The following is an 85,742-nucleotide window of genomic DNA, read 5'->3' as shown; positions in this document are numbered from 1 at the left end:
CCGAACCCGGAAGCTAAGACTCTCTGCGCCGATGGTACTGCAAGGGGGACCTTGTGGGAGAGTAGGACACCGCCGGACTCCTATTACACGAATGGTCACCCCACACCGGGGTGGCCATTCGCTGTTTAACCACCCATTCAACGACCGTCGCGACAGACCGGTAAAGTCGTAGGGTGCTCAGAGCAGAGAATCATCCCCAGTCCGCCCGACCCTGGCTTGCGAGCTACCCTCCCGGCCAGGACTCCGACATCCCTGAGATCACATTCCGATCGATCCCGGAGCTCGTCGCCGCGACATGCGCCAAGTTCGCCGACCAGCCCGCGTTCTCCAACATGGGGCACGCACTGTCATTCCGTGAGGTCGACGTGCTGTCCGATCGGATGGCGGCTTTCTACCAGAAGGAACTGGGACTCGTTCCGGGCGATCGCATCGTCATCCAGCTGCCCAACCTCCTGCAGTTTCCCGTCGCCATGTTCGGGGCGCTGAAGGCCGGCCTGGTGGTCGTCAACGCCAACCCGCTCTACACGGCGCACGAGCTCAAATCGATCCTCGTGGACTCGGGGGCGGTCGCCGTTGTTGTGCTCGAGAACTTCGCCGTGACGCTCGATCAGGAGATCGGTGGCACAGACATCCGGCACGTGATTCTGACGTCGGTGGGCGACCTGCTGCCGCTGCCCCAACGCGCCTTCACGAACTTCGCCGTGCGGTACGTCAAGAAGATGGTCCCCGCCCACTCACTGTCGGGCACGATCTCGTTCCGCGATGCCCTGAGCAGGGGCGCGCAGCTCGTCTTCGACGCCCCGAGCATCGCGCCCGAAGACCTGGCCTTCCTCCAATACACCGGAGGGACGACGGGGGGCACGAAGGCCGCCATGCTGACACACCACAACATGCTGGCGAATCAGTTCCAGATCATGGGGCCGATCCGTGTCGCGCTTCAGGAGGGCGCAGAGACGGTCATCGCCGCCCTGCCGCTCTACCACGTGTTCTGTCTCACGGTGAATTGTCTCGGCTTCTTCCACTTCGGCGCACACAACGTGCTCATCACGAACCCTCGAGAGACCGACGCGCTCATCAAGACGGTGACGAAGTACCGGCCGAGCGTCCTCATCCTCGTGAGCACGCTCGCCGCGGCCCTGCTCGACCGGCCGGGCTTCGACAGTCTGGACTTCGGCCCGCTCAAGCTGAGCGTCGCGGGCGGGATGGCGCTGCGCACACAGGTTGCCGAGGAGTGGGAGCGTCGCACGGGCTCGCAGATGGTCGAGGGCTACGGCCTGACTGAGGCGTCGCCTGTCGTGTCGGTGAACCCCACCGTCGGAACGGCCCGTCTCGGAACGATCGGCCTTCCTCTTCCGTCGACCTACGTCGAGATCCGCGATGACGAGGACGTGGCGGTTCCTCTGGGGGAGCGGGGCGAACTCGTGATCTCCGGCCCCCAGGTCATGAAGGGGTACTGGAACAAGCCCGAGGAGTCGGCCAAGGCGATCGGCCCCGACGGCTGGCTGCACACCGGCGACGTGGCGATCATGGATGCCGACGGCTACGTGACCATCGTGGACCGCATGAAAGACATGATCGTCGTCGGTGGTTTCAATGTGTACCCGGCCGAGGTCGAGGAGGCTGTCCTCAGCGATCCTCGCGTCAAAGAGGCGGGCGTCATCGGTGTCGACGACGAACACTCGGGCGAGACCGTCAAGCTGTTCGTGGTTCGGCAGGATCCGTCGCTGACCGAGGCGGACATCCGGGGCTATCTGAAAGACCGCCTGGCCGGCTACAAGCGACCCAAGTACATCGTGTTCCGCGACGAGCTGCCCAAGACCAACGTCGGCAAGATTCTGCGACGTGAGTTGAGGGAGCCGGGCGACCCGGCCTCGCGATAGTCTGGGTGCACAGTCTTCTTCACTCGGCGCCTACGCGCCGCCACGATCGAACGGTAGTTGTTTTCATGAGAGTCATCGTCTTCGTCCTGTGCCTGGCAGCCTTCGTCGCCGGGATGGTTGTGATGGCATACGCGTTCCCCGGAGACGGCGGATTCCTCGCTGAGGTCTTCGTCGGCGGTGTACTGCTGTCGTCGGCCGCCGTGTTCGTGCCCATGAGCGTTCTGCGCTGGCTCGACCGGGCCTAGCAGCTCCGTCGACGCCCGCGCCTACCAGGCTGCGGGCTTGTAGTCCTTGAGAAAGACCCCGTGCAGGTCTTCTCCCGCCTCACCCTGAACGATCGGGTCGTAGACCCGTGCGGCCCCGTCTACGAGGTCGAGCGGGGCGTGGAAGCCTTCTTCCGCCAGGCGCACCTTGGTGGGATGCGGCCGCTCGTCCGTGATCCAGCCCGTGTCGACACTCGTCATCAGGATTCCGTCGGACTCGAGCATCTCGCCGGCGCTCGTGCGCGTGAGCATGTTCATGGCCGCCTTCGCCATGTTGGTGTGCGGGTGCCCGGGGCCCTTGTATCGACGACCGAACTGCCCCTCCATGGCGGAGACGTTGACGATGTACTTGCGGCGCGCTGTGGATGCGGCCATCACCGGGCGCAGTCGGCTCACGAGGATGAACGGCGCCGTCGTGTTGGCGAGCTGCACTTCTAGCATCTCGAGCGGGTCGACGTGCTCGACGTTCTGGGTCCAGCTGTTCACGTCGTGCAGGTCTGGAACCAATCCGCCGGCGTCGATCGCAGTGCCCGCGGCGAGGCGATCGAGCGAGCTCGAGCCGGGTGCCATGGCCAGGCTCGTGAGCTCCGATGCCGTGAGCTTGTCGGCCACGAGCGCGGTCGATCCCAGAATCGGGTGCGCCGCGACCGAGGCGGCCAAGGCCTGCGGATGCGCGTCGTTCGTGTGGCCGAAGGTCACGAGTTCGGGAAGCGGCCTGTCGGTCGGCAGCGGCTCGAGCTCGGCATCTGTCAGGGGCGCGTAGGAGCCGGGGGAGCGCTTCACCGTCTGGGCGGCGTTGTTGATGAGGATGTCGAGGGGGCCCTCGGCGGCGACGGCGTCGGCGAGGGCGATCACCTGCGCCGGATCCCTGAGATCGATTCCCACGACCTTCAGCCGGTGCACCCACTCTGATGCGTCGGGCAGGCTGGAGAAGCGACGAACGGCATCGCGAGGAAAGCGCGTCGTGATCGTCGTGTGGGCTCCGTCGCGCAGCAGGCGCAGGGCGATGTACATGCCGATCTTCGCCCGACCACCGGTGAGGAGCGCGCGCTTTCCGGTGAGGTCGGTGCGGGCATCCCGTTTCTGGTGGCTCATGGCCGCGCAGTCGGGGCACAGCTGGTGGTAGAACGCATCGACCAGCGTGTAGTGCTGTTTGCAGATGTAGCAGGCCCGCGACTTGAGCAAGGTACCCGCGGTCGGTGTCTCGATGGTCGTGGCAAGAGGGATGCCGCGGGTCTCGTCGTCGATGCGATCGGACGCGCCCGTCGCGGTCGCCGCGACGACGGCCCGGTCGGCGGCAGCGATGCGCGCGCGCTTCTCCTGGCGGCCGTGGTTCTTGACGGCCTTGAACATCTTGGCGGTCGCTCGGCGCACGGCCACGAAATCAGGATGCTCCTGCTCGAGCGTGTGCAGCTGTGCCAGCACCCGAAGGGTCACCTCTAGTTCGTCGGCAGTGAAGCCGGCGGGCGGCGCTTCGTGATCGTTCGGCAGGTCTGTCATAACCGAACGATTCTACCCGCGGCCGCTTGGCGCCATAGTCTCGTCTTATGGCGACTCCTGATTTCGTACTGGCCCTGCGCGAGAAGATCGGTCACGCTCCGCTGTGGCTCTCTGGAATCACCGCTGTCGTCACGCGCGACGACAGCGTGCTGATGGTTCGACGCTCCGACAACGGAGCCTGGACCCCTGTCACCGGCATCATCGATCCGGGCGAGCAGCCCGCGACGGCGGCCGCTCGCGAGGTTCTCGAGGAGGCCGGTGTGGTCGCCGTGGCCGAGCGTCTCTCGTGGGTGCACACGCTGCCGATGCTGACCTACGACAACGGCGACCAGTCCGAGTACCTCGATCTCACGTTCCGCATGCGCTACGTCTCGGGTGATCCCTATCCTGCAGACGGCGAGAACACCGAGGCCCGCTGGTTCGCGCTGCACGAGTTGCCGGAGATGTCTCTCGACATGCGCACGCGCATCCGATACGCCCTCGACGACATTCCTGCCGCGCGTTTCGAGCAGTGACGCTCGATCAGCCGAGAAGCCCTATTCGATGACGGCGATCACGATCGAGAGCACCACGCTGACCACTCCGACGCCCGCGAAGATGTAGCCGAGAAGCCTCAGCAGATGTCCCTCGCGGTGGGCGGGGTCGGTGCGAGCCTGCTCGGGGCGCCGAGGGTTGACGAACACCGTGACGTCGTCGCCCTCAACCAGATGGGCCGTCTCCTCGGTATCCGCGGGAAGCTCGTAGAGGTGGCCGTCGTCGCCCAGCCATCGGAAGACGTGCGGCTCGTCGACGTCGTCGCCCGGAGCATCCGGAATCGGGTGACGAGCGACGATGACGGCCATCGTCTCAGTCCAGCCGCTGAAGGCGAGCCTCCGCACGTAGCCGGCGACGAGCAGCGGTATGCCGAGGCCGAGGCCGATCCAGGAGAGGAGCTCCACGACCAGCGATGCTGCGTCGAGGGGCGTGGTCATGGATCGATTTTAGGGGTCTACGCGGGACGCGGCTCTTCGACCACGACATCTGCCGGATTCTTGTCGGTGCGCCACCCTCGCCAGACGGGCTGGCGGAGCCGATCCGTCGACGTCCACTCCGCGAACTCGACCTCCCCGACCTGGGACGGCGTGATCCAATGCGCATCGCGGGCATCTGCCGCTGGTACGTCGGTCGCCGGCGACGTCTTTCGCTCCAGACGGGTGAATCGCGTGGCCAGGTCCGCGAGATCCCGCTCGCTGAAACCCGTTCCGACCCGGCCCGCGTAGCGGAGCTCGCCGTCTCGAGGCACGGCGACGAGCAGCGAACCGATCGTGTTCGCCCGCCGCCCTGCCCCGGGTCTCCATCCCACGACCACGACCTCCTGAGTCTTGTGCAACTTGAGCTTGATCCAGGCCGACGATCTCTTGCCTGACCGATACGTCGAATCGCGCTTCTTGGCCACGACGCCCTCCAGGCGGAGCTCTGCGCTCGCGGCGAGGGCCTCGTCGAGGTCGCCTTCGTAGGCGGGAGGAACCTGCACGAGCGACGTCGTGTCGGCCGTGACGATCTCCTCCAGCGCCGCGCGCCTCTCGTCGTATTCGTGGGAGCTCAGCGACTCGCTACCTCGCTCGAGCGCGTCGAAGACGAAATAGTGCGCCCTGGTCGAGGAGATCGCCCGCTCGACCTCGGCTTTCTTCGTGAGCTTCATCCGGCCCTGCAGGCGTCCGAAATCAGGGCGCCCTCGCGCATCGAGCGCGACGATCTCGCCGTCGAGCACGCAGTCTGTGGCTCCGTCGACCGCGTGCGCCACGGCCTCGGCGATTTCGGGGAAGCTGCGCGTGAGGTCGTTGCCGTTCCGGCTCGTGAGCCGGACTTCGCCATCGCGCATCCGGGCGATCGCACGGATGCCATCCCATTTCATCTCGAACGCCCAGCCGGCGGGGGAGTCGTCGGCGAGAACGGTCTGCTTGGTGCCCAGGGTGGCGAGCATCGGCGAGACGGAGCGGTCGGAGGATGCCGAGCGCCGGGAATCCGTTGCAGGAGCGGACGAGGGCGACGCGGTCGGCTGCGCAGGATCCATCAGGTGGATGAGCCAGTTGTTCTCGGCCCGGCCCGCGCCGCCCGTGTGGATGAGGGCGAATCTGCGCGGCTCGCCGAGGCCGGTCGGCTTCGTGCCCGTCAGCGTCGCGATCACCTCTTTTCCGTCGCGCCACTTCTCGAGCTCGTACGTTCCGGCATCCCAGATCGTCACCTCGCCGCCGCCGTATTCTCCGGCCGGGATGGTGCCCTCGAACGAACCATAGGCGAGCGGGTGGTCCTCGGTCTGCACGGCCAGGTGGTTCTGCTTCCCGGACGTGGGCACCCCCTTCGGCAGGGCCCAGCTCACGAGCACCCCATCGTGCTCGAGGCGGAAGTCGTAGTGCAGTCGCCTGGCGTGGTGTTCCTGGATCACGAACGACTGCCCCTCAGTGGGCTCGGCCGCTTCGCTCGGCACGGGCTCTGGAGTCTTCGACGCGTCGCGCTTGCGCCGATAGGTGGCCAGTCGGTCGGCCGTCGGTTCGAGTGCATCGAGGTGACCCTTGACCAGGTCGGCCAGCGGATCGCCTCGGCGTTTCACCCGCCTCAGTACCTCGCGAAAATCGAGCTGTGCCAGCGAGGGACTCGCCAACTCACGCCAGGTCCGGGGCGCCGCTACCATCGGATGCGATCGGCCGCGCAGGGAATACGGGGTGATCGTCGTCTTCGATCCGTTGTTCTGGCTCCAGTCGACGAGCACCTTTCCGGCACGCAGCTCCTTCTTCATGTCGCTGACGATGAGGTCGGGGTGAGCCGCCTCGAGGGCGCGGGCGAGCTCGTGAGCCACGGCCGATACCTCGTCGGAGGTCTGTTTGCCGTCGAGGGCTGCATAGAGGTGGATGCCTTTCGACCCGCTCGTGACGGGCATGGGGTCGAGACCCATGTCGCGCAGGATCTCGCGGGCGAGGCGGGCGACCTCCGCGCATTCCGGCAGACCGGCGCCCTCGCCGGGGTCGAGGTCGAGCACGAGGCGATCGGGGTTCTTCTGCTCACCCGTTCGAGCGAACCTCCATTGAGGCACGTGGATCTCGAGCGCCGCGATCTGGCCGAGCCAGGTGAGCGTGGCCAGATTGTTGACGAGCGGGTAGTCGTTCGCGTGGTTCTTGTGCTCGATCGTGCCCCGGGTCACCCAGTCGGGTGTGCCGTCGTCGAGGTTCTTCTGAAAGAACATCTCGCCCGGATGCTCCGCGGTGCCGACGCCGTTGACCCACCGCTTGCGCGTCGCAGGTCTGTCGCGAGCGTGCGGAATGAGAACGGGAGCGATGGACGCGTAATAGTCCAGTACCTCGCCTTTCGTTGTTCCCGTCTCGGGATACAGCACTTTGTCGAGATTGGTCAGGGTGAGTCGCTGCCCGCCCACGGACACCACCTGTTTCGTCGCGCTCATGCTGACATTCTCGGCACGCGCCGGGGTCAAGGGCTAGTGCTTGCGCGCCGAGAGGAGTTCACTCGGGTGTATGAGAGCGATCTGGAAAGGTGCCGTCACATTCGGCCTGGTGAACGTGCCCGTCAAGGTCTATGCGGCCACAGAGGATCACGACATCGCGCTGCACCAGGTGCACGACGAAGACGGCGGGCGCATCCGCTACCAGAGGCGCTGCGAGATCTGCGGCAAGATCGTGGACTACGCCCACATCGACAAGGCGTTCGACGACGGTGAGCGCACGGTCGTGCTGACCGGCGACGACCTGTCGAGCCTGCCCGAAGAGAAGAGTCGCGAGATCGACGTGGTCGAGTTCGTTCCGAGCGAGCAGATCGATCCGATCATGCTCGACCGCAGCTACTTTCTCGAACCCGACTCGTCGAGCGCCAAGTCGTATGTGTTGCTCCGGCGCACGCTCGAGCAGACCGACCGCACCGCGATCGTGCACTTCGCCCTGCGGCAGAAGACTCGCCTCGGCGCTCTGCGCGTGCACGGAGACGTGCTCATGCTGCAGTCGTTGCTCTGGTCAGACGAGGTGCGAGAGGCCTCATTCCCAGCGCTCGACGAACGCGTGCGCATCACGGCCAAAGAACTCGACATGTCGAGCGCTCTCGTCGACAGCTTCGCCAGCGACTTCTCGCCCGAGGATTTCACCGACGACTACCAGGAGCAGCTCCGCACGCTCATCGACGCCAAGCTCGAGCAGGGAGAAGCGCTCGATACCGATGCGACGTTCGGCGAGCAGCCGGAGAAGCAGACCGGCGGTGAGGTCATCGACCTCATGGAAGCACTGCGGCGCAGTGTCGAGCGAAACGCCGCGAAGAAGAAGCCTGCGCCGAAGAAGAAGCCCGCCGCGAAGAAGACCGCCGCTGCACAGAAGCCCGCCGCCAAGAAAGAACCGTCCACCGCGAAGAAGCGCCGGGCGTAATGTGGGGGCGGTGTACTCCCCGCTGATCCCCGACGACGTGATCGAACGCATCCGTTCTCGCGCCGCGGGCTACGACCGTGACAACGCCTTTCCGCACGAGGATCTGGCCGATCTGACCGAACTCGGATACCTCCGGCTCTTCGCGTCCACGGCACGCGGCGGACTGGGTCTCGGTCTCTACGATGTCGCCCGCGAACAACGGCGCCTCGCGGCTGCCGCGCCCGCGACCGCGCTCGCGATCAACATGCACCTCGTCTGGACCGGCGTCGCGAAGACCTTGCTCGATCGCGGTGACGAATCGCTCGCCTTCGTACTCGACGAGGCAGCCGCCGGTGAGATCTTCGCTTTCGGAAACAGCGAGGCGGGCAACGACCTCGTGCTGCTCGACTCCCGCACTCGAGCAGACGGGCATTCCGACGGCTCGTACTCCTTCACAGGCCGCAAGATCTTCACCTCGCTGTCGCCGGTGTGGACCCGGCTCGGCGTCTTCGGTCGCGACGACTCGAGCGCGGATGCGCCCCAGCTCGTTCACGCCTTCATCGACCGCGCGGCTGACGGCTACCGAATAGAAGACGATTGGGACACGCTCGGAATGCGCGCGACGCAGAGCCACACCACGATCCTCGAGGGGGTCACGGCGCCGGCCGACCGGGTGTTCCGGCGCATCGCTCCGGGGCCGAGCGCCGACCCGCTGGTCTTTGCGATCTTCGCGAACTTCGAGATCCTCGTCGCGTCCGTCTACGCAGGCATCGCCGACCGAGCCCTCGAGCTCGCGGTGGAGGCGGCCCACCGCAGAACGAGCCTGAAGTCGGGCGGCCGACCCTATGCATCCGACCCCGACATTCGGCGCAGGGTCGCCGAGGCCGGCATCGCGCTCGACGCGCTCGAGCCGCAGATCGATCGGATGGCGCGCGACGTCGACGGGGTCGTCGACCACGGCGCCCGCTGGTTCGCGAAGCTGGTCGGGCTCAAGGTGCGTGCGACGGAGACGGCGCGGGTCGTCGTCGATCAGGCGATCAGGGTCACCGGCGGCTCGGCGATGTCGAACTCCAGCGAGCTCGGGCGCCTCTACCGTGATGTACTGGCGGGTATGTTCCACCCGTCAGACGACGAATCCGCCCACTCCACCGTCGCGAACTCCCTTCTCGGCCCGGTAGCCCAGTGAGCATCATCACCTTCGGTGAGCACTCTCCGCGAGTGGCGGACAGTGCCTGGATAGCTCCGACCAGCACGCTCATCGGGAGAGTGACGGTCGGTGCCGAGAGCAGCGTGTTCTTCGGGGCCGTTGTGAGGGGCGACTCCTCGGAGATCTCGCTGGGGCAGCGCAGCAATCTGCAGGACAACGTCGTCGTGCACGCCGACCCGGATTTTCCGACCAGGGTCGGGCACGGAGTGAGCGTGGGCCACGGAGCCGTTCTGCACGGGTGCACGATCGGAGATGACAGCCTCGTGGGTATGAATGCCACGGTCTTGAACGGAGCCGTGGTCGGATCGAACTGCCTCATCGCCGCTGGAGCAGTCGTGCTCGAGGGCACCGTCATCCCAGACGGATCGCTCGCGGCGGGGGTGCCGGCGAAGGTTCGACGCGAACTCTCCGCCGACGAGCGTGAGGGCATTCGAGCGAACGGAAGCAACTACGTGGCGCTGTCGCGGGCCTACCGTGCGTCGTAGACGCGCGGCTTCTTGCGCGATCGTCTGCCTCAGCCTGCTCCTGACATCGTGCGCCGCGTCTGATGCCGAGCAGGCGGCACCGGCTCCCACCCCGACCGAGACCGCAGAAGCGACGCCGGCTCCGCCGCCCTCCGTCGAGGAGATGACGGCGCAGTACGCCTCGGTTCGCCTCCACACCATGACACTCGAGCAGAAGGTCGCCTCGATGTTCATCGTTCGGGCGCCCGGTCTCGACGGTGCAGCATGGCAGACGACGGTGACGTCACGAGGCCTCGGTGGACTGATCCTCATGGGCGACAACATCCCGGCGACGCCCGAGGAGCTCGCCGCGCTGACAGGTGGGGTCGCCTCGGGCGACGGCCTCGCCCCGCTGATCGCGGTCGACGAAGAGGGTGGCGACGTGACCCGGCTTCCCTACGACGGTTTCGCCGGCGCTGACAGCCTCGCTGCGGAGCCCGAGTCTGCGACGCGCGACGCCTTCACCGGAAGATCGACGCTGCTGGACCAGGTCGGGATCTCGATCAACTTCGGCATCGTGGCCGATGTGACGCCAGACCCTGACTCCTTCATCTTCGACCGTGTGCTCGGACCGGATGCCGCGTCGGCATCACCGAAGGTCGCGGCGGCGGTTGCCGGCGAGAAGGCGCGGGTCTTCAGCACCCTCAAGCACTTTCCGGGGCATGGAGAGTCGGCGGATGATTCGCACATCAGCGTGCCGCAGATCGACATCGATCAGACCCAATGGCGTGCCAGGGATGCCCCGTCATTTCAGGCCGGCATCGATGCCGGCGCCGAACTCGTGATGTTCGGTCATCTGGCCTACACCCCCGTCGACCCGCAGCCGGCGAGTCTGTCCTCGACCTGGCACTCGATCCTGCGCGACGAACTGGGTTTCACCGGCGTGACGGTGACCGACGACATGGGCATGCTCGAGGCGACGGGTCTTCCCGAATACGCGAATCCCGACGAGAACGCCATCCGGGCAGTGGCGGCGGGCAACGACCTGCTCCTCTACGTGACGCCGGGCAACATCGACGCGACGATCTCCGCCGTCGTCGGCGCCGTGGAGTCAGGCCGGATCGACCCCGCCGTCGTCGACGACGGGGTGACCCGGGATCTCGAGCTGCGACGAACACTCTGGCTGCGGCAGCATCCAGACGTCGCGTTCTGAATCAGCCCTCGACGTGCCGCTCGTCGTGACCGGAGTAGGTGCTCAGCGGCCTGATCAATGAGTTCGAGGCGCGCTGCTCCATGATGTGCGCGGTCCAGCCCACGATGCGACTCGCGACGAAGAGCGGCGTGAACGTCTCGGTGTCGAAGCCCATGAGGTGATAGGCCGGACCCGACGGGTAGTCGAGGTTCGGCAGAATGTTCTTGCGCGCCGTCATGGCGGTCTCGAGTGCGTCGTAGAGGGCGCCGAGATCGGGGCGGTCGTAGTGCTCGAGGAGGGCGTCGAGACTGGTCTTCATCGTGGGCACTCGCGAGTCGCCATGTTTGTAGACACGGTGGCCGAACCCCATGATCTTGCGCTTTTCGGCGAGTGCTGTGTCGAGCCACGCCGCAGCCTTATCGGCCCTGCCGACCTCGTCGAACGTGTGCATCACGGCCTCGTTGGCACCGCCGTGCAGGGGGCCCTTCAGTGCCCCGATTCCTCCGACGACGGCCGAGTACAGATCGGCGAGGGTCGAGGTGATGACCCGGGTCGTGAAGGTCGATGCATTGAAGGAGTGTTCCGCGTACAGGATCATCGAGACGTCGAACGCATCGACCACGACCAACTCGGGAACATCGCCGAAGGTCATGTGGAGGAAGTTCGCCGAGTAGCCCAGGTCGTCGCGCGGCTCGACGACGTCGTCGCCATGACGGCGCCTCTGGTCGTACGCCACGATCGCGGGGATTCTCGCGTAGAGCCCGATCGCCTTCTCGAGGTCGGCCTCGGGCGAATCATCGGATGCCCGGGGGTCGCTCGCGCCGATGACGCTCACGGCCGTGCGCAGCACGTCCATCGGATGCGCCGTGAGAGGCAAATCGTCGATGATGCGACGAACGGCGACGGGCAGAGCACGCTGCGCGCGTTCCACGCGCTCGAACTCCGCGAGCTGCTCGTCGGTGGGCAGTTCGCCGTGCCACAGGAGGTACGCGACCTGCTCGAAGGAGCACAGCGCGGCCAGCTCCTGAACCGGGTAGCCACGATAGAGCAGCGAGTTGGTCTCGGGGTTGACCTTGGAGATGGCCGTCGTGTCGACGACGACACCGGCCAGACCCTTGTGGATGCGAGGTTCTTCGACGATCGCGGACGAATCAGACACGGGCGGGCTCCTTCGCATGAGGCGGCGCCCTCCCGAACGGGGGCGCGGTCGCCATGCTATCGAACCCCGGTGATGAATCAGGAGGCCGGAGGGGTGGGCGCCTTGCGTCGGGTGGCCGTGCGAACGATCACGAGCGTGATCACCGCAAGCACCGCCAGCACGAGCAGCCAGGGCAGGGCGACCCCGAGTGCCACGAGCGAGCCGTTGAGGGCGGCGACGAGCGAGTTCCAGCCGACGACGAGTCCGCCCCAGAAGTCCTTCGGCGCACCCGGACGAATCGACCCGGCAGTGTGCAACTGCAGATCGATCGTCGAGTAGGCGACCTGGTCGCCCAGCAGGTCGCGTTGCGACTTCAGGGAATCCAAGTCGGCCTGACGGGTGGAGATCGCGGACTCGAGCGTGATCAGGTCATCGATGTCGGTTGCTGCGGCCATCAGGTCGAGCAGGCGGTCGACCGATCCCTGCATGGCCGTGATGCGGGCATCCAGATCGGTGGTCTGGGCCGTGACGTCTGTCGACGAGATCGACGCGGAATCGACGGTGCCGAGTTTCTTCAGATCGTCGAGGGCCGCCGTGATCTTGTCTTCGGGAACGCGGATCGTGAGTTCGGCGCTGGCGGACTCGGAATCCGTTCCAGCCCACTCTGATCGATTGTCGACGTGCCCGCCGTGCTTCTCGACGACGGCCACTGCCGATGCGCTCGCCGCGCTCGGGTCGTCCACGCTGAGAGAGACCCAGCCTGTGGTCACGACCTGCGCGTCTGCCGATACAGCGCTGTCTTCGGCCCCGCCCGGCGCCGACTTCTCCTGTTGCGGAGCTATCGGCGCTGGCCGTCCTCCCTCTGAGGGAGACGACGCTCCCGACGAACTCGAGCACCCCGCGAGCAGCAGGACGGCGGCGGCGGTCGCGACGACGGTGAGCGCGTATCTCTTCATGACGCTCACGCTAGGGACGGTTGGCTGCGAGCAGAGTGAGCGAGATGCGATGGTTACTGTCTCGTTATCGCGTCGTTACGGTTCTCACCTCAGGCCGAGCGCCTAGGCTCGAGGCATGGAATACCGCACCCTCGGACGCACTGGACGAACCGTATCGAGCATCGGACTCGGCACCTGGCAGCTCGGAGCGGATTGGGGTGACGTGAGCGCCGCCGAGGCCCACGCGGTTCTCGACGCTGCAGTGGAGTCGGGCGTCACCTTCTTCGATACCGCTGATGTCTACGGAGACGGACGAAGCGAACAGCTGATCGGCGAGTACCTCGAGGCGCATCCCGACAGCGAGGTCACGGTCGCCACGAAGATGGGTCGGCGGGAGGCGCAGGACCCCGCGAACTTCACGCTCGAGAAGTTCCGGGAGTGGACCGACCGATCGAGGCGCAACCTGAACGTGCAGACGCTCGACCTGGTGCAGCTGCACTGCCCGCCGACTGCGGTGTTCAGCTCGGACGCCGTGTACGACGCGCTCGACACCCTCATCGACGACGGGGTCATCGCCAACTACGGGGTCAGCGTCGAGACGTGCGACGAAGCGCTCGCGGCCATCGCTCGGCCGGGCACCGCGACAGTGCAGATCATCCTCAACGCGTTCCGCCTGAAGCCGCTCGACGCCGTGCTTCCCGCGGCCATCGAGGCCGGCGTGGGCATCATCGCGCGGGTTCCGCTGGCATCCGGTCTGCTCAGCGGCCGGTACTCGGCCGACACCGTGTTCGCGGCAGACGACCACCGCAACTACAACCGCGATGGCAGCGCCTTCGACGTGGGCGAGACCTTCTCCGGCGTCGATTTCGAGGCCGGTGTGGCAGCTGCTCGCGAGTTCGCCGCGCTCGTTCCCGATGGAACGACCCCCGCCGCCGCCGCGTTGGCATGGGTCGCCTCGCGGCCCGGGGTCAGCTCGGTCATCCCGGGCGCCCGCAGCGTGGCCCAGGCACGAGCGAACGCCGCGGCCGGGTCGGTCGGCTTCCTCGGCGAGGCCTTCGAAGACGGCGTGAACGACATCTACGACCGATACTTCCGCGAGGCCGTGCACGGGCGCTGGTGACAAGTTGCCGTGGGTGACGCGCCGGTGGCGTGTTGCTGCGTCGATGCTCGCGACCTCGGGGCTACTTTCGTAGGCGGCCCAACAGAACGAGGACATCGGTGAGTAGAGCACGTCGTACGAACAACACGATCACGGCCCTGGTCGTCGCCGCGATTGTCGGCGCGACCACACTGTCGGGCGGCGCAGCCGCACGGGCCGACGACTACCCTTCGTGGGACGACGTGCAGGCTGCGAAGGCCAGCGAATCGGCGAAGCAGGCGGAGGTCGATCAGATCACCCAGCTGCTCGCGCAGCTGAAAGACGAGGCGTCCGCGGCCGAGCAGCAGGCCAACGAGAAATGGACGCTCAACGAGAAGGCTCAGAAGGCTCTCGAAGACGGTCAGAAGACGGCCGATTCGCTGGCCGATCGCGCAGCCGGTCTACAGGCGTCGGCGGATGCGTCGAAGAAGCAGGCCGCGCAGCTCGCGGCGCAATTCGCCCGGCTCGGCGGTGGCGAAGACGTCTCGTCGATGCTGCTGACCAGCTCCTCGGGTGAGAGCGACGACCTGCTGGGCAAGCTGGGGTCGTTGAGCAAGCTCAGCGAGACCGTCTCCGGTGTCTATGCCACTGCGAAGACGCAGAGCAACGACGCTGCCGCGATGAGTGACCAGGCCCAGGTCGCGAAGGACGCATTGACGGCGCTGGCGAATACGGCGTCGACGTCGCTCGCCGACGCCCTCGCTGCCCAGAAGGCCGCGGTCAGTGCGGTGAACGCGCAGTCGGCCCACGAGTCCGAGCTGCAAGCGCAACTCGCCTCGCTCACCCAGAACGTCGCGACCACGGAGGCCGACTACCAGGCAGGCATCGCGGCCGCGGAGGCCGCGGCAGCCGCGGCAGCGGCAGCAGCCGCGCAGGCCGGTTCCGCGCCGGGAGCGCCCATCTCGGACGACGCACGCACGCTCGCGCTGGAACTGGTCGGAGACATCCAAGCCGGTCGTCTGACGGGCGCCCAGCCCGACCACCTCCAGGAGATCGAGTGGATCGCAGCCGGCGATTCCGTGCAGAACTGCGGCATCGACACGCAGATCCTCGCGGCGATCGTCGTGGCCGTGCGTACCTTCGGCTCAGCCGGTGTGAGCGACATCAACCGCAAGTGCACCGGCCAGATCGAGGGCGCCGGCATCTATTCGGCGCACTACGTGGGCGGGGGAGGCCACGCTGTGGACTTCAACGCGCTCGCCGGTCAGGGCCTCTCGGGAGCAGACGACAATTCGCTGCGCCTGATCGCGGTGCTCGACCAGGTGATGCCCTCCGGCTCAGGCCTCGGTCAGCGCCAGTGCCGCATCAATTCCGGAGATGAGCCCGATTTCGCGAACTTCCACGACTTCGCCGACACCTGCACCCATCTGCACGTCGACGACCTGACCTGATCCGAGCGTCAGCCGAGGTCGTCGGGGTCTTTTCCGGTGCGCTGCCCGCTGTCGAGCGCAGCGATGCGAGCGCGGTCGTCATCGTCGAGCGCGAAATCGAAGACGTCGATGTTCTCGCGGATTCGTTCGGGCGTGATCGATTTCGGAATGACGATGTTGCCGAGGTCGAGCTGCCAGCGCAGCACGATCTGCGCCGCTGAGCGGTCGTGCTTCGCGGCCAGCGCGGCCAGCGTGGGGTCGTCGAGGATGCGCCCCCGGGCCAACGGCGACCACGCCTCGGTCGCGATCGAGTGCGCGGCGTCGTACTCGCGCACGCCTGCCTGCTGAAGCCACGGATGCAGCTCTACCTGGTTGATCACGGGCGTCTCTCCGCCCTCCCGGGCGAGCCTCTCGAGGTGGTGCGGGTGGAAGTTCGATACGCCGATCGAGCGCACGACTCCGTCGGCCTTCAGACTCTCGAGCGCCCGCCAGGTCTCGACGTAGCGGTTCTGCCGCGGTGCGGGCCAGTGGATCAGATAGAGATCGAGGTAGTCGAAGCCGAGTTTCTCGAGGCTCGTGTCGAACGCACGACGGGTCTCGTCGTATCCGTGGTCGTTCTGCCACACCTTCGACGTGACGAAGACCTCGTGCCTCGGAACGTCACCGGCTCGCACCGCCTGCCCGACGCCGACCTCGTTCTCGTAGAACGCGGCCGTGTCGATGTGTCGGTAACCGGCCTCGAGGGCGTGAGCCACGGCATCCGTCGCCTCGGCGTCTGACACCTTGTACACGCCCAACCCGAGCTGAGGGATGGCGCGGCCGTCGGACAGGGTCACAAGGGGAGAAGTGGGCATTCGACCATTATCGACGACGGTCGTCTGCGCGCCCGTCGTGCAGACTAGAGGGCGACGAGGGAGGGAAGCGAGAATGGCCAAAGCGCCTACCGTCTATGACGTGGCCGAGCGCGCGGGCGTATCGATCGCCAGCGTGTCGCGGGTTCTACGCAGCCCCGATTCGGTCAAGGAGCAGACCAGAGAGCGTGTGCTCGAGGCCGTGCGTCACCTCGGCTACGTTCCCAGCGCGAATGCGCGCGGGCTCGCGGCCCGGCGAACGAACGTGATCGGGCTGTTTTTTCCCGGCCACGACGACGTGGCGGGATCCGAGGGCCAGCTTGTCGCGGCATCCGGTGGGGTCACGACCGTGCGTGACGACCCGACGACAGAACCCGAGACGAACAACTTCTACTTCGACGAGGTGCTGCGCGGAGCAGAGATCGAGGCCTGGCGACGAGGATTCGCGCTGATGGTGGCTGCCGGTCGTGGGGCGTCGCGCGAGGCGATCGTCAACGACATCGCCGGGCGGGTCGACGGTCTGGCCGTGCTCGCGCGCACCGTGCCCGACGAGCTGCTCACGCATGTGGCCCGGCGCATCCCCGTTGTCGTCCTCGCGGCGACGCGCGGAACGGACGAGTTCGATCACGTGAGTGTCAACAACGCTCCAGGGATGCGCGCGATGACCGAGCACGTTCTGGGCGCGGGGGCCAGGCGCCTGCTGTACATCGCCGGCCCCGAGGACTCGCCCGACGATGCCGAGCGACTTCAGGGATTCAGAGCGGCCGTCGACGGGGTAGCCGGCGTGACCGTCGAACTCATCCGCGGCGACTTCAGCAGGGCCAGGGGGCGCGAGATCGCGTTGGGCATCGACCCGCTTCCCGACGCGATCGTCTGCTCGAACGACCAGACGGCGCTGGGCGTCCTGGATGCGATGGGGCGCCGGTCTATCGGCGTTCCGGACGACGTGATGGTCACCGGATTCGACGGGATCACGGCGGGGAGGCACTCGTCGCCGCGCCTCACCACCGTGCACCAGCCGATGGTGGAGCTCGGCCGTGCCGCCATTCAGGCGCTCACCGCTCGTCTCGATGACCCCTCGATGGACGCTCGCTCGCTCGTGCTTCCAGTGCAGGTCGTGCTGCGAGAGAGCTGTCCGTAGGGTTCGCTTCGGGTTCGCCGAAGGTTCGCGAAGCTGCACGTCGCGGGCTTGCGCTTGCAAACTGTAAGCGCATACAGTTGTGGGAACGTGCACGTCACGACCAAACACGTCAGTTCATCGTCGACCTGAGAAAAGCGGTTTCAATGAAGCACCCAACAAGGCGCCGGCTGGGCGCACTCGTGTCAGCGGTCATGCTGACCACGGGGCTCGCGGCTTGCAGTATCCAGATCGAGAGCGCACCCGATCCCTCGATTCCGAAGGACACGATGCTGGTGGCGGCCGACAACGGCTCTCCGCTGTTCGAGCGCAATTTCAACCCGTACATGACCAACAAGCGCACGGCGGCCTGGTACATGTACGAGCCGCTCGTGGTTCTCGACAACGTGACGGGCGAAGAGCACCCGTGGCTCGCAACGGGCTACGCGCTGCCCGATCCGTCGACCGTGGTGTTCACCATTCGCGACGGAGTGAAGTGGTCCGACGGCAAGCCGTTCACTCCGAAAGATGTGGCCTTCAGCTTCGATCTGCTCAAGAAGTACCCCACCTTCGACCTGCAGGGCATCTGGACGTACATCGACACGGTCGAGACGAGCGATACGACGGTGACCGTGCACCTCAAGGCGCCGGATGTTCCGGCCGCGCAGCTCATCGCGACGACTCTCATCGTGCCCGAGCACATCTGGAAGGACGTGCCCGACCCGTCGACGTTCCGCAACCCTGACCCGGTCGGCACCGGTCCGTACACCCTCGGCAACTTCGCCGCGCAGCAGTACACGATCGACAAGAACCCGACCTATTGGCAGGCAGACAAGGTCGCCGCCGAGCACATCATCCTGCCGGCCACCAACACGCAGCTCGACGTGGCCACCAAGGGCTACGACTGGGCGTACTCGTTCATCTCCGACGTCGACGGTGCGTGGGTCGGCGCGGGCAACAAGAACACCTACTGGTTCCCGCCGGGAGGAACGGTGGCTCTCTTCCCCAATCTGACCAAGGCGCCCTTCAACGACCTGAACGTGCGACAGGGACTCTCGCTCGCGCTCGATCGCAAGGCCGTGGGCGACTCCGCCGCGGAGGGCTATATGGACGTGGCAGGTCAGACCAACATCCTGCTGCCGTATCAGCAGAACCTGCTCGACCCCTCGATCCCCGACTCGGGACTCGTGGCCCAGAACCAGCAGAAGGCGCTCGAGTACTTCGCCCAGGCCGGTTACACCCAGCAGGGCGGCAAGCTCGTCGACGCCTCAGGCACCCAGCTCAGCTTCACCATCACCACCGCGAACGGCTACAACGACTGGCTCAAGGGTGTGCAGGAGGTGCAGAAGCAGTGGGGCGCCATCGGCATCGACGTGAAGGTGTCCAGCCCGCAACCCGCTGCCTACCAACTGGCCCTGCGCAACGGCGAGTACGACCTCGCCATGGGCGGAACGGGCGGAACCGGCTCGATCTTCCGTGACTTCAATCAGCTGCTCTCGAGCGACTACCTGAAGCCGGTCGGAGAGGAGGCGGTGTTCAACTACGAGCGCTACGACAACCCCGAAGCCGACGAGCTGCTGAGCCAGTACAAGCTCACCATCGATCCCGAGAAGCAGAAGCAGCTCGGGTATCAGCTGCAGAACGTCGTCTACAACGATCTGCCCGTGCTCAGCCTGTACTACGGCGGATCGTGGGGCCTCATGAGCGATGCGAAGTTCACCGGCTGGCCCAGTGAGGCCGACCCGTACGCCTCGCCCAAGACCTACGAATCCACCCCCCTGCTCGTTCTCACCCATCTGAAGAAGGTCAACGATGACTAGCGTCACGATCGCGCCCGGCAGCGCAGACATCTCTGCCGCGCCCCGAATAGCAGGATCAGGCAGAGGAAGGGCGTGGGGCTACGTCGCCCGCAAGGCCGGACTGCTGCTGCTCACGTTGTGGGCGGCCATCACGCTCAACTTCATCCTTCCCCGGCTGATGCCCGGTTCCCCCGCGGATGCAGCCCTGGCGAAGCTGGCCCAGAACGGGCCGGTGAGCGAGGGGACCAAGGCTGCCATCGAGGCCCAATTGGGTGTGCCGACCGGCAACATCCTCGAGCAGTATGTGGCGTACCTGCACCAGGTCATCACTCTCGACTTCGGCGTCTCGTACACGTTCTATCCGCAGAGCGTCTCGGAGCTGGTCAGCACCGCGCTGCCGTACACGCTCGTGCTGGTCGGCGTCGTGACGATCATCGCGTTCGTGCTCGGCACCCTGCTCGGTGTGCTCGCCGCGTGGAAGCGGGGCACCTGGCTCGACACGCTGCCCACCCTGGCGGGATCGTTCGCCAGCGCGTTTCCGTACTTCTGGACGGCGCTGCTGCTGCTGTTCTTCGCCGGTTACGTCGGCAGGCTGTTCCCCACCTCTGGCGCATACGGGCCGACGGCATCGCCGCAGTTCACGATCGGATTCCTGGGGGACGCTATCTATCACGCCGCTCTTCCGGCGCTGACGATTCTCATCACCTCGCTGGGCGGCTGGATTCTCGGCATGCGCAACACGATGATCTCGACCATTGGCGACGACTACGTGACCTTCGCCGAGGCCAACGGTCTGAAGCCGCGCACCGTCGCCCTGCGCTACGCCGCCCGCAACGCGATCCTCCCGAACCTCACCTCGTTCGGGCTCGCGCTCGGCGGCGTGGTCGGCGGATCGATCCTCGTCGAGCGGGTGTTCGGATACCCGGGCATCGGCTACCTGCTGTTCAACGCGGTCACCAACCAGGACTACCCGTTGATGCAGGCCCTGTTCCTGATGATCACCGTGAGCGTGCTCATCGCCAACTTCCTCGTCGACATCTTGTACGGCGTGCTTGACCCGAGGACCCGCCGATGAGCACCCAGAGCATTCCTCCCTCGACCCGCGCAGTGCGCGCCATCGAGGAAGCATCCATCGCACCCGCGCCCAGCCCGCTCAAGGTCGTGCTGCGCGTCGCATCCACCGTGTGGTCGAACGGCAAGGCCCGCATCGGCATCATCATCCTCGGACTGATGATCCTGATCGCGGTCTTCGCGCCGCTGCTGGCTCCGTACGGCGCGAGGCAGAACGGCTTCGACCGCTCTGCGGATGCCTCGGCCGCACACTGGCTCGGCACGACAGCGGCGGGCGAAGACGTTCTGTCGCAGCTCATCTGGGGCGCGCAGATCAGCATCTTCGTCGGACTCGTCGCCGGCCTGCTCTCGACGGTGATCGCGGTTCTCGTCGGACTCAGCTGGGGATACGTGCGAGGCTTCGGCGCCGATGTGATCAACTTCATCGTCAACCTGTTCCTCGTGATTCCCGGTCTGCCGTTGATGATCGTGATCGCCGCGTACCTCTCGGGTGGCGGCATCGGCATGATCATCGTGGTCGTCGTGATCACCGGATGGGCGTGGGGTGCGCGCGTCTTGCGCAGCCAGACGCAGTCGCTGCGCTCTCGTGACTTCGTCACCGCTGCTGTCTTCAGCGGCGAGCGTCCGTTCCGCATCGTGTTCCGCGAGATCCTGCCGAACATGACCTCGCTCATCGTGGGCAACTTCTTCGGAGCCGCCACCGCCGCGATTCTGGCCGAAGCCGGACTCGAGTATCTCGGCCTCGGAGACACGACGGTGGTCAGCTGGGGAACGATGCTCTTCTGGGCACAGAACTCCAACGCCCTCCTCACCGGTCAGTGGGCACTGCTGTTCGCACCCGGTCTCTGCATCGCCCTGCTCGCCACGAGCCTCACCCTCATCAACTTCGGCGTCGACGGGATCTCCAATCCGCGCCTCCGGGAAGGAAGTAAGCGATGACCACCTTGCTCGAGATCACAGATCTCTCTGTCGACTACGGAGAGGGTGCCGGAAGCACTCACGCTGTAAACCATGTGTCGTTCGCCCTCGAGCACGGGGAGTTCGTCGGACTCGTCGGCGAATCGGGCTCCGGCAAGTCCACCCTGGGCTTCGCGGTGACCGGTCTCTCGAAGCCGCCCGCCCACGTCGTCGGCGGCAGCATCCTGCTCGATGGCATCGACATCGCGAGCCTGTCGCAGGGCGATCTGCGCGAGCAGCGCCACGGCGGTGTCGCCATGGTGCTGCAGTCAGGAATGAACGCGCTGAACCCCGTTCGGAGCATCCGCAACCACTTCGTCGACATCTTCCGCGCCCACGGCCACATCGATCGCGCGGACTGGAGCTCGCGTGCCGAAGAACTCGCCGCCAAGGTCGAGCTGCCCTCGAGTGTTCTCGACCGCTATCCCGGCGAGCTCTCGGGAGGAATGCGCCAGCGCGTGTCGATCGCGCTCGCCCTGTCGCTCGAGCCGAAGCTCATGGTCTTCGATGAGCCGACGACCGCCCTCGACGTTCTCGTGCAGCACGCGGTGATGGACACCATCATCGAGCTGCAGAAGAAAGAGAACTTCACAGCGCTTCTGATCAGCCACGACCTGGGCATCGTGCTCGAATCGGCAGAGCGGGTGCTGGTGATGCACGAGGGCGAGATCGTCGAGGATGCTCCGTCACGGCAGATCCTCGAGAACCCGCGCGACGACTACACCCGGATGCTGCTGTCGCACTATGCGGACCCCCGAGCGGAGGTCGTGGAGCTGCCGGGCTTCGAGGCCCGCACTCCGACGGTGTCGTCGCGCACACGGCGACAGGATCAGAAGGCCATCGTCGTCGACCATGTCTCGAAGGTGTACCCGGCGCCTCGTCGGGGCGAGCCGCAGGTGACCGCGGTCGACGACGTCTCGTTCACGCTCGAGCCGGGCCAATCGCTCGCGCTCGTCGGTGCATCCGGAAGCGGCAAGTCGACGCTGGCGAAACTGATCACCGCGGTCGAGAAGCCGTCGGCCGGCAGCGTTCGTTTCGGCGACCTCGATGTGGGTGCGCTGCGCCGAGGGCAGTTCCGCCAGCTGCACCGCGATGTGCAGATGGTGTTCCAAGATCCCTACGCGGCACTGAACCCGCTGCACACCGTCGAGTACACGCTCACGAGGCCCGTGGTGAACTTCACCGGGCTGAAGGGCCTGGATGCTCGGCGCCGGGTTCTCGAGTTGCTCGACACGGTGGGGCTGTCGCCGGTCGAGGAGTTCGCAGCGAAGCTTCCGCATCAGCTCTCGGGTGGGCAGCGCCAACGCGTGGTGATCGCCCGAGCCCTCGCCAGCAACCCGCAGGTGATCATCGCCGACGAGCCCGTATCGATGCTCGACGTGTCGCTGCGTGCCGGCGTGCTGGCCCTGCTCGAAGACCTGCGCGAGCAGTGGGGCGTCTCGCTGCTCTACATCACCCACGACCTGCTGTCGGCACGCGTGGTGACCGACAACATCATGGTGTTGAACGGCGGTCGGGTGGTGGAGCGGGGCAACACCGCCGAGGTGCTCCGCAACCCGAGCGACGAGTACACGATCCGCCTCCTCGACGCGATTCCGAACCCCGGCCGACGGGACGTCGCGTGACGTTCGGCGGGCTCGCGCTGCCCGAATCGCTCACCGTCTTCTCGATCGACGGCCTGACCGCATTCAGCGCCATGCCGCACGGCCCCGAGCGGGGAGTCGTGCTCTTCGTTCCGGGATTCACCGGATCGAAGGAAGACCACCGCTTTCTCGTCGACCTCGCCGCGGGTCGAGGGTGGGAGGCCTACTCCTACAGTCAACGAGGCCAGGCCGATTCGATCGCACCGCACGGCATCGACGAGTACTCTCTCGACACGCTCGCGGCCGACGCGGTCGCCGTGGCAGAGAGAGTCGCCGGAGGTCGCCCCGTGCACCTGGTGGGCCACAGCCTCGGTGGGCTCGTCGCCCGAGCGGCGGCCATCCTGCGCCCGTCGGTCTTCGCCGATCTCACGATGCTGTGCTCGGGGCCGGGAGGGCAGGGAACGGAGCATCATCGCGACGACGCGGCGTTCGTGGCTAGACACGGCACGCTTGCGTGGTGGGAGCACAACAACCCGCTCGGTGCGAGAAACGACGACGAGGTCTTCGTTCGCGAGCGTGCCGCAGCCTCGAGCGACGACAACTTCCTGGCGATGGCCGCCATCCTGCGCGACACTCCTGACTCCGGCGACGCGCTGCGCGACACCGGGCTTCCCGTGCTCGTGGCGCATGGCGATGCCGACGACGCATGGCCGATCGCCGATCAGCTCGCGATGGCCCGCCGCGTCGGCGCCCGCTACGAGATCATCCCGAACGCCGGGCATTTGCCGAACATAGACAACCCGGAATACACGACTGAGCTGCTCGACAGCTTCTGGTCGCAGCGACCGGGCCTCCGACCAACGCACAACGACAAAGGAGAATCCTGATGCTCACCTTCCCCGACGGCTTTCTGTGGGGTGCGGCCACCGCCGCCCACCAGATCGAGGGAAACAACGTCAACAGCAACTGGTGGGTTCACGAGAACGAGCCGGGCACCACGATCGTGGAGCCCTCCGGAGATGCGGCCGACAGCTACCACCGCTACCGGGAGGACATCCGCCTGCTCGCGGAGCTCGGGCTGAACTCCTACCGGTTCAGCATCGAGTGGTCACGCATCGAACCGGAGCGCGGGCTCTACTCACGCGCATCCGTCGACCACTACCGCCGCATGGTCGACACCTGCCATGAGTTCGGTATCGAGCCCATCGTGACGCTGATGCACTTCACGGTGCCCCGCTGGTTCGAGAACGACGGCTTCTGGCGTGCGTCTGACGCTGCTGATCTCTTTGCCCGCTACACCGAGCTCGCTCTGCCCGTCGTGGCCGAGGGCGTGAACTACGTCTGCACCATCAACGAGCCCAACATCGCGGCGATGCTGGCCGGAGGAGAAGACGCGTCGAACCTCGTCGCGTACGGCCTTCCGAAGCCCGACCTCGGCGTCGCCGATGCTCTGCTCGAGTCGCACCGGCGCTCGCGCGAGGTGCTGTCGCAGGTCTCGGGGCTCAAGACGGGCTGGACCATAGCGACGCAGGCCTTCGAGGCTGCCGACGAGCCCGGCTCGGAAGAGAAGAAGCGCGAGATCGCCTACCCGGCTGAAGACTGGTATCTCGAGAACGCTGCGGGCGACGACTTCATCGGCGTGCAGGCCTACACGCGCAACATCGTGGGACCGGAAGGCATTCGCCCGCCCGCCGCCCACGTCGAGAAGACGCTCACCGAGTGGGAGTACTTCCCTCCCGCAGCCGGAATCGGCGTTCGCGCCGCGTGGGAGCTCAGCGACCACACTCCGGTCATGGTCACCGAGAACGGTATCGCGACCCAGGACGACAGCCGCCGCATCGACTACACCCGTGGTGCCCTCGAGGGCCTGCACTCCTGCATCGAAGACGGCATCACACTGCTGGGATATCAGCACTGGTCGGCGCTCGACAACTACGAGTGGGCCTCGGGCTTCGCGCCGACCTTCGGGCTCATCGCCTGGGACAAGCAGACCTTCGAGCGAACCCCCAAGCCGAGCGCGAGCTGGTACGGAGAGGTCGCGAAGGCCAACGGGCTCGTTCTCTGAGTCTGTCGAAGGGCCGGAGTCAGGGCCAGAGCAGTGTCGTCGACCAGCTCTGGCCCTGACGGCCGTAACGCAGTCTCTGGTGCTTGCGCTCGGCATCCGACTGCCAGAATTCGACCGACTCGGGCCGCACGCACCAGAGGGTCCAGGTGGGTGACACGAGTTCCGGATGCGCGTCGAGTTCGCGCGCGGCGAGCTCGATGGCGGCCTCGCTCTCGTCGTGGCTGCCGAGCGGCTGACTCTGCGGGCTGCCGAGGGCGACGGCGCGTGCGCCGATGCCGCGGCGAGAGAAGTCGCGCGCGTTCTCGTCTTCTGAACCCCGGCTGACTGTGCCGCGCACGCGCACGGAGCGGCCGACCGCGGGCCAGTAGAAGGTGAGGGCGGCAACCGGGTTAGCGGTCAGCTCGACGCCTTTCGCGCTCGCGGAGCTGCTCGCGAACCACCAGCCGTCGTCGGTGAGGTCTTTCAGGATCAGGACCCGCGCATCCGGAACGCCGTCGGCGTCGACGGTAGACAGCGTCATGGCGTGCGGCTCGACCTGGCCCGCCTCGACCGCATGCGTAAACCACTCAACGAAGAGGTCGAGCGGGTTGTCGGGGGCCGCGGACGGATCGAATGGCGGGGGAGTGCCCGTGAGGCTCTTGAGCGGACGGAGACTGTCTCGAAGTGGTTGCACGATCAGAGCCCGCTGACCGTCTGAACGGGCTCGGTGTCGGGAATGGGGCTCGCGTCTTTGCCGCGGAGATCGGGGTGCCAGCGCTTGCCGACGAAGGCCACGATGAAGCCGAGCAGGGCGAGGCCACCCGCGACGACGAAGGCGCCGGACGCCCCGCGGCTGTCGATCATGAAGCCCGCGACCGCGGAACCCACTGCGGCGCCGATGAGCTGCCCGGTGCCCGCCCACCCGTAGGCCTCGGCCGTATCACTGAAGCGCACGCTCGCCGACACGATAGAGAACATCACGGCGAGAGCGGGCGCGATGCCGACGCCTGCGAGGAACAGGGTGACACTGAGCCACCAGATGTTCAGCGAGAAGGCGGCCAGGGCAGTGCCGACGAGCACGATGAGCAGGCGACGCGCCAACGCCCACGGTCCGATGGGAACGTGACCCAGCGCAAGCCCGCCGACCAAGGAGCCGATCGCGAAGACGGCGAGCACGACGCCCGCCTCGAGCCCGTCGTGGCCGAACGATGCGACGACGCCCGCCTCGATGGCAGCGCAGGTGGCGATCAGGAGAAAACCGACGACCGTGGCGAGCAGCACAGGCGGCTTCGTGAGCACCGCACCGAGCTTGCGGCGGGAGCGGGGGATGCGCACGCGACCGAGCTCGGGGCTCGCGATGAACCAGATGCCTCCGCCGACGAGGAAGATGGCCGCGAGCAGGATTCCCCAGACGGTGCTGATCTGCGTGGCCACGAACGTGGTGACGACCGGGCCGACCACCCAGATGATCTCTTGGGCGGAGGCGTCGAGCGAAAACAGCGGGGTCAGCTGCTTCGAGTTGACCATCTTCGGGTAGATGGTGCGGACGGCCGGCTGGATCGGCGGCATCGTGAGGCCGGCGACGAGGGCGACTCCCATGGCCGCGGGGATCGTGAGCGGCAGGAGTGCGATGGCCGTGATGGCGAACGCGCAGATGATCATGGTGAGCGTGATCACCTGACGCATGCCCCAGACGCCCATCAGCCGTGACGTGAGGGGCCCGGCGATGGCCTGGCCGATGCTGAGGGCTGCGAGAACGAGACCGGCTGAGCCGTAGGAGTCGTGGACCTTCTCGATATGCAGCAGGAAGGCCAGCGACAGCATTCCGAAGGGGAAGCGTGCGGTCAGCTGCGCGGCGATGATGCGGGCGACGCCGCGGGTTTTGAGGAGACTCGAGTAGCTGTTCACAACCTCTCCACTCTACCGTCCAGCCGGTACAAGTGCCTTCTGAATACGTTGCATAGAGACAGGCTCCGCCGTTCCGAGCGATTGTGCAAACAGGCTCACTCTGAATTCCTCGAGGAGCCAGCGCGCGCGCACGATATTCGGCGGCGAATGATGGGCGAGGGGGATGCGGCCGCCCGCGTCGGTGTAGCGCTTCGTCGCCGTCTGCACCTCGGTCATCCAGGCCCGATCGCGAGCAGCGTTCTCGGCCAACTTGTCGAGCCTCTGAGTGAGCGCCTTGAGGTAACGCGGCAGCTGGCGAAGCTGCGTCGTGCCCGTCGCAGAGACGAAGCCGGGGTAGATCAGACCCTTCAACTGCTCTCGGGCATCGCCGAGGGCCGCGAGGAGCGCCATGCTCGTGACGCCCTTCAGAGCTTTCTCGGCATCGCGCGCGGCCGAGAGAATCGTGGTGACGACTCCGACTGTCGCGTAGAGCTCGTCCATGACCGTCGCCGAGAGACGGTCTCGGGCCGTGGAGAACGCGGCCTCGTTCCAGAGCATGCCATCCGGGGTCACCTCGAACAGCACGCGCTGCGCGACCGCCCGCAGGCAGTCGTCGAAGAGTGCCTGCACGTTCTGGTACGGGCTGGTCGCGAGCATCAGCTTCTCGTTCTGCGAAAGGTGCTCGCGAACGTACGACAGAGGCGACGGCACGGCGAGCAGCAGCAGGCGCACGATGCCGTCAGGGGTCTGGAGCGCCTGCTCGTCAGGCGAGGTCATCAACCTCAGCGCGACGGAAGAGCCCTCGTCGACGAGCGCCGGGTAGGCCCGGATCACGCCGCCATGCTGCTTGGTGTCGACGAGCTTGGGCAGCTCGCCGAAGCTCCACGAGGTGAGCCCCGTGCGCTCGAGATCGCTCGACACGCGGGTCGTGGCCTTCGCCACGGACTCGCGCGCGGCACCGCGGTGCTTCTGCTGCAGAGCGGGCAGGTCTTTCGAGACGGACAGCGTCTTGCCTCGCTCGTCGACGACCCTGAACGACATACGCAGATGAGACGGCAGGCGCTCGCGGTCGAAGTCGGACGCGCTCACCGAGACGTGACCGAGACGCGACATGGTCGTGGCGAGGGCAGCGAGATACCCCTCGTCACCGCCGCCTTCTGGCGTCTCGGCGACCAGGCGCACCGCCCAGTCGGTGGAGGGCACGAAGTTGCGACGGATGTTCTTGGGCAGCGACTTGATGAGCGCCGTCACGAGTTCGACGCGCAGGCCCGGCACCTGATATTCGAACGATTCGGGTTTCAGTCTCGGCAACAGCGCGAGAGGAACGGTCGCCGTGACTCCGTCGTCTTCGGTGCCGGGCTCGAAGCGGTAGCTCAGGCCCAGACGCTGATCTTCCTGCTGCCACGTCGTCGGGTACTCGTTCTCGTCGATCTCCGGCGCGCCCTCGGGCACCAGGGCGTCGATGGTCATGGTGAGAAGGTCGGGGGTGTCGTGCTTCGCGGTCTTCCACCACCCCTCGAAGGTGCGCTGCGAGAACACATCGCGGGGGATGCGTTCGTTGTAGAAGTCGAAGACGGCCTCGTCGTCGGTCAATAGATCGCGGCGCCGGCTGCGCTCCTCGATCTGCTCGAGCTCCTTGCGGAATGCGCGGTTCGCCCGGTCGAACGCCTGCTGCGACTCCCAGTCGCCCTCGACCAGCGCGTGTCGGATGAACAGCTCGCGCGCATACGACGGGTCGACTCTCGAGAACTGGATGCGCCGTTTCTCGATGATGGGAACCCCGAACAGCGTGACGCGCTCGTAGGCGACGACGGAGCCCTGCTTCTTCTCCCATCGCGGCTCGGAGTAGCTTCGCTTGACCAGGTCGCCGGCCAGCTTCTCGGCCCACGCGGGATCGATCGCCGCGTTCATGCGTGCGAAGAGTCGGCTGGTCTCGACGAGCTCGGCGCTCATGACCGCGGCGGGCTGCTTCTTGCCCAGCACCGACCCGGGGAAGATGCTGAAGCGGGTCTGGCGTGCTCCCACATAGTCTTTCTTGACCGCGTCTTTGAGCCCGATGTGCGAGAGCAGACCCGAGAGGATCGAGCGGTGGATTCCGTCGGGGTTCACCGCGCGCTCGCCGATCGTGAGCCCCAGCGGCCTCGACAGTTGCTTCAGCTGGCGGTACACGTCTTGCCACTCGCGGATGCGCAGGTAGTTGAGGAACTCGTTCTTGCAGAGGCGGCGGAACGCACTCGACGACAGCTCCGCCTGCTTCTCTTCGAGGTAGTTGTAGAGGTTGAGCAGAGTGAGGAAGTCGCTCGTGGGGTCAGTGAAGCGACCGTGCAGTTCATCGGCTCGCTGGCGCTTCTCGAGCGGGCGCTCGCGGGGATCCTGAATCGTGAGTCCCGCGACGATGAGCATCACCTCGCGGCTCGTGGCCGTCTCTTTGGACTCGATCACCATGCGGGCGAAGCGCGGCTCGATGGGCAGGCGCGCGAGGTCGCGACCGATCCTCGTCAGCCGTGGCTGGGCATCCGGTGTCTTTGCATTTTTGTCTGCCGGCGTGCGCAGCGCGCCCAGCTCGGTGAGCAGGTCGAGGCCGTCTTTGATGCCGCGAGACTCCGGCGGCTGCAGGAACGGGAAGGAGGCGATGTCACCCAGGCCCAGCGAGATCATCTGCAGGATGACCGCCGCGAGATTGGTGCGCAGGATCTCGGGTTCGGTGAACTCGGGTCGCTTCTCGAAATCCTGCTGCGAATACAGCCGGATGGCGATTCCATCGCTGGTTCGGCCCGAACGGCCCGAGCGCTGGTTGGCCGACGCCTGCGAGATCGCCTCGATCGGCAGCCGCTGCACCTTGGAGCGCACGCTGTAGCGGCTGATACGCGCGGTTCCCGAGTCGATCACGTACTTGATGCCGGGCACCGTGAGGCTGGTCTCGGCCACGTTGGTCGCCAACACGATGCGTCGGCGCACGCCGGGCGTGCTGCTGCGCTGGAAGACGCGGTGCTGGTCGGCGCTCGAGAGGCGACCGTAGAGGGGAAGGATCTCGGTGACGCCGCCCGCCGAACTGCGGTTTGCGAACTTGCCCTTGAGGGACTCCTCCGCGTCGCGGATCTCGTTCTCTCCCGAGAGGAAGACCAGGATGTCGCCGTCGCTCTCGCGTCCCAGCTCGTCGACCGCCTCGCCGATGGCCTCGAAGACGTCGCGGTCGGGTGTGCTCGGAGCCTTGTCATCGGTGTCGACATCGGTGTCGCTGTCTGCGCGCTCGCCATCTGCGGTCAGCTTCGTCTCCGCGACGAGCGGCCGGTAGCGGATCTCGACAGGGAACGTGCGACCGGACACCTCGACGATCGGTGCGTCGTCGAAGTGCCGTGAAAAGCTCTGCGGGTCGATCGTGGCCGAGGTGATGATCAGCTTGAGATCGGGCCGCTTCGGTAGCAGCTGCTTGAGGTAGCCGAGCAGGAAGTCGATGTTGAGGCTGCGCTCATGCGCCTCGTCGATGATGATCGTGTCGTACTTCGAGAGCATGCGGTCGTGGTGCATCTCGTTGAGCAGGATTCCGTCGGTCATCAGCTTGATGCGGGTGTCTTTCGACGCCTTGTCCGTGAAGCGCACCTGGTAGCCGACCACGCCGCCGACCTCCTGGCCGAGCTCTTCGGCGATGCGCTCCGCGATCGTGCGCGCTGCGAGCCGGCGGGGCTGCGTGTGACCGATCGACTCGCGACCGAGTTCGAGGCAGATCTTCGGAAGCTGCGTGGTCTTTCCCGAGCCCGTCGCGCCTGCGACGATGACCACCTGGTTCTCGGCGATCGCGCGCGCGATGTCATCGCGACGCTGGCTGACCGGGAGTTCAGGCGGAAAGGTGATGTTCAGGATGGGATCCATGGGCATTCCATTCTAGATTCCTTCGCGCAGAGCTCCCGCGTGGCGCCCGCGTCGTGCGCTCAGGCGACCGTCGCGGATCTCGAGGATGCGGTCTGCGTGAGCCGCCATTCTCGGATCGTGAGTCGAAACGATCGCGGCGACATCGCGCTCGTGCACCAGGGTCGAGATCAACGACATCATCGTCTCGGCGTTGAGGCTGTCGAGTTGTCCGGTCGGCTCATCGGCAATGATCAGTCGGGGGTTATTGGAGAGAGCTCGTGCGATTCCGAGCCGCTGCTGCTGGCCGCCGGAGAGTTCGTTCGGCCTTTGCTGCGCGTGCTCTGCCAGACCCACGACCGAGAGCAGCTCGTCGACCCGTGCGGCTCGTTCGTCTGCGTCGGCCCCGACGAGTCTCATCGGCAGCTCGACATTCTCCGCTGCGGTGAGTGCCGAGAGCAGCGCGAAGGTCTGAAAGATGTAGCCGATCTCTCGCCGTCTCATATCGACCAGATCGCGATCGCTCGCGCCGGTCACCTGCCGTGACCCCAGCCAGACCGTGCCCGAGGTCGGGATATCCAGACCTCCGAGAAGGTTGAGCAGCGTGGTCTTGCCCGAACCCGACGGCCCGCGCAGCACCACGAGTTCGCCGGCGCGAACGTCGAGAGTCGCGTCGACAAGGGCCCGCACTTCTGTTGCGCCACTGCCATAGGTGCGAGTCAGGCCCTGGGAGCGCAGCACCACGTCGTCGTTCATCTCTCGTCGTCCTCTGTCTCGCTCGCGGCCGGCTGCTCGGTCGGATGCACTTGCGCGTGGGTATCGGCCAGTTCCACGCGAACGAGTCCGCTCAGGCCCAGGCTGCGCACATACTCCTGCGGAAGCTGGAGGCGCCCCACCCGGTCGAGCACAACGAACTCCTGCGATCGGTGCTGCTCCTCGCCGAACTCGTTGGTCTCGGTTCTGCGGTGCACTTCGGTCGAGAGGCGCCCGTCTCTGATCTGAACGGTCCTACGCACCTTCGCCGACACATCCTCGTCGTGGGTCACGATGAGAATGGTGACGCCCAGCTCGCGGTTCACGTGGCCCAGAGCGTCGAGAACGAGCTGCGAATTGATGTCGTCGAGTTCGCCCGTCGGCTCATCGGCGAAGAGAACCTCCGGTTCGTTGGCGAGTGCTACGGCGATCGACACGCGCTGCTGTTGGCCACCCGAGAGCTGCGAAGGCCGTCGGCCGGCGAACTCGCCCATACCGAGCAGTTCGACGAGCTGGTCAATGCGGTTCGCCCGTTGTGCGCGGGGCATTCCCGCGAGGACCAGCGGCATCGCGATGTTCTGGCGCGCCGTGTAATACGGCAGGAGGTTGCGGGAGGTCTGCTGCCAGACGAAGCCGACAGTGTGGCGCCGGTACTTTGTTCGCTGCGCCGAGGTCATGGTGAGAAGGTCGTGACCGGCGACGATCGCCCGACCCGCCGTAGGAACCTCGAGACCCGTGAGAACGGCGAGCAGTGTCGACTTGCCCGAGCCTGAAGCGCCGACGATGGCGATCAGCTCGCCTTGGTCGACCTCGAGCGTGAGCCCCTGCAGCGCCTGCACCTCCACCTCGTCTGTCGAGAAGATCTTGACCAAGTCGGCGCATTCGATCTGACGCGTCATGACTCTCCCATCTTGAGGGTGGATGCGGGGGCGAATCGTTTTCCGAGTGCCGCCGCGATAAGAACAGCCGCCACGATCGTCACCGCGTAGATGCCGAGCGCGCCAGCGATCCAAAGCGGATCGATCGACGGAGTAGGCAGCGTAGTGCCGCCGAAGAACCCGCGAAGGTCGAGCACCGCGGTGACGATATAGGGCAGGACTATTCCGACACCCGCCCCCACCAGCAGCGCAGAGATCGCGACCGGCCCGAACTCCCAGGCCACGAGGGCGCGAACCTGGGGCGGCGTCATACCGATGATTCGCATCACTGCCACCACTCGATTTCGAGATGCCGCCGATGCCATGGCTGCCAGCGCGATGATGAGCATCGTGAAGATCAACGTGGCCCCCGCAGTGAGCACAAGAGCGATCTCTATCGCGGAGGTCGCGGGGGAGGCCTCTCTCTGGCGAAGTTCGGAGTGCACGTCGTAGATGCCCGCGGACTCGACGTACTGGTCGGGCTGCACCCTCAACACCGCATTGCGAATCGCATCGATGCTGGCAGGGCCATAGTTCTGGTCGAGGCCGATGAGAACGCTGCGCGGCCCCTGCTCGCTGACGCCCAGTTCGGCCGCCGTATTGTCATCGATGATCAGCCAGACGTCGGGCATCCCCGGGACAGCGGAGTCGGCGACGACGCCGGTGGGCTGAATCGAGATGTCACCCAGCCGGATGTCCGTGCCCACGAGAAGGTCTGCCAACGACTGGGACACCAGCACCGGGTGCGGCGATTCGTTCGCCGACCCGAGCTCGGGCAGGTCGCCGCGCACCGCCGCGAGCGCGGTCGGGTCGACGAGCAGCACGTCGAGTCGGGTGGTTCCGGCTTCGTCTGTCAGGGTCACGTTCTCCTGCACCGTCAGTGCGGCGGCAGCGTCGACCCCGGGCATGTGCCGGATGTCGTCGAGCAGCGTGTCGGGCAGATCGTGAGCGTCGACGCGGGCGTCGGCGCCGACGCTCTCGGTCGCCGCGCGCTGCTGGCTCACATCGACGGTGCTGATCATGATCGTTGAAAACATGACCATGGACACGCCGACGATGAGCGCCAGCGCCGCGATTGCACCGATTGCGGGGTCACGGATGGCTCGTGCCGAACCCACCTCGGCCACCGGCGCCATCCGCCGGCGAACAACGGCACGCACTGCACGCAGGGGAATGGGGAACACCCTCAACCCCACAAGGCCGACAGATGCCGCCAGAAGCAGAGGGGTCGCGGCGAGCAGCGGATCGACGCCGAAGACGTCACCCGAGGAGACGAGTCCGCGACGCTGCAGAAGCACCAGGGCGACGATTGCGGCGCCTATGAGCGCTGCCTCGAGAACCCACCGGATGCGAGACCTCGAACGCACCGAGATGTCGTTGCGCGAATCGCGAAGGCCGCCGGGCGAGACCAGAATCGCCGCGAGCACGATCGGGCTCAGGGCCAGCGCTACCGGCGCGAGCACTCCATCGACTCCGACCCTCTCAGGCAATACCATCGCGGCGGCCGAGAGGGCTGCGATCGAGCCGGGGATCGAGATCGCCGCCGCCTCGATGACCATCACGCCGCGAAGCTGACCCATCGAGGCACCTCGAGCCGACGCGAGACTCAGCGAGAAGCGCCTGCGGCGAACGAGGGTCTGAAGGCTCAGAGCATATGTCGCCAGGAGCACGCCGAGAAGACCGGATAGTGACAGTGCGACGAGCGCAACCGTTGCAGCGACCTTCACCGCGGTGTTCTCTATCACATCGGCGAAAAACGTCTTGAGAGTGAGGGAGCCGGAATAGGGAAGCGCAACCGGCGTCGCGGACGCCTTGCGAATTTGCGTCGCCAGCTGTTCCCGATCCGCGAAGGAATACGCGTCCGGGTCGACCGTGATCCACGCGACGAGAACGCCCGCTGCGAACGGTTCGCGCAACGAGGCTATCGAGTCGGGCGCGACGTACACGCTCGCTTGGATTATCGGAGCCCTGCCGGTCTCTCGGATGATCAAGGGGTGTTCGAGGTCGTAAGCGTGAGTCCAATAAGCACTCTCGGGATCGTCGGGTTCGTAGACCCCCGCGATCCTCAGGGCCGCAGATGAATACGGAACGACGTCGCCGACCGCGAGTTTCATCTCGGTCGCCGACTTCTGCGAGATGGCTATCTCGATCGGATTCTCCACTGCGGGGGTACCGTCTTCGAAGGTCCACGGCCGCGGTGCTTCGCCCGACACGTAATGCAGTCGTTCGTCGAATGCTAGGTCTATGGCGAGACGTAGCGAGAGATCCACACCCTCGTCAGCACTACTCGAGCTCTGCCCTGTCGAGCTCTTGGCAACCCACACAGCGGCACCGAGACCGTCGGCGAGGGGATGAGGGAGCGTCGACGGAACCTGAGCGATCGCGCTGTCGGTCTCACCGAGCATGCCCTGGGCGCTCGTCCCCACACTCGACGAGGGCAGGCCGATGCGGCCCTCTCCGCTCAGATCCAGACGGCGAGGGCTTTCGTTGCCGAGCTCGAAGCTCAGTTCTGCAGTGGCCACCGCGGCGACAGCGCGCGGCACGATGGCGGCGACGAAGACCGTCGCCGTGACAAGAACGGCTACGAGAAGGGATGCCCGAAACCCTGCCCGCAGGTGATCGGCGAGCAGGCGCACCGACGAGGTGAAGTCGTTCATTCGTGCCCCTCACCCGGCAGAAGCCGCGAGGCGAGCGATCTGACCCGTCTGCTCAGATCGACGAGGATAACTGCGATTCCCACGACCAGCGCGCCTAGCAGCAGGCCGAGCCCTGTCCAGTCCACCGCAAGAGACGCGGAGGACGACAGATAGCCACGGTCTACGGCGGCGCGGGCGAGTTGCGGCACCGTCAGTGCGCCGACGAGCGCGCCGGCGGCCGCACCCGCGACAAGCGATGCCGCGAGCACGAATAGCATCTCTCGCATCACGACGGCCGACTGCTCAGCGGGTCGCATTCCCAGGGCTCGAAGCGCTGCGATATCGTTGCGGCCCCATCGAATTCGTGAACTCGATGCAGAACCCATGGCGATGAAAGCGAACAGCAGGCACGCCGCGGCGGAGGCCCACAACGCGATCGACGCCGCGCCTAAAACCTTCCTGGACTCGGGGTTGTCGCGAAGCTCGATCTGAGCATTTGCGGGCACAACCCCGCGCACGGAGTCGCGCACCTGCTGCTGCTGCTGGTCGACGGTCGTCATCCACAGATCAGTGGATTCGGCGGGGAGGTTGCTCGTTCGTTGGTGAAAATGGTTGATCGCGGAGAGATCCATCAGCAAGGCCATGTCGCTGTCGGCGCCAGGAATCGCTGGCACGATCGCCGTGACCACGGCGTTGGCATCGCCGAGGACATCGCGCAGGCTCAGCGCGATGAGATCTCCGATCCGTAGGTCGAGGGCGCGTGCCAGTGGCGCGGAAATGACAACCCTCGGTCGCAGATATTCGCTGGCTGAGCCGTCACTGGCCGATGTCATCCGCAGAAACGGGAGTCCGGCATCCAGCGCAAAACCATCGCCGCCAGCGTTGCCCTCGGGGGGCAGGGCGAAGTCGCTCAGGGTGTCGAGGCTCCAATACTGGCCCAGCGGTACGGTCTCGGCTGCGCCTCCGACGTCTGCGTCGAGACTCACCAGTCGAAAACTGGGTCGAATCACATCGAACGATTGATCCGCGAACGAGATATCGATCGAGATGAGCGACCCTGGCGCAGCGTGTTCTCCGGCGGCGACGGCGACGGTGTACGCCAGAACGCCATCCGCCTCGACTGTCGGGCTGGCGAAGGTCACGGAGCGTACGCTCCCGAGCCGATCGGCAATCCATGCGCTCAAGGCTGGTGGTGCGTCGAATCCGAGCGCCTCGACGCGAAGCGTCAGGGTATCCGCTCCGTCCGGAAGGATCGGGCCGGGGTCATCCATCTGGATGTCGTCTGCCGCCTCGTCGGGAGCGAAGACTCCGCCCGCGTCGTGTGCGACCTGTCGCAGGGCCTCAGGGGTCGCAGCAACCACCGATGCAGTGACGGTGCCGAGCGACAGCGTCTGCACGTCGATCGGAACAACGTCGACGACGTTGTCGGTCGCGGCGACAGCGTCGCGTTGCGCTGCCGACAGGGGCGCCAGCGGCGACGAGACACGCACGTCTGCGCCCACATGAAGCGCTGCATTCTGGGCATAGAGATGCGACCACGTGGCCGAGAACGTCGCTGCCATCGTGCCGGAGCCCACCGCGAGGGCGACGATGACGAGAGGTGCGGCCACGCGCGCTGTCTGGCGAGCGAGCGTGCGAGCGGCGAGGTGAATACGTACACCGGAACCACGGATTCGCCCGGAGTGCAGCCCGACTACGGCGGGAAAGGCAGCGAGTGCGGCGAGCACGACTGCGATGAGAGCGAGGGCTGGGGCGACGACCACGAGGGGATCGATGCCGGTTGACCCGTCTGCGTTGGTCGTGAGCGGCGATCCGTACCGCCGCAGTTGCCACACCGAAAGCGCCGCCCCGATGGCGACGAGAAGAACCGCTCCGGGCGCGGCGACGCGGCGTGCCCTACTGTCGCCGCGTCCGCCCCGCGTCGATTGTGTGACGCTGGTCGTCGACCGGTAGGACGACGCCGCGGCGATAAGGCTCGCAGCGATCGCCACGAGCGTCGGGACGACGAAAGCGCTGGGGCGAAGAACGAGAGATTGACCCGCAATTGGCGCCACGGAGAGTGCGATAACGACAGCGGACACGCCGACTGCCGCGCCGAGCACCGTGGCGCTCGCAACCTCACCCGCCACCCGCGAGGCGATCGCCGCCGTGGATCGACCACGGGCCCAGAACAGGAGGGTATCCCGTTCACGGCTGGCGACCAGTACCTGAACGAGTTGCCAGAGCGCAACCAGAGCGCTGCCCGCAATGAGTGCCGCGGCGACCGGTTCGATCGCGCGTAGTCCCTCGACTCGTTGATCGAAGTCATCGAGGGTACGGGCGAGTTGGCTCTGGATCTGCAGCGAATCGAAACCGGATACCTCACCGCGCCAGGCTCGTTGCACCGTGGCCCACGCCGAGCCCACGGAACTGCTGTTACTCGAGGTGAAGTCGTCGATCGATGTCGGAACCACCGTCCATACTGCTTTTGGCTGAAGGTCGAAGCGATCCCACGCATCCTCGGTGATGACGAAAGGACCTCGTCGATCCGACCCACCCGTTTCGACGGCCTCGTCGCCGTACCAGCGGGGGTCGAGCGGGTCTTTCGGGCGCCATGTGCCGGAAACCGTGAAGACAACCTGATTGAGAGAGACCTGGTCGCCGGCGCTGAGCCCCAGGGCGGCGGCGGCATTCGCCTGCACTGCGACCTGGTCGGCCACGGTGGGTGCCGCTCCTGTCTCGAAGACAGCGCGTGTCTCGAGGTCAGGAACGGTGAGCGTCTCAGCGGGACCCGACTGATCTCCGGTCGAGAAAATGGCGCCGGCCTCGAGCGTGCGAGTGGTGTCGAACGTCACCTCGACGGCACCGAGCGTCTTCGCGATCGCTCGCCTGACTTCCGCATCCTGTTGATCGGCGTCTTCGACGCTGTCGAGAGAGGCCCGGAGTGCGAGATCCTCGCCGGCCTGAGCGGAGAGCTCGGCACGAAGTCCCGCCGTGGCCTGCTGATCGATGTATGCGGAGGTGGCGACGGAGAAAGCGCAGACGACCGCCGCCACGAGTGCGATCGCCGCCAGAGTGAGAGCGCTCTCACGAAGTCTCGACACCGACCAACAACTCCCACTGTGTTGCGCCCGCCTCGTTACAGGAGCTCGATGTGAGTCTATGCGTCCGCTCGGTAGGTCGGTAGTCGCAGGAGTTCGATGGCGTGGTGCCCGATCCTGGGTTCGGACCACGTTGTTCCGTCGGTATCGTGGAGCGGATGAATGACATGAACCTTGAGCTCCCCGCCGGATCCGCACTGCTGCGACGCGCCACGATCGAGGATCTCCCCACGATCATCGACCTGCTCGCCGACGACCCGATCAGTGCGGCGCGCGGCGACTCGGCCGATGCCGGCGATCGTGAGGCATATGAAGCAGCGTTCGCTGCAATTGACCGCGATCCGGCTCAGCGTCTGCTGGTAGTCGTCGACTCAGACGGGTCGAGCGATTCGGATGGCGCCGGCACTGTCATCGCGACCATGCAGCTCACCGTGATTCCTGGCCTCGCCAGGCGCGGGGCCTCGCGTCTGCAGATCGAGGCGGTGCGGGTCTCGTCGAGTCAGCGCAACCGAGGGATCGGCGCAGCCATGATGCGCTGGGCTATCGAGGACGCTCGTACCGCTGGCGTGCCGCTGGTGCAGCTGACGTCAGACGCTGCGCGGGTGGATGCGCACCGCTTCTACGAGCGGCTCGGTTTCGAGGCGTCGCACGTCGGGTTCAAGTATCGGATTCTCAGCGAAAAGAACTGATGGCGAGATCGACGCCGAGGTAGATGAGGATCGCCGAGGTCGTCATGGCGAGGATGCCCCTGGCTCTGGCGGACGTCAGCGCGGGGTTCACAAGGCCGACGGGCTGAGGTGATGAAAAACGGTCCGGATCTGAGCCGAGTCGATGGTGTGCAGCGCAAGTCCCGGCATGGCTGTCGTGTCGGCGATCGGATCGATCTTGCTTCCCAGTCTCATCGTCGAGACGATCCCGGGTGCTCCGAGTAGCGGCACACCCGAGAAGGTCGTAGCCAACCCGGCGTGCACGTGACCGGTGAAGAGGCCGATGATCTGCTCGTGCTCCGCAACGAGCGCCGCGAGCGCTTCTGGATTCGTGAGCCGGTACAGGCTGTCGGCCAGATCGTGCCCGACGGGGACCGGCGGGTGGTGCATCGCCAGCACGACGTGCCCCGGGGCGCTGGCTATTCGTTCGCGGGCGGAGGCCATCGACTCCGGAGTGAGGAAGCCATCGTCACGGCTATCGATGTGGGTATCCATCCCCACGATTCGCACGCCGCCGAGATCGAGGGTGCCGCTGAGTGTCTGCTCGTGGCCGGCGTGGGAGAGTGCGGCCAAGAAAGGTGCCGAGAGATCGTGGTTGCCTGGCACCACGAGCGTGGGGAGCCCGACCGGAAGAGCCGCGAAGAACTCCGCGTACTCTGCCGCAGCGCCATGGTCAGCGAGGTCACCGGTCACGAGGAGTCCGTCGACAAAAGACAGATCTCGAACCAGATCGAGGACGGCGATGAGTCTTCGCGATCGTTCCGGAGACAGGTCCAGATGCGGGTCGCTGAGGTGGGCGATAACAGGCAAGGATGCTCCGTTCGACGGTTTACCCCACTCAGCCTAGGAGGCGGTGGGTCCGCCAGTTGAGGCGCGGACGTCTTCGACGAGCCGACGCAAGCGATCGAGGTCCTCCCCGACGGTGGTCGCATCGCGTTCGAATTCGTCGTCGTCGAGATCGAGCTGCCGAACGGTGAAAACGATCTCGGCGCCGTCGGGGTGCGCGATCACTCGAACAGGGTTGGTTACGGTCACGCCCGACGGAAGTGTCACGTCGTGGTCGAGAATGCCGAACTCGTTGGGCGCAACAAATCGCACGGAGACACGGCCCATCGGCGACTCGACCCACAGGGTGTCGCCCTCGCGGGTCACCTCGGACTGCGCTAGGCCCGACGCCCACTTCGGCAGGTTGTCGGGGTTCGCTGCGAATTCGTAGACGGATTCCGGGCTCGCCGAAATGACGCGGCTGACGTGACGGCTGTGCATAGCGTCAGTCTGCCAGCGGCGTGAGACGAGCGGCGAGACCAGCTCCGGTGATCTCGATATGCGGGGCTCGTTCCTCGCGCCGCTACTCGATCGGCGCAGATATCTATAGGGCGTTAGAAGGGGCAGTCTCCGAGCTCCTCTTCTGGGGTGGTGGCGGCAGCCGCCGTGGCGGCGACCAGGGCGACGAGTTGCCGGGGCGCAGGTTTCATCTGTCCTTGCGGGCGGACGAGATACGCGTGACCCGCCGGTGACGTCGCGGTGAGAGTGTCGTCGACGTTCTGGATGAACTGCCATCTGGTGTGGTGCTTCACGCGATGGTGCTCCGTGCTCAGCGGGGCGAGGTTCTCAGGGATTGTGTCGCCGCCGTAGGCATGATGCTCGGTGTGGTCCATATCCGCCTGTTCCGCCGGGACCGTGCACCCCGGGAACACACACGTCGGGTGCACGAGCCTTGCGTGATCGATCATGCGCGCAGTCGGTCGGTAGTCCCGTGGGTCGGTTGTCAGGATGCACCCGCTTATCGGGTCGGTGAGAATGCGTCGCCACGACGTCGCCTCCGCCGTCAACTGCGCGGCGGTCGCCGGGTCGATCGGCCCATAGCCGCGGAGGATCGCGGCCTCGTCACCCACGCCGAGCAGTGTCATCGCGGGGACCATCACGTGCACCCTGCCGCGAATACCCCGGGTCGCGCCGGGTATCGAGGTCTCACCGTTGAGGAGCAGGTCGGTGAGGACGTCGACCTTCAGGTGCCCCATGCTGCGCGGGTCACCACCCTGCTTCAATCCGGCGGCGAGCCTGACCGCCCTGTCTGCGATCGCGTGGATCTCAGGGGCGGGGGCGAACAGGGTGAGGCAGGCCATGCCATCCGCAGCCGGGTCGACGTAGATGCGCCGGGTAGCTGCTGCCTTCTCGGCGCGCTCCACCGCGGTCGATGGTCGGACGAGTTCGACTTCGTGCCGGGCCTTCTTCTCGAGTTGCCGAGGATTCATCTCGACGGCCAGAGAAGCCAGCTTCGCGTCGTACGTGGCAAGGGCCTCGCCTTCGAGGCCGTCCGCGTGTTTCGCGACCATCTCGGCGTGCTCCCACGACACCGCACCGGAGGTGACCGCGGCGAGGGTTGCTGGGAGCCGATCAACGAGGGCCGTGCTCGTGTCGACCAGCGTGGCGGTGCGGTGTTCGGTGCGGCGGGTCAGGAGGGCGAGCTCGGAGACGAGCTCGACCCGTTCAACGCGGGCCGTCGACCACACAGGCCCGCCTGTAGAGGTATCTGACGGTGCTTGCCGATGGAGGTGGTTTCTCGCGTCGCTGACGCGTCTGGCCCTGACCGCAGACAGCGCAGCTATCTGTTGATCGAGGGCGGCGACCTGCTCGAGCGCGGCCACGTACGGGTCGGGCTCGAGGAGCGGGATCGTTGATGTCATATGAGCAGTCAATCAGCACCCACCGACACCGAGTAGTAACCGGCATTTGCTAGTTGATCAGGTAATAAATCTGTAGATAACGATCCGAAGGCGTGCCCTGTGAAGGAGCAGTCGCGACGCCGGATGGGGTCTCGATACGGCCGCGGGCGGCCTATTCGACCAACGCCGACGAGGGGTGCGCACCGACGCCGAACGCGGCGAACGGTCAGCGCAGCGTCAGGCTCCAGGCGGGGGACTCGGGGCTGGCGGACCCGGAAGCGATGCGAGCGCACATGACGCCCTGATCGTAGAGCGACTGGCTCACGCTCGAGAACCCGAGCGTCTGGGCGAGGTCGCTGTCGTCCCACCCGCTGACGGCGGCGCTCGACCCCAGGATGTCGATGGCTCCGGCGGCGAGTTGGTCACTCATCGCGATGACGACATCGGGGCGCGCGCGCACGAGCGCATCGCGGATGGCCCCTCGACCATCGTCGCGGGTGTTTCGACCCACCACGGCGATGGGTGTGTCGCTCCATGCCCTTCCAGACTCGTCGATCGCGTCTCGGTACCCCTCGAGTCGTGCTCGCGTGATCGGAAAGCCCACCGACGTATCAGGCCCGAGCCGGATGCCCGCCCTCCGCTCGCGGTCGAGGGGAAACGACAGGATCAGCGGTGAGGTGGCTTCAGCGAGCATGTGCGACGCAATGGCCCGCGCCGCGCTCCGGTCGTCGGGGGAGACGACGGAGACTCCCGGGGCGGAGGGACCGCCCTGGATGGCCGCGGGGCGGCCCGTTCTTGCGACCGCCGCGAGTACGGGGTCTGAAACGTCGGTCGTCCAGAGGACAAAGCCATCGACAGCAGCCTCGCGCACGCGGTCGACGTCGTCGGCTGCTCCGGCGCTGGGAATGAGAACGAGCCCGAGCTGCTTCTCGACGCAGACGCTCGATACGCCGGCCAGGAATCGGGCGGCCTGGGGGTCTTCGAAGGCGTAGCTGAGATGCTCGCCTAACACCACGCCGAGATTGCCGGTCGCTCCGCTGCGTAGAGAGCGCGCGACCGGGTCGGGACCCGCGTAGCCGAGGTGCTGAGCGGCGGCGAGCACTCGGGCGCGGGTGTCGGGTGCGACGCGCTCGGGCCGGGTGTACGTGTAGCTCACGGTCATGGGGGCGACGCCGGCCTGGGCGGCGACCTGCCTCATCGTGACGCGTTGCAAAGCCATGACACCACCCTACCGCTGCTGTTGTGTATCGTTACACAAGTGAATCGACTTCCGCTCTCGTTCGTCGCCTTCGCCGGGTTCGGCATCTTCTGGGGTGTGTGGGGCGCGGCCCTGCCCGCGCTGAGACAGACGGCGGGGGTGTCAGACGCTCAGCTCGGCGGCGCTCTGCTCTGCGTCGGCCTCGGGGCGCTGCCGGCGATGCTGTTCACGGGTCGAGCCGTCGATCGATTCGGAACCAGGATTACCGGTCTACTCCTCGTCACCCTCGCGGTAGCGGGCATCATCGTGGCCGCATTTGCCCGCGACATCGTGGCCGTGTGCGTCGGCATGCTTCTGGTCGGCGCGACATCGGGGGCATCCGACGTCGCCGCAAACGCCCTCGCAGGCGGGGAGGAGGCCCGATCGGGCCGTCGAATCATCACGCTCGCACACGCCGTCTTCTCTTCGTTCGTCGTGGTGGGCAGTCTCGGAGCGGGTGCGATCTTCGCCAGCGGCGGTGGGGCGCCCCTGATTTTCCTCGTCTCAGGCCTCGTGATCCTCACAAGCGGCGTCGTGGTGTTCGCCCGCGGAACCCGTACGACAACCGGAACCCATGCGAGAACCGGAACCCGAGCCGCATCCGGAACCGGCCGCACAACGAACACCATGCGCAGCAGGCAGACCCTGCTTCTGCCGTTCATCATCGTGGGCTTGGTCGGGGCGCTCGGCTTTGCCGCAGAGAACGCTCACCAGAGCTGGGGCGCCATCTACCTCGTCGACGAGCTGAAGGCGTCGCCGGCTCTGGCCGCCATCGCTCCGGCGACCTTCGCGGCCTGCGCGGCGATCACCCGCTTCGCCGTGGGCTTCTCCCCACGGATCCCCGCTGTCGCTCTCCTCATCGGCGGTGCCGCCATTGCCGTCATCGGCACTCTGGTCGTGGCTGCGGCCGAGAACGTGGGCGTCGCCCTCCTCGGTCTTGCGCTGGCCGCGATCGGAACGTCGGTGTTGTTTCCCACCCTGCTGAGTCAGGCGGTGCGTGGCATCGACGACGACGTTCGCGGCAGCACGACGTCGATAATCGCCACGACCGCCTACATCGGCTTTCTCCTCGGCCCTGTCTACGTCGGCCTGCTGTCGAGCGCGGTCGGGCTGCGCGGCTCGATGATCGGTGTCACAGTGCTTGTCGCGCTGTTCGGCGTGCTCGCACCTCTGGTGCTTCGACGCCAGCTCCTGCGAGAAAGCGACCGGCCTCAGCCGAGCAGTTCGACGTCGGCGCGGTGCGCGCCGTAGAACTCCGACTGAGACCGCATGATGTTCTTCATCGTCGCGTCGGCCCCTGCCCCGTAGACCGTGCCCACGAAATCGAGCGTGCGCTGCACAGCCCAGATCTCGTCGTGTCGGTCGGGTGAGAACAACTGAGCCGGATCGCCGACCGCTACCCAGGAGATGGGAACGACGGCGCCCGCCGCGAGTCGGGTGTTGACCTGAACGACGGCGTTGATGCGCACCTCGGCACCCTCGCCGACGACCGCGCCGGGAAAAACAGATGCCCCGGTCGCGAGAAACGCACCGGTCCCGATCGTGCACCCGTTGACGTGGGTGTGCGGCCCGACCATGACCCCGTCATCGATAATCGCGGCGTGACCCGCTCGCCCGCGAATCACCGCGTTCTCCAACACCACGACGTTGGCGCCGATCACGATTGGACCGTCCTCGGCGGTCAGCACGGCGCCGTGCATGACCCGTGAGCCCGGCCCGATTGTCACATCACCAGAGACGACAGCGGATGCCGCGACCAGCGCATCCGGATCGACACGCGGACGCGCGCCCCGGCTCTCGTACAGCACCTCTAGAGCGCCGCCGGGAGCATCGCGGCCACACGCTCCGCGGATGCGCGGCCGACCGCGCGGCCCGCCTCGGCCGACGCGCGGCGCGTGGCGGGGTCGAGAGGATTCGGGCCGAAGGCGGTGATCGAAGCCTGGTCGGCGTAGATGATGGCCGTCGGAACGCCGCCGAGCGCGTCGAGCTCGGCCGTGGCGATCGTGCCGAGGCCCGGCTCACCCACACCGGGAAGAGGCGTGACGATGACGACCCAATCGGAGCCGGCCGCGAGATCGGCGTTGCTGCCCGACCTCACCCCGCCATCCATATAACGCGAGCCGTTGATCGTGACCGGCGGCCAGACGCCGGGAACGGCGCAGCTCGCGGCGACCGCGTCGGCGAGCTCGACCCCGCTCGTGCGGTCGAAGACCACGAAGTCGCCGGACTCGACCTCGACGGCGGTCACCTTGAGGTCGCGCTGCGGCCACTGGGTGTCGACGAGCCGGGAGCGGATGACCTCGATACGAACGCTCTCGTCGACCGATGGGGTCTCAAGAGCGAGTCTGCCGATGCGGCGCCGAGCGTCTTCGGGGGATGTGGCACCGTCGATGGCTGCCACGAACTTCGCCTGCAGCTCGACCGCGTCGATGTCGGCTCCGAGCTCGGCGGTCTCCTCCTCGAGCTGTGTCGCGAACGCTTCGGCGACTCCGGTCGCACCGGCCAGCTGAGCACCGACAGCAGATCCGGCGGACGTGCCGATGATGCGGGTGTCGGGTGCGAGCAGCCTCTCGACGAGCTGCGGATCTGCATCGAGGAGGCCCTGCATAACGCCGACTTCCCACGCGATCCCGGCGACGCCGCCGCCCGCGAAGACGAGTGATCCTTGGCTCATGCGAGTACCTCCAGTTGACTGACTCCGAATACCGCGAGCAATGCTAGCGCCGGTGCCCTCGGAGGAGCCTCGACGACCGCTGTGTAACAGGGCGACACACGACGGTGTGGAGCGTCTTCGTCGCCGTATTCTCGGCTCATGACGAACATCGACACTCGCCCCCTGGCCGCTCCGGCGTCGGGAGAAGAGGCGTGTGCCGACCTCGTCGAAGACATCACCCCCTCGGTCGTCTCGCTGATCGGCAACACGCCCTTGATCGAACTGAACGTGATCGCGAAGGGGCTTCCGGCGCGAGTGCTCGTGAAGCTCGAGAGTCGCAACGCCGGCGGATCGGCGAAGGACCGGATCGCCCTGCATATGATCCGTGCCGCCGAGGCGAGCGGTGCGCTGAAGCCGGGCGCCACCATCGTGGAGTCGAGTTCGGGCAACACGGGCATCGGCCTGGCCCTCGTCGGCCGGCTCACGGGGCACCCCGTGGTGATCATCCACAGCGCGTACATCTCCGATGAGAAGCGGGCCGTGCTCAAGGCCTACGGTGCCCGCCTGGTCGAGGCCGACTGGGAGGCTCCGCCCGAGAGCCCGAACAATGCTCGCGCCATCGCCGATCGCATCGCGGCCGAACTGCCCAACGCGTGGCGTCCGTCGCAGTACGAGAACGAGAGCAACCCCGGAGCTCACTACCAGACCACCGGTCCGGAGATCTGGCGCCAAACGGCCCAGAAGGTGACGCACCTCGTGGCATCCGTCGGCACGGGCGGAACGATCAGCGGAACCGGCCGTTACCTCAAAGATGTCTCGGCCGATCGCATCCGGGTCATCGGCGCAGACCCGACCGGGTCGACCTACAGCGGCAACGCGGCGGGACCGATCAACGTCGAGGGCGCCGGCAACAGGTGGACGCAGGCGAACTGGCCGCAGACCTATCACCACGAGGTCGTCGACGAGTACGTCGTGGTGTCGGATCAGGAGATCTACGACACCGTGCACACGCTCGCGGCGTCGGAGGCCCTTCTGCTCGGCCCCTCGTCTGCGCTCGCCGTGGCCGTGGCCCTGCGGGTGGCTGCGAAAGCCCCGCAGGATTCGGTCGTCGTCGCGATCGCACCCGACACCGGTGCGAACTATCTGACTAAGGCGTTCGACGATGCGTGGCTCACCGACCTCGGCGTCGGCACGTATTCGATCTGACCAACGCCTACTTCCCAAAGGTTTATCGCTATGGCTCTGCTTCATTTCGGATGGTTTCTCGGCGCGGGTTTCGGCGTGCAGGGATGGGGTGACCCCAGCTACGGCATCGGTTACGACTGGAAGAAGCCGCAGGTCTACCAAGACGCCGCGCGCCTGTTCGAACACAGCGGCCTCGACCTGCTGATCATCGAAGACGGGGTCACCGTTCCCGACACCTATGGCGGCACGAGCGAGGTCAACCTCGCCAATGCGCGCTTCGCGCCGAAGCACGACCCCCTGCCGCTGGTGCCCTATCTGCTGTCGGCGACAGAGAACCTCGGCATCGTGCCGACTCTCAGCGCGTCGTTCTACGAACCGTTCACGGCCGCCCGTCTGCTTGCGACGCTGCAGCACTTCGCCGACGGCCGTCTCGGCTGGAACGTCGTGACCAGTGGCAGCGATCTGGCGGCGCAGAACTACGGGCGCGCCTTGCAGATCGAGCACGATCTGCGCTACGACCGCGCCGACGAGTGGGTCAGCATCATCCGCAAACTCTGGCGCAGCTGGGCGCCGGATTCGGTGCTCGAAGACGCCGAGCGCGGCGTGTTCGCCGACTTCACGAAGGTGGCGCCGATCAACCACGAGGGGCAGTTCTTCAAGGTCCGAGGCCCGATCAACACCGTGCCGATGCCGCAGGAACCCGTCATGGTGCAGGCGGGCGCCTCCGGCCGAGGCCGTGACTTCGCCGGGCAGAACTCAGACGTGATCATCGCTCTTTCGTCGACGCCCGAGCGCAACCGCGAGTTCCGCGACAGCATCCGGCAGATCGCACTGGCTGCGGGCCGCAACCCGGATCACGTGAAGGTGCTCTTCGCGGTCACGCCGATCGTCACCGCCAACGCCGAGGAGACGGCGAGCGTCAAAGCGCATCGATCAGACCTCACCCGGGCGGCCATCGACGAGGCGTTGCAGTCGATCTCCTACCTCTCGGGCGTCGACTTCAAGGCCTTCGACCTCGACGCTCCGCTGCCCGAACTCACTACCAACAGCAACCAGGGAACCCTCGACAACTTCGTGAAGTCGGCACCTCCCGGTTCGACGCTGCGGGAGATTCTGCAGGTTCGTGCGAATCGAGACGGGCTCGCGGTGATCGGCACAGCGGAGGAGATCGTCGATCACCTCGAGGCGCTCGGCGAGGGCAGCGGGGGAGACGGCTTTCTCTTCGCGGGCCAGGTGCATCCCGCGAATGTGCACCGCACCCTCGACCCCCTGGTTCCCGTTCTGCGTCGCCGCGGCCTGATTCGTCGCGAGTTCGGCGACGGCGGGCTGCGCGGCAACCTTTTGGACTTCTGATGGGCGTGCTCCGGCTCGAGGGGCAGTCGATCACGATCGACGACGTCGTCGCCGTAGCCGACGGCGCATCGATCGAGCTGGCTCCGGGTGTCGTGGGCACGATCGCCCGCGCACGTTGCGTCGTCGAGTCGGTGCAGGCATCCGGATCGGCCGTCTACGGCCTGAACACCCACCTGGGTGCCGGTCGCGACACGCGCGTCGCGGCCGATGAGGTCGCCGCCTTTCAGAACCAGATCATCGACAACCACCGCGGCAGTATCGGCGACCCGCTCGCCGAGCGCGAGGTGCGCGCGCTCATCTTCGCCCGCGTGGTCGGCTTCTCGCTGGGCGGCTCGGGCGTGCGCCCCGAGCTCGCGGATGCCTACGGCCGGCTTCTCGACGGCGGCCCGCTGCCCGAGGTCTATGCCACGGGCTCGGTCGGCGCATCCGATCTCGCCCTGCTCGCCGAGGTCGCCGCCCACGTTCGGCAGAGCCTGCCCTTCGCCGCGGGGGAGGCGCTCGCGGCCATCAGCGCGAACTCCTATTCGATCGGGGTCGGTCCTCTCGCCGTGGCAGAGCTGCGCGCGCTCGTGGCCGAGGCCGATGCGGTGGCGGCGCTGTCGCTCGAAGCGCTCGGAGCCATGGGAGGGGGCGGCTCGCTTTCTCCGTTCGATGACCGGGTGCACCGGCATCGCCGCTCGCCGGGTCAGCAGCAGACGGCCCGGGCTATCCGCGCGCGAGTCGCCGGCGGATTCTTGGATGCCCCTGAGCGCGAGGGCTCTGTGCAGGATCCGCTGTCGTTTCGAACGGTGCCACAGGTGCACGGTGCTGTTCGAGACGCCACGGCGCTCGCGGCATCGGCTATCGAAGACGAGCTCAACACCGCGGGGGACAACCCGCTCGTGGTGCTGGGCGGCGACGACGTCATGCTCTCGAACGGCAACTTCGAGCCGCTCACTCTGGTGCTGTCTTTCGAGAGCCTGCGCGTGGCTCTCGCTCATCTAGCCGGCATCTCGGAGCGGCGCATCGCCGTGCTCTCGGGCCTCGCCACACCTCTGCGCCGCTCGGGCAGCAATGCCGTTCCGGGCCTCAGTTGGTACGCGGCGGCGGCCAGTCTCGCCGAGGTGCGGCATCTCGCGAACCCGGTGTCGACATCCGGAACCACGCTCTCGCAGGTCGAGGATCAGGCGTCGTTCGCGCCCCTGGCCGTGCGACTGTTGCAGCAGCAGATAGGGCTCTGCCGTCAGATCTTCGCCGTGGAGGCGCTGCACGCCGCCCAGCTCGTGCGCAGCATCGATTCGCCGCCTCGGCTCGGACGCGGGACGCGCCAGCTGGCCACGGAGTTGGTGGAACGAATCGGGCGTCTCGACACCGCTCGTGACCTTGTGATCGATGCCGTCAAGGCCGTTGCGCTAGCCGGTCGACGTGACACGATTGATCAATGACTAATTCTGAATCATCCGTTCCCCTGGTCACCCTCAACGATGGCAACACCATTCCCCAGCTCGGCTTCGGAGTCTTCAAGGTCGACCCGGACAAGACGTCGCGCATCGTCAGGGACGCATTCGAGGTCGGCTACCGGCACATCGACACCGCCAAGATCTACGGCAACGAAGAGGGCGTCGGTCACGCGATCAAGACCAGCGGCATCGACCGCGACGAGCTGTTCATCACCACGAAGCTGTGGAACGCCGATCAGGGCTACGAATCGGGTCTCGAGGCCTTCGAGAAGAGCCTCGGCCGTCTGCAGCTCGACTACGTCGACCTGTACCTGATCCACTGGCCCGCTCCGGCCAACGACAACTACGTCGACGCATGGAAGGCGCTCGAGAAGATTCGGGAGTCGGGTCGTGCCAAGTCGATCGGCGTCTCGAACTTCACGGTCGAGCACCTCACGCGACTGCTCGGAGAAACCGACGTCGTTCCCGCCGTGAACCAGATCGAGCTGCACCCCGAGTTCCAGCAGCGCGAGATCACCGCGTTCGGCCGTGAGCACGGTATTGCTACAGAGGCGTGGAGCCCGCTCGCTCAGGGCGCGCTCCTGAAAGAGCCGAACGTGCAGGAGATCGCCGAGGCGCACGGCAAGTCACTCGCACAGGTGATCCTGCGCTGGCACATCCAGCAGGGCAACATCATCTTCCCCAAGTCGAACAACCGCGAGCGCATCGAAGAGAACTTCAACATCTTCGATTTCGAGCTCAGCGACGACGAGCAGGCCTCCATCACCGCGCTGGAGAAAGACGGTCGCGTGGGCGGCCACCCCGACGAGGTCAACTGACGGAGCGCGGCATGGCGAACAGGCTCCGCGACGCGATCAGTCCCTATCTGCGCTCCCACGCGGACAATCCGGTGGACTGGTTCGCGTGGGGCTCCGAGGCGTTCGACGAGGCGAAGCGCCGAGACGTGCCGGTGCTCGTCTCGATCGGGTACTCCACCTGTCACTGGTGTCACGTCATGGCGCGAGAGTCGTTTTCCGACCCGAACCTCGCGGCGCAGCTCAACTCCCGATTCGTGGCGATCAAAGTCGACCGCGAGGAGCATCCCGAGGTGGACTCGGTGTATCTCGCCGCGGCTGCCGCGTTCACGCAGGGCCTGGGCTGGCCGCTGAACGTCTTCGTCACCCCCGAGGGCAAGGCGTTCTTCGCCGGCACCTACTCGCCCCCGGTGCCCATTCAGGGGCATCCGTCGTTCGCTCAGGTGCTCGACGCCGTCGACGACGCATGGCGATCGAGACGAGACCAGGTCGATCTGACGGCCGAGGCGATAACGGATGCGCTGGCGCAGTCCGCAGCCGCCACGCCCCGGGGCGCGTTACCCGCCGACGCTGAAAGCCGCTTGACGCAGGCGGTTCGAGAGCTCGAGGCCTACGAAGATACGACCTACGGGGGCTTCGGTGGCGCACCGAAGTTCCCTGTCGCTCCCGTGCTGTCGATGCTGCTTCGGCGGGGCAGCCCCCTCGCGGCGCGCACGCTCGTGGCCATGAGCCGTTCACCGCTGCGCGACCCGCTCGAAGGCGGCTTCTTTCGCTACAGCGTGAATCGTGACTGGAGCGATCCGCACTACGAACGGATGCTCTATGACAATGCGCTTCTGCTCGACGAGTACGCCAGGCTCGCCTCGGGCGACGATGACTCGGCCGCAGAGGCGCGTGACACCGCCACGGGAATCGCCTCGTTCCTCACCGCCGTGTTGCAGCAGCCTGAGGGCGGCTTCGGATCTGCGCAGGACTCCGAGAGCGTGATCGGCGGCTCGCGCAGCGAGGGCGGCTACTACGCCCTGGATGCCGCGGGTCGCGCCGCCGAGACGCCTCCTGCCGTCGACGCCAAGGTTCTCACCGGCTGGAACGGCCTGGCCATCGCTGGGCTCGCCCGTGCAGGATTCGCGCTCGATCGAGCCGACTGGATCGCGGCGGCGACGCGCGCCGCCGACTACTTGCTCGAGTCGCACGTGGCAGACGATGGCTCGTTGCTGCGCGCATCCATCGGTTCACGGCGATCGGATGCGGCGGCGACGCTCGAAGACTACGGCGCCTTCGCCGGGGGACTGCTGGCTCTGGCCTCGGTGACCGGGCGCGTGCATTACGCCAGCAGTGCGCGTCGGCTCATCGACTCGGTGCTCGACGCAGGTTTCGCGGCTCCGGGCGGGCGGGATGCGGTGTTGGCTGCTCAGAACATTGCGGCCGCAGTCGACACCGCGGAGGGTGCGTACCCGTCCGGAGTCAGCGCGGTCTGTTCGGCCGCGCTCACCCTGTTCGACCTCACCGGCGAGGCTCGCTACCGCGAGATCGTGTCGACCACGGTGGGCGGAGTCGCCGCTGAGGCGTTTCCTCGGCCCATCGGCTACGGTGCGACGCTTGAGCTCGTGCAGCGACTGCTCGCGCCGACCGAACAACTCGTCGTGGTGACGCCGGGAGCCGAGCCCGTCGCATCCGACCCGCTCGTCGATGTGGCGCGACCGAACACCGAGTCGCTGACCGTGGTGGTGACCGAGGCGCAGGCCCGAGAGTGGGCGGAGGCCGGATTCGGACTGCTCGAGGGGCGCGTGGCATCGAACGGTCAGAGCACCGCCTACCTCTGCACCGACTTCGTGTGCAGGCTGCCCTTCACGGATCCGGCCGACTTAGAACTCGCGCTTCGCCCCATCTGACGGCGTCACGGTGAAGATCTCCGGAGCGGTGAATCCCGCCCTCTCGAACGCGTCGCTGACTCGGGCCGTGACCTCGTCGACGAGCTCGATCGGTGTCAGGGCGATCGCCGCTCCGCCGAAGCCGCCACCCGTCATGCGGGCGCCGATGGCCCCGGCCTCGCGCGCTTCGACGACGGCGAGGTCGAGTTGTGGCACCGAGATCTCGAAATCGTCTCTCATCGAGACGTGCGACGCATCCAGAATCTCGCCGATGGCGAGCGGGCCGCTCTCGCGTAGAGCGCGCACGGTGGCGAGCACGCGCGCGTTCTCGGTGACGACGTGCCGAACGCGGCGGAACGTCTCGTCGTCCATGACCTCGCGCGCCCGGTCGAGGTCGGCCACGCCGACGTCGCGCAGGCTCTCGACGCCGAGAGCAGCGGCCCCGGCCTCGCAGGATGCCCGGCGGGCGGCATATCCGCCGGTCGCGTGGGAGTGGCTCACCTTGGTGTCGATGATGACGATCGCGAGTCCGGCGTCGGCGAAGCCCAGGTCGACGATCTCTGAGCGCAGCGAGCGGCAGTCGAGGAACACGGCTGAGTCGCGTCGACCGAGGAGGGATGCAGACTGATCCATGATGCCGGTGGGGGCGCCCACGGCTTCGTTCTCGGCCAGCTGGCCGACACGTGCCAGTGTCGGCCGGTCGAATCCGAGCTGCCAGCGTTCGTCGAGGGCCAGAGCAATGGCGCCCTCAATGGCGGCCGACGACGAGAGTCCGGCGCCGACAGGGACAGTGGAGTCGAGGTGTGCGTCGAAGCCGCGCTGCTCGGCGAGATCGACGCCGTTCTGCCCGAGGGCCCATGCGATTCCGAGGGGGTACGCCGACCATCCGTCGAGATTGTCGGGACCGACGGAGGAGAGCTCTACCTCGACCTCCTCGTCACTGAACGTGCTGGTGACACGCGCCGCGTTGTCGTCGCGCAGGCCGACTGCGGCCCAGGTGCGACGGTCGATCGCGAACGGCAGCACGAAGCCCTCGTTGTAGTCGGTGTGCTCGCCGATCAGGTTGACGCGGCCCGGTGAGGACCAGACCCCGTCTGCCGGGCGACCGAATTGGGCCTCGAAGTCGGTGGCAGCCTGGGTGGCGATGTCATCGTGAGTCATACGGGGTTCTCCTGGTCAGCGCGGGCGATCGCCTCGCGAACGAGTGCGGCAGATGTCTCCGGCGGCACGTCTCCGATGAAGGCGCCCATGGCGGCCTCGGAGCCGGCGAGGTACTTGAGTCGGTTCGCGGCTCGCCGGGGCGACGTGACCTGCAGCATGAGACGCACGTCGTCGCGGCCTTTGTTCACCGGCGCCTGGTGCCAGGCCGAGATATAGGGCGTGGGGGTGTCGTACAGGGCGTCGATGCCGCGCAGCAGACGCAGGTAGAGCACGGCGAGTTCGTCGCGCTCTTCGCTCGTCGTCGCTGCGAGGTCTGGGATGTGCCGGTGCGGCAGCATGTGCACCTCGATGGGCCAACGGGCCGCGAAGGGCACGAACGCCGTGAAGTGCTCTCCACGCAGCAGCACGCGCTCGGAGGCCTGTTCGCGCTCGAGGATCTGCGCGAACATGTCGGGACCGAACCTGTCGATCGAGTCGAGCAGCTTCGTGGTGCGAGGTGTCACGTAGGGGTACGCGTAGATCTGGCCGTGCGGGTGGTTGAGGGTGACGCCGATCTCGGCACCACGGTTCTCGAACGGAAAGACCTGCTCGATCGACGGCATGGCCGACAGCGCCGCGGTGCGCTGGGCCCACGCCTCGACGATCGTGCGAGCGCGCGATGGCGTCTGCGATGCGAAGGAGCCGGTGTGGGCGGGGCTGAAGCAGACGACTTCGCAGCGACCGACCGAGGTGCGTGTGCGTTCGAGCCCGAGTTCGGCGAGATCGTCGAGGCCACGCGGAGCGTTGTCGTCGACCAGCAGCGGCCCGAACGAGGGGGAGCGGTTCTCGAAGACCGCCACGTCGTAGACGTCGGGGATCTCGGAGGGGTTCGTCGGGGTCGCGGGTGCCAGCGGATCCGCGTCGTCGGACGGCAGGAACACTCGGTTCTGGCGCGCGGCCGCGATGGAGACCCACTCGCCGGTCAGGACGTCTTGCCTCATGCTCGCGGTCGCTGGGCGAGGATCGAGCACGCGCTCATCTGGCCGTCGCTCGGGCGACAGGGTGGTGTCTGCGTCATCGAAGTAGATGAGCTGACGTCCGTCTGCGAGCACAGTCTCTCGAACGGCGATGGTGGACATGGCGAGCCCTTTCTCGCGAGCGCGGGTCACACTCGGCGGCACAACAGGCGACAGTATTGCACGGCAAGAATTGACAAGCAATCGCAAATAAACGAAAGTGAGAGCATGGCCGATACCGAGTTCGTGAATGCCCCCGCTTCCGTGCGGCGTGCTCGCATTCTCGAGCTGCTGGCGACCGCAGGATTCGTGAAGGTCGCCGAGCTGAGCCCGGTGTTCGGTGTCTCCGAGGTGACGATCAGGTCGGATCTCGACTCGCTCGAATCCGAAGGCCGGCTCGATCGCGTGCACGGGGGAGCGGTCACATCGACATCGTCGCGGCGCACCGAGCCGGCCTTCGAAGAGGCGCTCGGCTCTCTCTGGGACGAGAAGCTGCGCATCGCCGCCCACGCCGCGGCGTTGGTCTCGTCTGGAGACTCCGTGATCATCGATGTCGGAACCACAGCCGCGGCGTTGGCCCGTGCTCTCGTCGATCGGGCCGAGCTGCATGACGTGGTGGTCATCACGAACGGGTTGAAGATCGCCCTCGAACTCGAGAGTGCCCTGCCCCGATTCACCGTGATCGTCACCGGCGGCACCCTCAGGGCGCTGCAACACTCGCTGGTCAATCCGATGGCCGATGGGCTCTTCGACACTCTGCACGCCGACATCGCCTTCATCGGCTGCAACGGAGTCGACGTGGAGCACGGCATCACGAACATCAACCTGCCCGAGGCCGAGATCAAGAGACGGATGCTCGGGGCGGCGACCCGACGGATCGTTCTGGCCGACGGGTCGAAGATCGGGCAGGTTCACCTCGGTCGAGTGTCACCCGTCGCGGGAATCGACAGCGTGATCACCGGAAGCTCGGCCCGCGCCACGCCGCTGGCCGGGCTACGCGAGGCGGGGCTCGAGGTAATCAGAGTAGAGGGGTGACCGCCCATTGCGGTAGGCGAGCTCGTCGAGGTCGATCGGTCGCTGTTCGCTGAGCCATTTCTCTCGACCCCCGGTGAGAACGGCGACGCGCTCGAAGCCGGCCTCGCGCAGATTGCGTGCCGACCCGGCCGCACAGAGACTGTCGCTCTCGTCGTAGACGACGATGGTGCTCGCCATCGCGTCGATGCGCAGCGAGAGCAGCCGCACCCTGTTCGCAGCCTTCACTATCGCCAGATTGTCTGCACCGAGGTGGTCGGCGAGCCACTGCGTCGACACGGTCGACGACGGCAGGTAGGGCCCGGGCGCGAGCGACGTATCGGTATTCACACGCATACGCTAACCCGAGCCACCGACAGCGCAGCCTCCCTCGTAAGCGGGGGTAATAAAGCCCGACTAGCCTGAACGGTGTGGAGGAAGAGTCCGGATCGAATCTCGCGTTCGAGTATCGGGTGCGCATCGAGCATCTGCTGGCCTCGAGCATCCATCGCTACGAGGGCCGCCCGTCTGATGGGCCGAGGCCCGCGGTTGGCGCGGAGGATGTCGAGCACGTGCGGATTCGAGCCCATCTCGGCATCGTCGGTGACCGGCACTTCGGCAAGGCGGCTCATCGCACGGCCTCGGTGACGATCATGGCCGTCGAATCGGTCGAGCACGTCGAACGGGCCCTCGGTCTCGCCAGCGCTCTCGACCCGCTCGACACGCGCCGCAACATCCTGATTCGTGGCGTCGACGTCGATCGGCTTCGGGGCGCCGACTTCTCGCTCGACTCGGGCCTGGGCCCGGTGCTGTTCCACGCCCACCGCCCGGCGAATCCGTGCGCGTGGATGGACGTGATGCTCGCGCCCGGTGCGCACAAGGCGCTTCGAGGTCGAGGCGGGCTGCGCTGCGAGCCTCTGAGCAACGGAGAACTCACGCGAGGGCCGGCTCTGCTGCGTTCGTCGGTGCGTCTCGATGACGGCGACGCCCGGCTGTTCTAGGGCGTCAGGCGATCAGCACTCGATGACGTTCACCGCGAGACCGCCCTCGCTCGTCTCCTTGTACTTGGTCGACATGTCGACCCCGGTCTGACGCATCGTCTCGATCACCATGTCGAGCGATACCAAGTGCGTTCCGTCACCGTTCATGGCGAGGCGGGCGGCGCTCACGGCGGTCGACGACGCGATCGCGTTGCGCTCGATGCACGGAACCTGCACCAGGCCGCCGACCGGGTCGCAGGTCAGGCCGAGGTGGTGCTCCATCGCGATCTCTGCGGCGTTCTCGACCTGGCGAGGGGTGCCGCCCAGCACGGCGCAGAGCGCGCCGCATGCCATGGCGCATGCCGACCCGACCTCACCCTGGCATCCGGCCTCGGCGCCCGAGATCGACGCGTTCGACTTGAAGAGCGAGCCGATGGCGGTGGCCGTCAGCAGGTAGCGGTGGATTCCCTCGCGATCCGCCCCGCGTACGAAGTCGAGGTAGTAGCGGCCGACCGCGGGAACGATGCCCGCCGCGCCATTCGTCGGTGCTGTGACGACGCGGCCGCCCGCCGCGTTCTCCTCGTTGACCGCGAGGGCGTAGGCGTGCAGCCACTCGGTGGAGGTGTCGTGGTCGCCGGTCGCGGTCTGGCGCTCGAGCTCGAGGCGCTCGCGGAGCCGGGTCGCCCGTCTGGGCACGTTGAGTCCGCCGGGTAGCGTGCCCGTTGCGGTGAGGCCTGCGTCGATACACGCCTCCATCGCATCCCAGATGCGATCGAGCTGCGCGCGCACGGCGTCCTCGCCGTGCAGCTCGGTCTCGATGCGCCAGGCGACCTCGGCAATGCTGAGGCCTGTCGACTCGCAGATCTCGAGCAACGCATCCGCGCTCGTGAACGACAGCGGATGCTCGACCAACGGAATGCTCGATGAATCCTCTCCGTCGCGCTGGATGAACCCGCCACCCACCGAGTAGTACGTCTCGCTGAGAATCGGAAGAGCATCGGAATCGCCCCAGGCGACGAGGCTCAGGGCGTTGGGATGGGCGGGCAGTCGCGTGTGCGCCTCGAACGAGATGTCCGATTGCTCCATGGCGATCGGATGGGTGCCGCCGAGGTCGATGGAGTTGCGGTTACCCCCGGCGGCGAGTTCGAGGAATCCGGCGTCGCGCAGGGCCGTGGAGCTACCGCGAACGAGTCCGGACCAGGCGCCGTGCACGAGTGCGGGGTCGCAGGTCTCGGGGTCGAGGCCTTGGAGCCCAGCGACGACGGCGTCGGGGGTGCCGTGGCCGAGGCCGGTTGCGCCGAGGGAGCCGTAGAGCGAGCAGGTGACGCTGCGAACGTCGTCGAGAGCTCCGGATGCGCGGAGACGGTCGACGAAATCGAGCGCGGCGCGCATCGGGCCGACGGTGTGCGAACTCGACGGACCGATCCCCACCGAGAACAGGTCGAAGAGAGAGACGTATGCGGTCACACCCAGACCCTAATCGCCCCACGGTGCGTGCACACCCGTGGCGCAACATCCTGGCCCTGCCCGCCGAAAAATCGAGCCCTCAACGCCCTGGATGGCATGAATCTGCGTGCGGATTCTAGACCTCGAGACGGTGCGATCGCATCGCCTCGGCAGTGAATTCTCGGAGTACTACTCTGTTGACGTTTGTCATCTGATTCGATGTTCGAAGGAGTTCACGATGTCGTCTTCTGCACCGGCCCGCGACAAAGACGGCGGCGTCCGCAGCCTCGTTCCGGCTCGCATGGACAGGCTTCCGTGGACGAGATTCCATTGGTCGATCGTGGTCGGCTTGGGTTTCTCGTGGGTGCTCGACGGGCTCGAGATCCAGATCGTCGCCTCGGCGGGATTCCAGAAAGACCTGGGGATGTCCGCCGCCGAGGTCGGCCTGCTCGGCACCGTCTATCTCTTCGGACAGATCGCGGGCGCCCTCATCTTCGGCCGACTCTCCGACAAGCTCGGGCGCAAGAAGCTCTTCATCCTGACTCTGGCGATCTATCTGGTGGCCAGCGGCATCGCGGGCCTCTCGCCGAACATGTGGTTCCTGCTCGTGTTCCGCTTCTTCGCCGGCATGGGCATCGGCGGCGAGTACGCGGCCATCAACTCCGCGATCGACGAACTCATCCCGTCGAAGTACCGGGGTCGTGTCGACATCGCGATCAACGGAACCTACTGGGGTGGCGCGGCGCTCGGATCGGCCGCGAACCTGTTCCTGCTGAACCCCGACATCTTCACTGAGAACATCGGCTGGCGGATCGGCTTCTTCATCGGCCCGGTGCTCGGACTCGCGATCATCTACCTGCGCCGACACATCCCCGAGAGCCCGCGCTGGCTGATGACCCACGGGCGCGAGCAGGAGGCCGAGTCGACCGTCGACGACATCGAGAAGACGGTGCGCGACCAGGGCGGCGACATCGAGCCCGTCGACGAGAGCAAGGCGATCACGGTCACGAAGACCGAGCGAGTTCCCTTCAGAACGATCCTGCACGTGCTCTTCAAGCTCTATCCGAAGCGCACCCTCGTCGGGGCCACGATGATGGTGACCCAGTCTTTTCTCTACAACGCCATCTTCTTCACGTACGCGCTGGTGCTGCAGAACTTCTACGGAACCTCTCCGTCGTCGACGCAGTACTTCTTCTTCCCGTTCGCGATCGGCAACCTGCTCGGCCCGCTGCTGCTCGGACACCTCTTCGACGTGTGGGGTCGGCGAAAGATGATCTTCCTCACGTACGGCGTCTCGGCGGCCGTGCTTGCGGCATCCGCTGTGCTCTTCAGCATGGACGTGCTGAACGCCACGACCCAGACCATCTTCTGGTGCGTGTCGTTCTTCTTCGCATCGGCCGGAGCATCCAGCGCCTATCTCACCGTCAGCGAGACGTTCCCGCTCGAGATCCGCAGCCAGGCGATCTCGTACTTCTTCGCGCTCGGCCAGATCGCCGGGTCGGTCGCCCCGCTGCTCTACGGAATTCTCATCGGCGACGGAACCGACCGCGGCCCCCTCACCTTCGGTTACTTCTTGGGGGCCGCGATCATGCTCGTGGGCGGTCTCATCGCGTTGATCTTCGGGGTGGATGCCGAACGCAAGTCACTCGAGACCATCACGAATCCGCTATCGGTCGTCAAGAACGACCGCTGAGCACGCTCGGGGCTAGCCCGGCCAGTGCTGCGGGCGCCGGAGAAAGTTAGGCAAGGCGGTCGACCGGTCGCCCTGAGCGGCATCGACCTGCATCTGCGTGAGAAAGAGAGCGCTCGAGAGGTCTGCGCCGTCGAGGCGCGCGTCGCGCAGATCCGCACCGAGCAGGTCGACGCTCGTCAGATCGGCGTGCCGGAGATCGGCGGCGATGAGGTAAGCGCCGCGGAGGTCAGCACCGCACAGGCGACGTGATCGCAGGTCGCGACCGACCAGGTCGGCCGACGGGTGCAGATCGCGGGGGACGTCTTGGGAGGCATATCCGCCGCGCACTTCTTCGCTCACCTCGATCAACAGATGCCGAACATCGGCGCGAAGACGCTCGACGTCGAACGCGAGGACACTCGACGCATCGCCGTCGAGCGTCTGCCGAATGTCGCCGCGGAGCTGCTTCACCTGCTCGTCGTGCTCTGATGCGGTCGTGCGCTCGGCCGCTTCGACGAGATACCAGAGCATCTCGTGCAGTTGCCGCGCGACGGCGAAGGTGCCGAACATGGCTGCGCTCGTATCGGGGCGTTCTCGCCAGCTCGTGCCGCCGAACAGGGTGCGGGACACGTATTGGCCCGCACCGAAGCAGTCGAACACAGTGCAGCCGCGAAATCCTCGCGGTCGCAAGGCGTCGTGGATGGAGCAGGAGAATGCCTCGGTGAGATTCGAGCACGGGGTTCCCGCGGGCTTGTCGAGCGGAAAGTCCGCGGATCTCTGGAACCCGAAGGCGGTGCAGCAGAGGGCGAAGCAGTTCGCGCAGTCAGCGCGAAGGGCCGACCGAGTGTCTGTGCGCGCGTCGGAAGAGTCGGTGGATGTCATCAGTGAGAGGTCTTTCTGAGGTGGTTTCGGAGGAAGGCCGGGGGGATGGGGAGCTCCACACGGAGCTCCCTTTCCGGCCACACGAAATCACCGGCCCTCGCGAGAGGAGCGAACGGATGTCGACGAATTGACTCCGGGTCACAGAGAGAAAGAGAGTTTCACTGAGACAAGCGTAACGCCGCCGTCGATCAGTGGCGAGAGCTGAGCAGGGCGAGCACGTCGTCGGTGCGTCCCTCCGCTTCGGCGAACCTCAGGAACCGCACGCGGTCTACGAGAATCTCCGACGCATCCGGATTCGCTTCGAGGATCGACATGGTCTCGTCGAGGAATTCCTCGACGGGCATGGCGTTCGGGTCGTCCTCCTGACCCATGAGGCTCGTGGCGACCGCCGGCGGCGCGAGCTCGAGAACCTCGATCGCCGTGTCGGCCAGTTGCACGCGCAGGCTCTGCGAGAACGAATGGATGGCGGCCTTCGTCGCGCTATACGTGGGCGTGGCCGGCAGCGGCACGAAGGCGAGGCCGGAGGAGACGGTCATGATCGTGGAGCTCGGACGCGTTGCCAGATGCGGCACGAGAGCAGCGATGAGTCGGATCGGGCCGAGCAGGTTCGTGGCGATCGTGCGCTCGGCGGTCTCGAGGAAGTCGGCCGTGTGCAGGTCTTCGAGCTCCATGATTCCGGCCATCAGGATCACGGTGTCGAGGTCGGGGTACTCGGCGACGACCTGTGTCGTCGCCCGTTCGATAGAGGAGGAATCTGCGGTGTCGATCTGCACTGCGTCGATTCCGGGATGCTCAGCAACGATCTGGTCGAGCAATTCGGTGCGTCGCCCTCCCACGATCACGTGGTTGCCGGCCGCCTGAAAGCGCAGGGCCAGGCCGAGTCCGAGTCCCGACGTGGCGCCGGGAATGAAGATGGTGTTTCCGGTGATGTTCATGACTCGACTCAACACCGATCGAGCACGACGCAGAAGGGATCGTTTGTCCATGGATTGTCAGTCCCTTGTTGCCGCGGGCACGCGCCGCCACGATGGTGACATGGACAGACCCGCACTCGCAGATTTTCTCCGGCGCCGTCGAGAGGCGTTGCAGCCGCGCGACGTCGGGCTGCTCGATGGTCCGAGGCGCCGCACGCCCGGTCTGAAGCGCGAGGAGGTCGCTCTTCTCGTGGGCATGTCTACCGACTATTACTCGCGGCTCGAACAGCAGCGTGGGCCGCAGCCATCGGAGCAGATGGTGGCCGCGATCGCTCGAGGGCTGCGGCTGACTCCCGACGAGCGCGATCACCTGTTCCGCCTGACCGGGCACAACGCGCCACGGCGCACACTGTCGGCTCAGCACGTATCGCCAGCGCTCATGCGCGTGCTCGACCGGCTCGACGACACCCCGGCCCTCGTTCTCTCAGACCTCGCGGAGACACTGGCCCAGAACGCCATGGCGACCGCACTGCTCGGAGACGAGACGCGGTTCACCGGTCTGGCGGCGAGCGCCGTCTACCGGTGGTTCACGGACCCCGAGGCGCGCAGCCGGTATCCCCACCGCGACCACGATCACCAGAGCCGCATCCAGGTCGCCGCGCTGCGCGCATCCGTCTCGGCCTCGGGAGACTCCGAGCGCGGCCGCGCGATCGTCTCCCAGCTGCTCTCGGCGAGCGAGGAGTTCGCCACGATCTGGGAACTGCACGAGGTGCGCAATCGCTTCGATGACCACAAGACGCTGGTGCACCCGGAGATCGGTGAGATCGAGGTGGACTGCCAGGCGCTGTTCACCGAGAACCTGTCGCAGACGCTGCTCGTGCTCACGGCGTCACCGGGCAGCGAGGCGGCAGAGAAGCTGGCCCTTCTGCGAGTGGTGGGCAATCAGACCTTCGCCTAGGCTGAATCGATGGCTTCCGATGGATGCCACCGGACGAGGGCGCAGTACCCGGAACGCGACAAGACTGACCACCACTAAGGAGTGGAACAGTCATGTCTTGGATCATCCTCGTCATCTCCGGCATCCTCGAGGCCGTGTGGGCGACAGCCCTCGGCAAGTCGGAGGGCTTCACGCGACTCTGGCCGAGCATCATCTTCGTCGGCGCGCTCGTGCTGAGCATGGCCGGCCTCGCCTACTCGATGCGCGAGATTCCCGTCGGAACGTCGTATGCCGTGTGGGTCGGCATCGGCGCAGCGTTGACGGTGGGCTACGCGATGTTCTTCGGGGGAGAGGGCGTCTCTGTGGTGAAGCTGCTTCTCGTGCTCGGCATCGTGGCCTGCGTCGTGGGACTCAAGGTGCTGCACTGAGGTCAGCGCGTCGTCACCCACACAGCCACGACCGACATCGCGGCGATGAAGACCCACGAGCCGAGTCCCACGATCAGGGCCTTCCAGCCCGTGCGCGCGAGCTCGGTGAACCGGATGCCCGTGCCGAGTGCGAAGAGGGCCGTCGCGAGCAGGGCCGTCTGCAGCACGTCGGCCACCTCTAGCACCTCGGCGGGCAACGGAACGAACGTGCGCACGAGCACGGCCGCCAGGAATCCGAGCACGAACAGAGGAACGATGGGTGGGCGCTTTGACGGCGCCTCGTCGGAAGAGAGCGGGGCGCGGCGACGCTCCACCGCGCCCACGATGGCGACCATCGGGGCGAGCGTGAGAACGCGGGTGAGCTTCACGACCACGGCTGCGGCGAGCGCTACCGGCCCAGCGATCTGGGCAGTCGCCACGACTTGACCCACGTCGTGCACGCTGAGCCCGACCCAGGTTCCGAACTCCGTGGCGTCGAAGCCGAGGGGTATGCGGGCGAGGGGAAGCAGCACTATCGCGAGGGTTCCGCACAGCGTGACCAGAGCGACGGGGGTGGCGCTCTCGGAATCCTTCGCGCGCGTGACCGCGCTCATGGCTCCGACGGCGGATGCACCGCAGATCGAGAACCCGGCGGCGATGAACAGAGGCTGGTAGCCGGGCAGACCAAGCATCCGGCCGAGGAGAAGGGTGACGCCGAAGGTGAGGACCACCACGAGAACGATGGCGATGATGGTGACCATGCCGAGGCCGGCGATGTCGACGAGGCTCAGCTTGAGGCCGAGCAGAACGATGCCGATGCGGAGCAGTCGCCGAGCGGAGAGCGAGAGTCCTGCCTTCAGCGGGCCGTCGAGTAGGGGGCGCAGCGCCGGAATCTGGGCGACGACCATGCCGAGCGCAACGGAGACCGTGAGCAGGGGAAGACCGGGAAACGCGAGGTGCAGCAGGAACGCCACTGCCGCGGCGCCCGCCGCAACCAGCATGCCCGGAGCCCAGGCAGGAAGGGTGTGCCTCGTCATCGCCAGGTCGGCAGCCAGTAGTGCAGTGACAGCAGCCAGCCGGGAATCTCCTGCGCTGTCCACACGGGATAGAAGAACGCCGTGACGGCCGAGCAGATGATGAGGAATGCGATGACGGCGCGCACGCCGCCCACACGCATCCACCGTGGGTCTGTGCGTTTGCCCAGCGCCAGGCCGATCACGAAGACCAGCCCGAGAATCAGATAGGGCTCGAAGGCGATCGTGTAGAACTGGTAGATCGTGCGGTTCACGTAGAGCAGCCACGGCAGGTAGCCGGCGACCATACCCATGAGGATGAACCCGACGACCCACTCGCGTTTGCGGATCAGGCGGTAGACGAGATAGAGCAGTGCAGCCGTTCCCGCCCACCAGATGATGGGGTTGGCGATCGAGGTGATGTTCTCGTAGCAGGTATCTGCGCCGCAGCCGCCCTGACCATTCTCGAGGGTTCTGATGTACATCTGCGTGGGGCGGATGAGGAACAGCCACGAGAACGGATTGGCCTGGTAGGGGTGGGGCGTGTGCTCGTTGACGTGGTAGTTGTAGACCGCCGCCTCGAGGTGCCAGAAGTTCTGCGCCCAGTTGGGCACCCAGGCCAGCGGGCCGGTCCAGTACTCGCCCGAGGTCTGCACCCACTGCCGGTACATTCCGCCCGAGGTGAGGAACCAGCCCGACCAGGTCGAGAGGTAGACGACGACCGCGATCGGTACGGTGAGCAGGAACGTGACCGGGCCCTGCTTGAGGATCGCGCCGGCGGCCCATAAGGGCAGGCCCGCGCGGCGGCGAGCGACCGCGTCGACGACGACGAGATACACGGCGAACGCGGCGAGAAAGTACAGCCCCGACCATTTGACGCTCGACGCCAGACCGAACAGGATGCCTGCGGCCAGCACCCAGGGACGCCACCAGAGCGCGGGCCCCCAGCGCGCGACGCGGCCGTGCTTCTCGGCCGTCATGAGTTTCTCGTCGAGCCGCCTCGCGTGCCATTCGCGATCCATGAGAACGGCGGCGACTCCGGCGAGCGCGATGAGAGCGAAGATGCCGTCGAGCAGCGCGACCCGGCTCATGACGATGGCGTGGCCGTCGATGGCGATGAGAAAACCGGCGACCGTCGCGAGGAAGGTCGAGCGGAACAGCTTCTTGGCCACGAGTGTGGTGAGCAGAACGAGCAGGATGCCGCACACGGCAACCGAGATGCGCCAGCCCACGCTCGAATCGGCACCGAAGACGGCGAGGCCGAGCGCGATCACCCATTTGCCGAGAGGCGGGTGGACGGCGAATGAGCCCTGCTGAAGAAAACCGTCTGTGTCGCCTGCGTTGAACGCTTCGTCGGCGTCGGCCGGCCACGTCGACTCGTAGCCGTTGCGCAGAGTCGTATACGCGTCTTTGACGTAGAACGTCTCGTCGAAGACCAGCGAGTGCGGATGCCCGAGATTGACCAGGCGAAGGATGGCGGCAAGGAGGGTGACGGCGATCGGTCCGCCCCAGGCCCAGAGCCGCTGTCGGCCAGGCGTGGAGAGCATGCGGCCCCACCACTCGTCGAGTCGCGAGCCGATGGGCTCGGGCTGCGCCGCCGCTTGCAACTCGGTCTGCGCCGCCAGCGTCTCGTCGAAGTCGATCGGGGTGCGGGGGTCGGTCACCTGCACAATCGTAGGTGCCGCCGCCGACGCCGCCGAATCATGCGTCGGCGGCACCCGTCGTTCGAAAGACCCAGAAGCGCATCCCGAGGTAGATTCCGGTCGCGACAATCACGATGGCGCCCAGCTGCACGACGAGAGCGTTCCACCCGATCAGCTCCACGAACAGGGCGAGGATCGCGACGTTCAGGGCATAGCCGGCGATGTTCACGACGATGAACTGCAGGACTGAACGACGGGTGTTGCCCGAGTGCCGAAAAGTGAAGGTGCGGTTGGCCAGGTAGCTGACGACCATGCCGGTCGCGTACGTGATCGTGGCCGCGCCGATCGACGGCATGCCCGCCCGGGTCAGGGCCACGAAGATGCCGTACGACAGCAGATTGTTGAGGCCGCCGATCGCGCCGAAGCGGAGCACGGGGCTGTGCCACAGTGTCTTCGCGAGGGAGCGTCGGTCTGTTTCCATCATCCGTGCCCTCCTCTCTCACCGCCGCCCGATGCTACCCGACCGCGATGCGAAGCCCCGCCGGTCGATACGCTGAGGCAATGATCATCCTCGCGGGCACGCCCATCGGCAATCTGAAGGATGCGTCGGTGCGGCTCGTCGAGACGCTCGAGGCCTGCGAGCTCATCGCCGCCGAAGATACCCGCGTCGCCATCAAGCTGCTGCGCGCCCTCAATCTCGAGAACCGCCCGCGCCTCGTGGCCTTGCACGATCACAACGAGAGGGAGAAGGCGGCGGAGCTCGTGGAGTTCGCCCGCACCGCCGACCTCGTCGTGATGAGCGACGCCGGCATGCCGACGGTGTCCGATCCCGGATTCCACCTGGTGGCCGCCGCCGTGGCCGCGGGTGTCGAGGTCACCGCGATCCCCGGCCCATCCGCCGTGCTCATGGCGCTCGCGGTCTCGGGCCTGCCCACAGACCGGTTCACCTTCGAGGGCTTCCTTCCCCGTAAGCAGGGCGAGAGGTTGCAGGTTCTGGGCGCTCTCGCCAGGGAACCGCGCACCATGGTCTTCTTCGAATCGCCCAACCGCATCGCAGCGTCGCTTGCCGATATCGCCACAGCGCTTGGCGCGGACCGACGCATGGCCGTCGCCCGCGAGCTCACGAAAATGTACGAGCAGGTGAAACGCGGCACGGCATCCGAGGTGCAGGAGTGGGCCGAGGCCGGGGTGAAGGGCGAGATCGTAATCGTCGTGGCCGGCGCCGAGCCGCTCGAGGTCGACCTGGCCACCGGGGTGACCCAGGTGCTCGAGCTCGTCGCCGACGGCACGAGACTGAAGGATGCGTCGGCCGCTATCGCCGAGGCCACGGGCCTCTCGCGGCGCGAGCTCTACGAAGCGGCGCTGGCGCAGCGCACGGGGCGTACCCCCGCGAACGAACAGGCGCAGCTGCCGCGTCTGTAGGCGTCGGTGGTCTCGATACGCTCGTTCCTCGCTACTCGACCAGCGCGGGGCGGGTCACGGGCGCGGGTGTAACAGGGGAAGCGCGGCCGAGTCGCGCCTTTATGATGGGGAGCATGTCCGACGGCTCCTCGTTTTATATCACCACGCCTATTTTCTACGTGAATGACGTGCCCCACATCGGGCACGCCTACACGGAGGTGGCCGCCGACGTTCTCGCGCGCTGGCACCGCCAGGCGGGCGACGACACCTGGTTCCTCACCGGAACCGACGAGCACGGGCAGAAGATCCTGCGCACGGCTACCGCCAACGGCGTCACGCCCAAAGAGTGGGCCGACCGCCTCGTCGAGACCGCGTGGCAGCCCCTGCTCAAGACGATCGACATCTCGAACGACGACTTCATCCGCACGACAGACGAGCGCCACGAGGTCAACGTGCAGCTCTTCCTTCAGCGCCTCTTCGATGCCGGGTACATCTATACCGGCGAGTACGAGGGCTACTACTGCGTGGGCTGCGAAGAGTACAAGGCCGACAGTGACCTCGTCGACGGAACGGGCGAGTACGAGGGCCAGAAGGTCTGCGCGATCCACTCGAAGCCCGTCGAGCTGCTCAAGGAACGCAACTACTTCTTCAAGATGAGCGAGTTCAGCCAGCGGCTGCTCGACCTCTATGAAGAGAACCCGAACTTCATTCAGCCCGAGAGCGTGCGCAACGAGATCGTGTCGTTCGTGCGCCGGGGGCTCACCGATCTGTCGATCTCGCGCCAGACCTTCGACTGGGGCATCAAAGTGCCGTGGGACGAGTCGCACGTGGTCTACGTGTGGTTCGACGCCCTGCTGAACTACATCACCGCCGCGGGCTACGGCCACGACGACGAGGCGTTCGCCCGCCGCTGGCCCGCCACGCACATCGTCGGGAAAGACATCGCGCGCTTCCACGCCGTGATCTGGCCCGCGATGCTCATGGCCGCCGGGCTCGAGGTTCCGAAGCAGGTCTTCGGCCACGGCTGGCTGCTCGTCGGCGGCGAGAAGATGTCCAAGTCGAAGCTCACGGGCATCGCCCCGAACCAGATCACCGACACCTTCGGTTCCGACGCCTTCCGCTACTACTTCATGCGTGCCATCAACTTCGGTCAAGACGGCTCGTTCAGCTGGGAGGACCTGTCGGCCCGCTACCAGGCCGAGCTCGCGAACGGCTTCGGCAACCTCGCGTCTCGCGTGATCGCCATGGTCACGCGCTACTTCGACGGCGTCATCCCCGATGCCGGGGTTCTGGATGCGCCGGACCAGGCGATCCGCGACACCGAGGTGCGGGTGACGGCCGCCGCCGATGCGGCCATCTCGCGACTCGCCATCCACGAAGCCATCGCGGCGATCTGGCAGCTCGTCGACGAGCTGAACGGCTACATCACCCTGCAGGAACCGTGGGCGCTGTCGAAAGACCCGGCGAACCGCGAGCGGCTCGGAACCGTGCTGAACACGGCGGTGCGCGGAATCGGAACTCTCGCTGTTCTGCTCTCGCCCGTGGTTCCCGTGGCCTCGAGCAAGCTCTGGACCGCCTTGAACGGAGCGGGCGCGGTCTCCGACCAGCCCATCCGCTCGGCGTTCGATTGGGCCGGGGGCACGACGGTCTCCGCGCTCGAGCCGCTCTTCCCGCGCATCGAGACGAGCGAGACCGACGGGTCGGCTGCGTAGTCGTGCCTACCGACCACAGCTACCCGCCGCTGCCCGAGCCCCTCGTGGTGGGCGTGTACGACAACCACACGCACCTCGATCCGCCCCCTTCGACAGGCTCAGGCAACGAGGAGAGCGAGGGGTCCGAGCGCGAAGTCCTCGACTACCTGGAGCAGCTCGACCGCGCGTCGAGTGTCGGCGTGCGCGGAGTCGTTCAGGTCGGCGGCGACATCGAGTCGAGCATCTGGGCGGCCGAGCAGGCGGCTCGGGAGCCCCGGATGCTGGCTGCCGTCGCCATCCACCCGAACGAGGCGCCGCGCTACGACGAGGCGGGCCGGCTCGATGAGGCCCTCGCCGTGATCGCCGAGCTCGCCACACGCCCGCGGGTGCGGGCGATCGGCGAGACAGGCCTGGACTTCTTCCGCACACCGGAAGAGGGACGTGCTGCCCAGTTCAGGTCGTTCGAGGCGCACATCGAGATCGCCAAGGCGAACGGACTGGCCCTCCAGATCCACGACCGTGACGCGCACGACGACGTCATCGAGACCCTTCTCCGCGTGGGCGCGCCGGAGCGCACGGTCTTCCATTGCTACTCGGGCGACGGCGCGATGGCCCGCATCTGCGCCGACAACGGCTGGTACATGTCGTTCGCCGGAACCGTGACGTTCAAGAACGCCGAGAATCTGCGCGACGCCCTCGAGGTCGCCCCGCGTCAGCTGCTGCTCGTCGAGACGGATGCGCCGTTCTTGACGCCGACACCGTTGCGCGGGCGGCCGAACGCTCCGTATCTGCTGCCGCACACCCTGCGGTTCATGGCGTCGCATCTCGGCACCGACGTGTCGATGCTCGCCGCACAGATCACCTCGAACACCGAACTCGTCTACGGCACCTGGGATTCAGAGCCGGTGACGGCCGAATGACGACCTCGCTCCCTGGGTCTGTCGGAGGGCAGCCCGACTCCAAGCTCCTCGGCCCCGCGGAGATCCGTGACCTGGCGGAACTGCTCGACCTGACACCCACGAAGAAGCTCGGCCAGAACTTCGTGATCGACGGCAACACCGTGCGCAGAATCGTGCGCGTGGCCGGAGTGCAGCCAGGAGAGACGGTCGTCGAGGTCGGGCCCGGCCTCGGGTCGCTGACCCTCGGCATCCTCGAGACCGGGGCGTCGGTCGTCGCCGTCGAGATCGACAAGAGGCTCGCCGCTCAGCTGCCCGACACGGTTCGCGCTCTGCAGCCGAACGCCACGCTGACGGTCGTGCGCGACGATGCCATGAGCATCCAGAGCCTGCCCGACGAGCCCGTGCGACTCGTCGCCAACCTGCCCTACAACGTCTCGGTTCCGGTTCTGCTGCACTTCCTCGAGCACTTTCCTTCTATCCAATCGGGTGTCGTGATGGTGCAGGCGGAGGTCGGCCATCGGCTCGCCGCCGTTCCCGGATCGAAGATCTACGGCAGCCCGAGCGTGAAGGCGGCCTGGTACGGCGACTGGAAGACGAGCGGCAACGTGAGCCGGCAGGTGTTCTGGCCCGTGCCGAACGTCGACTCCGTGCTCGTCTCGTTCCATCGCCACGAGACGCTGCCCGACACCGAAGAGGTGCGCGTGCGCACGTTCGACGTCGTCGACGCGGCATTCCAACAGCGCCGCAAGATGCTGCGGCAGTCGCTCATCCCCGTCTTCGGAGACACGCAACGCGCACAAGAGGTGTTGGAGCGCGCCGACGTCGAGCCCACGATGCGCGGTGAGGCGCTGACGATGCAGGATTTCCACCGCATCGGTCGCGCCGCCCTCGCGGACTGAGCACTCGTCATTACCGCCCGTGACGCGGAGGTAAATCGCCGGGCGGATCGCTTGCTAGCGTTGGATTGCACTCCCTCCCGACAGCAACCCTGGAGACACCTATGTCCACTCTCACCCGGCGCATCGGCGCCGTCGCCCTCACGGCCGCGCTCGTCGCGGGCGTCTCCGCGTGTTCGACGTCGTCAGGCTCGTCGTCAGACGAATCGGCGGGGGACAAGTCGATCATCCTGATCACGCCGACCGCCGTCGGATCGAACAACTTCCTGAAGCTCGCCGTCGAGGGTGCGAAGGCGGCCGGCAAGGCGAACGGTGCCAAGGTCGACGTCTACGAGAGCAAGGACCCGGCGTCGATCCAGCAGAACATCGACGAGGCAGTTCGCGCCGCACCCGATGTGATCATCGGCGTCTCGTTCAGCGTGCTCGATCAGGTCACCTCCGCAGCCGCAGACAACCCCGACCAGCAGTTCCTGCTGATCGACACCTCGGCTGAGAAGCCCACCGACAACCTCACCGCCGCCGTGTTCAAGGAATACGAGTCGAATTACCTCATCGGCGTCGAGGCGGGCCTGCTCACCCAGACGAACAGCATCGGCGCGATCGGCGCGCTCGACACTCCGTTCATCCACCGCTGGATCGACCCCTACTTCGCGGGCGCCAAGAGTGTGAACCCCGATGTGAAGACCACCCAGCAGTACGTGGGCGGAGACAACCCCTTCGGAGACCAGGCTCGCGCCAAGGCGCAGGCTCAGATCATCGCCGACTCCGGTGCCGACTACGTGAACGCGGCCGCTTCGGCCGGAAACCTCGGCGTGTTCGAGGCCGCCGCCGCCGGCAGCTTCAAGGCATTCGGCGTCGACGCGAACCAGTGCCTCGAGTCGCCCGGGAACGTGGTCGACAACTCGATCAAGCGCGTCGATATCGCGGTCGAGAACGCGGTGAAGGACATCTTCGCCGGCGACGGAGGCGGCTTCAAGTCGTACGGCCTCGCCGAGGGCGGCGTCGGAGTGACCGGCCTCGAAGACGACGTCGCGTCGTCGAAGTGCCTGATCGCCGATCACCCCGACGTGATCGAGAAGGTCAAGGCCGTTCGCGATCAGATCATCTCGGGCGAGATCGTCGTCGAGGATCCCCTCACCGCCGGATGAGCACTGCCGCGGTAGAGCTGAGAGGAATCAGCAAGAGGTTCGATGCCGTCGTGGCGAACGACGGCATCGACCTCGTGCTGGCCCGGGGCACCGTGCACGCGGTGATGGGCGAGAACGGCGCGGGCAAATCGACGCTCATGTCGATTCTGTTCGGCCTGGTGCGCCCCGATTCGGGCGAGATCATCGTCGAGGGAGAAGCCCGCTCGTTCTCGAGCCCTCTCGACGCCATCGCTGCAGGCCTCGGCATGGTGCACCAGCACTTTCGCCTCTTCGACTCCATGACCGTCGCCGAGAACGTTGTCTTCGGCGCGGAGCCGACGCGCGGTGGCCGCATCGATCGCGCAGCCGCGGCCGCCCGGGTTCTCGACCTGGCCGAGCGCTACGGGCTCGACACCGACCCGCAGGCCAGGGTCGGAGATCTCTCGGCGGGTGCACGTCAGCGCGTCGAGATTCTCAAGGCGCTGCACCGCGACGCACGCATCCTCATTCTCGACGAGCCGACCGCCGTGCTCACCCCCTCGGAGGTGACCTCGTTGTTCACCGTGGTCCGGCGGGCAGCAGAGGCGGGCACGACGGTGGTTCTCGTCACGCACAAGATCCAAGAAGTGCTCGACGTGTCGAGCGAGGTCACGGTGCTGCGCGACGGCCGTGTCTCGGGCCGGTTCGTCACCGCCGAGACGACGTCGGCCGAACTCGTTCGAGCAATGACCGGCCGCGAGGTCGAGATCGTCGCGAACCCGGGCACCGGTTCGCTCGGCGACACCGTTCTCGAGGTCGAGGGCGTCTCTGTCGCGGAGGCGCGGGTGGAGCGCGTGTCCAACGTCTCGCTGTCGGTACGACGCGGTGAGATCGTCGGAATCGCCGGCGTCTCGGGCAACGGGCAGCACGACCTCGTCGCCGCGATCCTGGGCACGACCGCTGTCTCGGCCGGTCGCATCCGGCTCGGTGGCGACGACGTCACCGGCGCACCCGTTGCCGCGAGACGCGCGGCCGGGCTGGCCGTGATTCCCGAAGACCGCCGGGGCGAGGGCAGCGCGGTGACCATGTCGATCACCGAGAATCTCTCGCTCGGCCACCACAGACAGCCGCCGATCGGCCGGCCGAACGGCTTCGGCAGGGGCTGGATGTCGCTGGCCGGGGCGCGCAGACGCGCCAGCGAGCAGATCTCGTCGTACGACATCCGCACCTCGGGCGAGAAGCAGCCTGTCGGGTCGCTCTCGGGCGGAAACGCTCAGAAGGTCGTCATCGCCCGCGAGTTGTCGTTCGAGGCGCCGCTGCTCATCGCCGAGCAGCCGACCCAGGGAGTCGATGTCGGAGCAATCGAGGCCATTCACGGTCGCCTGCTCGACTACCGAGCCTCGGGCCGAGGCATCCTGCTGGTCTCCCACGAGATCTCTGAACTGCTGGCCCTGGCCGACCGCGTGCTCGTGATGTTCGCGGGCGAGATCGTGGCCGAGTTCGACCGCACGCAGGCGAGCGCCGAGCGCATCGGCGCGGCGATGGCCGGAGCGGCCGCAGCGGCCGGCGAGGAGTGGACAGCATGATCGCGCGCCTGACCCGTCACCCCGCCGTGGTGCCCATCGGCGCCGTCGTTCTCGCGATCCTCATCGGCGCGGTCATCATCCTCCTCGCGGGACTCAACCCGATCGACGCCTACGCCGCTGTGCTGCAGGGATCGCTCGATCCGCGCAACCTCGACTACACCTTCGCCGTCTGGGGCTTCATCTGCGGAATGGGTCTCGTCGCGGCCATCCCTCTGCGCATGGGCGAGTTCAACCTCGGTGGAAACGGCCAACTCGTGCTGGGCGGCATCACCGCCTACGTCGTGGCCAGTCAGCTCGGTCTGCCCGGAATCGTCGCTGTGCCGCTGGCCCTGATCGCGGCGATGATCGTCAGCGGCGGGTTCGCCGCCGTCTCAGCGCCTCTGGCCACGCGCTTCGGCATTCCGATCATCATCTCGACCCTGCTGCTGTCTCCCGTGGCCGTCGCCGTGGCGTCGTACCTCGTGCGCTTTCCCCTCGCCGAGAAGGGCTCCGGAAACGCGCAGACGCCCGTGCTGCCCGAAGATGCCCATATCTGGAGCCTCGGCGATCTGCGCTACACCTCGGTGGGTCTGCTGCTCATCATCGCTGTCATGGTGATCTTCTATGTCGTGGATTCGCGCTCGGCCGTGGGCTTCGAGTTGCGCGTCACGGGCGCCAACCGTCGCTTCGGTGAGTACGCGGGGCTCAAACCCGGGCGACTCGCGTTGGGAGCCATGGGTTCGGCGGGAGCGGTCGCCGGCCTCGTCGGCGCGATCATCGTGCTCTCCTCGCCCTACCGTTTCATCGACGGGGCGCTCATCTCGCCCGGCTACACGTTCGCCGGCCTCGCAGCGGCGCTTCTCGCCGGAGGGCGCCCGGCGCTCGTTCCGGTGACCGCGATCCTGTTCACGATTCTGCAGGTCGGGGGAGCGAGCATGGAACGCACGGCCGAGGTGCCGAGACAGCTCTCCGATGTTCTGCAGGGCGTGGTCATCGTGATCCTCGCATTGCGCGTCGTGCTCGACGCGCGGCGAGCCGGCGCGGGGAAGGACAGCTGATGAGCATCTTCGAGTGGAGCTTCGTCGCGGCCGTTCTGACCAGCGCGACGCCCATCCTCTTCGCCGCCCTCGCCGGGGCGCTGTGCGCGCAGGCGGGCGTCTTCAACATCGCCCTCGAGGGTCAGATGCTCTGGGGTGCCTTCGCCGCCGTCGCGGGCAGCTACTACACGGGCAATGCGTGGGCCGGTGTGCTCATCGCCGTGCTGTCGACCGCGCTCTACTCCGTGATCCTCGCGGTCGGAGCCGCGCGATGGAAGGCCGATCCGATCATCATCGCGATCGGCACGAATCTGCTCTCTCTCGGACTCACGGGCTTTCTTCTCCGTGTGCTCTTCGACACCTCCGGATCGTTCGCTCCCCAGGGCCTCGCCGGCATCGGCACCATGCCGTTCCTCGCCGGAATCCCCGTGATCGGCGACGTCTTCGCAGGCCAATCCGTGCTGGTGCCGCTCGCGTTCGTCCTTATCGTCGCGGCGGGTCTGTGGCTTCGGTTGACGCCCGGCGGTCTGCGTCTGCGCGGCGTGGGCGAGCATCCGGATGCCGCGGCCACGCTCGGCATCGGCGTCGCTCGGTACCAGACATGGGTCACCATCCTGGGTGGCGGACTCTGCGGTCTCGCGGGGGCGCAACTGTCGCTCGGCAACGTGACGCTGTTCACCGAGAACATGACGGCGGGCCGTGGCTGGATCGCCGTCGCCGCCGTGATCCTGGTCGCCAACAAGGCGTTCTGGCTGCCGGTGGCCTGCCTCGGATTCGGCGCTGCTGAGGCCCTCGGATTCCGTCTTCAGGGCATCGGCGCACCGCAGCAGCTCACCGACGCGGCGCCGTACGCCATCACCCTCGTCGTTCTCGTGATCATGCGCATCGTCGTCACCAGGCGCCGCGCGAACACCCTCGTTCCCAAGGAGACCCAGGCATGACCGCAGCAGATCAGAACGACGTTCGTCACATCATCGTCGACACCGACACGGGCATCGACGACGCCCTCGCGCTCCTCTACCTGGCAGGCCGAGAAGACGCGGAGATCTCGGCGATCACCAGCGTCTACGGCAACACGCCCGTGGAAGACGCCGTGGCCAACATCGCTCGGGTGTTGAAGATCGCCGGCCTCGAGGACACGCTCGTGGCGCGGGGCGCCGACGGCCCCATCAACGGGGAGCCCCGCATCGCCGGTCACGTGCACGGACACGACGGGCTGGGAGACCTCTATAGCGAGAAGCTGACGCCGCGCAATCTGTCGCCCCTGTCGTCGGCCGAGCTTCTCGTCGAGCTGGCCCGGTCGCGCCCCGGTTACTACGATCTGCTGCCGATCGGCCCGCTCACCAACGTGGGGCTCGCCCTCGAGATCGAACCCCAGCTACTCACGCTGTTCCGTTCGACCGTCATCATGGGCGGCTCGGGGCCGTTCCCGCCGCTCGGCACCGTTCAGATGGTCGACGCGAACATCCACAACGACGCCATCGCCGCAGCCCGCGTGTTCGCCGCTGAACGCACGAACCTCGTGATGGTGGGCGTGAACGTGACGGCGGGCACGATCGTCGACGAGGCGGCCGTGCAGTCGCTGCATCGAGCGGGAACGGAGTGGGCCACGTTCTCGGCCGACATCCTCGAGGCGTACATGGACTTCTACCAGTTCTCGTGGGGACGCCGGGTCTCGCCGGCTCACGACGGGCTGGCCGCAGCATTGCTCGTTCAGCCCGAGTGGATCACGTCGTCGGTGTCGGGACCGGTGAACATCACGACCGACGGCTTCGCCACGCGCGCGCACCTGGTGCGCACCGACGAAGGGCTGCCCGTGAGCTGGCCGGTCACGCCGGCCCCTGACACGCAGGTTGTGCTCGATGTCGACAGGCAGGCGTTCCTCGCCGACTTCGTCTCGGTGCTGGCGGGACTCGGCCGCGCGTAGCCTGCGGTCGGACCGCCCCTCCGGTTGCATATAGGTTGATTGCATGGTCACTCAGAGGGCGCTGTCGACAGTGCACGTTCGGGCGCCGGGAAAGATCAACGTCTTCCTGAAGGTCGGGGCGGTGATGGATGACGGATACCACGACGTGGCCACGGCATATCAGGCCGTCTCGCTCTACGAGAACGTGCGGGCCACGATCTCCGACGACTTCTCGGTGTCGTTCGGCGGCAGCATCGACTGCTCGGGTCTCGAAGTAGACGGCACGAATCTAGCCATCCGCGCGGCACGCATGCTGGCGCGCAAGGCGGGCTACCGCGGAGGCGTACACCTCGACATCGAGAAGAACGTGCCCATCGCCGGCGGGATGGGCGGTGGATCCGCCGACGCGGCCGCGACCCTCGTGGCGTGCGACACACTCTGGGGAACCGACCTGGGTCGCGACGAGCTCCTCGGTCTCGCATCCCGCCTCGGAGCGGACGTTCCGTTCGCACTGACCGGCGGAACGGCCATCGGAACGGGTCGTGGCGACCAGCTCAGCCCCGCTCTCGCCAAGGGCTCCTTCCAGTGGGTTCTCGTGCTCGCCGACTTCGGATCGAGCACGCCCGAGGTGTACCGCGAGCTCGACCGGCACCGCGATCGTCACGCTCAAGACATCTTTCCCGCGCAGACTCAGCCGACGGTCGACACCGCCGTGCTGCAGGCGCTCCGGTCGGGCGACTCCCTCGTGCTCGCCGACGCGCTCTACAACGACCTGCAGGCCCCCGCGCTGCACCTGAACCCGGCGCTCACGGGCATCCTCGAACTGGGTGAGGCCAACGGCGCGCTCGCGGGCATCGTGTCGGGATCTGGCCCCACGGTCGCGTTTCTCGCCGAGAACCTCGATGCGGCCCTCGAACTGCAGATCGCGCTGAGTGCCGCTCGGCATCGCGTGGTGCGGGTCACCGGGCCGGTGCACGGCGCGCGAGTCATCGGCGACTAGACGTCGTGAGCACACCCACGGTTCTCTTCGCTCCAGGCGCAGGAGGAGACCCTGCTCGCTATTCCGTTCTCATCGACGCCATCCGCGACGCAGGATTTCATGTCGTCGCCCCACAGAGCGAACACTTCGACCCGCGAACCGTCACCACGTCGCAGTTGCAAGCGCGGGTAGACGGTCTGAACCGTGCCCTCGCGGAGGATGGCGACGTCGATTCGGCGGTGAGCGTCGTCGGACACTCGATCGGCGCCTGGGCAGCGCTCTGTTTGGCGGGAGCCCAACCGTGGGGCAGAGACGGCCAGCCCATCGACGTGATCCCGAACCCGCGCGTGACCCGACTCGTGCTCCTCGCTCCGACCGTCGGATGGTTCGCCGCCCCTGGAGCGCTCGATCATGTTGTGGCGCCCCTGTATGTGCACGTCGGCGCTTCAGACACGGTAACCCCGCCGGGCACCGCTTCGGTGCTTCGCTCGGCGCCCAGCGACGCGGTCATCAGTGAGCACTCGAACGTGGGGCACTACGACTTCATGAGCACGTTGCCACCACACATTTCGCCCACGCCAGGTCTCGATCATGCAGAGTTCCTGCGCGAACTGGCTCAGACGATCACAGCGCAGCTGCGCTGACCGCGGCCTACGACGCGGGGTACGTGCTCAGCTCGAGGATGTCGTGGCCAGCGAGAGCAGCGCGCCCACCGAGGTCGTCGAGTGCGATGACCACGCCGATGCCGGCGACGACCCAACCCGCGCGCTCGGCGAGTTTCACGACGGCTGCGAGCGTGCCTCCGGTGGCGAGCAGGTCGTCGAGGATAACGACGCGCGATCCTCGAGGCAGAACGTTCGGCTGCACCTGCAGCGTGGCCGTTCCGTATTCGAGGGCGTAGTCCTCGCTCAGCAGTTCACCGGGAAGCTTGCCCGCCTTGCGCACCGAGACCATTCCTACCTTGCGCGCGTAGGCCATGGCCGCGGCGATACCGAACCCGCGTGCCTCGATGCCGAGCACGGCATCCACCTGCCCCCAATCGTGCGAGGCGAAGGCGTCGACGACCGAGGCGAATGCCTCGCCGTTCGCATAGACGCTCGTCACGTCGCGGAACAGGATGCCCTCGCTCGGGAAGTCCTGCACGGTGAGCAGATGGGCATCGATGAGTTCGGCAGTCGTTTCAGCGGGCATACCTTCACGCTACCGGCGCTCGGCTCCGCCACATGACGATGTGAGCCGCCGGGGAGCGATAAGTTTGAGCGATGATCGACTCCCCATCTCGTGGCGACGAGGCTCTCGCGCTGTTGCGCGAGCTCATCCGCAGCGCGTGCGTGAACGACGGAACCTACGCGTCCGGCCAGGAAATCCGGAACACCGACGTCTTGATGCGCTTCTTCGAGGGCGTGGATGTCGCACCGGTCGTCGTCGAGTCGGCCCCCGGAAGAGCGACGCTCGTCGTACGAATCCCCGGCACCGACCCGCTGGCGCCCTCTCTCGCGCTGGTCGGACACATCGATGTGGTCCCCGTGATGCACGGCGGCTGGAGCCATGACCCGTTCGCGGCAGACATCGTGGGCGACGAGCTCTACGGTCGTGGCACCCTCGACATGCTCTATCTGACGGCCGCCTATGCGGTGGCGACGCGGGCTGTCGCATCCGAGGGGCGCGCGCTGCGCGGCGATCTCGTCTTCGTGGCGGTCGCCGACGAAGAGGGCGGCAGCCGTCTCGGCATCGAGTGGCTCATGCAGCACCATCCGGAACTCATTGACGCCGACTATGTACTCACCGAATCCGGTGGTGTGCCGGTCGGCGGGTCGGCTGGTGGGCCGCACTCGGTGACCGTGACGGTGGGGGAGAAGGGACTGGCCCGACGGCGGCTGCTGATCCGCGGCATCCCCGGCCACGGATCGGCACCGTGGGGCTCGTCGAACGCCGGCGTGATCGCGGCCGAGGCCGTGACCCGGCTCACTCGTTTCGCGCCGCGCGCGGTCATCGGCGACTACTGGCCGCGCTACGTCGACGCGCTCGACCTCGAGCCGGATGTCGCGCGACGGCTGACCTCGGTGGCCGAGATCCTGGGTGCGCTGCCGGCACTCGGTGAGCTCGCGGGCTACGCGCACGCGACCACACACACGACTATCTCGCCCAACGTGATCAGAGCGGGCGACGCGATCAACGTCATCCCGGGCGAGGCCAGTATCGACCTCGACATCAGGCAGCTGCCCGGAGTGTCACCGGAGGCTGTGGACGCATACGTCATGTCAGCGCTCGGTGATCTCATGCAGCACATCGAGATCGTGGATGTCGTCGGTGCGTCGTTCAGCCCGGCCAACGTCTCGCCGATGGATACGCCGCTCTTCGAGGTGCTCGCCGAGGTCATCGACGAGGCGTACCCGGGGGCTGTTCCGCTGCCGATAATCGCCGCTGGGGGATCGGACGCCCGGTTCTATCGCGCGAAGGGTCGACGAGCCTACGGTTTCTCGGTGCTCTCGCGGCGATGGGACTACGGCCGCTTCCGTCACCTCATCCACGGCAATGACGAGCACATCGACCTCGAATCGGTCACGCTCACCGCTCGTGCCGTGGATTCGGTCGTGAGGCGTTTTCTGGGCTGACCGGCAGGGCGGCCCTCGGATCGCGGGTAACCTCGACAGGTGGCCCATCTACTGGGAGCGGAATCGCTCCATCTCGAATATCCGACGCGCGTCATCTTCGACTCCGTGACCATCGGTCTCAACGAAGGCGACCGCGTGGGAATCGTCGGTCGCAACGGAGACGGCAAGTCGACCCTGCTCAGGCTGCTGGCGGGTCGCATCGAACCCGACGGCGGGCGTGTTACCCGACGCAACGGCATCACCCTCGCGATGCTCGACCAGTCCGACGACCTCGACGGCGAACTCACCGTCAAGGAGACGATCGTCGGCGACATCGACGAGCACGTCTGGGCCGGCGACCCCATCATCCGCGACGTGATCTCGGGTCTTGCCTCGGACATCCCCTGGGACGTTCTCGTCTCGAGCCTCTCTGGAGGACAGCGACGACGCATCGCGCTCGCGAAGCTGCTCATCGGCGACCACGACGTGATCTTCCTCGACGAGCCCACCAACCACCTCGACGTCGAGGGCATCGCGTGGCTCGCCCAGCACCTGCGCAAGCGCTGGGCCACGAACTCTGGCGGGCTCATGGTCGTGACCCACGACCGGTGGTTCCTCGACGAGATCTGCACCGCCACGTGGGAGGTGCACGACCGCCTGATCGAGCCTTTCGAGGGCGGCTACGCGGCATACATCCTGCAGCGCGTCGAGCGAGACCGCATGGCGGCCACGTCGGAGGCCAAGCGCCAGAACCTCATGAAGAAAGAGCTGGCCTGGCTGCGCCGCGGCGCCCCTGCCCGCACGGCGAAGCCGAAGTTCCGCATCGATGCGGCCAATGCTCTCATCGAAGACGAGCCTCCCGTGCGCGACAAGGTCTCGCTCGCGGCGATGGCCATGCAGCGCCTCGGAAAAGACGTGGTCGACCTCGAGAACATCTCGGTCGAATACGACAACGGCAAGAAGGTGCTGCGCGACGTGACGTGGCGCATCGCGCCCGGAGAGCGCACCGGAATCCTCGGTGTCAACGGCGCCGGCAAGAGCACCCTGCTGAGCCTGGTCTCGGGAACGCTGCTGCCGACATCTGGCAAGGTCAAGCGCGGCAAGACCATTCGCGTGGCCACCCTGACGCAGCAGCTCTTCGAGCTCGAAGACATCTGGAACGACCGGGTCAGCGAGGTGATCGGCCGACAGAAGAGTTCCTACGTCTCGGGCGGAAAAGAGATGACGCCCGGGCAGCTGCTCGAGCGAGTCGGATTCACGAGCGCCCAGCTCTCGACCCCGGTGAAAGACCTCTCGGGTGGCCAGAAGCGACGGCTGCAGCTGCTGCTCATCATTCTCGACGAGCCGAACGTGCTGATCCTCGACGAGCCCACCAACGACCTCGACACCGACATGCTGGCCGCCATCGAGGACCTGCTCGACTCCTACGCGGGAACCCTGCTGGTCGTGAGCCACGACCGGTACCTGCTCGAGCGCGTCACCGACAACCAGTACGCGGTGATGAACGGCGGTTTCACGCACCTTCCTCGCGGCGTCGAGCAGTACCTCGAGCTGCGTCTCGCCCAGCAGAAGGAGCAGGCGCGCATCGCCGCCGGAGGGTCCGCCGAGGCTCCCGCCAAGAAGACGGGCCTGCAGGGCGCCGAGCTGCGCAACGCGCAGAAGGAGCTGGCCGCGGCCGGCCGCAAGATGGAGAAGCTGAGCACGCAGATCGCCGAGATGGACGTGGCATTCGCCAAGCACGATCAGAGCGACTACTCCGGACTGGGCGAGATGCAGCAGAAAGTCCAGGCACTGCGCGACCAGATGGACACGGTCGAACTGCGCTGGCTCGAGCTGACGGAACTTCTCGAGGGCTGATCACTCCTAGGATATTGATCGTGTCTAAAGTCTTGAGCAGTCTTCCGGTCGGCGAGCGAGTCGGCATTGCATTCTCGGGTGGTCTCGATACCTCCGTCGCCGTCGCATGGATGCGCGAGAAGGGTGCGGTTCCCTGCACCTACACCGCAGACATCGGGCAGTACGACGAGCCCGAGATCGACAAGGTGCCCGCCAGGGCTCTGGAGTACGGCGCCGAGATCGCGCGCATCGTCGATGCCAAGGCCGCCCTGGTGGAGGAGGGTCTCGTAGCCCTGGCCTGTGGCGCGTTCCACATCCGCTCCGGCGGCAAGACATACTTCAACACCACGCCGCTCGGCCGCGTCGCCACGGGCACGCTGCTCGTTCGCGCCATGAAGGAAGACGGCGTCGACATCTGGGGCGACGGCTCCACCTACAAGGGCAACGACATCGAGCGGTTCTACCGCTACGGCCTGCTCGCGAACCCGCGTCTGCGCATCTACAAGCCCTGGCTCGACTCGCAGTTCGTCGGCGAGCTCGGCGGTCGCAAGGAGATGAGCGAGTGGCTCGTCGCCCGCGGCTTCCCCTACCGCGACTCGGCAGAGAAGGCCTACAGCACCGACGCCAACATCTGGGGCGCCACTCACGAGGCCAAGAAACTCGAAGAGCTGAGCGCCGGCATCGAGATCGTCGAGCCCATCATGGGCGTCGCCTTCTGGCGCGACGACGTCGAGATCGCCTCAGAGATCGTCACCGTGCGCTTCGAGGCCGGTCGTCCGGTCGCCATCAATGGCGTCGAGTACTCCGACGCCGTCGCCCTCGTTCTCGAGGCGAACGCCATCGGTGGCCGCCACGGCCTCGGTATGAGCGACCAGATCGAGAACCGCATCATCGAGGCGAAGAGCCGGGGCATCTACGAGGCGCCGGGCATGGCCCTCCTGCACATCGCCTACGAGCGACTGCTCAACGCGGTGCACAACGAAGACACCATCGCGAACTACCACTCCGAGGGTCGCCGTCTCGGCCGCCTCATGTACGAGGGCCGCTGGCTCGACCCGCAGTCGCTCATGCTGCGCGAATCCATCGTGCGCTGGGTCGGCTCGGCAGTCACCGGTGAGGTCACCGTGCGCCTGCGCCGCGGCGACGACTACACGATCCTCGACACCACCGGCCCCAGCCTCAGCTACCACCCCGACAAGCTGTCGATGGAGCGCGTCGGCGACGCAGCCTTCGGCCCCGACGACCGCATCGGGCAGCTCACGATGCGCAACCTCGACATCGCGGACTCGCGTGCTCGTCTCGAGCAGTACGCCGCGGCGGGTCTCGTCGGCGGTGCGACGGCCGAACTCGTCGGCCAGCTCGAGCAGGGCGAGTCGAGCGAGATCTTCGACGCGGCCGAGGAGTCGGTCGGCGACGAGGCTCTCGAGCGAGCAACCGACCTCGCATCCGAGGGCGCGGCGTTCGACTCGGGCACCGACTAGCTCGACACGCTCGACACGCTCGACACGAGCATCGAGCTGGCTAGGGCGTGAGCGCGAAAACCGTCGTGCAGCCCAGCGGTTCGATGCTCGACGACGTGCCGTCGAGGGGCAGCGCCACGGCGCACACCTGCACGAGGCCCTGCGTGCCCACCTCGGTGCCGCCGCTGAATCCGTGATCGAGGCCTGACAGCGAGTTGAACGTCAGCGCGCCTCGCGTTGTTGCGCCGGCCTGCAGCGTCGTCGTCTGGATGCGGCCGGCCGCATCCGTCACCGTGAGTCGCACCGAGGTGGACGCCCGCAGCGAGCTCGGGTCGATCGCCCAGCCCTTGGCCACCACGCGGCCGCGCACGACTGAGACGTCGTCGAGTGCGCCCTGCGTGATCGAGCCGCGAGTCGGGTTGCCGAACCACTCTGAATAGAACTTCCAGAAGTTGAGGTTGCCGAAGGCGCCACAGGCCGCGTTGGCGTCGCCGGCGATGACGGCCGGGTTGGGCTGGTAGGGCGTGTAGTAGTAGAGGGCCGCCGTGGCGATGTTCTTGAGAGTCACGTCGGCGCTGCCGCAGGATGCGTCGGGGTTGTACGCGATCGGGCTCGGCTGACCGATCGGTCGGCTCGTGAAGAACTCGGTCGTGCCCGGCGGGTTGGAGTAGCGCTTGAGCTGCCAAGCGGCCCAGTACAGCTGGTTGTAGAAGCCCGAGTACTCCACGTCGCAGGCAGCCGTATCGGGGCATGCGTAGCCCGTGGCGAACGAGAAGTCGCCGGCCGTCGGGGCGGGGTTGCGCACGAGCGACTGCTCTTTCTGCAGCAACACGAGCAGCGCCTTCTGGCTGATCCCACAGGCGAGACCGACCTTGGCGATGATCTCGGCGCCCGTCTCCGACTCGCGCCCGCCGTAGGCGCCGCACACGTCGTCGCCCTCGCGCGTCACCGTCTTCTGGGTGTAGTCGGCCAGGCAGACCACGCCGGGAGCGCAGGCGGGAACCTGCTCGTCGAGAAACTCCTGCACCTCGTCAGCGTCGAGTGCGCCGCCGTCGTAGAAGAGGTCGTCGGAGATGATGAATCCGGGGTCGAAACCCGGGGGAGTGGCGGCCGTCACGGTCGTCGGGGCGATGGATGCGGCATCCGCCCGCTCGCTTGCCGGGCTCGTCGGGCCGACCGCGGTCGCGACGAGAGCGAGACCGACGAGGGCAGCAGTGAGCACGGTGAAACGACGAGAGATAAGTCGCACCACCTAGTCGAAGTCGACGCTGAGTTTGCGGAGCAGGGCGGCGATACGCTCCTGGTCGGATGTGCTGAGCCTGCTGAGCAGCTCGCCCTCGGCGGTGACCAGCGCGGTGATCGCCGTGTCGACGCGGTCACGACCCTCGTCGGTCATCGAGACGAGGATGCCCCGGCCGTCGTGCGGGTCGGTGCGGCGCTCGACCAGGCCGCGCCGCGACATCCGATCGATGCGGTTGGTCATGGTGCCGGACGAGACGAGGGTCTGTTCGAGAAGAGCCTTGGGGCTGAGCTGGTGCGGTTCGCCCGCTCGTCGGAGCGCGGAGAGCACGTCGAACTCCCATGACTCGAGCTCGCTGGTGGCGAAGGCCGTGCGGCGCGTGCGCTCGAGGTGCCTCGACAGCCGCCAGACGCGAGAGAGCACCTTGAGGGGCGCGAAGTCGAGATCGGGTCGTTCGCGCTCCCACGCGTCGACGATTCCGTCGACGGAATCTCGAGGAGTCGCATCTGGCACGCATCCATTATGTGGGGCAGGGGCGGTCGGCAGGCTTCGTGTCTGGCAGAATTGGGGAATGCGTGCTTCACGGAGCGCGCGGTCCGCCTTGGTGTAATGGCAGCACGACAGCCTTTGGAGCTGTTAGGTCTAGGTTCGAGTCCTGGAGGCGGAGCTTCTCACGTGCACGATCGCGGTGTCCCGCTGGCTTCCTGTCTCCTCCCTGTGATTCCCATGCGATATCCCCCAGTCGGGGGGTTTTCTGCGACGTCCGATCTAGCATCAGACGATCGTCTGGCTATGGACGTACGCGTTCACGCGCGTCGCACTCGTCACAGGAAGAGGATGTCTTGGAGATCTCTCGTCGCACCGCCCTGATCGGACTCGCCGCGGCCGCACCGCTCGTCATGACGATGATGGAGCCGGAGACGGCACGCGCCGCTACAGCAGAACCGGATGCGCCGACGGGCGTTCTCGGGGTGCAGCGCTGGCTGAACGCGACATTCGGCGGCAAGGACGGGTGGGTGGCCGTCGCCGAGGACGGGGTCGCCGGGCAAGCCACTCTTGCAGGCCTCGTGCAGGGTCTGCAGGATCTGCTCGGAATCTCGCCACTCGTGCCCGCGTTCGGCCCCACGACGATCACGAGGCTCGAGCAGCATGGCGGCGTCGGCGGCGAGACCGGCCCTGATGCGCAGAAGTGGCGTCAGCTCGTGCAGGGCGCGCTCATCTGCAGGGGATTCTCCAGCGTTGCGCTCTCGGGAGTCTGGGACGATGCGACGAAGCAGGCCGTCGACAGTCTGAGGCAGGCGCTCGGCTCGGCGACGAGCGGGCTGACTCTGTCGCCCAACCTGACGAGGGCTCTGCTCACCGTGACCGCGATCTCGCCCGTCGAGGGTGGCCGAGATGAGATCGTGGCAGTGCAGCGGTGGCTGAACGGTCAGTATGCGGAGTTGACAGGAGCCACCTACTGCTCGACGTCTGGACTCTACGACTCGAGCACGCGGACCTCGATCGTGCGTGCGGTGCAGCTGGGCACCGGTCAAGACCCCGCGGGCGCAGACGGCGTTTACGGGCCCGCCACCGCCAGTGCGTTGAAAGCGACAGCGTCGAGCGTCGTGGCCGTGGGCGCACAGGGATCGTGGGTGCGACTGCTCAAAGGCCTGCTCCTTCTTGGCGGCTCCCGCGTTCCCTTCGATGACACCTTCTCCGCGAGCGATGCCGATGTCCTCGTTTCGTTCCAGCAGTTCCAGGCGCTGTCTCCTGAGGATCAGACAGGGGTGTGTCGCTTCCCGACCTGGGCCGCGCTGCTCGTGAGTTATGGCGATGCGGACCGTGCTGTGACTGGAGCCGATCTGGCGCACAGGCTCGACGCCGGTGGGGCGCAGGCACTCGCGGCGGCGGGCTACACGACCATCGGGCGCTACCTGACGAACTCTTCGGCAACCGGCGCGCTCGACAAGAAGCTCACGAGCGACGAGGTGTCGGCGATCTCCGGTGCTCAGCTTCATCTCTGGCCCATCTTCGAGGAGGGGGGAGACGAGCTGTCGTGGTTCAGTCGGGCTCAGGGCGCCCTCGACGCGCGCAGTGCGGTGGAGGCCGCGCGCGCGCTCGGAGCGCCGAAGCAGACCACCATCTACTTCGCCTTCGATCTCGACGTGACGCCCGACGACATCACCACGTCGATCACC

Annotated in this window: 74 protein-coding genes, 1 tRNA gene, 1 rRNA gene and 1 riboswitch (1 of these 77 running past the window's edge); of the genes, 45 read left to right on the top strand and 31 right to left on the bottom strand. The window is 66.6% G+C overall.

Annotated features, from left to right (window positions below; all coding sequences use genetic code 11):
- The 3 genes from rrf to CCK87_RS09690 form a co-directional block, all read left to right on the top strand.
- Window positions 1-78: ribosomal RNA gene (rrf, locus tag CCK87_RS09700) — 5S ribosomal RNA — on the top strand; the annotation flags it as partial.
- A 95-nt stretch (window positions 79-173) separates the two neighbouring features.
- Window positions 174-1,880, top strand: coding sequence for an AMP-binding protein (locus CCK87_RS09695; RefSeq protein ID WP_086461164.1), 1,707 nt, complete (start codon window positions 174-176; stop codon window positions 1,878-1,880).
- A 65-nt stretch (window positions 1,881-1,945) separates the two neighbouring features.
- The gene (locus CCK87_RS09690; protein WP_044439183.1) at window positions 1,946-2,125 is read left to right on the top strand and encodes a hypothetical protein; all 180 of its coding nucleotides are present in this window, start codon (window positions 1,946-1,948) and stop codon (window positions 2,123-2,125) included.
- Between the two features lie 21 nt (window positions 2,126-2,146).
- Here the strand turns inward: CCK87_RS09690 and CCK87_RS09685 are convergent, their stop codons facing one another.
- On the bottom strand, window positions 2,147-3,643 hold the full coding sequence (locus CCK87_RS09685) for an SDR family oxidoreductase (RefSeq protein WP_086461163.1): 1,497 nt from the start codon (window positions 3,641-3,643) through the stop codon (window positions 2,147-2,149).
- Between the two features lie 47 nt (window positions 3,644-3,690).
- Here CCK87_RS09685 and CCK87_RS09680 point away from each other — a divergent pair, with 47 nt between their 5' ends.
- The gene (locus CCK87_RS09680) at window positions 3,691-4,158 is read left to right on the top strand and encodes an NUDIX domain-containing protein (RefSeq protein ID WP_086461162.1); all 468 of its coding nucleotides are present in this window, start codon (window positions 3,691-3,693) and stop codon (window positions 4,156-4,158) included.
- Window positions 4,159-4,179: 21 nt separating this feature from the next.
- On the opposite strand, the gene CCK87_RS09675 is transcribed toward CCK87_RS09680, so the two are convergent.
- Together CCK87_RS09675 and CCK87_RS09670 are read right to left on the bottom strand one after the other, a co-directional pair.
- Window positions 4,180-4,614 carry a DUF3592 domain-containing protein gene (locus CCK87_RS09675; protein ID WP_086461161.1) on the bottom strand — a complete coding sequence of 145 codons (435 nt, stop codon included), beginning with the start codon at window positions 4,612-4,614 and terminating at the stop codon, window positions 4,180-4,182.
- A 17-nt stretch (window positions 4,615-4,631) separates the two neighbouring features.
- Window positions 4,632-7,079 carry an ATP-dependent DNA ligase gene (locus CCK87_RS09670; protein ID WP_086461160.1) on the bottom strand — a complete coding sequence of 816 codons (2,448 nt, stop codon included), beginning with the start codon at window positions 7,077-7,079 and terminating at the stop codon, window positions 4,632-4,634.
- A 70-nt stretch (window positions 7,080-7,149) separates the two neighbouring features.
- Here CCK87_RS09670 and CCK87_RS09665 point away from each other — a divergent pair, with 70 nt between their 5' ends.
- From CCK87_RS09665 to CCK87_RS09650, 4 genes are read left to right on the top strand one after another with little or no spacing between them, the layout of a single operon-like run.
- Complete coding sequence (locus tag CCK87_RS09665) at window positions 7,150-8,043, top strand: Ku protein (RefSeq protein WP_086461159.1); 894 nt, start codon at window positions 7,150-7,152, stop codon at window positions 8,041-8,043.
- Between the two features lie 10 nt (window positions 8,044-8,053).
- Window positions 8,054-9,208: an acyl-CoA dehydrogenase family protein gene (locus CCK87_RS09660; protein WP_170927214.1), complete on the top strand. Its 1,155-nt coding sequence runs from the start codon at window positions 8,054-8,056 to the stop codon at window positions 9,206-9,208.
- 32 nt (window positions 9,209-9,240) lie between these two features.
- Complete coding sequence (locus CCK87_RS09655; protein ID WP_249273805.1) at window positions 9,241-9,714, top strand: gamma carbonic anhydrase family protein; 474 nt, start codon at window positions 9,241-9,243, stop codon at window positions 9,712-9,714.
- The gene (locus tag CCK87_RS09650) at window positions 9,704-10,885 is read left to right on the top strand and encodes a glycoside hydrolase family 3 N-terminal domain-containing protein (RefSeq protein ID WP_140162801.1); all 1,182 of its coding nucleotides are present in this window, start codon (window positions 9,704-9,706) and stop codon (window positions 10,883-10,885) included. The genes CCK87_RS09655 and CCK87_RS09650 overlap by 11 nt, the downstream gene beginning before the upstream one ends.
- Before the next feature lies 1 nt (window position 10,886).
- Here CCK87_RS09650 and CCK87_RS09645 read toward each other — a convergent pair whose 3' ends face one another.
- Both CCK87_RS09645 and CCK87_RS09640 read right to left on the bottom strand, forming a co-directional pair.
- Window positions 10,887-12,023 (bottom strand): bifunctional 2-methylcitrate synthase/citrate synthase, encoded by a 1,137-nt coding sequence (locus CCK87_RS09645; protein WP_249273804.1) that lies wholly within the window; start codon window positions 12,021-12,023, stop codon window positions 10,887-10,889.
- A gap of 77 nt (window positions 12,024-12,100) precedes the next feature.
- Window positions 12,101-12,958, bottom strand: a complete 858-nt coding sequence (locus tag CCK87_RS09640) for a DUF4349 domain-containing protein (RefSeq protein ID WP_086461154.1) — start codon at window positions 12,956-12,958, stop codon at window positions 12,101-12,103.
- A gap of 115 nt (window positions 12,959-13,073) precedes the next feature.
- Here CCK87_RS09640 and CCK87_RS09635 point away from each other — a divergent pair, with 115 nt between their 5' ends.
- A complete protein-coding gene (locus CCK87_RS09635; RefSeq protein WP_086461153.1) occupies window positions 13,074-14,057 on the top strand; it encodes an aldo/keto reductase in 984 nt (327 codons plus the stop codon).
- Window positions 14,058-14,155: 98 nt separating this feature from the next.
- Window positions 14,156-15,466 (top strand): hypothetical protein, encoded by a 1,311-nt coding sequence (locus tag CCK87_RS09630; RefSeq protein WP_086461152.1) that lies wholly within the window; start codon window positions 14,156-14,158, stop codon window positions 15,464-15,466.
- Between the two features lie 8 nt (window positions 15,467-15,474).
- Here CCK87_RS09630 and CCK87_RS09625 read toward each other — a convergent pair whose 3' ends face one another.
- On the bottom strand, window positions 15,475-16,299 hold the full coding sequence (locus tag CCK87_RS09625) for an aldo/keto reductase (protein ID WP_086461151.1): 825 nt from the start codon (window positions 16,297-16,299) through the stop codon (window positions 15,475-15,477).
- Window positions 16,300-16,372: 73 nt separating this feature from the next.
- Between CCK87_RS09625 and CCK87_RS09620 the strand changes: the two genes are divergently transcribed.
- From CCK87_RS09620 to CCK87_RS09590, 7 genes are all read left to right on the top strand, one after another.
- A complete protein-coding gene (locus CCK87_RS09620) occupies window positions 16,373-17,437 on the top strand; it encodes a LacI family DNA-binding transcriptional regulator (protein WP_086461150.1) in 1,065 nt (354 codons plus the stop codon).
- 143 nt (window positions 17,438-17,580) lie between these two features.
- Window positions 17,581-19,233 (top strand): ABC transporter substrate-binding protein, encoded by a 1,653-nt coding sequence (locus tag CCK87_RS09615; RefSeq protein ID WP_249273803.1) that lies wholly within the window; start codon window positions 17,581-17,583, stop codon window positions 19,231-19,233.
- Window positions 19,226-20,287, top strand: a complete 1,062-nt coding sequence (locus CCK87_RS09610) for an ABC transporter permease (RefSeq protein ID WP_086461149.1) — start codon at window positions 19,226-19,228, stop codon at window positions 20,285-20,287. Before CCK87_RS09615 ends, CCK87_RS09610 begins: the two co-directional genes overlap by 8 nt.
- Window positions 20,284-21,222 carry an ABC transporter permease gene (locus tag CCK87_RS09605; protein WP_085486437.1) on the top strand — a complete coding sequence of 313 codons (939 nt, stop codon included), beginning with the start codon at window positions 20,284-20,286 and terminating at the stop codon, window positions 21,220-21,222. Before CCK87_RS09610 ends, CCK87_RS09605 begins: the two co-directional genes overlap by 4 nt.
- Complete coding sequence (locus CCK87_RS09600) at window positions 21,219-22,865, top strand: ABC transporter ATP-binding protein (RefSeq protein WP_086461148.1); 1,647 nt, start codon at window positions 21,219-21,221, stop codon at window positions 22,863-22,865. The genes CCK87_RS09605 and CCK87_RS09600 overlap by 4 nt, the downstream gene beginning before the upstream one ends.
- Complete coding sequence (locus CCK87_RS09595) at window positions 22,862-23,710, top strand: alpha/beta hydrolase (protein WP_086461147.1); 849 nt, start codon at window positions 22,862-22,864, stop codon at window positions 23,708-23,710. Before CCK87_RS09600 ends, CCK87_RS09595 begins: the two co-directional genes overlap by 4 nt.
- Window positions 23,710-24,888 carry a family 1 glycosylhydrolase gene (locus CCK87_RS09590; RefSeq protein ID WP_086461146.1) on the top strand — a complete coding sequence of 393 codons (1,179 nt, stop codon included), beginning with the start codon at window positions 23,710-23,712 and terminating at the stop codon, window positions 24,886-24,888. The genes CCK87_RS09595 and CCK87_RS09590 overlap by 1 nt, the downstream gene beginning before the upstream one ends.
- A 19-nt stretch (window positions 24,889-24,907) precedes the next feature.
- On the opposite strand, the gene CCK87_RS09585 is transcribed toward CCK87_RS09590, so the two are convergent.
- The 7 genes from CCK87_RS09585 to CCK87_RS09555 are packed head-to-tail and all read right to left on the bottom strand — an operon-like array spanning window position 24,908 to window position 37,989.
- Window positions 24,908-25,561, bottom strand: coding sequence for a pyridoxal 5'-phosphate synthase (locus tag CCK87_RS09585; RefSeq protein ID WP_086461145.1), 654 nt, complete (start codon window positions 25,559-25,561; stop codon window positions 24,908-24,910).
- A 2-nt stretch (window positions 25,562-25,563) separates the two neighbouring features.
- Window positions 25,564-26,775: an MFS transporter gene (locus CCK87_RS09580; RefSeq protein WP_086461144.1), complete on the bottom strand. Its 1,212-nt coding sequence runs from the start codon at window positions 26,773-26,775 to the stop codon at window positions 25,564-25,566.
- A gap of 12 nt (window positions 26,776-26,787) precedes the next feature.
- Entirely contained in the window at window positions 26,788-30,630 is a 3,843-nt protein-coding gene (gene hrpA, locus CCK87_RS09575; protein WP_086461143.1) for an ATP-dependent RNA helicase HrpA, read from the bottom strand.
- 6 nt (window positions 30,631-30,636) lie between these two features.
- Entirely contained in the window at window positions 30,637-31,356 is a 720-nt protein-coding gene (locus CCK87_RS09570; RefSeq protein WP_086461142.1) for an ABC transporter ATP-binding protein, read from the bottom strand.
- Window positions 31,353-32,252: an ABC transporter ATP-binding protein gene (locus CCK87_RS09565; RefSeq protein ID WP_086461141.1), complete on the bottom strand. Its 900-nt coding sequence runs from the start codon at window positions 32,250-32,252 to the stop codon at window positions 31,353-31,355. Before CCK87_RS09565 ends, CCK87_RS09570 begins: the two co-directional genes overlap by 4 nt.
- Entirely contained in the window at window positions 32,249-34,927 is a 2,679-nt protein-coding gene (locus CCK87_RS09560; protein WP_086461140.1) for an ABC transporter permease, read from the bottom strand. The genes CCK87_RS09565 and CCK87_RS09560 overlap by 4 nt, the downstream gene beginning before the upstream one ends.
- Window positions 34,924-37,989: an FtsX-like permease family protein gene (locus CCK87_RS09555; RefSeq protein ID WP_086461139.1), complete on the bottom strand. Its 3,066-nt coding sequence runs from the start codon at window positions 37,987-37,989 to the stop codon at window positions 34,924-34,926. The genes CCK87_RS09560 and CCK87_RS09555 overlap by 4 nt, the downstream gene beginning before the upstream one ends.
- A gap of 155 nt (window positions 37,990-38,144) precedes the next feature.
- On the opposite strand from CCK87_RS09555, the gene CCK87_RS09550 reads away from it, so the two are divergent.
- Window positions 38,145-38,675, top strand: coding sequence for a GNAT family N-acetyltransferase (locus CCK87_RS09550; protein ID WP_170927213.1), 531 nt, complete (start codon window positions 38,145-38,147; stop codon window positions 38,673-38,675).
- An 87-nt stretch (window positions 38,676-38,762) separates the two neighbouring features.
- Here the strand turns inward: CCK87_RS09550 and CCK87_RS09545 are convergent, their stop codons facing one another.
- The 4 genes from CCK87_RS09545 to CCK87_RS09530 all read right to left on the bottom strand — a co-directional run bounded on the left by CCK87_RS09545 (window position 38,763) and on the right by CCK87_RS09530 (window position 42,578).
- Window positions 38,763-39,503, bottom strand: coding sequence for a metallophosphoesterase (locus tag CCK87_RS09545; protein WP_086461138.1), 741 nt, complete (start codon window positions 39,501-39,503; stop codon window positions 38,763-38,765).
- Between the two features lie 33 nt (window positions 39,504-39,536).
- Window positions 39,537-39,959 carry an SRPBCC family protein gene (locus CCK87_RS09540; RefSeq protein WP_086461137.1) on the bottom strand — a complete coding sequence of 141 codons (423 nt, stop codon included), beginning with the start codon at window positions 39,957-39,959 and terminating at the stop codon, window positions 39,537-39,539.
- A gap of 113 nt (window positions 39,960-40,072) precedes the next feature.
- Window positions 40,073-41,380, bottom strand: coding sequence for an HNH endonuclease signature motif containing protein (locus CCK87_RS09535; RefSeq protein ID WP_086461136.1), 1,308 nt, complete (start codon window positions 41,378-41,380; stop codon window positions 40,073-40,075).
- A 205-nt stretch (window positions 41,381-41,585) separates the two neighbouring features.
- Window positions 41,586-42,578, bottom strand: coding sequence for a LacI family DNA-binding transcriptional regulator (locus CCK87_RS09530; RefSeq protein ID WP_212638205.1), 993 nt, complete (start codon window positions 42,576-42,578; stop codon window positions 41,586-41,588).
- A gap of 39 nt (window positions 42,579-42,617) precedes the next feature.
- Here CCK87_RS09530 and CCK87_RS09525 point away from each other — a divergent pair, with 39 nt between their 5' ends.
- Window positions 42,618-43,847: an MFS transporter gene (locus tag CCK87_RS09525; RefSeq protein WP_170927212.1), complete on the top strand. Its 1,230-nt coding sequence runs from the start codon at window positions 42,618-42,620 to the stop codon at window positions 43,845-43,847.
- Here the strand turns inward: CCK87_RS09525 and CCK87_RS09520 are convergent.
- Both CCK87_RS09520 and CCK87_RS09515 read right to left on the bottom strand, forming a co-directional pair.
- A complete protein-coding gene (locus CCK87_RS09520; RefSeq protein WP_086461134.1) occupies window positions 43,808-44,404 on the bottom strand; it encodes a gamma carbonic anhydrase family protein in 597 nt (198 codons plus the stop codon). The two genes, CCK87_RS09525 and CCK87_RS09520, sit on opposite strands and share 40 nt — an antisense overlap.
- A 2-nt stretch (window positions 44,405-44,406) precedes the next feature.
- On the bottom strand, window positions 44,407-45,270 hold the full coding sequence (locus tag CCK87_RS09515; RefSeq protein ID WP_086461133.1) for a patatin-like phospholipase family protein: 864 nt from the start codon (window positions 45,268-45,270) through the stop codon (window positions 44,407-44,409).
- Between the two features lie 138 nt (window positions 45,271-45,408).
- On the opposite strand from CCK87_RS09515, the gene CCK87_RS09510 reads away from it, so the two are divergent.
- From CCK87_RS09510 to CCK87_RS09490, 5 genes are read left to right on the top strand one after another with little or no spacing between them, the layout of a single operon-like run.
- A complete protein-coding gene (locus tag CCK87_RS09510) occupies window positions 45,409-46,455 on the top strand; it encodes a pyridoxal-phosphate dependent enzyme (protein ID WP_086461132.1) in 1,047 nt (348 codons plus the stop codon).
- 30 nt (window positions 46,456-46,485) lie between these two features.
- Window positions 46,486-47,787, top strand: coding sequence for an NtaA/DmoA family FMN-dependent monooxygenase (locus CCK87_RS09505; protein ID WP_086461131.1), 1,302 nt, complete (start codon window positions 46,486-46,488; stop codon window positions 47,785-47,787).
- Window positions 47,787-49,211, top strand: coding sequence for an aromatic amino acid ammonia-lyase (locus CCK87_RS09500; protein WP_086461130.1), 1,425 nt, complete (start codon window positions 47,787-47,789; stop codon window positions 49,209-49,211). The genes CCK87_RS09505 and CCK87_RS09500 overlap by 1 nt, the downstream gene beginning before the upstream one ends.
- Window positions 49,208-50,044: an aldo/keto reductase gene (locus CCK87_RS09495; RefSeq protein ID WP_086461129.1), complete on the top strand. Its 837-nt coding sequence runs from the start codon at window positions 49,208-49,210 to the stop codon at window positions 50,042-50,044. Before CCK87_RS09500 ends, CCK87_RS09495 begins: the two co-directional genes overlap by 4 nt.
- An 11-nt stretch (window positions 50,045-50,055) precedes the next feature.
- Complete coding sequence (locus CCK87_RS09490; protein ID WP_086461128.1) at window positions 50,056-51,912, top strand: thioredoxin domain-containing protein; 1,857 nt, start codon at window positions 50,056-50,058, stop codon at window positions 51,910-51,912.
- Here the strand turns inward: CCK87_RS09490 and galK are convergent.
- Window positions 51,886-53,052 carry a galactokinase gene (galK, locus tag CCK87_RS09485; RefSeq protein WP_086461127.1) on the bottom strand — a complete coding sequence of 389 codons (1,167 nt, stop codon included), beginning with the start codon at window positions 53,050-53,052 and terminating at the stop codon, window positions 51,886-51,888. The genes CCK87_RS09490 and galK overlap by 27 nt on opposite strands.
- A complete protein-coding gene (gene galT / locus CCK87_RS09480) occupies window positions 53,049-54,170 on the bottom strand; it encodes a galactose-1-phosphate uridylyltransferase (protein WP_086461126.1) in 1,122 nt (373 codons plus the stop codon). Before galT ends, galK begins: the two co-directional genes overlap by 4 nt.
- Window positions 54,171-54,275: 105 nt before the next feature.
- On the opposite strand from galT, the gene CCK87_RS09475 reads away from it, so the two are divergent.
- Window positions 54,276-55,082 carry a DeoR/GlpR family DNA-binding transcription regulator gene (locus CCK87_RS09475; RefSeq protein WP_086461125.1) on the top strand — a complete coding sequence of 269 codons (807 nt, stop codon included), beginning with the start codon at window positions 54,276-54,278 and terminating at the stop codon, window positions 55,080-55,082.
- Here CCK87_RS09475 and CCK87_RS09470 read toward each other — a convergent pair.
- Complete coding sequence (locus CCK87_RS09470; RefSeq protein ID WP_170927211.1) at window positions 55,041-55,409, bottom strand: rhodanese-like domain-containing protein; 369 nt, start codon at window positions 55,407-55,409, stop codon at window positions 55,041-55,043. The genes CCK87_RS09475 and CCK87_RS09470 overlap by 42 nt on opposite strands.
- An 80-nt stretch (window positions 55,410-55,489) precedes the next feature.
- Between CCK87_RS09470 and CCK87_RS09465 the strand changes: the two genes are divergently transcribed.
- Window positions 55,490-56,059 (top strand): molybdenum cofactor biosysynthesis protein, encoded by a 570-nt coding sequence (locus tag CCK87_RS09465; RefSeq protein WP_086461123.1) that lies wholly within the window; start codon window positions 55,490-55,492, stop codon window positions 56,057-56,059.
- A 12-nt stretch (window positions 56,060-56,071) separates the two neighbouring features.
- Here CCK87_RS09465 and CCK87_RS09460 read toward each other — a convergent pair whose 3' ends face one another.
- The gene (locus tag CCK87_RS09460; RefSeq protein ID WP_086461122.1) at window positions 56,072-57,505 is read right to left on the bottom strand and encodes an L-serine ammonia-lyase; all 1,434 of its coding nucleotides are present in this window, start codon (window positions 57,503-57,505) and stop codon (window positions 56,072-56,074) included.
- 217 nt (window positions 57,506-57,722) lie between these two features.
- On the opposite strand from CCK87_RS09460, the gene CCK87_RS09455 reads away from it, so the two are divergent.
- On the top strand, window positions 57,723-59,177 hold the full coding sequence (locus CCK87_RS09455) for an MFS transporter (RefSeq protein ID WP_086461121.1): 1,455 nt from the start codon (window positions 57,723-57,725) through the stop codon (window positions 59,175-59,177).
- Between the two features lie 12 nt (window positions 59,178-59,189).
- Here the strand turns inward: CCK87_RS09455 and CCK87_RS09450 are convergent, their stop codons facing one another.
- The gene (locus tag CCK87_RS09450; protein WP_086461120.1) at window positions 59,190-60,038 is read right to left on the bottom strand and encodes a pentapeptide repeat-containing protein; all 849 of its coding nucleotides are present in this window, start codon (window positions 60,036-60,038) and stop codon (window positions 59,190-59,192) included.
- 188 nt (window positions 60,039-60,226) lie between these two features.
- Window positions 60,227-60,973, bottom strand: coding sequence for an SDR family NAD(P)-dependent oxidoreductase (locus tag CCK87_RS09445; RefSeq protein WP_086461119.1), 747 nt, complete (start codon window positions 60,971-60,973; stop codon window positions 60,227-60,229).
- A gap of 100 nt (window positions 60,974-61,073) precedes the next feature.
- Here CCK87_RS09445 and CCK87_RS09440 point away from each other — a divergent pair, with 100 nt between their 5' ends.
- Both CCK87_RS09440 and CCK87_RS09435 read left to right on the top strand, forming a co-directional pair.
- Window positions 61,074-61,910 (top strand): helix-turn-helix transcriptional regulator, encoded by an 837-nt coding sequence (locus tag CCK87_RS09440; protein ID WP_086461118.1) that lies wholly within the window; start codon window positions 61,074-61,076, stop codon window positions 61,908-61,910.
- A 7-nt stretch (window positions 61,911-61,917) separates the two neighbouring features.
- A riboswitch (guanidine-III (ykkC-III) riboswitch) is annotated at window positions 61,918-61,983 on the top strand.
- A gap of 19 nt (window positions 61,984-62,002) precedes the next feature.
- Window positions 62,003-62,317: an SMR family transporter gene (locus CCK87_RS09435; RefSeq protein ID WP_086461117.1), complete on the top strand. Its 315-nt coding sequence runs from the start codon at window positions 62,003-62,005 to the stop codon at window positions 62,315-62,317.
- 2 nt (window positions 62,318-62,319) lie between these two features.
- Here the strand turns inward: CCK87_RS09435 and CCK87_RS09430 are convergent, their stop codons facing one another.
- From CCK87_RS09430 to CCK87_RS09420, 3 genes are read right to left on the bottom strand one after another with little or no spacing between them, the layout of a single operon-like run.
- Window positions 62,320-63,333: a putative sulfate exporter family transporter gene (locus CCK87_RS09430; RefSeq protein ID WP_086461116.1), complete on the bottom strand. Its 1,014-nt coding sequence runs from the start codon at window positions 63,331-63,333 to the stop codon at window positions 62,320-62,322.
- Window positions 63,330-64,973 (bottom strand): phospholipid carrier-dependent glycosyltransferase, encoded by a 1,644-nt coding sequence (locus tag CCK87_RS09425; RefSeq protein WP_249273802.1) that lies wholly within the window; start codon window positions 64,971-64,973, stop codon window positions 63,330-63,332. Before CCK87_RS09425 ends, CCK87_RS09430 begins: the two co-directional genes overlap by 4 nt.
- A gap of 37 nt (window positions 64,974-65,010) precedes the next feature.
- A complete protein-coding gene (locus tag CCK87_RS09420) occupies window positions 65,011-65,436 on the bottom strand; it encodes a GtrA family protein (protein ID WP_086461115.1) in 426 nt (141 codons plus the stop codon).
- 77 nt (window positions 65,437-65,513) lie between these two features.
- Here CCK87_RS09420 and rsmI point away from each other — a divergent pair, with 77 nt between their 5' ends.
- The 11 genes from rsmI (at window position 65,514) to CCK87_RS09365 (ending at window position 77,076) form a co-directional block, all read left to right on the top strand.
- Window positions 65,514-66,374: a 16S rRNA (cytidine(1402)-2'-O)-methyltransferase gene (gene rsmI, locus CCK87_RS09415; protein WP_086461114.1), complete on the top strand. Its 861-nt coding sequence runs from the start codon at window positions 65,514-65,516 to the stop codon at window positions 66,372-66,374.
- Between the two features lie 113 nt (window positions 66,375-66,487).
- Window positions 66,488-68,065 carry a methionine--tRNA ligase gene (gene metG / locus CCK87_RS09410; protein WP_086461113.1) on the top strand — a complete coding sequence of 526 codons (1,578 nt, stop codon included), beginning with the start codon at window positions 66,488-66,490 and terminating at the stop codon, window positions 68,063-68,065.
- Between the two features lie 2 nt (window positions 68,066-68,067).
- Window positions 68,068-68,964 carry a TatD family hydrolase gene (locus tag CCK87_RS09405; RefSeq protein ID WP_086461112.1) on the top strand — a complete coding sequence of 299 codons (897 nt, stop codon included), beginning with the start codon at window positions 68,068-68,070 and terminating at the stop codon, window positions 68,962-68,964.
- Window positions 68,961-69,842, top strand: coding sequence for a 16S rRNA (adenine(1518)-N(6)/adenine(1519)-N(6))-dimethyltransferase RsmA (gene rsmA / locus CCK87_RS09400; protein ID WP_086461111.1), 882 nt, complete (start codon window positions 68,961-68,963; stop codon window positions 69,840-69,842). Before CCK87_RS09405 ends, rsmA begins: the two co-directional genes overlap by 4 nt.
- 101 nt (window positions 69,843-69,943) lie before the next feature.
- Window positions 69,944-70,987 carry a BMP family ABC transporter substrate-binding protein gene (locus CCK87_RS09395; protein ID WP_086461110.1) on the top strand — a complete coding sequence of 348 codons (1,044 nt, stop codon included), beginning with the start codon at window positions 69,944-69,946 and terminating at the stop codon, window positions 70,985-70,987.
- The gene (locus tag CCK87_RS09390; RefSeq protein ID WP_086461109.1) at window positions 70,984-72,531 is read left to right on the top strand and encodes an ABC transporter ATP-binding protein; all 1,548 of its coding nucleotides are present in this window, start codon (window positions 70,984-70,986) and stop codon (window positions 72,529-72,531) included. The genes CCK87_RS09395 and CCK87_RS09390 overlap by 4 nt, the downstream gene beginning before the upstream one ends.
- A complete protein-coding gene (locus CCK87_RS09385; protein ID WP_086461108.1) occupies window positions 72,528-73,568 on the top strand; it encodes an ABC transporter permease in 1,041 nt (346 codons plus the stop codon). Before CCK87_RS09390 ends, CCK87_RS09385 begins: the two co-directional genes overlap by 4 nt.
- Window positions 73,568-74,488, top strand: coding sequence for an ABC transporter permease (locus tag CCK87_RS09380; protein ID WP_086461107.1), 921 nt, complete (start codon window positions 73,568-73,570; stop codon window positions 74,486-74,488). Before CCK87_RS09385 ends, CCK87_RS09380 begins: the two co-directional genes overlap by 1 nt.
- The gene (locus tag CCK87_RS09375) at window positions 74,485-75,474 is read left to right on the top strand and encodes a nucleoside hydrolase (protein WP_086461106.1); all 990 of its coding nucleotides are present in this window, start codon (window positions 74,485-74,487) and stop codon (window positions 75,472-75,474) included. Before CCK87_RS09380 ends, CCK87_RS09375 begins: the two co-directional genes overlap by 4 nt.
- 43 nt (window positions 75,475-75,517) lie before the next feature.
- The gene (locus tag CCK87_RS09370; RefSeq protein WP_086461105.1) at window positions 75,518-76,453 is read left to right on the top strand and encodes a 4-(cytidine 5'-diphospho)-2-C-methyl-D-erythritol kinase; all 936 of its coding nucleotides are present in this window, start codon (window positions 75,518-75,520) and stop codon (window positions 76,451-76,453) included.
- A gap of 5 nt (window positions 76,454-76,458) precedes the next feature.
- Window positions 76,459-77,076, top strand: coding sequence for an alpha/beta hydrolase (locus CCK87_RS09365; RefSeq protein ID WP_086461104.1), 618 nt, complete (start codon window positions 76,459-76,461; stop codon window positions 77,074-77,076).
- Between the two features lie 7 nt (window positions 77,077-77,083).
- Here the strand turns inward: CCK87_RS09365 and CCK87_RS09360 are convergent, their stop codons facing one another.
- On the bottom strand, window positions 77,084-77,623 hold the full coding sequence (locus tag CCK87_RS09360; protein WP_086461103.1) for an adenine phosphoribosyltransferase: 540 nt from the start codon (window positions 77,621-77,623) through the stop codon (window positions 77,084-77,086).
- A gap of 71 nt (window positions 77,624-77,694) precedes the next feature.
- Here CCK87_RS09360 and CCK87_RS09355 point away from each other — a divergent pair, with 71 nt between their 5' ends.
- Genes CCK87_RS09355 through argG form a run of 3 tightly spaced genes read left to right on the top strand, consistent with a single transcriptional unit; the run spans window position 77,695 to window position 82,343 of the window.
- The gene (locus CCK87_RS09355) at window positions 77,695-79,047 is read left to right on the top strand and encodes a M20/M25/M40 family metallo-hydrolase (protein WP_086461102.1); all 1,353 of its coding nucleotides are present in this window, start codon (window positions 77,695-77,697) and stop codon (window positions 79,045-79,047) included.
- A 39-nt stretch (window positions 79,048-79,086) separates the two neighbouring features.
- A complete protein-coding gene (locus CCK87_RS09350; protein ID WP_086461101.1) occupies window positions 79,087-80,883 on the top strand; it encodes an ABC-F family ATP-binding cassette domain-containing protein in 1,797 nt (598 codons plus the stop codon).
- Window positions 80,884-80,903: 20 nt separating this feature from the next.
- On the top strand, window positions 80,904-82,343 hold the full coding sequence (gene argG / locus CCK87_RS09345) for an argininosuccinate synthase (protein WP_086461266.1): 1,440 nt from the start codon (window positions 80,904-80,906) through the stop codon (window positions 82,341-82,343).
- 40 nt (window positions 82,344-82,383) lie between these two features.
- Here argG and CCK87_RS09340 read toward each other — a convergent pair whose 3' ends face one another.
- Both CCK87_RS09340 and CCK87_RS09335 read right to left on the bottom strand, forming a co-directional pair.
- Entirely contained in the window at window positions 82,384-83,574 is a 1,191-nt protein-coding gene (locus CCK87_RS09340) for a hypothetical protein (protein ID WP_086461100.1), read from the bottom strand.
- Window positions 83,575-84,075, bottom strand: coding sequence for a MarR family transcriptional regulator (locus tag CCK87_RS09335; RefSeq protein ID WP_086461099.1), 501 nt, complete (start codon window positions 84,073-84,075; stop codon window positions 83,575-83,577).
- A gap of 82 nt (window positions 84,076-84,157) precedes the next feature.
- On the opposite strand from CCK87_RS09335, the gene CCK87_RS09330 reads away from it, so the two are divergent.
- Both CCK87_RS09330 and CCK87_RS09325 read left to right on the top strand, forming a co-directional pair.
- Window positions 84,158-84,229: transfer RNA gene (locus tag CCK87_RS09330), tRNA-Gln, on the top strand.
- A gap of 175 nt (window positions 84,230-84,404) precedes the next feature.
- A protein-coding gene (locus CCK87_RS09325; protein WP_086461098.1) for a glycoside hydrolase domain-containing protein crosses the window boundary here: on the top strand, window positions 84,405-85,742 show its 5' portion. 297 nt of this gene lie beyond the right edge of the window; the window shows 1,338 of its 1,635 coding nt (coding positions 1-1,338); its start codon is at window positions 84,405-84,407; its stop codon lies off the right edge, out of view.

Origin of the sequence: Agreia sp. VKM Ac-1783 (assembly GCF_900177765.1) — a bacterium.
Taxonomy (GTDB): domain Bacteria; phylum Actinomycetota; class Actinomycetes; order Actinomycetales; family Microbacteriaceae; genus Agreia.
The sequence above is the reverse complement of the archived record's forward strand: the minus strand, read 5'-3'. Positions and strand labels throughout refer to the sequence as shown.

What these genes read in the sequence shown, in the direction of transcription:
- CCK87_RS09690 (WP_044439183.1), top strand. Translation starts at nt 1,946, where the DNA reads ATGAGAGTCATCGTCTTCGTCCTGTGCCTGGCAGCCTTCGTCGCCGGG.
- CCK87_RS09685 (WP_086461163.1), bottom strand. Translation starts at nt 3,643, where the DNA reads ATGACAGACCTGCCGAACGATCACGAAGCGCCGCCCGCCGGCTTCACT.
- CCK87_RS09680 (WP_086461162.1), top strand. Translation starts at nt 3,691, where the DNA reads ATGGCGACTCCTGATTTCGTACTGGCCCTGCGCGAGAAGATCGGTCAC.
- CCK87_RS09675 (WP_086461161.1), bottom strand. Translation starts at nt 4,614, where the DNA reads ATGACCACGCCCCTCGACGCAGCATCGCTGGTCGTGGAGCTCCTCTCC.
- CCK87_RS09670 (WP_086461160.1), bottom strand. Translation starts at nt 7,079, where the DNA reads ATGAGCGCGACGAAACAGGTGGTGTCCGTGGGCGGGCAGCGACTCACC.
- CCK87_RS09665 (WP_086461159.1), top strand. Translation starts at nt 7,150, where the DNA reads ATGAGAGCGATCTGGAAAGGTGCCGTCACATTCGGCCTGGTGAACGTG.
- CCK87_RS09640 (WP_086461154.1), bottom strand. Translation starts at nt 12,958, where the DNA reads ATGAAGAGATACGCGCTCACCGTCGTCGCGACCGCCGCCGCCGTCCTG.
- CCK87_RS09635 (WP_086461153.1), top strand. Translation starts at nt 13,074, where the DNA reads ATGGAATACCGCACCCTCGGACGCACTGGACGAACCGTATCGAGCATC.
- CCK87_RS09625 (WP_086461151.1), bottom strand. Translation starts at nt 16,299, where the DNA reads ATGCCCACTTCTCCCCTTGTGACCCTGTCCGACGGCCGCGCCATCCCT.
- CCK87_RS09620 (WP_086461150.1), top strand. Translation starts at nt 16,373, where the DNA reads ATGGCCAAAGCGCCTACCGTCTATGACGTGGCCGAGCGCGCGGGCGTA.
- CCK87_RS09615 (WP_249273803.1), top strand. Translation starts at nt 17,581, where the DNA reads ATGAAGCACCCAACAAGGCGCCGGCTGGGCGCACTCGTGTCAGCGGTC.
- CCK87_RS09610 (WP_086461149.1), top strand. Translation starts at nt 19,226, where the DNA reads ATGACTAGCGTCACGATCGCGCCCGGCAGCGCAGACATCTCTGCCGCG.
- CCK87_RS09605 (WP_085486437.1), top strand. Translation starts at nt 20,284, where the DNA reads ATGAGCACCCAGAGCATTCCTCCCTCGACCCGCGCAGTGCGCGCCATC.
- CCK87_RS09600 (WP_086461148.1), top strand. Translation starts at nt 21,219, where the DNA reads ATGACCACCTTGCTCGAGATCACAGATCTCTCTGTCGACTACGGAGAG.
- CCK87_RS09590 (WP_086461146.1), top strand. Translation starts at nt 23,710, where the DNA reads ATGCTCACCTTCCCCGACGGCTTTCTGTGGGGTGCGGCCACCGCCGCC.
- hrpA (WP_086461143.1), bottom strand. Translation starts at nt 30,630, where the DNA reads ATGCCCATGGATCCCATCCTGAACATCACCTTTCCGCCTGAACTCCCG.
- CCK87_RS09570 (WP_086461142.1), bottom strand. Translation starts at nt 31,356, where the DNA reads ATGAACGACGACGTGGTGCTGCGCTCCCAGGGCCTGACTCGCACCTAT.
- CCK87_RS09565 (WP_086461141.1), bottom strand. Translation starts at nt 32,252, where the DNA reads ATGACGCGTCAGATCGAATGCGCCGACTTGGTCAAGATCTTCTCGACA.
- CCK87_RS09560 (WP_086461140.1), bottom strand. Translation starts at nt 34,927, where the DNA reads ATGAACGACTTCACCTCGTCGGTGCGCCTGCTCGCCGATCACCTGCGG.
- CCK87_RS09550 (WP_170927213.1), top strand. Translation starts at nt 38,145, where the DNA reads ATGAATGACATGAACCTTGAGCTCCCCGCCGGATCCGCACTGCTGCGA.
- CCK87_RS09540 (WP_086461137.1), bottom strand. Translation starts at nt 39,959, where the DNA reads ATGCACAGCCGTCACGTCAGCCGCGTCATTTCGGCGAGCCCGGAATCC.
- CCK87_RS09535 (WP_086461136.1), bottom strand. Translation starts at nt 41,380, where the DNA reads ATGACATCAACGATCCCGCTCCTCGAGCCCGACCCGTACGTGGCCGCG.
- CCK87_RS09530 (WP_212638205.1), bottom strand. Translation starts at nt 42,578, where the DNA reads ATGGCTTTGCAACGCGTCACGATGAGGCAGGTCGCCGCCCAGGCCGGC.
- CCK87_RS09515 (WP_086461133.1), bottom strand. Translation starts at nt 45,270, where the DNA reads ATGAGCCAAGGATCACTCGTCTTCGCGGGCGGCGGCGTCGCCGGGATC.
- CCK87_RS09510 (WP_086461132.1), top strand. Translation starts at nt 45,409, where the DNA reads ATGACGAACATCGACACTCGCCCCCTGGCCGCTCCGGCGTCGGGAGAA.
- CCK87_RS09505 (WP_086461131.1), top strand. Translation starts at nt 46,486, where the DNA reads ATGGCTCTGCTTCATTTCGGATGGTTTCTCGGCGCGGGTTTCGGCGTG.
- CCK87_RS09500 (WP_086461130.1), top strand. Translation starts at nt 47,787, where the DNA reads ATGGGCGTGCTCCGGCTCGAGGGGCAGTCGATCACGATCGACGACGTC.
- CCK87_RS09495 (WP_086461129.1), top strand. Translation starts at nt 49,208, where the DNA reads ATGACTAATTCTGAATCATCCGTTCCCCTGGTCACCCTCAACGATGGC.
- CCK87_RS09490 (WP_086461128.1), top strand. Translation starts at nt 50,056, where the DNA reads ATGGCGAACAGGCTCCGCGACGCGATCAGTCCCTATCTGCGCTCCCAC.
- galK (WP_086461127.1), bottom strand. Translation starts at nt 53,052, where the DNA reads ATGACTCACGATGACATCGCCACCCAGGCTGCCACCGACTTCGAGGCC.
- galT (WP_086461126.1), bottom strand. Translation starts at nt 54,170, where the DNA reads ATGTCCACCATCGCCGTTCGAGAGACTGTGCTCGCAGACGGACGTCAG.
- CCK87_RS09475 (WP_086461125.1), top strand. Translation starts at nt 54,276, where the DNA reads ATGGCCGATACCGAGTTCGTGAATGCCCCCGCTTCCGTGCGGCGTGCT.
- CCK87_RS09455 (WP_086461121.1), top strand. Translation starts at nt 57,723, where the DNA reads ATGTCGTCTTCTGCACCGGCCCGCGACAAAGACGGCGGCGTCCGCAGC.
- CCK87_RS09450 (WP_086461120.1), bottom strand. Translation starts at nt 60,038, where the DNA reads ATGACATCCACCGACTCTTCCGACGCGCGCACAGACACTCGGTCGGCC.
- CCK87_RS09445 (WP_086461119.1), bottom strand. Translation starts at nt 60,973, where the DNA reads ATGAACATCACCGGAAACACCATCTTCATTCCCGGCGCCACGTCGGGA.
- CCK87_RS09440 (WP_086461118.1), top strand. Translation starts at nt 61,074, where the DNA reads ATGGACAGACCCGCACTCGCAGATTTTCTCCGGCGCCGTCGAGAGGCG.
- CCK87_RS09435 (WP_086461117.1), top strand. Translation starts at nt 62,003, where the DNA reads ATGTCTTGGATCATCCTCGTCATCTCCGGCATCCTCGAGGCCGTGTGG.
- CCK87_RS09430 (WP_086461116.1), bottom strand. Translation starts at nt 63,333, where the DNA reads ATGACGAGGCACACCCTTCCTGCCTGGGCTCCGGGCATGCTGGTTGCG.
- CCK87_RS09420 (WP_086461115.1), bottom strand. Translation starts at nt 65,436, where the DNA reads ATGATGGAAACAGACCGACGCTCCCTCGCGAAGACACTGTGGCACAGC.
- rsmI (WP_086461114.1), top strand. Translation starts at nt 65,514, where the DNA reads ATGATCATCCTCGCGGGCACGCCCATCGGCAATCTGAAGGATGCGTCG.
- metG (WP_086461113.1), top strand. Translation starts at nt 66,488, where the DNA reads ATGTCCGACGGCTCCTCGTTTTATATCACCACGCCTATTTTCTACGTG.
- rsmA (WP_086461111.1), top strand. Translation starts at nt 68,961, where the DNA reads ATGACGACCTCGCTCCCTGGGTCTGTCGGAGGGCAGCCCGACTCCAAG.
- CCK87_RS09395 (WP_086461110.1), top strand. Translation starts at nt 69,944, where the DNA reads ATGTCCACTCTCACCCGGCGCATCGGCGCCGTCGCCCTCACGGCCGCG.
- CCK87_RS09390 (WP_086461109.1), top strand. Translation starts at nt 70,984, where the DNA reads ATGAGCACTGCCGCGGTAGAGCTGAGAGGAATCAGCAAGAGGTTCGAT.
- CCK87_RS09385 (WP_086461108.1), top strand. Translation starts at nt 72,528, where the DNA reads ATGATCGCGCGCCTGACCCGTCACCCCGCCGTGGTGCCCATCGGCGCC.
- CCK87_RS09380 (WP_086461107.1), top strand. Translation starts at nt 73,568, where the DNA reads ATGAGCATCTTCGAGTGGAGCTTCGTCGCGGCCGTTCTGACCAGCGCG.
- CCK87_RS09375 (WP_086461106.1), top strand. Translation starts at nt 74,485, where the DNA reads ATGACCGCAGCAGATCAGAACGACGTTCGTCACATCATCGTCGACACC.
- CCK87_RS09370 (WP_086461105.1), top strand. Translation starts at nt 75,518, where the DNA reads ATGGTCACTCAGAGGGCGCTGTCGACAGTGCACGTTCGGGCGCCGGGA.
- CCK87_RS09360 (WP_086461103.1), bottom strand. Translation starts at nt 77,623, where the DNA reads ATGCCCGCTGAAACGACTGCCGAACTCATCGATGCCCATCTGCTCACC.
- CCK87_RS09355 (WP_086461102.1), top strand. Translation starts at nt 77,695, where the DNA reads ATGATCGACTCCCCATCTCGTGGCGACGAGGCTCTCGCGCTGTTGCGC.